The sequence below is a fragment of the Cupriavidus sp. GW821-FHT07C08 genome (genome assembly GCF_059419025.1).
In genome coordinates this window covers 169,507-281,758 of record NZ_JBWKQZ010000005.1, presented here as the reverse complement: position 1 = coordinate 281,758, position 112,252 = coordinate 169,507, and the positions used below count along the sequence as shown (strand labels likewise).

At 67.6% G+C, this 112,252-nt stretch carries 102 protein-coding genes and 3 pseudogenes (2 of these 105 running past the window's edge); 49 read left to right on the top strand and 56 right to left on the bottom strand.

Going from position 1 to position 112,252, the window contains the following annotated elements; all coding sequences use genetic code 11:
• Together AC07UK_RS09595 and AC07UK_RS09590 are read right to left on the bottom strand one after the other, a co-directional pair.
• Nucleotides 1-1,503, bottom strand: the 5' end (the start) of a protein-coding gene (locus AC07UK_RS09595; protein ID WP_494687769.1) for an efflux RND transporter permease subunit. The gene continues 1,551 nt to the left of window position 1, outside the view; the window shows 1,503 of its 3,054 coding nt (coding positions 1-1,503); the start codon lies at nt 1,501-1,503; its stop codon lies beyond the left edge, outside the window.
• Complete coding sequence (locus AC07UK_RS09590; RefSeq protein WP_494687768.1) at nt 1,500-2,606, bottom strand: efflux RND transporter periplasmic adaptor subunit; 1,107 nt, start codon at nt 2,604-2,606, stop codon at nt 1,500-1,502. Before AC07UK_RS09590 ends, AC07UK_RS09595 begins: the two co-directional genes overlap by 4 nt.
• A gap of 373 nt (nt 2,607-2,979) precedes the next feature.
• Between AC07UK_RS09590 and AC07UK_RS09585 the strand changes: the two genes are divergently transcribed.
• Complete coding sequence (locus AC07UK_RS09585; protein WP_436224622.1) at nt 2,980-3,693, top strand: TetR/AcrR family transcriptional regulator; 714 nt, start codon at nt 2,980-2,982, stop codon at nt 3,691-3,693.
• Nucleotides 3,694-3,702: 9 nt separating this feature from the next.
• Here the strand turns inward: AC07UK_RS09585 and AC07UK_RS09580 are convergent, their stop codons facing one another.
• Nucleotides 3,703-4,350 carry a TetR/AcrR family transcriptional regulator gene (locus tag AC07UK_RS09580; RefSeq protein ID WP_436224621.1) on the bottom strand — a complete coding sequence of 216 codons (648 nt, stop codon included), beginning with the start codon at nt 4,348-4,350 and terminating at the stop codon, nt 3,703-3,705.
• Between the two features lie 334 nt (nt 4,351-4,684).
• Here AC07UK_RS09580 and AC07UK_RS09575 point away from each other — a divergent pair, with 334 nt between their 5' ends.
• The 13 genes from AC07UK_RS09575 (at nt 4,685) to AC07UK_RS09515 (ending at nt 17,818) form a co-directional block, all read left to right on the top strand.
• Nucleotides 4,685-5,332 carry a paraquat-inducible protein A gene (locus tag AC07UK_RS09575; protein ID WP_494687767.1) on the top strand — a complete coding sequence of 216 codons (648 nt, stop codon included), beginning with the start codon at nt 4,685-4,687 and terminating at the stop codon, nt 5,330-5,332.
• Complete coding sequence (locus AC07UK_RS09570; protein WP_436224620.1) at nt 5,329-6,003, top strand: paraquat-inducible protein A; 675 nt, start codon at nt 5,329-5,331, stop codon at nt 6,001-6,003. Before AC07UK_RS09575 ends, AC07UK_RS09570 begins: the two co-directional genes overlap by 4 nt.
• Nucleotides 5,987-7,618, top strand: coding sequence for a PqiB family protein (locus tag AC07UK_RS09565; protein ID WP_494687766.1), 1,632 nt, complete (start codon nt 5,987-5,989; stop codon nt 7,616-7,618). Before AC07UK_RS09570 ends, AC07UK_RS09565 begins: the two co-directional genes overlap by 17 nt.
• On the top strand, nt 7,615-8,220 hold the full coding sequence (locus AC07UK_RS09560) for a PqiC family protein (protein ID WP_494687765.1): 606 nt from the start codon (nt 7,615-7,617) through the stop codon (nt 8,218-8,220). The genes AC07UK_RS09565 and AC07UK_RS09560 overlap by 4 nt, the downstream gene beginning before the upstream one ends.
• A gap of 135 nt (nt 8,221-8,355) precedes the next feature.
• Nucleotides 8,356-9,174 carry a GntR family transcriptional regulator gene (locus AC07UK_RS09555; RefSeq protein ID WP_494687764.1) on the top strand — a complete coding sequence of 273 codons (819 nt, stop codon included), beginning with the start codon at nt 8,356-8,358 and terminating at the stop codon, nt 9,172-9,174.
• Between the two features lie 276 nt (nt 9,175-9,450).
• Nucleotides 9,451-9,999, top strand: a complete 549-nt coding sequence (locus AC07UK_RS09550) for a 2,4'-dihydroxyacetophenone dioxygenase family protein (protein WP_013959825.1) — start codon at nt 9,451-9,453, stop codon at nt 9,997-9,999.
• Between the two features lie 146 nt (nt 10,000-10,145).
• Nucleotides 10,146-11,246 carry an SMP-30/gluconolactonase/LRE family protein gene (locus tag AC07UK_RS09545; protein WP_494687763.1) on the top strand — a complete coding sequence of 367 codons (1,101 nt, stop codon included), beginning with the start codon at nt 10,146-10,148 and terminating at the stop codon, nt 11,244-11,246.
• 98 nt (nt 11,247-11,344) lie between these two features.
• A complete protein-coding gene (locus AC07UK_RS09540) occupies nt 11,345-12,598 on the top strand; it encodes a CaiB/BaiF CoA transferase family protein (protein WP_494687788.1) in 1,254 nt (417 codons plus the stop codon).
• On the top strand, nt 12,591-13,358 hold the full coding sequence (locus AC07UK_RS09535) for an enoyl-CoA hydratase-related protein (protein ID WP_494687762.1): 768 nt from the start codon (nt 12,591-12,593) through the stop codon (nt 13,356-13,358). The genes AC07UK_RS09540 and AC07UK_RS09535 overlap by 8 nt, the downstream gene beginning before the upstream one ends.
• A gap of 10 nt (nt 13,359-13,368) precedes the next feature.
• A complete protein-coding gene (locus AC07UK_RS09530; RefSeq protein WP_436224614.1) occupies nt 13,369-15,159 on the top strand; it encodes an acyclic terpene utilization AtuA family protein in 1,791 nt (596 codons plus the stop codon).
• Complete coding sequence (locus tag AC07UK_RS09525) at nt 15,156-15,971, top strand: GntR family transcriptional regulator (protein WP_436224613.1); 816 nt, start codon at nt 15,156-15,158, stop codon at nt 15,969-15,971. Before AC07UK_RS09530 ends, AC07UK_RS09525 begins: the two co-directional genes overlap by 4 nt.
• 39 nt (nt 15,972-16,010) lie before the next feature.
• A complete protein-coding gene (locus tag AC07UK_RS09520) occupies nt 16,011-16,772 on the top strand; it encodes a cupin domain-containing protein (RefSeq protein ID WP_494687761.1) in 762 nt (253 codons plus the stop codon).
• Nucleotides 16,773-16,825: 53 nt separating this feature from the next.
• Nucleotides 16,826-17,818 (top strand): Bug family tripartite tricarboxylate transporter substrate binding protein, encoded by a 993-nt coding sequence (locus tag AC07UK_RS09515; protein WP_494687760.1) that lies wholly within the window; start codon nt 16,826-16,828, stop codon nt 17,816-17,818.
• 51 nt (nt 17,819-17,869) lie between these two features.
• Here AC07UK_RS09515 and AC07UK_RS09510 read toward each other — a convergent pair whose 3' ends face one another.
• The 6 genes from AC07UK_RS09510 to AC07UK_RS09485 all read right to left on the bottom strand — a co-directional run bounded on the left by AC07UK_RS09510 (nt 17,870) and on the right by AC07UK_RS09485 (nt 25,956).
• Nucleotides 17,870-18,970: a transporter gene (locus AC07UK_RS09510; RefSeq protein ID WP_494687759.1), complete on the bottom strand. Its 1,101-nt coding sequence runs from the start codon at nt 18,968-18,970 to the stop codon at nt 17,870-17,872.
• 187 nt (nt 18,971-19,157) lie between these two features.
• Nucleotides 19,158-20,795 carry a bifunctional 3-(3-hydroxy-phenyl)propionate/3-hydroxycinnamic acid hydroxylase gene (locus tag AC07UK_RS09505; RefSeq protein WP_436224609.1) on the bottom strand — a complete coding sequence of 546 codons (1,638 nt, stop codon included), beginning with the start codon at nt 20,793-20,795 and terminating at the stop codon, nt 19,158-19,160.
• A gap of 34 nt (nt 20,796-20,829) precedes the next feature.
• Entirely contained in the window at nt 20,830-22,758 is a 1,929-nt protein-coding gene (locus AC07UK_RS09500; protein ID WP_494687758.1) for an acyl-CoA synthetase, read from the bottom strand.
• A 31-nt stretch (nt 22,759-22,789) separates the two neighbouring features.
• Nucleotides 22,790-23,812 (bottom strand): alcohol dehydrogenase catalytic domain-containing protein, encoded by a 1,023-nt coding sequence (locus AC07UK_RS09495; protein WP_436224607.1) that lies wholly within the window; start codon nt 23,810-23,812, stop codon nt 22,790-22,792.
• On the bottom strand, nt 23,809-24,765 hold the full coding sequence (locus tag AC07UK_RS09490) for a fumarylacetoacetate hydrolase family protein (protein WP_436224606.1): 957 nt from the start codon (nt 24,763-24,765) through the stop codon (nt 23,809-23,811). The genes AC07UK_RS09495 and AC07UK_RS09490 overlap by 4 nt, the downstream gene beginning before the upstream one ends.
• Before the next feature lie 48 nt (nt 24,766-24,813).
• Entirely contained in the window at nt 24,814-25,956 is a 1,143-nt protein-coding gene (locus AC07UK_RS09485) for a VOC family protein (RefSeq protein ID WP_436224605.1), read from the bottom strand.
• Nucleotides 25,957-26,114: 158 nt separating this feature from the next.
• Between AC07UK_RS09485 and AC07UK_RS09480 the strand changes: the two genes are divergently transcribed.
• Nucleotides 26,115-26,804 (top strand): ArsR/SmtB family transcription factor, encoded by a 690-nt coding sequence (locus AC07UK_RS09480; RefSeq protein ID WP_436224604.1) that lies wholly within the window; start codon nt 26,115-26,117, stop codon nt 26,802-26,804.
• A 24-nt stretch (nt 26,805-26,828) separates the two neighbouring features.
• Nucleotides 26,829-27,335, top strand: a complete 507-nt coding sequence (locus tag AC07UK_RS09475; RefSeq protein ID WP_010810742.1) for a DUF6630 family protein — start codon at nt 26,829-26,831, stop codon at nt 27,333-27,335.
• Nucleotides 27,336-27,364: 29 nt separating this feature from the next.
• Here the strand turns inward: AC07UK_RS09475 and AC07UK_RS09470 are convergent, their stop codons facing one another.
• From AC07UK_RS09470 to AC07UK_RS09460, 3 genes are all read right to left on the bottom strand, one after another.
• Nucleotides 27,365-28,297, bottom strand: coding sequence for a LysR family transcriptional regulator (locus AC07UK_RS09470; protein ID WP_436224603.1), 933 nt, complete (start codon nt 28,295-28,297; stop codon nt 27,365-27,367).
• A gap of 71 nt (nt 28,298-28,368) precedes the next feature.
• The gene (locus AC07UK_RS09465; RefSeq protein ID WP_436224602.1) at nt 28,369-29,454 is read right to left on the bottom strand and encodes a Zn-dependent alcohol dehydrogenase; all 1,086 of its coding nucleotides are present in this window, start codon (nt 29,452-29,454) and stop codon (nt 28,369-28,371) included.
• An 88-nt stretch (nt 29,455-29,542) separates the two neighbouring features.
• Nucleotides 29,543-31,219 (bottom strand): phospholipase D family protein, encoded by a 1,677-nt coding sequence (locus AC07UK_RS09460; RefSeq protein WP_436224601.1) that lies wholly within the window; start codon nt 31,217-31,219, stop codon nt 29,543-29,545.
• Nucleotides 31,220-31,625: 406 nt separating this feature from the next.
• Here AC07UK_RS09460 and AC07UK_RS09455 point away from each other — a divergent pair, with 406 nt between their 5' ends.
• The 8 genes from AC07UK_RS09455 (at nt 31,626) to AC07UK_RS09420 (ending at nt 42,471) form a co-directional block, all read left to right on the top strand.
• On the top strand, nt 31,626-33,161 hold the full coding sequence (locus tag AC07UK_RS09455) for an amino acid permease (protein WP_436224600.1): 1,536 nt from the start codon (nt 31,626-31,628) through the stop codon (nt 33,159-33,161).
• Between the two features lie 65 nt (nt 33,162-33,226).
• Complete coding sequence (locus AC07UK_RS09450) at nt 33,227-34,903, top strand: amidohydrolase (RefSeq protein WP_494687757.1); 1,677 nt, start codon at nt 33,227-33,229, stop codon at nt 34,901-34,903.
• Nucleotides 34,904-35,251: 348 nt separating this feature from the next.
• Nucleotides 35,252-37,414, top strand: a complete 2,163-nt coding sequence (locus AC07UK_RS09445) for a TonB-dependent siderophore receptor (RefSeq protein ID WP_494685907.1) — start codon at nt 35,252-35,254, stop codon at nt 37,412-37,414.
• Between the two features lie 270 nt (nt 37,415-37,684).
• Nucleotides 37,685-39,208: an NCS1 family nucleobase:cation symporter-1 gene (locus AC07UK_RS09440; protein WP_494685906.1), complete on the top strand. Its 1,524-nt coding sequence runs from the start codon at nt 37,685-37,687 to the stop codon at nt 39,206-39,208.
• A 57-nt stretch (nt 39,209-39,265) separates the two neighbouring features.
• Nucleotides 39,266-40,000 (top strand): aspartate/glutamate racemase family protein, encoded by a 735-nt coding sequence (locus tag AC07UK_RS09435; protein WP_492357975.1) that lies wholly within the window; start codon nt 39,266-39,268, stop codon nt 39,998-40,000.
• 38 nt (nt 40,001-40,038) lie between these two features.
• A complete protein-coding gene (puuE, locus tag AC07UK_RS09430) occupies nt 40,039-41,028 on the top strand; it encodes an allantoinase PuuE (protein ID WP_494685911.1) in 990 nt (329 codons plus the stop codon).
• Nucleotides 41,029-41,117: 89 nt separating this feature from the next.
• On the top strand, nt 41,118-41,936 hold the full coding sequence (locus AC07UK_RS09425) for a GntR family transcriptional regulator (protein ID WP_494685905.1): 819 nt from the start codon (nt 41,118-41,120) through the stop codon (nt 41,934-41,936).
• A gap of 115 nt (nt 41,937-42,051) precedes the next feature.
• Entirely contained in the window at nt 42,052-42,471 is a 420-nt protein-coding gene (locus AC07UK_RS09420; protein ID WP_436224595.1) for a cupin domain-containing protein, read from the top strand.
• A 37-nt stretch (nt 42,472-42,508) separates the two neighbouring features.
• On the opposite strand, the gene AC07UK_RS09415 is transcribed toward AC07UK_RS09420, so the two are convergent.
• The 4 genes from AC07UK_RS09415 to AC07UK_RS09400 all read right to left on the bottom strand — a co-directional run bounded on the left by AC07UK_RS09415 (nt 42,509) and on the right by AC07UK_RS09400 (nt 46,173).
• Nucleotides 42,509-42,889 (bottom strand): DUF427 domain-containing protein, encoded by a 381-nt coding sequence (locus AC07UK_RS09415; protein ID WP_494685904.1) that lies wholly within the window; start codon nt 42,887-42,889, stop codon nt 42,509-42,511.
• Between the two features lie 101 nt (nt 42,890-42,990).
• Nucleotides 42,991-43,983, bottom strand: a complete 993-nt coding sequence (locus tag AC07UK_RS09410; protein ID WP_494685903.1) for a tripartite tricarboxylate transporter substrate binding protein — start codon at nt 43,981-43,983, stop codon at nt 42,991-42,993.
• Nucleotides 43,984-44,059: 76 nt separating this feature from the next.
• Nucleotides 44,060-45,217 (bottom strand): CaiB/BaiF CoA transferase family protein, encoded by a 1,158-nt coding sequence (locus AC07UK_RS09405; protein WP_436224592.1) that lies wholly within the window; start codon nt 45,215-45,217, stop codon nt 44,060-44,062.
• 8 nt (nt 45,218-45,225) lie between these two features.
• The gene (locus tag AC07UK_RS09400; protein ID WP_436224591.1) at nt 45,226-46,173 is read right to left on the bottom strand and encodes a hydroxymethylglutaryl-CoA lyase; all 948 of its coding nucleotides are present in this window, start codon (nt 46,171-46,173) and stop codon (nt 45,226-45,228) included.
• A gap of 220 nt (nt 46,174-46,393) precedes the next feature.
• On the opposite strand from AC07UK_RS09400, the gene AC07UK_RS09395 reads away from it, so the two are divergent.
• Together AC07UK_RS09395 and AC07UK_RS09390 are read left to right on the top strand one after the other, a co-directional pair.
• Entirely contained in the window at nt 46,394-47,356 is a 963-nt protein-coding gene (locus tag AC07UK_RS09395) for a LysR family transcriptional regulator (RefSeq protein ID WP_436224590.1), read from the top strand.
• A 183-nt stretch (nt 47,357-47,539) separates the two neighbouring features.
• Nucleotides 47,540-48,232: an SDR family NAD(P)-dependent oxidoreductase gene (locus AC07UK_RS09390; RefSeq protein ID WP_494685902.1), complete on the top strand. Its 693-nt coding sequence runs from the start codon at nt 47,540-47,542 to the stop codon at nt 48,230-48,232.
• On the opposite strand, the gene AC07UK_RS09385 is transcribed toward AC07UK_RS09390, so the two are convergent.
• Nucleotides 48,219-49,175, bottom strand: a complete 957-nt coding sequence (locus AC07UK_RS09385) for a LysR family transcriptional regulator (protein WP_494685901.1) — start codon at nt 49,173-49,175, stop codon at nt 48,219-48,221. The two genes, AC07UK_RS09390 and AC07UK_RS09385, sit on opposite strands and share 14 nt — an antisense overlap.
• A gap of 118 nt (nt 49,176-49,293) precedes the next feature.
• Between AC07UK_RS09385 and AC07UK_RS09380 the strand changes: the two genes are divergently transcribed.
• Nucleotides 49,294-49,971, top strand: a complete 678-nt coding sequence (locus AC07UK_RS09380) for a type 1 glutamine amidotransferase domain-containing protein (protein WP_494685900.1) — start codon at nt 49,294-49,296, stop codon at nt 49,969-49,971.
• Between the two features lie 130 nt (nt 49,972-50,101).
• Here the strand turns inward: AC07UK_RS09380 and AC07UK_RS09375 are convergent, their stop codons facing one another.
• The 6 genes from AC07UK_RS09375 to AC07UK_RS09350 all read right to left on the bottom strand — a co-directional run bounded on the left by AC07UK_RS09375 (nt 50,102) and on the right by AC07UK_RS09350 (nt 57,371).
• Nucleotides 50,102-52,534: a penicillin acylase family protein gene (locus AC07UK_RS09375; RefSeq protein ID WP_494685899.1), complete on the bottom strand. Its 2,433-nt coding sequence runs from the start codon at nt 52,532-52,534 to the stop codon at nt 50,102-50,104.
• Nucleotides 52,535-52,659: 125 nt separating this feature from the next.
• Complete coding sequence (locus tag AC07UK_RS09370) at nt 52,660-54,243, bottom strand: sulfite reductase subunit alpha (RefSeq protein WP_494685910.1); 1,584 nt, start codon at nt 54,241-54,243, stop codon at nt 52,660-52,662.
• 11 nt (nt 54,244-54,254) lie between these two features.
• Nucleotides 54,255-55,262: an FAD:protein FMN transferase gene (locus AC07UK_RS09365; RefSeq protein ID WP_494685898.1), complete on the bottom strand. Its 1,008-nt coding sequence runs from the start codon at nt 55,260-55,262 to the stop codon at nt 54,255-54,257.
• Between the two features lie 14 nt (nt 55,263-55,276).
• Entirely contained in the window at nt 55,277-56,116 is an 840-nt protein-coding gene (locus AC07UK_RS09360) for a DUF4198 domain-containing protein (RefSeq protein WP_479939045.1), read from the bottom strand.
• 18 nt (nt 56,117-56,134) lie between these two features.
• Complete coding sequence (locus AC07UK_RS09355) at nt 56,135-56,659, bottom strand: DUF2271 domain-containing protein (RefSeq protein WP_436224583.1); 525 nt, start codon at nt 56,657-56,659, stop codon at nt 56,135-56,137.
• Between the two features lie 55 nt (nt 56,660-56,714).
• Nucleotides 56,715-57,371 (bottom strand): PepSY-associated TM helix domain-containing protein, encoded by a 657-nt coding sequence (locus tag AC07UK_RS09350; protein WP_494685897.1) that lies wholly within the window; start codon nt 57,369-57,371, stop codon nt 56,715-56,717.
• 461 nt (nt 57,372-57,832) lie between these two features.
• Here AC07UK_RS09350 and AC07UK_RS09345 point away from each other — a divergent pair, with 461 nt between their 5' ends.
• Nucleotides 57,833-59,389, top strand: a complete 1,557-nt coding sequence (locus AC07UK_RS09345) for a methyl-accepting chemotaxis protein (RefSeq protein WP_436224581.1) — start codon at nt 57,833-57,835, stop codon at nt 59,387-59,389.
• Between the two features lie 122 nt (nt 59,390-59,511).
• Nucleotides 59,512-59,763: a GlsB/YeaQ/YmgE family stress response membrane protein gene (locus AC07UK_RS09340; RefSeq protein ID WP_013954022.1), complete on the top strand. Its 252-nt coding sequence runs from the start codon at nt 59,512-59,514 to the stop codon at nt 59,761-59,763.
• Here AC07UK_RS09340 and AC07UK_RS09335 read toward each other — a convergent pair.
• Together AC07UK_RS09335 and AC07UK_RS09330 are read right to left on the bottom strand one after the other, a co-directional pair.
• Nucleotides 59,736-62,987 (bottom strand): transglycosylase domain-containing protein, encoded by a 3,252-nt coding sequence (locus AC07UK_RS09335; RefSeq protein ID WP_494685896.1) that lies wholly within the window; start codon nt 62,985-62,987, stop codon nt 59,736-59,738. The two genes, AC07UK_RS09340 and AC07UK_RS09335, sit on opposite strands and share 28 nt — an antisense overlap.
• A 224-nt stretch (nt 62,988-63,211) precedes the next feature.
• Entirely contained in the window at nt 63,212-64,246 is a 1,035-nt protein-coding gene (locus AC07UK_RS09330) for an aldo/keto reductase (protein WP_494685895.1), read from the bottom strand.
• 301 nt (nt 64,247-64,547) lie between these two features.
• On the opposite strand from AC07UK_RS09330, the gene AC07UK_RS09325 reads away from it, so the two are divergent.
• The 3 genes from AC07UK_RS09325 to AC07UK_RS09315 all read left to right on the top strand — a co-directional run bounded on the left by AC07UK_RS09325 (nt 64,548) and on the right by AC07UK_RS09315 (nt 67,822).
• A complete protein-coding gene (locus AC07UK_RS09325; protein ID WP_494685894.1) occupies nt 64,548-65,777 on the top strand; it encodes an NAD(P)/FAD-dependent oxidoreductase in 1,230 nt (409 codons plus the stop codon).
• A gap of 70 nt (nt 65,778-65,847) precedes the next feature.
• Complete coding sequence (fabG, locus tag AC07UK_RS09320; protein WP_011617927.1) at nt 65,848-66,579, top strand: 3-oxoacyl-ACP reductase FabG; 732 nt, start codon at nt 65,848-65,850, stop codon at nt 66,577-66,579.
• 25 nt (nt 66,580-66,604) lie between these two features.
• Nucleotides 66,605-67,822 (top strand): cation:proton antiporter, encoded by a 1,218-nt coding sequence (locus AC07UK_RS09315; RefSeq protein ID WP_494685893.1) that lies wholly within the window; start codon nt 66,605-66,607, stop codon nt 67,820-67,822.
• 15 nt (nt 67,823-67,837) lie between these two features.
• Here the strand turns inward: AC07UK_RS09315 and AC07UK_RS09310 are convergent, their stop codons facing one another.
• A complete protein-coding gene (locus tag AC07UK_RS09310; RefSeq protein WP_494685892.1) occupies nt 67,838-68,743 on the bottom strand; it encodes a LysR family transcriptional regulator in 906 nt (301 codons plus the stop codon).
• 134 nt (nt 68,744-68,877) lie between these two features.
• Between AC07UK_RS09310 and AC07UK_RS09305 the strand changes: the two genes are divergently transcribed.
• Nucleotides 68,878-70,185 carry an SGNH/GDSL hydrolase family protein gene (locus tag AC07UK_RS09305; protein WP_494685891.1) on the top strand — a complete coding sequence of 436 codons (1,308 nt, stop codon included), beginning with the start codon at nt 68,878-68,880 and terminating at the stop codon, nt 70,183-70,185.
• On the opposite strand, the gene AC07UK_RS09300 is transcribed toward AC07UK_RS09305, so the two are convergent.
• From AC07UK_RS09300 to AC07UK_RS09280, 5 genes are all read right to left on the bottom strand, one after another.
• Complete coding sequence (locus tag AC07UK_RS09300; RefSeq protein ID WP_436224573.1) at nt 70,143-70,796, bottom strand: glutathione S-transferase family protein; 654 nt, start codon at nt 70,794-70,796, stop codon at nt 70,143-70,145. The two genes, AC07UK_RS09305 and AC07UK_RS09300, sit on opposite strands and share 43 nt — an antisense overlap.
• A gap of 40 nt (nt 70,797-70,836) precedes the next feature.
• Entirely contained in the window at nt 70,837-71,793 is a 957-nt protein-coding gene (pip, locus tag AC07UK_RS09295) for a prolyl aminopeptidase (protein ID WP_436224572.1), read from the bottom strand.
• A gap of 78 nt (nt 71,794-71,871) precedes the next feature.
• On the bottom strand, nt 71,872-72,420 hold the full coding sequence (locus AC07UK_RS09290) for an MOSC domain-containing protein (protein WP_494685890.1): 549 nt from the start codon (nt 72,418-72,420) through the stop codon (nt 71,872-71,874).
• On the bottom strand, nt 72,417-72,680 hold the full coding sequence (locus tag AC07UK_RS09285; RefSeq protein ID WP_051591400.1) for a type II toxin-antitoxin system HicB family antitoxin: 264 nt from the start codon (nt 72,678-72,680) through the stop codon (nt 72,417-72,419). The genes AC07UK_RS09290 and AC07UK_RS09285 overlap by 4 nt, the downstream gene beginning before the upstream one ends.
• A gap of 64 nt (nt 72,681-72,744) precedes the next feature.
• Complete coding sequence (locus AC07UK_RS09280) at nt 72,745-73,632, bottom strand: LysR substrate-binding domain-containing protein (protein ID WP_494685889.1); 888 nt, start codon at nt 73,630-73,632, stop codon at nt 72,745-72,747.
• A 144-nt stretch (nt 73,633-73,776) separates the two neighbouring features.
• On the opposite strand from AC07UK_RS09280, the gene AC07UK_RS09275 reads away from it, so the two are divergent.
• Nucleotides 73,777-74,175, top strand: coding sequence for a RidA family protein (locus AC07UK_RS09275; protein ID WP_494685888.1), 399 nt, complete (start codon nt 73,777-73,779; stop codon nt 74,173-74,175).
• Complete coding sequence (locus tag AC07UK_RS09270; RefSeq protein ID WP_494685887.1) at nt 74,172-75,308, top strand: oxidoreductase; 1,137 nt, start codon at nt 74,172-74,174, stop codon at nt 75,306-75,308. The genes AC07UK_RS09275 and AC07UK_RS09270 overlap by 4 nt, the downstream gene beginning before the upstream one ends.
• Here AC07UK_RS09270 and AC07UK_RS09265 read toward each other — a convergent pair.
• Entirely contained in the window at nt 75,295-75,717 is a 423-nt protein-coding gene (locus AC07UK_RS09265; protein ID WP_436224566.1) for a RidA family protein, read from the bottom strand. The genes AC07UK_RS09270 and AC07UK_RS09265 overlap by 14 nt on opposite strands.
• The gene (locus AC07UK_RS09260) at nt 75,707-76,852 is read right to left on the bottom strand and encodes a DSD1 family PLP-dependent enzyme (RefSeq protein ID WP_436224565.1); all 1,146 of its coding nucleotides are present in this window, start codon (nt 76,850-76,852) and stop codon (nt 75,707-75,709) included. Before AC07UK_RS09260 ends, AC07UK_RS09265 begins: the two co-directional genes overlap by 11 nt.
• Nucleotides 76,853-76,997: 145 nt before the next feature.
• Between AC07UK_RS09260 and AC07UK_RS09255 the strand changes: the two genes are divergently transcribed.
• A complete protein-coding gene (locus AC07UK_RS09255) occupies nt 76,998-77,945 on the top strand; it encodes a LysR family transcriptional regulator (protein ID WP_494685886.1) in 948 nt (315 codons plus the stop codon).
• Between the two features lie 12 nt (nt 77,946-77,957).
• On the opposite strand, the gene AC07UK_RS09250 is transcribed toward AC07UK_RS09255, so the two are convergent.
• The 7 genes and pseudogenes from AC07UK_RS09250 to argG form a co-directional block, all read right to left on the bottom strand.
• Nucleotides 77,958-78,956: an AraC family transcriptional regulator gene (locus AC07UK_RS09250; RefSeq protein ID WP_041228752.1), complete on the bottom strand. Its 999-nt coding sequence runs from the start codon at nt 78,954-78,956 to the stop codon at nt 77,958-77,960.
• 277 nt (nt 78,957-79,233) lie between these two features.
• Nucleotides 79,234-80,208, bottom strand: coding sequence for a tripartite tricarboxylate transporter substrate binding protein (locus AC07UK_RS09245; RefSeq protein WP_479938989.1), 975 nt, complete (start codon nt 80,206-80,208; stop codon nt 79,234-79,236).
• 145 nt (nt 80,209-80,353) lie between these two features.
• Nucleotides 80,354-80,494, bottom strand: a pseudogene (locus AC07UK_RS09240) (DUF1289 domain-containing protein); the annotation flags it as partial.
• Between the two features lie 16 nt (nt 80,495-80,510).
• Nucleotides 80,511-80,702 (bottom strand): annotated as a pseudogene (locus tag AC07UK_RS09235) (3-keto-5-aminohexanoate cleavage protein); the annotation flags it as partial.
• A 79-nt stretch (nt 80,703-80,781) separates the two neighbouring features.
• Nucleotides 80,782-81,375, bottom strand: coding sequence for an RBBP9/YdeN family alpha/beta hydrolase (locus AC07UK_RS09230; RefSeq protein ID WP_494685885.1), 594 nt, complete (start codon nt 81,373-81,375; stop codon nt 80,782-80,784).
• Between the two features lie 17 nt (nt 81,376-81,392).
• On the bottom strand, nt 81,393-82,733 hold the full coding sequence (locus tag AC07UK_RS09225; RefSeq protein WP_494685884.1) for an MFS transporter: 1,341 nt from the start codon (nt 82,731-82,733) through the stop codon (nt 81,393-81,395).
• A 234-nt stretch (nt 82,734-82,967) separates the two neighbouring features.
• Entirely contained in the window at nt 82,968-84,293 is a 1,326-nt protein-coding gene (argG, locus tag AC07UK_RS09220) for an argininosuccinate synthase (RefSeq protein ID WP_114135103.1), read from the bottom strand.
• A gap of 302 nt (nt 84,294-84,595) precedes the next feature.
• Between argG and AC07UK_RS09215 the strand changes: the two genes are divergently transcribed.
• From AC07UK_RS09215 to AC07UK_RS09205, 3 genes are read left to right on the top strand one after another with little or no spacing between them, the layout of a single operon-like run.
• Entirely contained in the window at nt 84,596-85,759 is a 1,164-nt protein-coding gene (locus AC07UK_RS09215) for a CaiB/BaiF CoA transferase family protein (protein WP_436224560.1), read from the top strand.
• A 49-nt stretch (nt 85,760-85,808) separates the two neighbouring features.
• On the top strand, nt 85,809-86,777 hold the full coding sequence (locus AC07UK_RS09210; RefSeq protein WP_494685883.1) for a tripartite tricarboxylate transporter substrate binding protein: 969 nt from the start codon (nt 85,809-85,811) through the stop codon (nt 86,775-86,777).
• Nucleotides 86,778-86,792: 15 nt separating this feature from the next.
• Complete coding sequence (locus tag AC07UK_RS09205; RefSeq protein WP_494685882.1) at nt 86,793-87,569, top strand: enoyl-CoA hydratase; 777 nt, start codon at nt 86,793-86,795, stop codon at nt 87,567-87,569.
• Nucleotides 87,570-87,584: 15 nt separating this feature from the next.
• Here the strand turns inward: AC07UK_RS09205 and AC07UK_RS09200 are convergent, their stop codons facing one another.
• Nucleotides 87,585-88,532, bottom strand: coding sequence for a LysR family transcriptional regulator (locus AC07UK_RS09200; RefSeq protein ID WP_494685881.1), 948 nt, complete (start codon nt 88,530-88,532; stop codon nt 87,585-87,587).
• A 265-nt stretch (nt 88,533-88,797) separates the two neighbouring features.
• On the opposite strand from AC07UK_RS09200, the gene AC07UK_RS09195 reads away from it, so the two are divergent.
• From AC07UK_RS09195 to AC07UK_RS09185, 3 genes are all read left to right on the top strand, one after another.
• Nucleotides 88,798-89,223, top strand: a complete 426-nt coding sequence (locus AC07UK_RS09195) for a VOC family protein (RefSeq protein WP_436224556.1) — start codon at nt 88,798-88,800, stop codon at nt 89,221-89,223.
• Nucleotides 89,224-89,309: 86 nt separating this feature from the next.
• Entirely contained in the window at nt 89,310-89,513 is a 204-nt protein-coding gene (locus AC07UK_RS09190; RefSeq protein WP_436224555.1) for a SlyX family protein, read from the top strand.
• A 106-nt stretch (nt 89,514-89,619) separates the two neighbouring features.
• Nucleotides 89,620-90,174, top strand: a complete 555-nt coding sequence (locus AC07UK_RS09185; RefSeq protein ID WP_436224554.1) for a DUF1439 domain-containing protein — start codon at nt 89,620-89,622, stop codon at nt 90,172-90,174.
• A 1-nt stretch (nt 90,175) separates the two neighbouring features.
• On the opposite strand, the gene AC07UK_RS09180 is transcribed toward AC07UK_RS09185, so the two are convergent.
• The 7 genes from AC07UK_RS09180 to AC07UK_RS09150 form a co-directional block, all read right to left on the bottom strand.
• Complete coding sequence (locus tag AC07UK_RS09180; protein WP_494685880.1) at nt 90,176-90,796, bottom strand: MFS transporter; 621 nt, start codon at nt 90,794-90,796, stop codon at nt 90,176-90,178.
• Nucleotides 90,796-91,389, bottom strand: coding sequence for an MFS transporter (locus AC07UK_RS09175; RefSeq protein WP_494685879.1), 594 nt, complete (start codon nt 91,387-91,389; stop codon nt 90,796-90,798). The genes AC07UK_RS09180 and AC07UK_RS09175 overlap by 1 nt, the downstream gene beginning before the upstream one ends.
• A gap of 134 nt (nt 91,390-91,523) precedes the next feature.
• Nucleotides 91,524-92,435: a DMT family transporter gene (locus tag AC07UK_RS09170; protein ID WP_494685878.1), complete on the bottom strand. Its 912-nt coding sequence runs from the start codon at nt 92,433-92,435 to the stop codon at nt 91,524-91,526.
• 360 nt (nt 92,436-92,795) lie between these two features.
• A complete protein-coding gene (locus AC07UK_RS09165) occupies nt 92,796-93,659 on the bottom strand; it encodes an NAD-dependent protein deacetylase (RefSeq protein ID WP_436224550.1) in 864 nt (287 codons plus the stop codon).
• Nucleotides 93,656-93,859 (bottom strand): oxidoreductase-like domain-containing protein, encoded by a 204-nt coding sequence (locus AC07UK_RS09160; RefSeq protein WP_226797872.1) that lies wholly within the window; start codon nt 93,857-93,859, stop codon nt 93,656-93,658. The genes AC07UK_RS09165 and AC07UK_RS09160 overlap by 4 nt, the downstream gene beginning before the upstream one ends.
• Before the next feature lie 77 nt (nt 93,860-93,936).
• On the bottom strand, nt 93,937-94,263 hold the full coding sequence (locus AC07UK_RS09155) for a hypothetical protein (protein WP_436224549.1): 327 nt from the start codon (nt 94,261-94,263) through the stop codon (nt 93,937-93,939).
• Nucleotides 94,264-94,309: 46 nt separating this feature from the next.
• Complete coding sequence (locus AC07UK_RS09150) at nt 94,310-94,546, bottom strand: hypothetical protein (protein WP_114135092.1); 237 nt, start codon at nt 94,544-94,546, stop codon at nt 94,310-94,312.
• Nucleotides 94,547-94,781: 235 nt separating this feature from the next.
• On the opposite strand from AC07UK_RS09150, the gene AC07UK_RS09145 reads away from it, so the two are divergent.
• The 3 genes and pseudogenes from AC07UK_RS09145 (at nt 94,782) to AC07UK_RS09135 (ending at nt 98,556) form a co-directional block, all read left to right on the top strand.
• A complete protein-coding gene (locus AC07UK_RS09145) occupies nt 94,782-97,076 on the top strand; it encodes a patatin-like phospholipase family protein (RefSeq protein WP_494685877.1) in 2,295 nt (764 codons plus the stop codon).
• A gap of 324 nt (nt 97,077-97,400) precedes the next feature.
• Nucleotides 97,401-97,579 (top strand): annotated as a pseudogene (locus tag AC07UK_RS09140) (DUF6691 family protein); the annotation flags it as partial.
• A 128-nt stretch (nt 97,580-97,707) separates the two neighbouring features.
• Nucleotides 97,708-98,556 carry an IclR family transcriptional regulator domain-containing protein gene (locus AC07UK_RS09135; RefSeq protein ID WP_013954068.1) on the top strand — a complete coding sequence of 283 codons (849 nt, stop codon included), beginning with the start codon at nt 97,708-97,710 and terminating at the stop codon, nt 98,554-98,556.
• Nucleotides 98,557-98,660: 104 nt separating this feature from the next.
• Here the strand turns inward: AC07UK_RS09135 and AC07UK_RS09130 are convergent, their stop codons facing one another.
• Both AC07UK_RS09130 and AC07UK_RS09125 read right to left on the bottom strand, forming a co-directional pair.
• The gene (locus AC07UK_RS09130; protein ID WP_189374581.1) at nt 98,661-99,419 is read right to left on the bottom strand and encodes a flagellar brake protein; all 759 of its coding nucleotides are present in this window, start codon (nt 99,417-99,419) and stop codon (nt 98,661-98,663) included.
• 174 nt (nt 99,420-99,593) lie between these two features.
• The gene (locus AC07UK_RS09125) at nt 99,594-100,487 is read right to left on the bottom strand and encodes a LysR substrate-binding domain-containing protein (protein WP_436224547.1); all 894 of its coding nucleotides are present in this window, start codon (nt 100,485-100,487) and stop codon (nt 99,594-99,596) included.
• A gap of 132 nt (nt 100,488-100,619) precedes the next feature.
• Between AC07UK_RS09125 and AC07UK_RS09120 the strand changes: the two genes are divergently transcribed.
• Nucleotides 100,620-101,243: a LysE family transporter gene (locus AC07UK_RS09120; protein WP_436224546.1), complete on the top strand. Its 624-nt coding sequence runs from the start codon at nt 100,620-100,622 to the stop codon at nt 101,241-101,243.
• Here the strand turns inward: AC07UK_RS09120 and thpR are convergent.
• Genes thpR through AC07UK_RS09105 form a run of 3 tightly spaced genes read right to left on the bottom strand, consistent with a single transcriptional unit; the run spans nt 101,227 to nt 103,794 of the window.
• Nucleotides 101,227-101,796 carry an RNA 2',3'-cyclic phosphodiesterase gene (gene thpR / locus AC07UK_RS09115; RefSeq protein WP_436224545.1) on the bottom strand — a complete coding sequence of 190 codons (570 nt, stop codon included), beginning with the start codon at nt 101,794-101,796 and terminating at the stop codon, nt 101,227-101,229. The two genes, AC07UK_RS09120 and thpR, sit on opposite strands and share 17 nt — an antisense overlap.
• A gap of 19 nt (nt 101,797-101,815) precedes the next feature.
• Nucleotides 101,816-102,316 (bottom strand): methylated-DNA--[protein]-cysteine S-methyltransferase, encoded by a 501-nt coding sequence (locus tag AC07UK_RS09110; RefSeq protein WP_436224544.1) that lies wholly within the window; start codon nt 102,314-102,316, stop codon nt 101,816-101,818.
• Nucleotides 102,313-103,794: an AlkA N-terminal domain-containing protein gene (locus AC07UK_RS09105; protein ID WP_436224543.1), complete on the bottom strand. Its 1,482-nt coding sequence runs from the start codon at nt 103,792-103,794 to the stop codon at nt 102,313-102,315. The genes AC07UK_RS09110 and AC07UK_RS09105 overlap by 4 nt, the downstream gene beginning before the upstream one ends.
• A gap of 163 nt (nt 103,795-103,957) precedes the next feature.
• Between AC07UK_RS09105 and AC07UK_RS09100 the strand changes: the two genes are divergently transcribed.
• Both AC07UK_RS09100 and AC07UK_RS09095 read left to right on the top strand, forming a co-directional pair.
• Nucleotides 103,958-106,804 (top strand): M16 family metallopeptidase, encoded by a 2,847-nt coding sequence (locus AC07UK_RS09100; RefSeq protein WP_494685876.1) that lies wholly within the window; start codon nt 103,958-103,960, stop codon nt 106,802-106,804.
• A gap of 171 nt (nt 106,805-106,975) precedes the next feature.
• Nucleotides 106,976-107,350 (top strand): hypothetical protein, encoded by a 375-nt coding sequence (locus AC07UK_RS09095; RefSeq protein ID WP_010811174.1) that lies wholly within the window; start codon nt 106,976-106,978, stop codon nt 107,348-107,350.
• 101 nt (nt 107,351-107,451) lie between these two features.
• On the opposite strand, the gene AC07UK_RS09090 is transcribed toward AC07UK_RS09095, so the two are convergent.
• The 3 genes from AC07UK_RS09090 to AC07UK_RS09080 all read right to left on the bottom strand — a co-directional run bounded on the left by AC07UK_RS09090 (nt 107,452) and on the right by AC07UK_RS09080 (nt 111,122).
• Nucleotides 107,452-108,027, bottom strand: coding sequence for a hypothetical protein (locus tag AC07UK_RS09090; RefSeq protein ID WP_436224541.1), 576 nt, complete (start codon nt 108,025-108,027; stop codon nt 107,452-107,454).
• A 32-nt stretch (nt 108,028-108,059) separates the two neighbouring features.
• Nucleotides 108,060-109,217 (bottom strand): acyl-CoA dehydrogenase family protein, encoded by a 1,158-nt coding sequence (locus AC07UK_RS09085; RefSeq protein ID WP_436224540.1) that lies wholly within the window; start codon nt 109,215-109,217, stop codon nt 108,060-108,062.
• A 126-nt stretch (nt 109,218-109,343) separates the two neighbouring features.
• On the bottom strand, nt 109,344-111,122 hold the full coding sequence (locus AC07UK_RS09080) for an OPT/YSL family transporter (RefSeq protein WP_436224539.1): 1,779 nt from the start codon (nt 111,120-111,122) through the stop codon (nt 109,344-109,346).
• A gap of 194 nt (nt 111,123-111,316) precedes the next feature.
• Here AC07UK_RS09080 and AC07UK_RS09075 point away from each other — a divergent pair, with 194 nt between their 5' ends.
• Nucleotides 111,317-112,252, top strand: the 5' portion of a protein-coding gene (locus tag AC07UK_RS09075; protein ID WP_436224538.1) for an FAD-dependent oxidoreductase. 747 nt of this gene lie beyond the right edge of the window; the window shows 936 of its 1,683 coding nt (coding positions 1-936); its start codon is at nt 111,317-111,319; its stop codon lies beyond the right edge, outside the window.

Below are 112,252 nucleotides of genomic sequence, written 5' to 3'. Positions count from 1 at the left end.
GTCATGCGAGGCGTGCGCATGCTCCTTCAGGAGCTTGAAGCCGATGTAAGGCGTAAAGAGGACGGCCACGATCCATGACAGCACCAGCGAAATGCCCACCACCTGGAACAGGGAGTACACATATTCGCCCGTGCCCGACTTCGCAAAGCCGACCGGGAGAAAGCCGGCAGCAGTAATCAGCGTCCCAGTGAGCATCGGGAAAGCCGTGGCGGTGTAGGCGTATGTGGCGGCGCGGAACTTGTCCCAGCCCTGCTCGAGTTTCAGCGCCATCATTTCGACGGCAATGATGGCGTCGTCCACCAACAGTCCGAGCGCAATGATCAGCGCGCCCAGCGAGATGCGTTGCAACTCGATGCCCATCACGTACATCGCCAGGAAGGTCATGGCCAGCACGAGCGGGATGCTGAGCGCGACGACCAGCCCGGTGCGCAAGCCCAGCGACAGGAAGCTGACGACGAGCACAATAATCACGGCCTCGGCCAGACTCTTCTTGAACTCGAATACGGAATGCTCGACGATACGCGGCTGGTCGCTGACCGCGTGGATCTGCACGCCCACCGGCAAATTGGACTCGATGCGCTGGATCGTTTCATCCAGCTTTTCGCCAAGCCGAATCACGTCGCCGCCCTTGCGCATGCTCACCGCCAGTCCGATCGCCTCATTGCCGTTGAAGCGCATCCTCGAGGTGGCGGGCTCCACAAAGCCGCGGCGGACGTCGGCGATATCGCCAAGACGGAAGGTACGCTGGCCGGCACGGATGCCGATGGCGCGAATTTTTTCGACCGAGTCAAACTCGCCACTGACAGCCAACCGTACTTGTTCCGCGCTGGTCTGCACCGTCCCGCCCGATGTCACGGCATTGGTTTGTGCGAGGGTCGACGCGATCAGTGCCGGGTCGATCCCCAGCGAGGCGAGCTTGGCGGTGGAGACTTCGACATAGATTTTCTGTTCCTGCTTGCCTACCAGGTCGACCTTGTTGACATCGCCGATACGAAGGAACTCATTACGCGCGGCGTCCGCAATCCGTCTCAGGTCGTCATAGTCGAAGCCATCGCCCGTGATGGCATAGAGGTTACCGAACGTGTCTCCGAACTCGTCATTGAAGAACGGGCCCTGCGTGCCCTGTGGCAAGCTATGCCGGATGTCGCCCATCTTCTTGCGGACCTGGTACCACACATCCGGCACGGCGCCCGGCGGTACATCCTCGCGCAGGTTGACCTTGACCTGCGTTTCGCCCGGTTTCACATAGGTGGACGTATAGTCGATCTCCGCAACCTCTTGCAGCTTGCGCTCGATCTTGTCGGTGACCTGGTCGGCCATCTGTTGCGCGGAGCTTCCCGGCCAGTACGCCTGCACAACCATGGTCTTGATCGTGAACTCGGGGTCTTCCTTCTGGCCCAGGCTGCGGTATGCCAGCGCGCCGGCCACTGACAACAGCAACAGCAGGAACGCGACCATCTGCTGGTGCTTTAGTGCCCATTCGGACAGGTTGATACCTTTCACTTCGCACCTCCTGCCTTGGCGACAGTTACCGCCTCGGCCACCTTCACCTGCTGGCCAGCCTGCAGCATGTGCACGCCGGCACTGACCACGGTCTCTCCGCCCGCCAGTCCCTCAACCACGATCACGCTCTCGTTCTGCGCTGCGCCCAGCTTGACTTCACGCGCGATCACCCGCGACGTCTTCGGGTCGACCACCCATACCTGGCGGCCACGTTCATGATCGACGATGGCGGTCAGCGGCACGCGGACTACGCCGCTGCCGTCCACGTCGGGTGCGATCACCGACGCTGTCATGCCTAACCGCAACTCCGGATCCGCCTCCTGAATGGAAATGCGTGCCGAGTACGTCCGGGTGACGCCGTCCGCGTCCGGCGCGAGTTCGCGGAGCTTGCCTGTCCAGGACTTGTCCGGCTGCGCCCACACCGTAATCGTCAGTGTCGGCGCCTTGCGCAGTTCGTCGACGCGCGACTCCGGAATGCTGATCGAGACCTCGCGTTCGCCGTCTGCCGCGACGGTGGCGACCGTCTGCCCGGCTGAAACCACCTGGCCAGCTTCCGCGTTGATTGCGCTGACCACGCCATCGCGGTCGGCTATGAGCGTGGTGAATCCGCGCATGTTGGCATTCAGCTGCTGGCGCGCCTGTGCCGAACGCAGTTGTGCTTCCGCCTGGTTAAGCGCCAGCCGCTGCTGGTCCAGCTCGGCTTGCGAGGCAAAGTTCTGGGCGAGCAGTTGCTCGGTACGCTTGACGTCCACCCGCGCCTGGGCTACCCGGCCTCTTGCCGCATCAGCCTCCGCACCCGCTGCGGCTACCTGCAACGTTTCCTGCGTGGTGTCGAGCTGGAACAACGGCTGGCCGCGCTTGACATGGCTGCCGACTTCCACCATGCGCGCGACGATCTTGCCGGCAGTGCGGAATCCCAGCTGACTTTCGTAACGCGCACGAATCTCGCCTGAATAGGTCGCACCGACCGACCCGGCGGTGCGTCCGGCGACCACGGTCCGCACCGGCCTCACGTCCTTGCGTTCGGGTTCCGGGCCCGGGGTACACGCGGCCAGATGTGCCGCGATGATGGTAAGAGCTGCCGCTCGAAGGTTCCTGTTCAATTTCTGCGCTCCACTAAGGTCCGTCGCTCGCCTGCGAGTCATCAGCGATCCACATCACCGAGCCGGTCCGGCCGGACTCGTGCTGGCGTCATTGACGGCAAGCCTGTTCGGGCTTTTCGCCCTTCCTGAGGACTCGAAGTCTACGTCATACTGACTTAGTTGTCATGATGACGTACAATTTATTTTATTGTGTGAGGACGGGTCGACTTTGCGGTCCCGGACCGCATGAGACGAAGAACGCGCGCGCGCCCGAAGACTGTGGTGCGCAACGACAACGGCATACGCAAGGTGATGCGACGGGCATAGGCCGAAGACGCAGGAAGACCTGCGCGCGGCGTTGTCGACGCATTAACCATGAGGAGAGAACAGATCAATGACCCCGATGCAGACGCGATTCGCAGCTGAAACAGGACCGTGGAAGACTGGCGACCACCGTCAGCGCGTTGCGGCAACGCGGCGGCAGCGTATGCGCTCGCTGTTGCTGAACAGTGCGATGCGCCTGATGCTGGAGAACAGCGCCTCGACGCCGTCCATCGACGACATCATTTCAGCAGCACGGGTTTCACGCGGAACGTTCTACAAGTACTTTCCGTCGTCTGACGCGATCGTGCGGGAGCTTGTGGGGAAGATGGCTGAACAGTGGGTGCGGGCGGCCGACCCCATTGTGCGCGACCATGACGACCCGGCCGAGCACATCGCCAGGGGAATACGGCTGGCGTCGATCCTGACGGTACACCAGCCCGCTGTGGCTGGCATCCTTGGCCGGCTCGGATGGGCGGGCTACCACGCGCCGAATATGCTGGAGTTTGTGCGCAGGGACATAGAGGAAGGCGTTCGTCGCAATCGCTTCAAGCGCATGCCGATCGCCCTGGGCTTCAATATCGTTGCCGGAGCCGCAATGAGCGCAATGCAGAGCATGCTTGACACCGAATGCCGCGAAGACTTTTCGGAGCTCGCCGCTGCGGTGGCATTGCGCGCCCTGGGCGTGGAGGAATCAGCGGCCGATGCGATATCCAGGTCGCCCCTGCAGGCGAGCGAAGCGCTGTTCGATAGCTTGCTCGCGGGAACGATCAGCGATGTAGCGTAGCGCTAGCTGCTAGTTGGAGGGCTCGGCCTTGGCGGCGAGCTTCTCCTGGGCCTTTTCGAGCAATGACTCCGGCGGAGCCGCCAGCTTTGGCAAAGGCGCGGAGGTCAACCGTACCGCACTCGCTGCAGGCACGCCCAGCGACCGCAACACCGCCCGCACAATCCGTTCGGGATAATCCCTGGCGGTTCTTCCCTTGGCCATGCGGTGAACGGCGATCAGCCCGGCGCCGGCCACCATGTCCAATGCCACGTCGGCCGAAGCCTCGTCAAACGTGCCCGTCTTCAGGCCTTCCTTGATATCCGAGGGCAGGTATTCGTAGACGGCAGCACCCTTGCCGCCGACCAGAAGCAGGCCCGTACCGGAAAGAAATTGCGCCACGACAGGATAGGAGCGCGCAAGGTGCAGGTATAAGCGCATACCCGTTGCAACACGCAGCGCCGGGTCTTCGATTTCGCCAACCACGCTCTCGATCATTTGCACCATGTCGTGACTGAGCGCGTCGCCGACAGCCGCCAGCAGATCCTCGTTAGTACGGAAGTAGTTGTAGAAGGAACCTTGCGAGACGCCAGCTGATGCGATGACTTCCGGGATCACGCTGGCTCCGACACCCCTTTGCGCAAAAACAATCATCGCGCTTTCAATGAGGCGCTGGCGCATCCGTGCACGCCGTTCTGCGGCAACGCGAGGGCGATGGTCTTTGGGATCAGGAGCGGCAGGCATCTTCAGTTAGAGGACCTTAAGTGACGAGGCGATTATATCAATACGCCGCTTCTACGCCGCCAACATGGGGTACGCCATGCTGGCGGCAGCGGCGCCCGTGCTCTTCTTATAACATACACAATGTCATGATGACACGTAAGTCATTATGTGGAAGAATACGGAACTCATGAAAGATTCCGGTGCGCGCACGCGCTGCTTGCCTCACGCAACGAGGCCGATCATTTTCCCCAGGACACCTGTGCATCAGAACCACGCCTCGCCGCGGGTTGCCATGCTGGATCCGCGCAGGCTGTCGGCGTGCGAGCATTGCGACGCGCTCCATACGCGCGCGGCGCTGAAGCACGACGAACGTGCCACGTGCCTGCGCTGCGGCGGTGCGCTCTATCGCGACAGTTCGCGAGCCTATCGCCGCTTGCTGCCGCTCGTGGTGACTGCCTTGATCCTGCTTCTGATTTCCAACGCGTACCCCATTGTCGCCATGGACCTCAAGGGTTCGCGCATGGAGACCACGCTATGGAGCGCGGTACAGGCACTCTACGCGGACGACATGGCGCCGGTGGCGATGCTCGTGTTCGCCACGACCATCCTGTTTCCGCTGGCCGAGTTGCTGATGATGTGCTACCTGCTCGTGCCGATGGCGCAGCGGCGCACGCCACCCGGGTTCGAGCGCATCTTGCGCGGCATTTGCCGCACGCGGCCGTGGGGCATGATCGAAGTGTTCATGATCGGCGTGCTGGTTACGGTGGTGAAGCTGTCGACCATAGCGCAGGTTCTGCCTGGCGTCGCGCTCTGGTCGTTCGCTGCCCTGGTGGTCGTACTGGCCGTCATCCTGTCGTTCGACCCGCGTGAACTCTGGCACCACCTCGATGCGCACGATGCAGATGACGTACCGGCCCGCTCGCGGGATGCCGCGTCATGACCGCGCTTCACTCGCCCCACCCCACCGCGACCTCGCGCGGACTGCTGTCGTGCCACACCTGCGACCGGCTCAGTCCGATGACGCTCGACGCCGAACCGTGTCCGCGCTGCGGCACCGTACTGCATCATCGCAAGCCGGCCAGCCTGGCGCGCGCCTGGGCCTTCCTGCTGGCCGCCTACCTGCTGTATATCCCGGCCAATCTGCTGCCGATCATGGTGACGCAGTCAATCTTCGGCACGCAGCGCGACACCATCATGTCCGGCGTGATCTATCTGTGGTTGTCCGGCTCATTCATGCTGGCAATCGTGGTGCTGATCGCCAGCATCGTCGTCCCATTGCTGAAGATGATGATCCTGACCTTGCTGCTGCTATCGGTGCGCCGCGGATCGACCTGGCGCATCCGCGAGCAGACCCGGCTGTACACCCTGGTCGAAGTCATCGGCCGGTGGTCCATGCTCGATATCTTCGTGGTGGCACTGCTGGCATCGCTGGTGCGTGCAGGGGCGCTGGCCACGATTACGCCCGGTGCCGGAGCCCTGGCCTTTGCCTCGGTTGTCGTACTGACCATGCTCGCGTCACTGAGCTTTGATCCCCGTCTGCTGTGGGATGCGCTCGGGACGTCGCCATCCCCCATCGAATTTCAGCACGCCGATAATGCCCGAACACGTTAACCATCCTCCTCCCAACGACATACCGCAGCCAGGACGCAAGCGCCGCGCGCGCTGGCTACCCTCCCTCGTCTGGGTCATCCCGATCGTTGCCGCGGTGGTCGGGCTCTCGCTGCTGGTCAGCACGCTTGCGTCGCGCGGGCCCGAGATCACCGTCACCTTCCGCACTGCCGAAGGCCTGACGCCAGGCAAGACCGCCGTGCGCTACAAGGATGTCGATATCGGACTGGTCAAGACGACACGGCTGGCAGCGGACCGTTCGCATGTGATCGCGACGATTGCGCTGACCAAGGACGCCAAGAACTTCGCCGTGGCCGACACACGGTTCTGGGTGGTACGGCCCCGCTTTGCCATCAGTGGCGTGTCGGGACTGGAAACACTGCTATCGGGCGCATATATCGGCGTGGATGCCGGCAAGTCGGGCGAGACCACGCACAGCTTCACCGGGCTCGAGAATCCGCCGGTCATCACCACCGACGCCTCCGGCAGGCAGTTCGTGCTGCGTGCGCAGGACCTGGGCTCGCTCGACATCGGCTCACCGGTCTACTATCGTCGCGTGCGGGTCGGCCATGTGGTGGCGTACCAGCTCGAACCGAACGGCCGCGACATCACGCTGCGGGTCTTCGTCGACAAGCCCTATGACAAGCTCGTTTCCGCCGATACGCGCTTCTGGCACGCCAGCGGTGTCGACCTCAAGCTGGACGCGAACGGGCTGAAGTTGTCCACGCAATCGCTGGCCAGCGTGATGCTTGGCGGTGTAGCCTTCCAGGCCCCGGAGCACTCGACCGCGCATGCCGCGGCCGCCGAGAACTCCGAGTACCTGCTGGCAGCGGACCAGTCCGAAGCCATGAAGGAACCGGACGAGCTCGCCCCCGCGCTGGCAGTGCTGAACTTCGATCAGTCGGTGCGCGGGCTGTCGCCCGGTGCGCCGGTCGATTTCCGCGGCGTGACCGTCGGGCAGGTGCGCTCGATCGGTATCGAGTACCAGCGTGACAAGAAGGCCTTCCGCATGCCCGTGGTGGTGGAGCTCTATCCGTCTCGCATGGGTCTGCGCGAGAACGACGTGGCTGACGACACGCGCAAGCGCGCTATCGTGCATAGCTTGGTACAGCGCGGCATGCGTGCGCAGTTGCGCACCGGCAACCTGCTCACCGGCCAGATGTATGTGGCACTCGATTTCTTTCCGAAAGTGTCCGCGCCGGTTGATCTGGACCTGAACGCGTCGGTGCCTGAGCTTCCCACCACACCGGGCACCTTCGACGAGCTGCAGGCCAAGCTTGGCGACATCGTCACCAAGATCGGCAAGGTGCCGTTCGACCAGATCGGGCAGGACGCGCGCACGGCGATGGTGTCGATGAACAAGATGCTCGTCAAGGCGGACAAGCTCGTGGCACAGGTCAATGGCGAGGTGGCGCCACAGGTGGTCGCCGCGCTGCAGGATATGCGCCGCACGCTCGCCACCGCCAATGGCGCGCTGGCGCCCGACGCCTCGCTGCAACAGGATACGCGCCGGATGATGCAGGAACTCACGCAAACAGCCGTCTCGCTGCGCATGCTCACCGATTATCTCGAGCGGCATCCCGAAGCGCTCCTGCAAGGCAAGAGGGAAGAGAAATGATGAAACGTCTGACGATGCTTGTTGCGCTGGCCGCCGCCACGAGCCTGATGAACGGCTGCGCGTCGCCCGAGGCGCGCTACTACACGCTGGCGGCCAGTCGCTCCGACGCCGCGCCGGCGGTGACCGCGCGAGCCAGCCGTAGCGGCGACCCGTTATGGATTGAAGTCACGCCGGTGCGCGTGCCCGAGCGCCTGAACCGCATTCAGCTGGTGGTGCGTGACGGCAACAGCGGTGGCCTCAAGCTGTCCGACACCTCGCGCTGGACCTCACCATTCCCCAACGAACTGCGCGATGCGCTGTCGCAGCAACTGCAGGCGAGCCTCGATGCGGTGGATGTCTACCAGCGCGGCCTGTCGGCGACGCAGCCGGCATTCCGCGTGACGACCGATGTGGTAGCCCTCGACGCCGATGTGGGCAAGCGGGCAGCGGCGACTATCGCCTGGACCGTGCGGCGGCTGCCGGACGGCAAGGTCCTGAGCGGCCGCACCGAAGCAGTGGTACCCGCGCCCGGGCAGGTGGAGGGCGTCGTGAAGGCGTACCGGGAGATCCTCGCGGCAACCGCGGCCGATATAGCAGTCGGCGTGCAATCGCTTAACCGCTAGATGTGAAACGCTCGGCACCGGGTGCCACCGCGCCACATCTCGACGCCCAGCCGGCCGACGGTAGACGCCTGCCAGCCAAGAGGCCGCCCGTTCTTCTGGTGCATACTCCAACGTTCTGAGTATCAGGCAACTGGAATGACGGACGAACGAACTACGGGGATTGAGCGGGCGGAGCTGTCGGCTGAACGGGGCGTTGCGCAATATCAGCGGCTGGCTTCGTTGCTGAGGTATCGGATCGCAAAGGGCGAATATCCGCTCGGCATGCTGCTGCCGCCGATCACGCAGCTCGCGGCTGACCTCGGCGTGGCCGTCGTCAGCGTCCGGCAGGCGTATGAGCTGCTTTCCAAAGAAGGGTTGATTCGTAGCCAGCGGGGTGTCGGCACCCACGTGGCTGCCCTGCCCGCCACCACGGGCGACATCGAACTGGCGATCAACGATCCGTTCGCCGCACCTGCGGCGCTCGCCTTTGAGGTACTCGAAGTCCGGCGCCGCACCGGGGTGCCGCAGGAACTGCTCGGACCGGGCGACCACTCGGACGGCGAATACGTCTGTGTCCGCAAGCTGCACACCTATTCCGGCGAGCCGTTCTGCTACGCGGAGATCTATGTGTTGGCCCGGGTCTTCGACGCCTTGCCCAAGGACACCGCCAGGAAGAAAAAACTTCTCGCCGCGGTGCTCGATGAACTGGGCTCGCGCAGCAAACGTGTGCGACAACGCATGACCGTGATGCCGGCGGATTTTCCTCTGTGCGACATGCTGAAGATCCCGTTCGCCTCACCCGTCGCCAAGATGTCGCGGCGTCTTCTGGATGGCAAAGGCAGCGTGCTGTATGCAGGCGTCACTTGGTATCGGGGTGACCGCTACGTCTCGGAGATCGACATCCCCGCCTCCGCACTGAAGACGGTGCCTGCCATCACCGAACCCCAGCGGCGAGCGGCTAGCGAGCACAAATAAAGCTATAGGGCCTTGATCCGGTCCCTAGGGTAAACAAGGGGCAGAAAAAACCTTCTGCAGCCTCTAAACTTCTAACATTAGAACTTTAGAAGTATCCAGTGACATGCGGCCGGGCAGAGGTTAGCCAGGCTTCGCTGTCGCGCTGGACGCTTCTATTCCTCCGGCGCATTGCCGCCACAGCTCTGAGTTTCCCGCCGGACCGGCGTGACTCTTCTGTCTCATAGAAGGAAGGCTTCCTTCCACTGTTTCACATCCTCTGACAAACGGAGACAACTCATGAATGCAAGAATTCTCGAGCAGCCCACCACGTCCACCGGCGCCAAGCTGCCGCTGCCCGCCCTGCCGCAGGACAAGCTCCTGACCGTCAACATCGAGCAGATCCCGCTGATCAAGGACGTCTTTCCGGGCATCCACATCAAGCCGCTGCGCCTGGACCCGGAACGCGGCGAGTGGGTCTTCATGGCCATCGTGGAACCCGGTTGTTCCCTGCCGATTCACTACCACACCGGGACGGCGCAGGTGTGGACGATCCAGGGCTGCTGGAAGTATCGCGAGTACCCCGACCAGCCGCAGACGGCCGGCTCCTACCTGTACGAACCCGGCGGCTCGGTGCACACCTTCTATACCCCCGAGGACAACACCGAGGACACGATCACCATCGCCTGGATCGAAGGCGCGCAAGTGAGCTTCAACGAGGACGGCACCTTCCACTCGCTCAATGACGCGCTCTCGATCCAGTACGCGCTCCACACGCTCGCGGCGGCGCGCGGCATCGGACCGATGCCCTACGTCCGCGGCAACGGCTCCGACGTTACTGAGGAATAAAAAGGCGACTTACCACCATGGCAGGCCGCTCGTCGGCCTGCGCGGTGCCGTTCCTCTGCTCCTTTAGAGCCCAGCGTGTACGACACCGATCAGATCAATTTGTGACGATCCATCAATCCGCGCGATTGAGCGAGTGCAACATGAGAATGATCAAAGCCCACAGGATGCCGATACTGCCAATGCTGATTTTGCTTGTGCTGCTGGCGACACCGCTGGCCGCAAGAGCCTGGGAGCGCGGCAAAGTTGAGACATTCGCCACCTTGCCCGCGGGTGAGGCGCATCCCGAGGGGATCACCGTGGACCGCGAGGGCAACGTCTACGTCGTCACGGTGGCGGTGGAAAAACCCAGGACGAGCGAGGGCGCGCTGCTTGTGTTTGACCCGCAGGGCAAGCACCTGCGCACTGTCACCATCAAGGGCTCGAGCCGATTGTTGCTTGATCTCGGCTTCCATCCCCGGACGGGCCAGTTGCTCGTCGTCGACTACCTGGGCGCGAAGGTCCTGAGCGTCGATCCCAGGACGGGTGCCTCATCCGTATTCATGACGGTCAGCGGCAAGAACCCCGGCCTCGACGGGATGACGTTCGACCCCGCCGGAAACGTCTACGTGACCGACGCCCACCAGGGCATCATCTGGAAAGTCGGACCCGCCGGCGGCGAAGCGTCGGCATGGGTCACCAGCGCGCTGCTGAAGCCCACGCGGATACCACCGACCATCGGCGCCAATGGCTTGTCTTTCAACAACAAGAAGACAGCCTTGTTCGTCGCCAATACGGCGAACGACACCATCATCAAGATACCGGTGACCGGGTCGACGCTCGAGCCCGGCACGCCTGAAGTCTTCGTCAACCGGATCGGCGGCGGACCCGACGGCCTGATCATCGACGAGCACGACAACCTCTGGATCGCGTGCAACCAGTCCAACGAGGTTCTTGTGCTCGAGCCGACGCAGGGGCAGGTAATTGCCAAGCTCGGCGACTTCGGCGGCATCGATCGCAAGGGGGCGCCCATCGGCTTCCTCTGGTCGAACAGCCTCGTCTTCCATGGCGGCGACGTTCTTGTCACCAACCTCTCGCTCGATGTCGAGACGTCCCTTGCGCAGCTCAGTGACGAGCTCGGCCTGGCGCATCTCAAGGACAAGAATCTGCGCACCATCGATGGGCCGTGGGCGCAGCGGGTGAAGCTCCACACCGTCTCGAAAATCAAGAAGCGGATACCAGGGCTGGCCAGGCCGGAGCTCGACCGATGACCGACGTGTTGTTGCAAGCGCGATGTGGCGGCAAACCGGCAGGCAACGGTGGCCTCCGGGCCAGCCGTCATACATTGCCCCACCGAGATGAGAGGGATATGAAGAAAGACCAGACAACGGGGCCGCTGGCCGGCGTGAAAGTCGTTGACATCACGTCAGTATTCATGGGGCCCTCTGCCACGCAGATGCTGGCTGACCTTGGCGCCGATGTAATCAAGGTCGAGGCGCCGGGCGGAGACAGTACGCGCGGCATAGGCCCCTGCGGCGATGAAAAGCTGGGGCCGCTCTTCCTTGGCCTGAACCGCAACAAGCGCAGCATCGTGCTTGACCTGAAAGCGCCCGAGGGGCGGGAGGCCCTGCTTTGCCTGGTACGGGATGCCGACGTCCTGGCCTACAACGTGCGCCCGCAGGCCATGCAGCGGCTGGGGCTGGACTATGAATCGCTGGCGGCCATCAATCCGCGCCTGGTCTATGTCGGCATGTTCGGTTTTTCGCAGCGCGGACGCTACGCGCCCCAGGCTGCCTTCGATGATCTGATCCAGGCCGCAACCGGACTGCCGCTGGCCGTTTCGCTGGGCAGCGGCGACAGTCCCCGGTATCTGCCCATCACCATCGCCGATCGCTCGGTGGGGCTCTATGCTTTCGGCGTGATCTGTGCCGCCCTGTATGCGCGCATGAGCACCGGCAAGGGCCAGCGCGTTGATGTCCCGATGTTCGAGACCATGGTTCCCTATGTGATGGGAGACCACCTGTATGGCGAGACCTTCGTCCCGCCCAAGGGCGGTTTCGGCTATCCGCGCCTGCTCTCGCCCGAGCGGCGACCGTACCAGACCAAGGACGGACATGTGTGCTGCCTGATCTACCACGATCATCATTGGCGGGCCTTCCTCGAGGTCATTGGCAAGCCGGAGGTGTACGACACTGATCTGCGCTACGCCGACATCAACACCCGCACCGCCAACATCACCGAGCTGTATGCCATGGTCAGCGACGAAATGGCCAAGCGCACCACCGAGGAATGGCGCACCCTGCTCAAGGACGCCGATGTTCCGGTCTTTCCGATGCACACGTTCGAGTCGCTGCTGGACGATCCCCATTTGCAGGACATCGGTTTCTTCAGCGAATCGGACCACCCGGCCGTCGGGCGAATCCGGGAGATGGCGGTGCCCAGCGAATGGCATGGCACCCCACCGAACAGCCGCCGCCATGCACCGAGCCTGGGTGAGCACAGCCGCGAGGTACTGCGTGAGGCCGGCTACGACGACGACGCCATCGATACGCTGTTCGCGTCAGGCATCTCCAGGGATGGGTCAAAAGCGCAACGCACCGGAGGAGAAACTCCGCATGAATGATGAACTGCTGAGCGAGGTCCGGGACGCAGCACTCTACCTGACCATCAACCGGCCGGAGCGCCGCAATGCCATCACGCCGGGGGTGCTGCAGGGACTTCGCGACGGCATCCTGCGCGCCAATCGCGATGCCGACATCCGCGCCGTGGTCATTACCGGAACGGGCGAGCAGGCGTTCTGCGCCGGCGCTGATCTGCAGACCGGCAAATCGTTTGCCTTCGATTACGCCGAGCCTTGCCTGGGGATGGCGGACCTGTTCCGCTGCGCCAGGCAGTCGACGGTGCCACTGATCGCCCGTGTCAACGGCGCCTGCATGGCGGGCGGCATGGGGCTGATGGCGATGTGCGATCTGGCAATAGCCAGCGAAGGCGCCCGCTTCGGCCTGCCGGAGGTCAAGCTGGGCTTGTTCCCGGCGCAGGTCCTGAGCGTGCTGCAGCACCTGGTGCCACGTCGCACGCTCACCGAATTGTGCCTGTGCGGCGAGCCGCTGACCGCGCGGGAAGCGCTGGCCGCGGGACTCGTCAACGATGTCAGCGACGATCTCGACGCCAGGCTGGACTTGCTGCTGACCAGCTTGCTGAACAATTCGCCCGCCGCCATCCGTCGCGGGCTGTACACGCTCAAGCATATGGAAACCATGTCGTTCGAGCAGTCCATGGCGTTCACGGAAAGCCAGATCGGGCTGTTTGCACTGACCGAGGACGCGCGCGAAGGCCAGTTGGCATTCCGCGAGAAGCGCCAGCCCATGTGGACTGGCAGATAGGGAGATGGGAATGGACGCGAAAACGGTACGCATTGGCGGGGCTTCCGGGTTCTGGGGCGACAGCAGCGTTGGCGCGCCACAGCTTGTGCGCCACGGCGATATCGATTACCTGGTGTTCGACTACCTGGCCGAACTGACCATGTCGATTCTCGCCGCCGCCCGCTTGCGCAAGCCGGAACTGGGCTACGCCACCGATTTCGTGACGGTGACAATGAAGGCCCTGCTCGGAGAGATCGCCGCGCGCGGGATTCGCGTGGTCAGCAATGCCGGCGGCATGAACCCGCACGGGTGTGCGCAGGCCATTGCCGCGCTGGCCACGGAACAGGGCCTGACGTTGCGCATCGCCGTGGTGGAAGGCGATGACGTGATGCCCCTGCTTCCCCAGCTGCGCGAAGCCGGTGTGCAGGAAATGCAGAAAGGCCGACCCCTGCCGGAGAAGGTGGTCAGCGCCAACGCGTACCTGGGGGCCTTGCCGATCAAACAGGCGCTGGACCAGGGCGCCCAGATCGTCATCACCGGACGCTGCGTGGACAGTGCCGTGACGCTCGGGGTGCTGATGCACGAGTTCGGCTGGCAGGCGCACGACTATGACCGCCTGTCCCAAGGAAGTCTGGCTGGCCACATCATCGAGTGCGGGTGCCAGGCCACGGGCGGCTTGCATACCGACTGGGAAAGCGTCCCGGACTGGCACGACATCGGCTATCCGGTGGTCGAGTGCCGTGCCGACGGCACCTTCCTGGTCGGCAAGCCGCCCGCCACCGGGGGACTGGTCAATACCGCCACGGTCGGCGAGCAGGTGCTGTACGAGATCGGCGACCCGGCCACCTACCTGCTGCCAGACGTCACCTGCGATTTCACGCAGGTAACCCTTCGGCAGGCCGCACCGGACCTGGTGGAAGTCAGCGGCGCGCGCGGGCGGGCCCCCGGCCATGCCTACAAGGTCTGTGCCACCTATGTCGACGGCTTCCGCTGCAATGCGCAGCTTTCCATTGTCGGCGTCGACGCGGTCGCCAAGGCGGAACGCACGGCGCAGGCGATCCTCGCCCGCACGCGCAAGCTGTTCGGAGACAACGGGTGGGGAGACTACAGTCGCACCCACGTAGAGGTGCTGGGAGCGGAGTCCTGCTTTGGGCCGCATGCTGCCGTCCGGCACACGCGCGAGGCGGTGATGCGCCTGGCGGTCATGCATCCCGAGAAGGCGGCCCTGGAACTGTTCGCGCGGGAAATTGCCGCGGCGGGGACCAGTTGGGCGCCGGGCACGACGGGCTCGGCTGGCGGGCGTTCCAGTCCCTCGCCATCGATCCGCCAGTATGCATTCCTGCTCGACAAGAGCGCCCTGACCCCGGCGGTGGTGCTGGACGGCGTACGCAGCGGCGTCACCGTTCCTTCGGGCAGCCCGGCGGCACCGGTCGCGCCCGCGGCACCTGCAGTCGCTGAACCAACGGGCGCCGGCCCTGCGGAACACGATACCGTCGAAGTTCCGCTGATCCGGCTTGCCTATGGCCGTAGCGGCGACAAGGGGGATACCTCCAACATCGGCCTGATCGCCCGCCGGCCGGCGTACCTGCCCGTGCTGCGGGCCGAAGTGACGGTGGCGCGCGTGGCGGACTGGCTTGGGTACCTGGTGAAGGGACCGGTGACATGCTACGACCTGCCCGGCTTCGACGCCATGAACTTTGTCTGCGAGTCGGCCCTGGATGGCGGTGGCATGGCGTCGCTGCGCAATGATCCGCTCGGCAAGGGCATGGCGCAGATCCTGCTGACCATGCCGGTGCGCGTGCCGCGGGAGTTGTTGTCATGACGAGCAATGCGTCCAACGCCGCTGCCAACGAGGGCGTCATCCTCGCCGACGACGGCATCGGCGGCGTGACGCGATATCGACAACTGGCCAGCGTCATCCGGCACAAGATCGTTTCGGGCGAGTACCCGGTGGGCATGCAGCTGCCAACCGTGGACAGCCTCGCGCAAACCTACGGGATCGCCAAGGTCACCGTGCGCCAGGCCTTTGCCGCGCTGACGGAAGAGGGGCTGGTCAGCAGCCAGCGCGGTCGTGGCACCCACGTCATGAAGCAACCGCCAGCACCCGGAGAAGGCCTGCGCTCCGCCATCAATGACGAATCGGCCCATGGCAGCGAGCTGGAAATCCGCATCCTGGAAATGCGCCAGGGCGTGGCGCTGCGGCCGGGGCTGGCCCGCCGCGGCACGCCGCTGGACAGCTATGTGATGGTGCGCAAGCTGCATTTGCATGGCGGCACGCCATTCTGCCTGATCGAGGTGTATGTGGCCTCGTCAGTCTTTGCCCGCTTTCCCCGCGGTGGCGAAAAGCACCACAAGCTCGGTCACCTGCTGCGCCAGGTGGAAGGCGAGCGCCTTGGCATGATGCAGCAGACCATGACGGTCGAGCCGGCCGACTACATCCTGGCACGCGATCTCGCCTATGGCTTCGGGGCGCCAATCGCCAGGATCGTCCGGTCGACGCTGGACGTCGACGGCAATGTGCTGCTGGCAGGGGAGTTCTGGTATCGCGGCGACCGGTTCATCCTGGATGTGGAGATGCCCGCCAAGCTGACCGAGCACTATCCCGCGCTCGCCATCCCCGACAGCCGTCGCTGAGCGCGACAGACTTCACCATTCAAGCGAGGAGACATCCGAATGACATCATCCTTTGTACGGAGGGCCACCGACGTGCCCGCGTACGCACCGGCCAACCATACGGGAACGGCGAACCAGCGCATCATCGGCAAGGAGACTGTCGGCGCGCGCCGGCTCGAGGTCCTGCTCGGCACGATTTCGCGGGGCCACGGCGCATTGCCGCATGCGCACCCGAACCTCGAGCAGGCGTCGTTCCTGCTCGCCGGCGAGGGTGTCGGCGAACTGCCCGGAAAGCAGCGCGTCTTGCGCGCAGGGGACTGGAGCTTCAATGCGGCCGGCGTCTTCCATCGCTTCGAGGTCATCAGCGACGAACCGGTGCAGGTGATGGTGGTCTACGCTCCGCCGTACAGCGAAAACACGAACGCAGCAGTGACCGCGACCGGTCCGGACGACCCGCGCCTTCAGGCCGGTGCCGCCGAGGTCCGCGACGTTCCCGCCAGCACCGAACCGATCGCGCTGCCGCACTATCGTGGTGCGCTCGCCAGGCCGGTCATCACACGCCAGACCGTCGATTCCCGCTTTCTCGACATCTACATGGTCGACCTTGATCCCGATGGCGGCGCCGAGCCGCACAGGCTTGGCGAGACCGAGCAGGTGCTCTTCGTGCGTGGCGGCACGATTCACGGTCGCATCGAAGGCGAGCGCTTTGCCGCCGGGACTGGGGAGTGGGTTTACGTTCCCGACGGTGCGGAGCTCAGCCTCGAATCGGCGGACGGGACGTGCGAGCTGATTGTCATTCGCGCACACGATCCGCTGTCCTGACGCAAGTTCGGCCAAGTCAATCCATCAGATCCCGAGATACGGGAGGAGACAAGATGATCCAGCGATTTCCCCGGCGACGCATGCTCGCCCTGCTGTCCGGACTCGCCACTGCTTGCGCGGCCCCGCAATTGGTGTGGGCAACTGGCCTGAACGAGTATCCGGACAAACCGGTCCGTGTCGTGGTGCCGTTCCCCGCAGGCAGTGGCACGGACAACATCGCGCGCTACATCGCGCGGACCATCACGGCCCAGACCGGACAGTCCGTCGTCGTGGAAAACCGCCCCGGTGCCAACGGTTTCATCGCGGCCACGGCGGTCGCGACGGCGCCCGGAGACGGGTACACGATGCTCATCACGACAAATACCACCCACGCGGCCAATGCGTCCCTGTTCAGGAAGCTGCCCTATGATCCCATCAAAGACTATGCGCCGGTTTCGCTGATCGCCAAGAGCGGATTGGTCCTGGTGGTGCCATCCGACAGCCCGGTGCAGAAGGTGTCAGAGCTGACCACGCTGGCGAAAAGCCGGCAAGGCAAGATGACCTTCGCCAGCGGCAGTTCCTCCACCCGGGTCGCCAGTGAGCTCTACAAGATGATGAGCGGCGCATCGGCACTGCATGTGCCCTACAAGGGCGTGCCGCAGGGCCTGACCGACTTGATGGGCCACCAGGTCGACTTCATGATTTCCGACATCAATCCGGCCCTGCCCCTGATCCAGAACGGCAAGCTGCGCGCGGTCGCCGTGACCACGTCCAGGCGCCATCCCCTGCTCGGCAATGTCCCGACCATGGCGGAAAGCGGCCTGCCAGGGTACGAGATGACGGCCTGGGTTGCTGCCTTCTTCCCTGCCAATACGCCAAAGCCGGTGGTCGCGCGGATGAGCCAGCTGATTCGACAGGGGTTGACGAACCCGGCGGCTACCGAATACTTCAGCCGGACAGGAGGCCAACCCTCCCCATCGACGCCGGAAGAGCTGGCCGCGTTCGTGCGCGGCGAGACCGTGAAATGGGCTGAGGTGATCAAGGCCGCCGGCATTCAGCCGGAATGACCAGCGCCGTCGGGGAGCGCCGGGAATACTCGGCCGGCCCCCTGGCGGCAGTCAGAACATCCGGATCAGCCGGACCTGGGTGAAGTTTCCGTGCTTGGCATTGCGCGACGATGTCGTCGCCATGTACTGCACGGTCAATGCCACATCGACCACCGGGATCATCGTCGTGAAGAACGCCCCCAGGTTGTTGGAACGGAAACGGCTTGCGCCCAGCGGATTGTTCTCGTCATCCTGGTACTGCTGGATCCGGATCCCATGCACGCCCACCACCCCGATCGGCGTTTTGTACCCGGCAGCGAGCTCCACGCCGAACCAGTTGCCGCTGCGTACATCGTTGTCCCGGTTGCGGCTGTTCAGGCCCGCGGATACCTTGGCCGCGAAGGCCAGGTTCGATGTGGGCAGGTAGGCCACCTGGATGGCAGGGCGCACCGTGTAGAAGTTGCCGTTGCCGATATCCGGGCCGGCGTCGGCGCTGTACTTCCCCGTCGGCACCACGAGCGAAGCGCTGCCCAGCACCCGCAACTTGTCGCCCACGTAGTGCCAGCCGGCGATGAGCTCGACGTCCCCGAGACCGCTGACGTCGCCGCTTTCGCTCGCGCCCTGCGCCTTGAGCGCGCCCTGGTACTGGCTGCTGAATTGCCCTTGCACCGCGCTCTGCACGTCGGCCGGAACCGCGGGATTCCAGTTGAGCACAGGCGTGGCGCCGCTCGTGCTGATTGATTGAGATTTCCTGGCGAATGGAACGTCGACGGCAAAGGCCAGCCGCCCGCCCCCAAACTGCTCGTTCGTGATATAGCCGAGCACCAGGTCCCAGCGCGTCATGGTGCCTGAGGCCGGAATCTCTACCGTGCCGCGCGAAAAGGTGGGATAAAGGGCCGAAGGCGTCGGCTTGGGCAAGGCAACCGTGCCTCCGGGAATGCCTTGGGTCAGCTGCCCACCGTCATCCCCGGTCACCTTGCTGACACTGACGTAGGTGGCGGCGAGCGCGCTGATAAAGCCGGTCTGGTTGGGCGGCGCAAACATCTCGCCGCCCAGGCTTCCGGCAAGGTTGTAGCGCGGCTCGAAGCCCTCCGCCCCCCATCCCGCGCAAGACCACGCAAGCATGGTCCATGAAACGACGGAGCGAAGCGCGTCCGCTGTTCTCGTTGCCATCTTTGTCTCCTCCGGCATCAAAGCCGTTTTCCTTTTTTTTTGACGACGCGGGATCGACCCTTGCCTCGACCGGGCCGGTGTGTTCGCCCGCGGTTATCGCGGGATGCCTCTGGTCGGGTGGGGCGTCATCGCCAGCACATCGCTGGCGCGCGGAAGCGCACGCCAAAGCGATCAGGGCAAGCCAATGTCAGCCGGCGGCCTGCAGAGTGCGAGGCAAGCCTTCGGGCAGGGGGCAGTCCGCGCCGAGCATCGCCAGCGATTCGCGCACGATGTCGTCGAGGGCCTCGAGCGGGCCATCGTGCAGCACGGTGCGGTCGGGGCGCACGACCGCGATCCAGCCGACAGGTGCGGCCCCTGGCACGAGCTGGTCCGACATGTCCTCCCAGGAATGTCCGTCCTGCGGCCCATGCTCGCCTTGCCCGCAATGGCGCAGCTGCACGATGGCGCCGCCTGCCTGTCGCCATGCCGCCTGAAGGCTACGATCCAGCCGCGACGCGGGATCGCAGCCGAATCCCGCCAGCACGAGCCGCGCCCCGAGCGCATCGTCGCTCGGCACGATGGGCGCGCCCGGCCCGCGGCGCACCAGCCCTTGCGGCAGCAGACCGCCGCGCACCAGCCTCGCGCGCGTCTTGCCGCGCTGGAACAGGCCCCGCCTGAAACGCGCGGGCGGCTTGATCTTCAGGTCCTCGAAGAAGGCTCGCGCCCAGGGCATGCGCTGCATCAGCGCCATCGCGCCATGGACGGCGAATGCCGCCATCCGGTTGCGCGGCATCACCAGCCGGCCCATCAGGAGCGCCAGGTTGATGATGGAGCGGGCGTGTGGGCGCCGCTCGGTGTCATAGGTGTCGAGAATGGCGGGCGTCGCCCTTCCCTGCACGACCCATGCGAGCTTCCAGCACAGGTTGGCCACGTCGCGCAGCCCGGCAACGAGCCCCTGGCCGACGAAGGGCGGCGTGATATGCGCGGCGTCGCCCACCAGGAAGGCGCGGCCCCTGGAGAAGCGATCGACGATGCGCGCATGGAAGCGGTAGACCGCCGTGCGCTCGATCGTGATGTCCTCCGGCTTGCACCAGGGGGCTAGCAGTTCGCGAATCTTGTCCGGCGATTCCATCTGTTCACGCGTCTCGCCGGGCTGCAGCATGAACTCCCAGCGTTGCCTGCCGCCCGGCGCAACCATGTGCGGCGTAGGCCGGCGCGGATCGCACAGGAATTCGACATGGTCGATCGGGTTGGGCACGTTCAAGGCGTCGACGACCAGCCAGTCCTGTGTGAAGGTCTTGCCTTCGAAGGCAAGGCCGGCGTGGCGTCGCACGAAAGAATTGGCGCCGTCCGCGCCCACGATATAGCGCGCGCGCACGGTGGCCGTGTCACCACCGGGAAGGCTCACCGTGGCGCGCACCGCTTCGCCGTCGTCGTCGAAACCGGTGAGATCGGCGCCAAGCGCGATGCTCACGCAGGGATAGCGGCTCAAGCGGGCGCGCAAGGCGCGTTCGAGATCCGGCTGATAGAACGTGACCAGTCGCGGGTGGCAGTCCATGGTGCCGGCTGTGTTGGCACGCGCGTATCTGCCGAACAGCGGCGAATGCATCTGCACCTTGGCAATGGCCAGCGTATCGAACGCGCCTTCCTCGAGCCCTGCCATCTGCAGGATGCGCAGCGCTTCGTTATCGAGCACGATGGCCCGGGGCGCGGTGAAGATATCCGCGGCCTTGTCGATGGCCAGGGTACGGACGCCGTAGCGTCCCAGCAGGTTGGCCGCGGTGGCGCCGACCGGGCCCAGGCCCACCAGCAGGACGTCGACCTGCTCGGGCAATGTGGTATTCATGAGCGGTTTCTCTACGGGAGGGGACTCGGCGCGTTCACACCGGGCAGTTGAAGTCGAGCGGGAACGGAAACGGTCCGAGCAGATCCTGCACGCGCGCCATGTCCGCGGCGGGGCATTGGACGAAGGCGACGGTGCCGCGCCGGATATCCGGCGCCACGCGCACGCTGGCGGCCGTGCCGGCCTGCGCCAGGATCTCTCGGAACACTTGCCCGGCAGCGCGCATGCGCAGTTCCGCCCGGGCCACCTTGCCGATGGAAGTCAGCGGCATCTCCTGCAGGATGTCGATGCGCACCGGCATTGCAGCGCGTTCCGGCACGAGGTTGCGCGCGGCCGCCAGCAGTTCGTCGGCAAGCGCGCTGAAGCCTGGCTTGAGCGTGACATAGGCGACTGGCAATTCCCCGGTGTGCGCATCCGGCTGGCCGACCGCGGCCGCCATCGCCACGGCCGGATGCTGCAGCAGCGCGTCCTCGATCATCGCCGGATCGATGTTGTGGCCGCCGCGGATGATCAGCTCCTTGGCGCGGCCGGTCAGATGCAGATAGCCGTCGGCATCGAGATGGCCGAGGTCGCCGGTATTGAGCCATCCCGGATCGAGCCAGATGCCGCGATTATCTTGCTCGCGCAGATGGCCGGGAAACACGTTTGGACCGTTGATGCCGATCACGCCGGTTTCGCCCGGCGCGCACGGCTCGGTGGCGTGGCCGGAACCGTCGACCTTCCAGACGCCGATTGCCTGGTGCGGCAGGCGCAGGCCGACCGTGCCGAGTCGACGCTCGCCCTGCGGCGGATTGAGGGCCGAGACGCACGCGCCTTCGGTCAGGCCGTAGCCCTCGTACAGCGGAATGCCGGCGGCGGCTTCGAAGCGCCGCGCGACCTCGGCCGGCAGCGGCGCGGCGCCGCAAAAGGCAAAGCGCAACGACGCAATGTCGGCGCCTTCCCGCGGCAGATCGGCCAGCGCGGCGTAGATCGTCGGCACGCCGCTGAAGCTGGTGGCGCGGAACCGTTCGACCAGCTTCCAGAAGTTCGGCATCACGCCCTGACCCCGATAGCCGGCGGGCGTCAGCATCACCACCTCCCAGCCGCCATGGAACGCGGCAAGGCCGGTGATCATCGCGCCGTTCACGTGGAACAGCGGCAGGCCGCACAGGATCGTGTTTGGCGACGGGATCAGCGCCTTGAGCATCGACGCGACGAAGGCTTCATTGAGATGCGTGTGCGTCGCGACTTTGGGCAGGCCGGTCGTGCCGCCGGTATGGAAATGCGAGCAGATGTCGGTCGCCAGGATGCGGCGCTTCGAAACCAGCGTGTCCGACGGCTCAGCCGCCAGCGCCTGGTCGAAGCCGACCATCTTCACGTCCGCGCGGCATGGCCTTGATGCTGTGTCGAAGGCCGCTTCAACCCGCGCACGCGCCGCGGCAGGAAGGTACGGCGCAGCGCTGACGACGAACAGGGTCCGCACCGATGGGCAACGGTCGGCCACGGCGACGGCTTTGTCCCACAGCGCGCTGTCAGAGACCGGGGCGCAGGCGACCAGCGCTTGCGCTCCTGTCTCATTGACGATGGCGGCGATATGGTCGACCTCCAGCATCGGGTTGATGGGACCGGCGATGCCGGCAGCCTGCGCGCCCAGCAAGGCGTAATGGGTCTGGGGCAGATTGGGCAGCAGCAACGCCACCGCCGTGCCGGTGGTAACGCCGGCGCGGTGGAAGGCGTTGGCCGCTTGCGTCACGCGCGCCTTGAGGGTTGCGTAATCGACGACGAATTCTGGCGCGTCAGCCTCCCCGGTCATGACGAAGCGCAATGCGGTCTGGTCCGGATGGCTGTCGCAGGCACGGCACAGCAGTTCGTAAGTGTTCTGCGCGGGCAATCTTTCCTGCCAGGGCGTGCGTTCGAAGTCGTCGATATCCGCCTGGGTCCGGATGCCGCCGGTACGCGTCCCGCGGTCGTTTGTGTTATCGGGCATGCTTGTCTCCTTGTGGTGGCCCTGTCTTTTTCTAGAGTTCCCCTGGCAGCAGGACGGCCCGCCCGGGTTGGCCTTGCCCGACGTGCAGGAACGCCTGCCCGGCCTCGCTGAGCGTAAAGGTCTTCACCTCGGGAGGCGCCAGCGCCGCCGCGCAATCGGCCAGTGCCTGCAAGGCCGAAGGGTTCGGACGGAAGGTTGTCCACCCATAGCGCGCGCCCTTCGGTATCAGGCCGCGTTTGCCACGCTTGCCGACCAGCGTGGCCACCCCGCCTCTGAACAGTCCCAGCCGGTCGAAGTTGCCGAGCAGCGGATGGACCGTGGTCGCATGACCGGCCGCGTCGGGCGCCAGCCGGCGCAGCAGGTCCGCTTCGTCATCCCAGTTGGCGAAATTCAGGGTGGCGGCGAAATGCCGCGGCAGGCTCGCCAGCGACTGGCGGTGGCGATCGACGAGTACGTCAGCGCCAGCGGCCAGGCAGGCAACGAGTCCCTTACCTCCGCCAACAGCGGTAACACTCGCTCCCAGCCTGCGCAGCAACCAGACCGCGATCTGGCCCAGGCCACCGGTTGCGCCGTGCACGAGCGCGGGACGCCCGTTCACGGTCTCGCGGCAAATCCCGGCGTCGGCGAACGCGCGCGTCACGGTCAGGAAGTTGTACGGTAGCGTTGCCAGGGCTGCGGCCGGGATGGACGACGGCCTCAGGCGAGCGTGTTCGGCGCGCATGGCGACATGGGTGGCATGCGTGCCTGCACTCGACGGCGGCTTGGCGCCGAACACGGCATCGCCTTCGCGCAGCCCGGTCACACCCTGGCCCACCGCGCAAACCGTCCCGACAAAATCGTTACCGAGCACGAGCGGCATGCGCGCCGCGCCCATGAGAGAGAAAAGTCTGCTGCCGTAGCCGCCGCGGCGGCGCACATCGATGGGATTGACCGCCGCGGCCTCCACTTGCACCACGATCTCGCCCTGGCGAGGCTGCGGGCGGGGCGCCGGGCGCAGCCGCAACGGGAAGGCATCGCCAAAGCCGTCGATGGTGGCGATATAGCTGTCGCTCATGCCGCCACCACCCGATTGCGCTGCTCGCCCAGGTCGATGGCGCCGTCGTCGGTGCGGATCGAAGCGGTCATGACGTCGCCGGGCCGCAGGTAAGCCGGGTTGGACAGGCCCTTCTTGATGAAGAGGCGCCACTTCGCACTCTCGGACAGCACATGCCGGAACACCCACATCGCCAGCTTGCCAGGCGCACGGGCGGCGCAGCCGGCCGGCGTGCCGGTGGCGATCAGGTCGCCGGCTTGCAGGTCATGCAGCGCGGACATCTCGGTAAGCGTCTGGTGCGGCTTGAAGATCATGTCGCCGCAATAGGCATCCTGGCGGGGCTGTCCGTTGACATGCAGCTGCATGCGGAACTCGGGCCAGCGCCGCCATTCCTCGGCGTTCAACAGCACCAGGAAGGGCCCGACCGGGCCGAAGCTGCGGTAGCTCTTGCCCTTGTAGAACTGTGCCTGCGGCAGCTGGACGTCGCGCGCCGAAATGTCGTTGACAATGGTCACGCCAGCAAGGAACTCGTGCAGCTGGTCCGGCCCGACCTGGACCGCGCCGCTCAGCGGCTTGCGCACCACCAGACCGAGCTCGATTTCGTAGTCGAGCAGATGCACATGCGCCGGCCGCACCACGTCGGCGTCGGCGGGCGCAAGGCAGGACGGGGCCTTGGTGAACAGGGTGTTGAAGCCGATCTTGTCAGGATCCATGCCGGACTCACGCACATGGCTGGCGTAGTTGATGCCCTGGCACAGGAACTGGCGGTCAGACGTGACCGGCGGCAGCAGCGTGACGGCGTCGAGCGGCAGCGTGGCCTGGCCCGGGGTGCTGCGCCACGCGGCTTCGAGGCCATTCGTGACGAAGTCGGCGGTGCTGGCAGAGCCGCAAGACAGGGGCGCGATGCGGCGGTCGTGGACCACACCCCAGCAGGGCTCGCCGCCATGGAGATATCGGACGACTTTGACGGACATTTGCTTTCCTTGACGTGAGGGGGTTCGTACGGGGGCGGGAACGCAGGCTCAGAGCCAGGGCCGCGCCCGGGTCATCGCGCGGCCAAGCAGCTTCAGCCGCGCGGCCGAGAGCCGGCCGGCGCGCAGCAGCCGCGCAACCCGGAACACCGTGGCGAGATTGCGCTTGACACCCATGCTGGCGGGGACGTCGTCGCCCCATGCCCAGATGCCGGACATTTCCAGCGGCACGTAGTGGGTTTCCCGATCGGCGGTGAAGACATCGCCGTCGGCGTAGTGCTCGAATTCCATGCCATCCGGATCGAACCAGTAATCGAACAGCTGGCTGCCGAGCACATGGCGCCCGATACCCCACATATGGCGGTGGCCATTCGCGCGCAGCACGTTGTGGCCCTGGCCGAGCGCATCGAGGTCAAGCACTTCGTATGCGCTGTGCTCGTATTTCTCCTCGATGCCGCCGGCGAGCACGAAGGCGTGATGGTCCGCGGGCGTGCTGCCGAGGTCCAGGCGGAAGAAGCAGAGATTGGGAGACCCGTCCTCCAGATACTGGACATCAGTCGGGATCAGGCCTAGATGACGCATATACCAGCGCGCCATGCCGGGAAAGTCGACAGTCTGGAGCACGACGTGGCCGAGCTTGACCACGGCCGCGGGCTCCAGCGGCGGCCGGACCGTAGCATTCACCCGCCGAAGCTGTCCCGGGTCGTTGGTGAGCGAATGCAGCGGGTCCCGCAATGGCAGCGGGTCGACCGGCTGCTGGCCGGTCACCAGCCACAGCAGGTTCCCGGCGGGGTCGGTCAGTTCGACGCCGGCGCCACCGCCCGGAATCTCGTCGGACCGGAGGCGGCGCGCATTCGCGTTGGCCTCGAGGTAGTCCAGGTCTGCCTCGCTGCGCACCGAAAAGGCCGCGCCGACATAACGCGAGCGCTGGCCTTGCGTCGCCACCATCAGGTACGGCTGGGGTCCGGCGCCGCGCATCAACAGCTGGCTGCCGGTGCGCGACACGCAGCGCATGCCGAAATCCGTCAGGAAGGTCTGCGTCGCGCGCAGGTCGCGCTTCTCGAACATCAGGAAAGCAAGCGCCTGGGCCTTGACCAGGGCTTCGGGCCGGTCGAGCCTCTGGACGAAGGCAGGCAGCGCGCTTTCGGGGAAAGCCGGCGGCGTGCGCAGCACGCTGCGGGGCGGGCGGGTCATGGCGTCTCCTGGATGGCCGGGCGCCGCCACAGGTGGCACCCGATGTTATGACGACATTATCGTCATCATGACTATTTAGTCAATATCAAAAAGAGAGACGGCGTTTTACCGACCCATCGCCTATACTCCGCATGACACATTTCATCCGGAGCTAAACCATGGATTACACCCCCGGCATCAGCCAGCTCGCCGGCCTGCTCGCCGATCCCGGCCGCGCGGCCATGCTGTGGGCGCTGATGGACGGCAGCGCCCGGCCCGCCGGCGAGCTGGCGCTGATCGCGGGGCTGTCGGCCTCTTCCACCAGCGGCCACCTGGCCCGGCTGGCCGAAGGCGGCCTGCTGGTGGCCGAGACGCGCGGACGCAACCGCTACTACCGCCTGGCCGCGCCGGAGATCGGCGTGGCGATCGAGGCGCTGGCGTCGGCGTCGCTGGCAAGCCAGCCGCCGCGGCTGCGCGACGTGCCGGTATCACGCACCGCGCCACCGGCGCTGCGCCAGGCGCGCACGTGCTATGACCACCTTGCGGGAGAACTGGCGGTGGGCCTGTTCGAGCGGATGACGCAGTCAGGCTGGCTGATGCTGGATGGACAGCGCGTAGACCTGAGCGGCGACGGCGCGCAGGCGCTGGCAGGACTGGGCGTGGATGTGGAGGCCGCCCGGCGCAAGCGGCGCCAGTTTGCCTGCACCTGCCCGGACTGGAGCGAGCGCAAGCCGCACCTGGGCGGCGCGCTGGGCGCGGCGCTGTTGGGCAGCCTGCTGGCGCGCGGCTGGGTCGAACCCACGCGCACCTCGCGCGCGTTGCGCGTGACACCGGCGGGCCAACGCGAGATCATCCGCATCGCGGCCTAGACCGCAGCAACAGGAGAAATCAAGATGGCCACACCACTGGACGACGACACGCAGGACGCGATTGCGCGTTTCTTCGCCCTGATCAACCTTGGCGACAGCGCGCAGACCTCGGCGCAGCTGTCGATGTTTGAAGATGCCCTGCTCGATGCCGAGGACGATGACACCGATGGCCAGGAACTGCTGTGGGTGATCCGCGAGGTCATCGACTGGCAGTCCGGGTTCTTTGTCGACTGGAAGGATGCCCAGTCCTTTATCGGCTGCCTGAACCAGCTGTGCGAACGGATCGACCTGGAGATCGACTGGGGCAGCGACGACCCCGAGGAAGAAGCCTTCCTGGAGACCACCAGCGTGCCCGAACTGATGGAGCTGGCGCACAACCAGTTGCGCGTGGCCGGCTATACGCTGTGGAACTGGGATACGGGCGGCGACGCCTACGGCGGCTGGATCACGCGCAGCGAGGATGATGAGGAGATGCTGGATCTTGCCGAAGTGCTGCACTTTGATGTGCGCCCGGCCGAGCAGCCTTATTGACCGATGCCTGCGAGCGGAGGCCGAGGCAGCTAAGGGTTCTCCCGCCGCTTGCCGGCCGGGCGCCGCGCCTCCGGCACCCCCAGCGTCTGCTCCAGCACGTCCAGCAGCAGCCGCACGCTGGCCGGCATCAGCTTGCGCGCCGGCATCAGCACGTAGACCTTCAGCGGCGATGAGGCATAGCCCGGCAGCACGCGCACCAGTTGCCCCTGCCCGACCGCATCCTGCACGAAGCGCGGCGACAGCCGCGTCACGCCCAGCCCGTCGAGCGCCGCCTTGAGCCGCAGCTCGGCGTTATGGGTGCAGATGCGCGGCTCGACATCCAGGCGTGCAATCTCCACGCCGTCGCGCAGGAACTCCCAGTGCCGGTCGTCGGCGTTGCCCAGCGTGGGCCACCCTTGCAGGTCCTGCGGCGTGCGCGGCAGCCCACGCGTCTTGATCAGTGCCGGCGCGGCATAGAAAGCGCGTTCAATCAGCACCACGCGCTTGCTGGCGAACGAGGTGTCGTGCAGCGCGGTGTCAGTCATCACGAACGCGAGGTCGTAGCCGTGCCGGATCAGGTCGGGCTGGTCCCAGCTGACATCGACCTGCACGCGCAGGCCCGGGTGGGCGCGCAGCACGCGCGTCAGGCTTTCGGACAGATGCTGGGAGCCGACTTCATAGGGGGTGGAGATGCGCAGCAGGCCGCTGACTTCGGCGCTGTCCGAGGTGGCCTCGGCACTGATGTCATGGAGTTCGGCGAACAGCGGCGCCACGCGCTCATACAGGCGCTGGCCGCGTTCGGTCACGCGCACGCGGCGCGTAGTGCGCTCGAACAGGCGGATGCCAAGCTGGCTTTCCAGCCGCGCCACCGCGGCGCTGGCGGAAGATTTGGGTACCTCGGCCAGCTCGGCCCCCTGGGTGAAGCCGCCGCCTTCCACCACGCGGCAAAAAATCTCCCAGTCCTTCCATTCGATTGTCTTCATGCGGCGCCTCGTCATTGCGGTGCGCCGCGATTGTCCCACAGCGCGAACCATGGCGCTGTGGGCCGCGGCCCTTAATCGAACAGGATCACCGAGCGCGCCAGTTCGCCGCGGCGCAGTTCGTCGAAGGCATCGTTGATGCGCGCCAGCGGCAGGCGCTGCGCGATCAGTTCGTCCAGGTGCAGGCGGCCGGACATGTAGAAGTCCACCATGCGCGGCATGTCCACCGGGAAGCGGTTGGAGCCCATCAGCGAGCCCTGGATGCGCTTCTCGCCAAGGAAATCGCTGCCCTTCAGTTCGATCTTGACGCCCGGCGCGATCATGCCGATGACCGTGGCGGTGCCGCCCCGGCGCAGCATGGCAAAGGCCTGCTCGGTGGTCTGCTTCAGGCCGATGGCCTCGAAGGCATGGTGCACGCCGCCACCGGTGAGGGTGCGCACGGCGTCCAGCACGTCGGCATTGCCGGCGTCGATCACGTCGGTCGCGCCAAACCTGCGCGCCAATTCCAGCTTGGCCGGCACGCGGTCGATGGCGATGATGCGCCCGGCGCCGGCGATGGCGGCGCTGTTGACCGTGGCCAGCCCGATGCCGCCGCATCCGATCACGGCAACGGTCTCGCCCGGCTGCACCTTCGCGGTATGGATCACCGCGCCCATGCCGGTGGTGACCGCACAGCCGATCAGCGCGGCGCGGTCCAGCGGCATGTCGCGCCGTATTGCCACCAGCGCGTGCTCATGGATCAGCATCTGCTCGGCAAAGGCCGACAGGTTCAGGAACTGGTTCATCGGCCCGCCCTGGCGGCCCATCAGGCGCGGCTCCTCGCCTTCGCGGCGGCGGGTATCGGGCTCGGTGCACAGCGACAGGTGGCCGGTCAGGCAATGCTCGCAGTGGCCGCAGTAGGCCGACAGGCAGGTGATCACATGGTCGCCGGGCTTGACCGTGCGCACTTCGGCGCCGACCTGCTCGACCACGCCCGCGGCCTCGTGGCCCAGGATCGCCGGCATCGGGTACGGATAGGCGCCGTCCAGGAAATGCAGGTCCGAGTGGCACACGCCCACGGCGGCGGTGCGCACCAGCACCTCGCGCGGGCCGGGCTTGCCGATGGCAACGTCTTCGATCACCAGCGGGGTCTTGGGTTGATGCAGGACAGCGGCTTTCATGAAGCTCCTTTGCGGCAGGCAACGAAGCGGAAAACCATACGCCCAAACCCGGGTTCAGGAAAGGCCCGGTGCAGCACCACAGCCAGGTTTACAGCTCTTCCTTGATCGGGAGCACGCGCAGCACGCCAATGCCCAGATGCTGCAGCGGGCCCATGCCGGGTTCGCTGTCATAGACCATGAGCTGCCCCTTCTCGCGCGTGGTCCAGGTCAGGCGCCGGTTGCCGCCGTCGCCATCGGTCTGCATCCCGACGCGGTAGGTCATGTCGAGCAGCGCGTTCTCGGTGGACTTGATCATGCGCTCGGCCAGCGCCGGGCTGTCCAGCACGATGCCCATCTCGGTATTGAGCTTGGCCGAGCGCGGGTCCATGTTGAGCGAGCCAATGAATACCAGGCGCCGGTCGACGATGTAGTTCTTGGCGTGCAGGCTGGCGCGGCTGGACGACAGCCAAGAGCGCGAGCGTGAACCGCGCGCGGCCTTGCCGCTGCTTGCCAGTTCGGCGTAGGCGCTGGGCTTGAGCTCATACAGCTCTACGCCCGCGGCCACCAGGGCCAGCCGGTGCGGGGCGTAGCCGGCATGCACCGGGCTGACATCGGTGGCGGCAAACGAGTTGGTCAGGATGCGCACGCGGATGCCGCGCTTTGCCAGCGCGATAAGCCAGGCCTCGCCGTCGTCGTCCGGCACGAAGTACGGCGAGATCAGCAGCACCTCCTTCTGCGCGCCGTTGATCATTTTCTCGAGCCGGGCGGTGGCGTACCCGGGATCGTCATCGGTCTGGTGCGTGATCTTGGCAGCCGAATCGGAGACCACGACTGCGTTGCCGCTGTAAGCAGGCATATGGCCGCTCTCGATGCTCTTGGCCAGGCCCGACTCCAGCAATTCCTTCACGTAGGGACTGGCGATAGCCTGGTCGCCGCGTGCCTCCAAACCTTTGCGCAGGCTGCGCATCTCAACCGGCGCTTCCTTGCCTGCCGGGATCAGCGCCACCACCGGATATGAGGACTGGTCGTTCCAGTATTCGTCGAACACGGCCGACACCTGCGGCACCGCCGGTCCGGCAATCAGCACATCGAGGTCGCTGAAGTCCATGTCGGTGCGCGCGGAGAAGTAGGCATCGCCGATATTGCGCCCTCCCACCAGCGACATCTGGTTGTCCACCGTCATCGACTTGTTGTGCATGCGCCGGTCCAGCCGCTTGAAGCCGGCCAGCATTTCCAGCCAGCGCACGCTGCGGTTGGCAAAGGGATTGAACAGGCGCACTTCGATATTGGGATGCGAATCGATGGCCGACAGGATCTGGTCCATGCCGCCGGTATGCAGGTCGTCGAGCAGCATGCGCACGCGTACGCCGCGGTCGGCCGCGTCGAGGATGTCGCCCAGCACGGCGGCGCCGGTGCCGGTGGTCTCGAAGATATAGGTCTGCAGGTCCAGGCTGCGCACCGCCGCACGCGCCATCGCCAGCCGCGCAGCGAGCGCGTCGGGCCCGGACGACAGCGGATAGAACAGCGACTCGCCGGGGCGCTGCGCCAGGCGCGGCGCCAGCACCTTGCCCAGCGGGGTATCGGCGGTACTGGCTGGAGCGCTCGAGGGGGTGCGCTGCGCCGAGGCCGGCAGGCTGGCGCACCCTGCCAGCACCCCGGCCGCCAGCGCGGACACCAGCATCAGCGCCGTCATCCGGCGCAGGCCCCGGCAGCGGCTGGCGCCCGCATGCCCCGCGGCACCGCGTGGCCGGGTATCGAACGGGACATGGCAGAGCATCTGGAACATCCGTGAGGTCCCCCTGCGGCGGGATGGGATGGGGCTGGCTCCGCGCGCCGGCCGGCGTGCAGGGCCTGCTACTTCGCACGATATACCGTGCGCCGTGGCCGCAACAGCGGTGCCATTCCTGTTCCACGCCGGGTGTTTGTCCTACACCTCATGGACAAACAAGGTACCGCGCGGCGAATGCGGCACATTTGGCGGCGCGCGGCCCGCGCAGCGGCTTTCCCTGCACAGCGATTTCTCTTATGATGCCGCCCAATATACCGGCCGGTTCAACCGGGAGGAGGCACTGGCGGCGCCGCCGGAACCCACACGGCTGGTGCTTCGGCGCAGCTTGCCGCCTCTCGGCGATGCCGGCATAGTTGCGCCCCTTCGCGCCTTTAGTCCTCGCGCGCGCCCAGACCGGATCCTGATGTCAAGCCAACCTTCCCAGCCCACCTCTTCCGGCGCCCCCGCGCCGACGCTGCGCCGCACCCTGCGGGCACGCCATCTCACCATGATCGCCATCGGCGGCTCGATCGGCACGGGGCTGTTCGTGGCCTCGGGTGCCACCATCGCGCAGGCCGGCCCCGGCGGCGCGCTGGCCGCCTATATCCTGATCGGAGCGATGGTCTATTTCCTGATGACCAGCCTTGGCGAGCTGGCGGCCTACATGCCGGTGTCGGGCTCGTTCGCCACCTATGGCGCGCGCTATGTCGATGAAGGCTTCGGCTTCGCGCTCGGCTGGAACTACTGGTACAACTGGGCGGTGACCATCGCGGTGGAGCTGGCCGCGGCCCAGCTGGTGATGCAGTACTGGTTCCCCGACACGCCCGGCGTGCTGTGGAGCGCGCTGTTCCTGGGCCTGATGTTCCTGCTCAACGCGATCTCGGTACGCGGCTTCGGCGAGGCCGAGTACTGGTGCGCGCTGGTCAAGGTGGTGACAGTGATCGCCTTTATCGGCATCGGCACGCTAATGATCTTCGGCATCCTGCGCGGCGATGTATCGGCCACGCACGGGCTGGCCAACCTGACCATCGGGGACGCACCCTTCGTCGGCGGCCTGCCGGCGCTGATCGGCGTGGCCATGATCGCCGGCTTCTCGTTCCAGGGCACCGAGCTGATCGGCGTCGCCGCCGGCGAATCGGCCGATCCCGCCAAAAACATCCCGCGCGCGGTGCGCCAGGTGTTCTGGCGCATCCTGCTGTTCTATGTGCTGGCGATCCTGATCATCGGCATCCTGATCCCCTACACCGACCCGAACCTGCTCAAGAACGACGTGCAGACCGTGGGCGTCAGCCCGTTCACGCTGGTGTTCCGCCATGCGGGCCTGGCCTTTGCGGCAGGCGTGATGAACGCGGTGATCCTGACCGCGGTGCTGTCGGCCGGTAATTCGGGCATGTATGCCTCTACCCGCATGCTGTACAACCTCGCCACCGAAGGCCGCGCGCCGCGCATCTTTGCGCAGCTGACGCGCAACGGCGTGCCGCTGATGGCGCTGCTGGCCACCACCGCGGTGGGCGCGCTGTGCTTCCTCACCTCGCTGTTCGAAAGCCGGTCAGTCTACCTGTGGCTGCTGAACCTGTCCGGCATGACCGGATTTATCGCCTGGCTGGGCATTGCGGTCAGCCATTACCGCTTCCGCAAGGGCTTTGTCGCGCAGGGGCTGGACCTGGACCGGCTGCCTTACCGCTCGCCGTTCTTCCCCTACGGGCCGATCTTCGCCTTTGCGCTGTGCCTGATCGTCACGCTGGGCCAGAACTACCAGGCCTTCACCAGCGGCAAGATCGACTGGGTCAGCGTGGCCGCCACCTATATCGGCATCCCGATCTTCCTCCTGATCTGGCTGGGCTACCGCATTGCGCGCAAGACGCGCTTCGTGTCCTATGCCGAGATGCAATTCCCCGCCCTGCCGGCCAGACGCGATGCCGCCCCGGCGCGCGACGCCGTACCGGCAACCGGTGAATAGGCGCCATTCCCGGGCGCTCACAACCAGCAGTACATAAAAAAAGCACAACAACAAGGAGCATCGCTTTGAAGAGAGCAATCCGCATGAGCATGCTGGCGCTTGGCGCCGGCATGGCACTGAGCCTATCCGCGCACGCCGCGCCGACGCTGGTGGAATCGGTGCAGGGCTACACCCTGAAGCAGGACAAGATCACCAGCTTCACCGGACTGGTGTTCGACCAGGGCAAGGTGCTGGCCACCGGCGACGCCGCCGCGCTGCGCGCGCAGTACCCCGATGCCAGACGCATCGACGGCCAGGGCAAGACCCTGCTGCCGGGCCTGATCGACGCCCACGGCCATGTGTTCCGCCTGGGCTTCAAGACCACCGAGATCTCGCTGTCCGGCACAAAGACCCTGGCCGAGGCGCAAGGCATGATCCGCGCCTATGGCGACAAGAACCCGCAGCGCAAGTGGCTGCTGGGCTATGGCTGGAACCAGGTGAACTGGAAGCTGGGCCGCTTCCCGACCGCGGCCGAGCTGGACGCGGCGGTGTCGGACCGCCCGGTGCGGCTGGTGCGCGTGGACGGCCACGCCGCGTGGCTCAACACCAAGGCGCTGCAGGCCGCCGGCATCACGCGCGACACCAGGGACCCGGCCGGCGGGCGCATCGAGCGCGACGCCGACGGCAACCCCACCGGCGTGCTGGTCGACAAGGCCATGGCGCTGGTCAACAGCGTGATCCCGCCGTACAGCGACGACGACCGCCGCGCCGCACTGGCCGCCTCGCTGGCGCACATGAACGCGCTCGGCCTGACCGCCGCGGGCGACGCCGGCGTGACCGTTGCCGAAGACAAGATCTACCGCGAGTTCGCCGACCAGGGCAAGCTGACCACGCGCATCTACGGCATGATCCGCGACACCGGCGACGACTTCAAGGCGCTCTCGGCCAAGGGGCCGCTGGTGGGCTATGGCAACGACCGCTACTACCTGCGCGCGGTCAAGCTGTACGGCGACGGCGCCCTGGGCAGCCGCGGCGCCGCGCTGATGGCGCCGTATTCGGACGACCACGTGCACAGCGGCCTGCTCTTCATGAGAGACGCCGCCATGCAGGCCGCCGTCAAGACCGCGATCAAGGCCGGCTACCAGGTCAATATCCACGCCATCGGCGATGCTACCAACCACCAGGTGCTGGATGCCATGGAAGCGGCCTACAAGGATGTGGGCGGACGCCAGTTGCGCAACCGCGTCGAGCACGCGCAGGTGATCGCGCTGCCGGACATCGCGCGCTTCAAGACGCTGGACCTGATCGCCTCGATGCAGCCCACGCACGCCACCAGCGACATGAACATGGCCGAGGACCGCGTCGGCAAGGACCGCATCAAGGGCGCTTATGCCTGGCAGACGCTGCTCAGGCAAGGCACCGTGATCGCGGGCGGCTCGGACTTCCCGGTGGAATCGGCCAACCCGTTCTACGGCCTGCACGCGGCGGTGACCCGCACCGACCATGAAGGCCGCCCGATCCGCGGCTGGCATCCGGAAGAGGCCATGACCCTGCCGCAGGCATTCCGCGCCTTCACGCTGGACGCGGCCTATGCCGAGCACCAGGAGAAGACGCTGGGCTCGCTCGAAGCCGGCAAGTGGGCCGACTTCATCCTGGTCGACCAGGACCTGTTCAAGGCCAGGCCTGCCGACATCTGGAAGACCCAGGTGCTGGAGACCTGGGTGGCGGGTGAGCGGGTGTACGCGAAGGACGGCAAGCGTTAAGCCGTCATCCACGGCACGCCGCCATTCGCGGCGGCTTGCTGTCCTTGCAAAAAAGCGCGCGGCACTGCATGTGCCGCGCGCTTTTCTTTTGCTGGCGGTCTGGTCTGCTCGCTACGAGGCCAGCTCGCTGTGCGATCCAAGCCCGGCAAGTTGCAGTGTCCAAGGCTCTGGCTTCCGATAGATCAGCAAAAGGTCTGGCGGCACCTCGTTGTTTTCAACCACAAAGCTCATGTGGTGTCTTGACGCCCTATCCCGACACAAGCATCATTCGGACTTTTCGTAAATGCGAATAATTCGCATTTGTATCTACATTTACATACAGGCCCGTCTGCCTCCTGCTGGTCCCTCATGAACCGCCAAGTCATCCGCGCCGCGCGCCTGCGCGCACCCAAACCCCGCCATCTCGCCGTGCTGGCGCAACTGGCCGTCCTGGCCGGCTTTCCGGCAACCGCCGCGCTGGCGCAGCAAGCCGCGGCGCAAGCGGATGCGCAGTCGCTGCCCGCGGTGACCGTCAGCGCCTCGGCAGTCGACGATTCCGGCCTGCAGCTTGAGAAAAAGGCCAGTACCGGCGCGCTGGGCTCGCGCACGCAGCTCGACACCCCGTACTCCACCACCATCGTCACCGGCGAAGACCTGGCCGACCGCCAGGTGGCCAAGCTGGGCGATGTGTTTGCCATGGATGCGTCGGTCAGCGACAACGGCAACGGCTACAACAGCTGGTCCAGCTACCTGAGCGTGCGCGGCCTGCAGATCGACTGGCAGAACGGCTTCAAGATCAACGGGCTGCCGTTCATCGCCTACGGCATCACGCTGCCGTACGAGCATATGGAGCAGGTGGAACTGCTCAAGGGCCTGCCGGGCTTCATGTACGGCTTCGCCACCCCGGGTGGCATCGTCAACTACGTCACCAAGAAGCCGACCGACACCTTCACCGCCTCATTCGAGCTGGGCTACCGCGCCGCCAATGTCTGGAGCGAGCACGTCGACCTGGGCGGGCGCGCCGGCCCGGGCAATATGTTCGGCTACCGCCTGAACGTGACGCACGAGGAAGGCACGCCCTACAACGCGCGCAATATCAAGCGCGACAGCCTCTCGCTGGGCCTGGATGCGCGCCTGACCAGGGACCTGACCTGGACCTTCGACTCGATCTACCAGGACCGCCGCGCCACTGGCCAGATGCCGTCGTTCAGCCTGTGGAGCTACGGCGACACGGCCCTGCCGGCCGCGGTGTCCGGCCGCATCCGCAACTTTGCCGGTGCCGACCAGCACCTGAACACCAACCTGCAGCTGTACAGCACCGGCCTGCACTACCAGATCAATCCGGACTGGGCGGTCAGCACCAACTACAGCTTCACCAAGGTCAACCGCAGCCGCAACGAAAGCACCTACAACCTGCTGAACCAGGCCGGCGACTACAACGACCAGCGCTATGACACCGCGCAGAACCAGCAGGTGGGCCAATGGCAGGCGATGCTGGAAGGCAAGTTCCGCACCGGGCCGTTCGGGCACCAGCTGGTGGCGGGCCTGTCGTGGCAGAAGCAGATCGACCGCTATGACAACAACGGCTTCGGCGCCGTCATCGGCACCGGCAACATCTTCGAGCCCAATACCAACACGTACTACAGCTCGACCGCCTTCAACAAGGTGCGCAACAGCGACATTACGCAGAAGTCGGTGTTCGCCAGCGACACCGTGCAGCTGAGCGAGCGCTGGTCGGTGCTGGCCGGCCTGCGCGTGACCAACTTCGAGCAGAACGGCTACGTGCCGGTGACCTCCAGCTACAGCAAGAACGGCGTGGTCACGCCCACGCTGGCGCTGATGTTCAAGCCGGTGCCCACGGCCACGGTCTACGCCAGCTACGTGGAAGCACTGGAGCCCGGCTCGATCGTGCCGGATGGCTACACCAATGCACGCCAGCTGCTCAGCCCGATCCGCAGCAAGCAGTATGAGATCGGCGTCAAGGCCGACCAGTCCGCCTGGAGCGCCACCGCCGCCGCCTTCCGCATCGAGCGCGGCGCCGAGTACGACAGCATCAATGGCGTCCTGCCGACGCGCCAGCAGGACGGCACCTCGATCTACCAGGGTCTGGAGCTGGCCGGCGTGTACCGGCTGGGCTCGCAGTGGGAATTCGGCGCGAGCGCGATGTACCTGGACTCGTACTACGACAAGGGCATGGCCAACAACGGCAAGCGCGTTGCCGGTGCGCCTGACCTGGTGCTGGCGGGACGCATCAGCTACCGCGTGCCCTTTGTGCCGGGCCTGCGCCTTGGTATCGATGGCAAGTACACCGGCAACACCAAGCTGAACGCGGGCAATACGCTGGAAGCCGGCGGCTACACGGTGTTCAATCTCGGCGCGAGCTACAACACCCGCGTCGCCGGCAAGGACCTGACCCTGCGCGCCGCGCTGAACAACGTGACCAACAAGCGTTACTGGGGCTTCCAGTATGAGAACTACATCCAGCCGGCCGATCCGCGCGGCGTGAGCCTGACGGCCAGGATTGCGTATTGAGGTTCACCCGAACGCAACAAGGCCTCGCAGAACCCCGCTCTCCGGAGCGGGTTTTTTTTCGTGGCGAAAACTGGCTTCCCGCCCCGGGCGACTTCAGGGAAAGCGAATGTTGACAATCACGAATCCGTGATCTACAACATCGTCTACACACTCAATCATTTTTGTAGACAATTTAGTAGACAGTAAAACCAGCTTCCCATCGGCGCACACCAAGAGCCCAACGGCCGCATGTCGCCTATCGTCAAGACACACATCTGCCAGGAGACTCAGATGATGCAAACGACCGCAACGCCCGCAGACGCACCGCAGGTGCAGGCGGGGCATGCCGCACACGGCAATGCCCTGATCAAGCCGGGTTATGACGAACGCCTGACCAATGAGGACCTGGCGCCGCTGCGCAAGCAGACCTGGGGCACCTACAACATCTTTGCCTTCTGGATGTCGGACGTGCACAGCGTGGGCGGCTACATCACCGCCGGCAGCCTGTTCGCGCTGGGGCTGACCAGTTGGCAGGTGCTGGTGTCGCTGCTGGTCGGCATCCTGATCGTGCAGTTCTTCTGCAACCTGGTGGCCAAGCCCAGCCAGGTGACCGGCACGCCCTATCCAGTGATCTGCCGGGCCTCGTTCGGCGTGCTCGGCGCCAATATCCCGGCAGTGATCCGCGGGCTGATCGCAGTGGCCTGGTACGGCATCCAGACCTACCTGGCTTCCAGCGCCTTCCTGGTGCTAGCGCTGCACTTCTTCCCCGCGCTGGCGCCGTATGCCGACGTGAAGCTGCACGGCTTTGCCGGGCTCTCCACGCTGGGCTGGGCCGCATTCATGGTGCTCTGGGTGTTGCAGGCGCTGGTGTTCTGGACCGGCATGGAGACCATCCGCAAGTTCATCGACTGGGCCGGCCCGGCGGTGTACGTGGTGATGATCGCGCTGGCGATCTGGCTGGTGAACAAGGCCGGCTGGGAGAACGTCAATTTCACGCTGAGCTTCGTCAAGTACACCGGCTGGGAAGCGGTGCCGGTAATGCTGAGCGCGATCGCGCTGGTGGTGTCGTATTTCTCCGGCCCGATGCTGAACTTCGGCGACTTTTCGCGCTATGCCAAGGACTTCAAGTCGGTCAAGCGCGGCAACTTCTGGGGCCTGCCGGTCAACTTCCTGGGCTTCTCGCTGCTGACCGTGATCACGACCTCGGCCACGCTGCCGGTGTTCGGCAAGCTGATCACCGACCCGGTGGAAACCGTCAGCCATATCGACAGCACCTTCGCCATGCTGCTGGGCGCGTTCACCTTCATGACCGCCACCATCGGCATCAATATCGTCGCCAACTTTGTCTCGCCGGCATTCGACTTCTCCAACGTCTCACCCAAGCACATCAGCTGGCGCACCGGCGGCATGATCGCGGCCGTGGCTTCGATCTTCATCACGCCCTGGAACCTGTACAACAACCCGGCGGTAATCCACTACACGCTGGACGTGCTGGGCGCCTTCATCGGCCCGCTGTTCGGCATCCTGATTGCCGACTTCTACCTGGTGCGCCGCCAGCATGTCGACGTCGACGACCTCTACACGCTGAACCCGCGCGGCCGCTACTGGTACCGCAACGGCTTCAACCCGGCGGCGGTGACCACCATGATCCCGGCGGCCATCATCCCGATCCTGTGCGTGGTGGTGCCGGCCTGGCAGCAGGCGGCCAACTACAGCTGGTTTATCGGCATGGGCATTGCGCTGGTGCTGTACCGGCAACTGGCGCCGCGCATGATGCCCGGCCACTTCGGCAGCCGCGCCGCCGGTCAGGCCTGATCCCGGGACCATTCTTTCGACTGCACGTTTCCGACCGCACTTAGCAGAGCCGCCTCCATGAAGCTGAAGATCATCAACCCCAATACCACCCAGAGCATGACCGACAAGATCGGGCAGTGCGCCGTCGCCGTGGCGGCACCGGGCACGCGCATCAGCGCGGTCAGCCCGCGCATGGGACCGGCTTCCATCGAAAGCCACTATGACGAAGCCCTGTCCGTGCCCGGCATCCTGGATGAAATCCTGGCCGGCGAGCAGGAAGGCATGGACGGCTACGTCATTGCCTGCTTCGGCGACCCCGGCCTGTACGCGGCGCGCGAGGTGGCGCGCGGGCCGGTGATCGGCATTGCCGAGGCCGCCATGCATATGGCCAGCGTGGTCGGCAGCAGCTTCAGCGTGGTGACCACGCTGGCGCGCACCTGCAATATCGCCTGGCACCTGGCCGAGCGCTACGGCATGAAGCGCTTCTGCAACAACGTGCGCGCCTGCGACCTGCCGGTGCTGGAACTGGAGCGCCCGGGCTCGGACGCGCGCCGCATCATCACCGAAGCTTGCCGCCAGGCGCTGGTTGAAGACCGCAGCGAATGCATCGTGCTGGGCTGCGCCGGCATGACCGACTTGTGCGACGAGATCGCCGACGCCATCGGCGCGCCGGTGATCGACGGCGTGGTGTGCGCGGTCAAGATGGCCGAGGCGCTGGTCTCGGTGCGCCTGGGCACCAGCAAGCGCGGCGACTGGGCGCGGCCGCTGCCCAAGGCGTATGCGGGCATGCTGGCCCCTTATGCATTGAACTGAACCGTATGACTTCCCGATCCATTTCCGACTCCACCACCATGCTCCAGTCCCGCTATCCACGCGATCTCATCGGATACGGCGCCCGGCCGCCGCACGCCCGCTGGCCGGGCGGCGCGCGCGTTGCGCTGCAGTTCGTCCTCAACTACGAAGAAGGCGGCGAAAACTGCGTGCTGCACGGCGACGCCGCCTCCGAGCAGTTCCTCTCCGAGATCGTCGGCGCCGCGGCCTACCCCGACCGCCACATGAGCATGGAGGGCATCTATGAATACGGCTCTCGCGCTGGCGTCTGGCGCCTGCTGCGCGAGTTCGAGAAGCGCGGCCTGCCGCTGACCATCTTCGGCGTATCGATGGCGCTGCAGCGCCATCCGGAACTGACGCGTGCCTTTGTCGAACTGGGCCATGAGATCGCCTGCCACGGCTGGCGCTGGATCCACTACCAGGGCATCGACGAAGCCACCGAGCGCGAACACATGTGCGTCGGCATGCAGATCATCAAGGACCTGACCGGCGAGCTGCCGCTGGGCTGGTACACCGGCCGCGACAGCCCCAACACGCGCCGCCTGGTGGTGGAGCACGGCGGCCTCCTGTATGACTCGGACTACTACGGCGACGACCTGCCCTTCTGGACCGAAGTCGAAGTCACCGGCGGCGAGAAGAAGCCGCACCTGGTGGTGCCGTACACGCTCGACTCCAACGACATGCGCTTCGCCACGCCGCAGGGCTTCAATACCGGCGAACAGTTCTTCCAGTACCTGAAGGACGCGTTCGACGTCTTGTATGATGAAGGCGACCCCGACGGACAGGACAGCCCCAAGATGCTGTCGATCGGCATGCACTGCCGCCTGCTCGGCCGCCCGGGCCGCTTCCGCGCGCTGCAGCGCTTCCTCGACTATGTGCAGGGACACGACAAGGTGTGGATCTGCCGCCGTGTCGACATCGCCCGGCATTGGGCGCAGGTGCACCCGTTCGAAGCTGCCGGTGGTGCCGCAGCCGCGGGCACGATGCGCGAGGAAGTTGCCCCGGCCTGACAAATGCCGTCTGTGTCGCCATATTTGTGTACGATATAGCCGTCTTTCGTCGCCAGTTCCGGCGACAGGCCGAATGTCCGTCCCCTGATATGGCAACCACATCGAAGAAGGCGGCGCCCGGCGCGGCAGCAAAAACGCCGCGCCGGCCCGCGTCCAAGGCAACACTGAAAGCGGCACCAAAGTCTGCCGCCAATGCCGCACCGGAGCAAAGTGCCGGCCCGGAGGCCGCCGCCAGCGAGGCCTCCGCCACCGAGGCGATCTACCTCAGCCTGCTGACCGCGATCATGGAGCACCGCCTGCTGGCCGGCACCAAGCTGGTCGAGGAACGGCTGTGCGAAGTGACCGGCGCCAGCCGGGCCCGTATCCGCCAGGTCTTCGCGCGCCTGGCGCATGAGAAGCTGGTCACGCTGGTACCAAACCGCGGCGCCTTTGTCTCCAGCCCCACGGTGGACGAGGCGCGCGAGGTGTTCCAGGCGCGCCGCGTGGTCGAGCCCGCGCTGGCGGCCGAACTGGCCCAGCGTGCCACACCGGCCAAGGTCCGCAGCCTGCGCCGCCATGCGATGGAAGAAGACAACGCACGCGCACGCGGCGACCGCGCCGCGATGATCCGTCTGTCAGGGGAATTCCATATCCTGCTGGCTGAGATGGCCGGCAATGCCATCCTCGAAAAGCTGATCCGCGAGATGGTGTCGCTGACCTGCCTGATCATCACGCTGTACGACCGCCCCGGCGCACCGGCCTGCGCCGAGCATGAGCACCGCCAGCTGATCGACGCGATCGAGCAGCGCGACGCCGCGCGCGCCAGCGCGCTGATGGCGGAACACCTGGAACACATCGAGGGTTCGCTCGACCTGAGCGTGCCCGACAGTGGCGCGCCGGACTTCTACAGCATCTTCAGCAAGGGTTGAAGCATAGTGCGGGGCACCAGCGCGCGTCCCCGTGACCGGCATTGCACTCCGCGCCCGGCAGCCTAGACTGGCTGCATAACAATGCCGCGCGCAATGCGCCGCAGGGAGGTGCGCCATGGCTGTCACTGCCGAACCCGTCACAACCGCCCGTGCACCGCTGGCCTTCGAACGGCTTTACGCGGATGCCGACGGCGAATCCCACTTCGGCCCCCTTTCCGTTGCCATCACCGAGCGCCTGTTTGCACCGCCCGCGCGCGCCTTCTGGGTGTCGCCGCTGGACGAGGCCGCGCGCCAGGGCTTCCTGCTGGTGCCGGCCGGCTGGGTGGGCGCACTGCACCCGTCGCCGCTGCGCATGTGGATCTTCGTGCTGGCTGGAGCGATGGAGTTTGAAGCCAGCGATGGCGAGCAGCGGCCGCTGTCGGCGGGCAGTGCGCTGCTGCTGGAAGACACCACGGGCAAAGGGCATGTCAGCAGGGTCATCGGTACTGCCGATGCCACGCTGGCCGTGGTGCAGTTGCCGGAGAACCGAAGCTGAGCCCGCGGCGTACCGGCAGGGCTTTGGCGGCGCGCGCTCAGGCGCCGAGGATCTCGATGCTGTCGACGCGGTCCGGGTAGAAGGCCAGGTGCGAGGCAATCGCCGCCACCGCGGGGTAAGGCGTCTCGTAGCTCCACACCGCATTGCTCGCGCGCTCGCCGCCGGCGGGGATGGAGAAATAGCTGCAATCGCCCTTGTAGGGGCAGTACGTCGTGTGCGCGGTACGCTCCAGCTGCGTCATGTCGACATGCTCGCGCGGGATGTACTGCACCGGCGGGTAGGTCGCCTCTTGCAGGGTCAGCGCCGCGTCGCTGTCTGCAATGGCAATGCCCGCCACCCTGACCACCACCCTGCCGGCCGTCGGCGTAATGGTGATCGGGTGGTCGGGGCCGGGGATCCTGACTGGCTTGTCGGTCATGGCGCGTCCTCCTGCAGGGCATCGTCACGGGGGCGATGCTGCATTCTAGGCGTTCGCCGCGCGGCCTGCAGGCCGTGCCCGATGGTTCAGCCCAGCCGCCGCTATTCGACCTTGACGTTGGCCTTCTTCACCAGGGCGGCGTAGCGCGTGGCCTCGCTGCGGAAGAAACTGGCGGCCGCCTCGGGTGTGCCGGGCTCGATCACGGTGGCCTGCTTCTTCATGGCTTCCAGCACTTCGGGCGAGGTGAAGGCCCTGGCAAATGCGTCATGCACGCGCTTCACCTCTGCCGGCGGCATGCCGGGGGGGCCGACCACGGCAAACCAGCCGGCGACGTTGTAGCGGGGCAAGCCTTGTTCGGCGATGGTGGGGATGTCCGGCGCGGCGGCCGAGCGCTTGTCGCCGCACACGCCGATCGCGCGCAGCGTGCCGGCCTTCAGGTGCGGCGCCACCGCGTTGAGCGCGACCACGCCCAGCTCCACCTGTCCGGCGATCAGGTCGTTCATCATCGGGCCCGTGCCCTTGTACGGAACGTGGCGCGCACTCACGCCGGCCTCGTCCAGGAACATCTCCCCGGCCAGGTGGATGATGGTGCCATTGCCGGACGACCCGTAGTTGTAGCCGTCGGGCTTGGCCTTGAGCAGCGCCACCAGTTCCTTCACGTTCCTTGCCGGCACCCTGGGATTCACGACAAGCACCAGCGGCGTGGTGCCGATCACGCTGATCGGGGTGATGTCCTTGATGGCATCGAACGGCATCGTGCGGAACACGCTCGGGTTGATGACATGGTTGTTCGAGACCAGCCCGAGCGTGCTGCCGTCCGGCTGCGCCTTGACCACGGCCGCGGCCCCGGTGATGCCGCCGGCGCCGGGCAGGTTCTCGATCACCACCGGCTGGCCAAAGGCCTTGCCCAGGGCCGGACCGGCCGCGCGCGCGATGGTGTCCACGCCGGAGCCGGCGCTGATCGGCAGGATCAGGCGCACCGGCTTGCCGGTGCTGCCCTGCGCGAGCGCGCCGATGCCGGGCGCGGCCAGCGCGGCGGCCATGGTGGCGGCCAGCGCCAGCCCTGACTTGAGAAGGATGCGACGGGGGTGCATGGGGTTGTCTCCGTATCGTTATCGTAGGATCTTTGCGGGCTGCCGCTGTGCCGCGGCATGCCCGTCGTGGTACCGGTCAGCCGTTGCGGCCCTGGCCGAGCTGCGACAGGATCTCTTCGTTGTGCTCGCCGGCCCTGGGCAGCGGCCGGCGCACGCCCGGGCGGCGCCCGCCCATCAGCAGCGGCAGCAGCACCGTGGGCGTGGTCGAGCCGTCGTCGGCCTGCATCGGCACCAGCCCGCCGCTGGCAAGCAGGTGCGGATCGTCGAGCAGCTGGTCCGGGCGCACGATCGGCGCATAGGGGATGCCGGCGGCTTCGAGCTTGGGCGCCAGTTCTGCGCTGCGGTGGTGGCGCAGGATCGCGCCCAGCTCATCGAGCAGTTGCGGACGCACCGCCACGCGCGAGGCATTGCTGGCGTACTCGGGCCTGTCGAGAAGCTCCGGGTGCTCCAGCACCTGGCACAGCGTCACGAACTGCTTGTCGCTGACGGCGCCGATAAACAGCTGCTCGTCGCCAGCCAGCGTGAAGACGTCATACACGCTCCACGCCGACACGCGCGACGGCATCGGCGGCGGCGCCTCGCCGGTCATTGCAAACTGCTGCATATGCTGCGAGGCGAGGAACACGCAGTTCTCGAACAACGCGCTCTGGATCTCCTGGCCGCCCCCGGTGCGGTCGCGCTCGCGCAGCGCGGCCAACACGCCGATGGCGCCGAACATGCCGCCCATGATGTCGTTGACCGAAGTGCCCGCGCGCAGCGGCCGCCCGCTTGGGCCGGTCATGTAGGACAGGCCGCCCATCATCTGCACCACCTCGTCCAGCGCCAGCCGGTTCTCGTACGGGCCGGGCAGGAAGCCCTTGTGCGAAACGTAGATCAGGTGCGGGTAGTCGCGCGACAGCGTGGCGTAGTCCAGCCCCAGCTTCTGCATCAGGCCGGGCCGGAAGTTCTCCAGCAGCACGTCGCTCTGGCCCGCCAGCTCGGCTGCGGCGGCACGCCCTTCCTCGGTGGTGATGTCCAGCACCACGCTCTTCTTGTTGCGGTTGAAGGCGCGGAAGAAGCCGATGCCCAGGCCCGGCAGGTTGCGCGTCTTGTCGCCGCCGGGCGGCTCCACCTTGATCACTTCGGCGCCCAGGTCGGCCAAGATCATGCCGCAGGTGGGGCCCATCACCATATGCGTGAATTCGACCACGCGGATGCCGGCCAGCGGCAGGGAGTTGCTGTTGTCTTGGGTCATCTTGCGTCTCAGGCAGCGGCGCCAGCGTGCTGGGCCGGGAAGGTCTTGGGCAGGCCGGCGCGCCACAGCGTGCCGTGCAGGGTTTCGTCCTTGAGCCAGGCAGCCACGTCTTCACGCAGCGCCAGCAGGCGGCCGATATCGATGCCGGTATCGATGCCCATGCTGCCGAGCATGTAGGCCAGGTCTTCGGTCGTGACATTGCCGCTGGCGCCGGGCGCGTGCGGGCAGCCGCCGATGCCGGCCAGGCAGGCGTCAAAGCGGCTCACGCCGGTTTCCAGGGCCGCGTGGACATTGGCCAGGCCAAGCCCGCGGGTATCGTGGAAATGGCCGCACCAGAAGCGCTCGCCGGCAATATCGAGCGCACGCGCAAACAGCTCGCGCACCATGCGCGGGTCGGCATAGCCGACGGTATCGGCCAGGCTGACGCGGTCGGCGCCGGCATCTAGCAGCGCCTGCATCAGGCGCAGCACTTCATCGGGATCGACATGGCCCTGCAGCGTGCAGCCGAATGCGGTGCCGACACCGCCTTCGATCAGCGTCTTCGCGCCGCTGGCATCGCGCGCGGCACGAATGCGTGCCACTTCAGCCACCACGTCATCCGGCGTCTTGCGCAGGTTGGCCAGGCTGTGCGCATGGCTGGCCGACAGCGGCACGAGCACCAGGTCCGCACCGCTGGCCAGCGCATCCTGCGCGCCGCGCAGGTTGGGCACCAGCACCGAGACGAACAGCCCCGGCAGCGTGCGCGCGAACGCGACCAGCTGCGCGGTATCGGCCAGTTGCGGCAGCAGGTGCGCCGGCACGAACGAGCCGACTTCCAGCTCACGCAGGCCGGCCGCGTACGCGCCGCGAATCCACGCTTCCTTGCTGGCCGTGGGCAGGATGGTGCGGATGCTCTGCAGGCCATCGCGCAATCCGACTTCGCGGATAACGGCGTGGCGGGGAAAGGGAGCAGACATGATTCAGGGTCTTCCGGTTTGCGCCCCGCGGCGGGGGCGACGGAAGAACTCTATGAGTTTCTGCCCAAGAGCTGAAGCGGTGATTTACGCACGATAACCTTCCGAACCGGAATGTCTGCCTGGCGCCGCACAGCGACATCCAGGAATTCCCGGATGAATGATTACCGGCAACAAAAGAGGCTTACCATTCCATTCCGGAAACCCGCAGTCCCTCACAGCCATGCGAGACCTCGACCTCACCACCCTGCGCCTGTTCGTCGCCGTCTGCGAAACCCGCAACATGGCGCGCGCGGGCGAGCAGGAGCACATCGTGGCATCCGCCATCAGCAAGCGGCTGGCGCAACTGGAGGAGACCGTGGGCGCAACCCTGCTGGAACGCCGCCGCCGCGGCGTGATCCCGACGCCCGCGGGCGAGATGGTGCTGGCGCATGCGCGCGCCATGCTGGCGGCGGCGGACCGCGTCGCGCGCGACATGGCCGACTACGGCGCCGGCATCCGCGGGCAGGTGCGGCTGCTGGCCACGGTCTCGTCGATGGCGGAATCGCTGCCGGACGATATTGCCGCCTTCCTGCAGCAGCCGGCCAACCGCGACGTGCGCGTGACCATCGAGGAAAGCCTGAGCAGCGACGTGGTGCGCGCGCTGCGCGAGGGCTCGGCGCCGTTGGGCATCTGCTGGGACGCGGCCGACCTGGAGGGCTTCCAGATCCGGCCCTACCGCACCGACCACCTGGCGGCAGTGGTACATGCCTTGCATCCGCTGGCGCAGGCCGAGGACTGCCGCTTCGAGGACACGCTGGACTACGACCATATCGGCATGCCCGCCCAGACCGCGGTGCAGACCATGCTGACGCGCTATGCGGCCATCCTCGGGCGCGGCATTGCCTACCGCGCGGTGGTCTCGACCTTCGACGCTGCGCTGCGCTGTGTGCGCGCCAACCTGGGCATCACCATCATCCCGGCCGAGATCGCCGCGCCGATCGCGCCCACCTTCGGCCTGCGCGTGATCCCGCTGCGCAACGACTGGGCGCGGCGGCGCTTTGCGATCTGCTTTCGCGACCTGGAACTGCTGTCACCGGCGGCGAGGCTGCTGGTGGCCTTCCTTGAACAGACCGCGGCAGCGGAAGCGGCGGCTGCCCCCGCGGACACCGCGCCAGTGCGCAAGCCACGGCGCAATCGGCAATGACGCCGGCCCGGCGCGCAACTTCCTGTGCCGTTCAAGGGTTAGCCCGAGGCAATTTCGCAAGCAAATGTTGGGGGGCGGTGCGTAGACTGGCTTGCGTTTTCGCCCCGGCCCACGATGGTAAGAGCCGGCCCCGGGCGATGCTGACCCTGACCATGCGCGCCACGACGGCGCGGGAGCACACAAATGAACTTCAACGGCAAGAACGTATTGATCACCGGCGCACGCGGCAACCTGGGCCGCGCCGTGGCACAGGCCTTTGCGCAGGCGGACGCGCGCGTGGTGCTGCTGGACCGGCATGTGGCGCCGCTGCCCGAAGCGGGCACCGGCCACCTGGCGCTGCAGGCGGACCTGCTGGATGCCGCCCAACTGAGCGAGGCCGTCGCGCAAGCGGTTCAGGCCTGCGGGCGCATCGACGTGGTGTGTAACCTGGCCGGTGGCTTCGCCATGGGCCCAAGCGTGCATGAAACCAGCGCCGACGCCTGGAACCACCTGTTCGACATGAACGTGGGCACGGTGCTGAACATGGCGCGCGCGGTGGTGCCGCACATGCTGGCCGCCGCCGGCGGCGCCATCGTCAACGTGGGCGCCAACTCGGCAGCGCGCGGGCTGGCGCAGATGAGCGCCTATTGCGCCTCGAAGGACGCGCTGGCGCGCGTGACCGAATCGATGTCGGCAGAGCTGCGCGACCAGGGCATACGCGTCAACGCGGTGCTGCCCAGCGTGCTGGATACCCCCGAGAACCGCCAGGCCATGCCGGATGCCGATGCCACGCGCTGGGTCAGCCTGGACGCGTTGGCCGATGTGATCCTGTTCCTGGCCTCGGATGCGGCGCGCGCCGTGCAAGGCGCGCTGCTGCCGGTGGTCAACCGCGCCTGACGCGGGACTTGCGCGCGGCCGGCTCGGCCGCGCTGATGGCACTGGCCACCTCCTGGATCTGCTGGCGCAGCCAGCGCCGCAGCCGGTCGGCATCGGTGCGCGCGTGCCAGATCTGCATCATGTCGACCTGGGGCAGCGCGAACGGGACCGGCAGCAGCACTAGTTCAGGGTCGCGCGCCACGGCCTCTTCCGCGACCGAGCGCAGGCAGGTCAGCAGCAGTTCCGTGCCGCGCACCAGCCGGCTCGGGGCAAGGAAGCTCGACAACCCCGCCACTACTGTGCGCTTGTGCCCCTGCCGCGCCAACGCGCGGTCGACCACGCCGTTGAGGTCGCCGGTCAGCGTGGTCAGCAGGTGCTCGCACGCCAGGAAGGCGTCGAGATCGAGGCCGTCGGCGATGCGCGGATTGGCGCGCGAGGCCAGCACCACGAAGTCCTCGCTGCATAGCCGCTGCTGATGGAAGGTATCAGGCAGGTTCTCATAGAAGCCCGCAATCGCCAGGTCGCAGGTGCCCTTCTCCAGTTCCTCGCGCGGCAGCTCGCCGCGCGTGTTGTGCGTGACCAGCACCACGCCCGGCGCCTGGCTGCGCAGCCGCGGCAGCAGGGCGGGCAGCAGCAGCTGCTCCATGTAGTCGGTGGTGTAGATATGCAGGTGCTCGCTACGCGCCAGGTAGTCATGCCCGGCACAGGCGTCATAGAACGCGTCCAGGTCCCCGACCAGCCGCTGCACCTGCGGCGCCAGCGCATGCGCACGCGGCGTCGGCGTCAGTCCGCGCGGCGCGCGCACGAACAGCGGATCGCCCAGCTCATCGCGCAGGCGGTTGAGCTTGTGGCTCAACGCCGGCTGGCTCAGCGCCATGCGCGCGGCCGCGCGCGAGGCATTGCCCTCCTGGTACAGCACGTGGAACACGTACAGCAGGTTAAGGTCCTTGCTGCCGATATTCATTTTTTGGATAGCAGAGATCGAATAATAGAAGTTTTCGAATCATAGTCCGCTGCCTAGGATGTTGCCAGTGCCGCGGCATTTCAGCCCGGCTGCCTGTGAACCGACATGGAGCGGAACAATGAACATCCTGATGGTGCTGACCTCCCACGACCAGCTGGGCAATACCGGCCACAAGACCGGCTTCTGGCTGGAGGAATTCGCCGCGCCCTACTACGTCTTCAAGGACGCCGGCGCCGACATCACGCTGGCCTCGCCCAAGGGCGGCCAACCGCCGATCGACCCGAAAAGCGACGATCCCGGCGCCCAGACCGACGCCACCCGGCGCTTCCAGGGTGACCCGGCCGCCAAGGCCGCACTGGCCAGCACGCTGACGCTGGACCAGGTGAAGGCCGAAGACTTCGATGCCATCTTCTATCCGGGCGGCCACGGCCCATTGTGGGACCTGGCCGAAGACAAGCGCTCGGTCGCGCTGATCGAGCAGTTCGACCGCGCCGGCAAGCCGGTGGGAGCGGTATGCCACGCACCGGCGGTGTTCCGCCATACCAAGGGCGCGGACGGGGAACCGCTGGTCAAGGGCAAGGAGGTGACCGGCTTCACCAACAGTGAGGAGGAAGCCGTGCAGCTGACCAAGGTGGTGCCCTTCCTGGTGGAGGACATGCTCAAGGCCAACGGCGGACGGTTCACGCGTGGCGAGGACTGGGCCAGCTATGTCGTGGTCGCAGGGCGACTGGTGACCGGGCAGAATCCGGCATCGTCTGATGCGGCGGCGGAGGCGTTGTTGAAGATGTTGAAGTAAGAGAAAGCGGCAAGCGCCTCGTCCGCTGCCGCCTCTCGGCTCCCGCCGGCTTGCACCACTCGCCCGCTTGCGGGAGAGGGGTGCGTGTGCCAGGCTTCATGGCTACTTCAGACGCACGAGTTCCCCACCCTCATTGCGGCACCAACTCCAACCGTTCCCGGCTAGCCTTCTCCACCGCCTTGCGCGTATACACCAGCGGGAAATACTCCCCCTTCGCCCACAACGGCGCCAGGTCCCGGTAATGCGGGCTGGCCGGATTCCCTGACTGCCCCGGCGTGTTGACCACGCGCGAGGCATCCCAGTTGCCCACGTCCAGCACCATGCGGAACGACGCGCCGGCGGTCAGGCGGAAGTCCGTGTTGCGGTAGCTGGTGTTCATCGGCGTGAAGGCCGAGCCGCCGATCGGGCCGGCGTTGACGTTGAACTGCTGGCGTTCCGCGTCGCTCAGGATCGGGTCCATCGGATGCGTGAACACGGCGGTGTGGAGCTTGCCCCATTGCCATGCGCGCGGATCGGGACCGAGCTTGGCTTCGAGTTCCACCATGGCGGCTTTCAGCGATTCCAGCATCACCGCATTGCGCCGCTCCGCCGGCATCCGCGGCCCGGGCTGCTCCCGCACCGCCAGCACGCGCGCGGCATCGCCCGCGCCCACCAGCCGCGCGGCTTCGGGTGGCAGCACGGCGCGCACCACGGCCTGGCGCAGGTGCTTGCTGAACCAGACCTCGAACAGGGCCGCGGCGGCGCTGTCCGCGCGCTCGTTGCCGTCCCAGTTGCGCAGCAGGTCCAGGCCGCGGGCCAGTTGCGGGTCATCGCTGCGCACATCCTTCAGCATCGCGACCGCGCGCTGCGCCGGCAGCGACACGGTGTCGTTCTGCCACGCCATCGAGTCCTGCACCGAACTGCGCGCATTGGCTCCCACCAGAGCCTTGAGCCGGCGCGCGCGCGAGCTGTCGCTCCATTCGTAGCCCACGCCAAGTTTCGCGGCGGGATGCTCGGGCGGGATGTTGTTCTCGTTGGCGGTGACTATATAGCCTGGCGCGGGGTTGAAGGCCCACGGCAGTTCGTCCATGTTGCGGTAGCCGGCCCACTCATAGCGGCCATCGCCCGCCACCGGCGTGAGGCCGTCCCAGTTGGGCCGCTTGACGGTCAGCCCGCCCGGGATCCAGCCGATATTGCCACTGGTGTCGGCATAGACCTGGTTTTCGCCGGGCGCGCCCCAGCGGTTCATGGCGGCGCGGAACTGGTCCCAGTTGCGCGCGCGCATATAGTCCATCGAGCCGAAGTACGGCGCCATGCCGTAGTCGAGCCACGCGGCGCGCAGCGCCCAGGCCTGTGCACGGCCGGCATCGGCGACCAGCACCGGGCCGTGGCGCGTGAAGTCGATGGTGACTTTACGCGGTGTGGACTCGCCCTTGACCACGATCTCTTCGGTGATGGTCTCCATCGGTTCCCAGCGGCCCTTGTACTTGTACTCATGCGGGTTGGCCGGATTGAGCTCGTAGCCGTACAGGTCCTCCTGGTCCATGTAGAAGCGCGTCAGGCCGAAGGCGATGGTGCCGTTGTGCCCAATCGAGATGCCGGGCAGGAACGGCTCGCCCGCGCCGATCACCGACATCCCCGGCGCGTTCAGGTGGCTGATATAGCGCAGGCTGGGCGCGCCGTGCGAGCGGTGCGGGTCGTTGGCCAGGATCGGGCGGCCGGTGGTGGTGCGCTTGCCGCCGATGACCCAGTTGTTCGACCCGAGGCTGCGGCCGGTGTCGCTGTTGGGGTCCACCAGTGCGTAGAGCTGGTCGAGCGGGATGCTGGCGGCTTGCGCATTGCCCCACGCCTCTTTCGGGAAGCGCGCTGCGGCAGTGGCCAGTTCGTAGGCGCGGCGCAGTTCGGCGGCGGGAACCGTGCAGGGGTCGATGCCGGGACTGAGCCTGGGCTCGATCTGCGGGTCGAGTTCGCGGCGCAGCCAGTCGGCACGCGAGGCGTCCTGTTTGGCCTGGCAATAGAGCTGGGCGCGTTCGACTTCGCCGGTGAAGTTGAGCGTCAGGCCGTGGTGGCGGATGCGCACGATGTCTTCGGCCTGCCAGCGCGCAGGCTTGTAGTTGAGCTTGCGGAATTCGGGCGGCAGCAGCTCGGGCTTCTGCTCGGTCAGCGCCACATAGGCGTTCACCCCGGCCACGAAGGCCTCGGCCACGCGCTTGGCGTCGGAGCCATAGGCCAGCCATTCGCGGTACATGTCGCCGCGAAACAGCACCGCGCGCGCCATGCGGTCGCCGTCGGCATAGGCCGGGCCGAAATCCCTGGCCATCTCGCCAAGTCCGCGCTTGCGCCACAGGTCGATCTGCCACAGGCGGTCGCGCGCGGCCATGAAGCCCTGCACGAAGAAGGCGTCGTAGAGCGTGCCGGCATAGATATGCGGCACGCCCCAGCGGTCGACCAGCACGCTGGCGGGCTTTTCCAGGCCGGGCACGGCAAGCAGGTTGTTGCGGGCGGGGGCTTCGGCCATGGCGGCCGGGATGGTGGTGGCGAGCAGGGCCAGCGCAGCGATCAGGCGGCGGGGGGTACGTAACATCAGGTCTCCTCGGTGTTGTGATTGGCTGCAGATGTCTTGCAGTTCACACCGAAGATAGTGCATCCCCGCCCAGCGCGCGAGCCATACGGCCGATCTCCGCACGGCGCGTGTCGCTGCGGATCCGCTCAGTAGACGTCGCGCCGGTAGCGGCCGTCGTCGGCAAGCCGGCGTAGCGCGTCTTCGCCGAGGATCCCGGCCAGTGCGTCATGGACGCCGCCGGCCATGCCCTGCAGGCTGCCGCAGACGTAGACGGCCGCGCCGTCCGCCACCCATTGGCGCACCATATCGCCCTGCGCGCGCAGGGCGTCCTGCACGTAGCGCGGCGCGCCGCCGTCGCGCGACCAGGCATGGTCCACGCGCTGCAGCGTGCCGTCGGCCTGCCATGCGGCGAGTTCCCCGGCAAAGAACGCGTCGTGCTGCGCCGAGCGCTCGCCGAACAGCAGCCAGTTGCGGCGCTGCCCGGCCGCGGCGCGGGCCTTGAGCTGGGCGCGCAGCCCAGCCAGCCCGGTGCCGTTGCCGACCAGGATCAGTGGCCGGTCATCGGCCGGCGGGTGGAAGCTGCGGTTGGTACGGATGCGCAGCGCGATGCGGGTGCCCACGGCCGCGTGCTCGGTCAGCCAGCCTGAGGCCAGGCCGAGGCGGCCGTCGCCGTAGCGGGTCTGTCGCACCAGCAGTTCGAGTTGCCCGTCCTGCGGCAGCGAGGCGATCGAATACTCGCGGTGCGGCAGCGGCGGCAGCGTGTCCACCAGTTGCTGCGGCGGCAGGCCTTGCATCGCCGTGAAGTGCGGTTGAGGCAATGGCATGCGCGTGGCCATGGCCTCGACCAGGGTGGTGTCGCGGCCATCGCAGCGCACGGGCGTGGCGCCGTCCAGGCCAAGCCGCGCCAGCAGCCGTTCAACCTCGGCCGGCGCGTGGCACGGGCCGATCTCGGCGATGTCGCCCGCTTGCCAGTCCATTGCCGCATCGCCCTGCGGCGCCAGCGACAGGTGGAACGCCGGCGCGCCCTGGCTGCCGGGGTTCAGATGGTGGCGTTGCACGAGCCGCCAGCTGGCATAGCGCGGGCGTTCCCAGTCGGCAATCTCCGCGCCGCCGCTCAGGGCCGACAGGTGGTTCTGCCAGTGGCGCAGCGCGCCGGCGTCGCCGTTGTCGACTTCGACCAGGTCAAAGAGCGGCTGCGCACGGTGGCGCTGCAGCCAGCCGTCGAGCGCGTGGCCGAAGGCGCAGAAGCGCGCGTAGCTACTGTCGCCGAGCGCGAGGATGCCGTAGCGCAAGGACTGCAGGCCATCCGCGCCAGCCAGCAAGCGGCGCGCAAAACCGGACGCGCTGTCGGGGGCGTCGCCCTCGCCGGTGGTGCTGACCAGGAACAGCGCCTGGCGGCATGCCTGCAGGCGCCGCGCATCGACATCGGCCAGCGACAGCAGTTGCACCGTCACGCCCGCGCCCTGCAGCGCGGTGGCGGTCTGCAGCGCCAGCTGTTCGGCAAACCCGGTCTGCGAGGCATAGGCAATTAGCGTCGCGCTTTCTTCCGTGCCAGCCAGCGCCGTCACGCGCGCGCGCCGCTGGCGATGGTGGGCAAGCACCGCGCTGCAGAAGCCTGCATAGGCGGACACCACGCCGGCCGCCATGGCCACCCGCGACGGCCCTAGCACGGACAGCGCCAGGCCGCCGGCAACGGCGAGCCAGCTTGCTCCGGCGATCGCGGACGGCATGGCCTTCGCGCTCATGCCAGCATCGCGGCAAAGGCCGGCGAAAGATGTTCGTCGAAGCCGTCCGGCGTGCGCACCAGGAAGCGCGCGGCAATGCCGTGGCGGAGTGCATGCGCCATGCCGGCCTCCGGGCCCAGCACGGTCAGCGCGGTGGACAGCGCATCGGCCAGCATGCACTGCCCATGGATGACCGTGACCGAGGCCAGCGCTTGGCTGGCCGGATAGCCGGTGCGCGGATCGATGGTATGGGCGTAGCGGCGACCGTCGCTGTCGAAATAGCGGCGATAGTCGCCGGAGGTGGCGACGGACAGGCCGTGCAGCGCCACCAGCGTCTGCCCCGCGGCATCGCTGTCCAGGCCGGGTGGTGATTCCAGCGCAACCCACCACGGCATGCCGTCGGGCTTGACGCCATGGCCGCGCAGTTCGCCGCCGATCTCGGTCAGGTGGTGGTCCAGGCCCTGTTCACACAGGTAGCCTGCCACCGCGTCGACGGCAAAGCCCTTGGCGATGGCGCAGAAGTCCAGCGACACGCCGCCTGGCTGCCGGGCGCGCCGGCCCGCCGCATCGACTTCGATGCGGGCCCAGCCGCAGCGGCTGCGCGTGGCCTGCACCGCGTCTGGCGACGGTGGCGCGGTGCGCGCCGGGGCGGGGCCGAAGCCCCACAGGTCCACCAGCGGGCCGGCGCTCGGATCATAGGCGCCGCCGCTGTCGCGCGCCACCTGCAGCGCGCATTGCAGCACCGCGAAGCAATCATCCGGCAGCGCGTGCCAGTTGCCCGGCGCCGCGCGGTTGAAGCGACTCAGGTCAGAATCCGCTTCCCAGTTGCTCATCCGCGCGATCACGCCATCGAGCACGGCCTGGATGCCGGCTGCGATGCCGTGGGCATCCGCCGCGGGCGGCAGCAGCGCCGCCACCGACCAGGTCGTGCCCATGGTCGCGCCGCCCCAGCGCTGCAGCCGCATGTCGGCGGCGGGCAGCTGCGGCGGCGCGGACAGCGCAACGGGGACCAGGACGCGGTTCAAACCCGGCAACCGGCTTATTGCGGCAGCACTTCCACCGTCACCGCATAGACGGCGCGGCGCGACCTGGCCTGCTTGAAGGTGGTCTTGTCGTCCTTCACCTCCGCTTCCATCCAGTACATGCCGGCGGCCGGCCACTTGACGCTGAACTTGCCGTCGGCGTCGGTGGTGGCGCTGAACTCCTGCAGCTGGTCGCGGTAGCGGATACCGCCCGGCACCACCGAGACCTTCAGGTTGCTGGCGGGCTTGCCGTCGAGCAGCAGGCGGAAGCTGGCGGTGTCGCCCGCGACCAGGTCGTTCGGGTGCGTGATCGGCGCCAGTTCCAGGCCGCGGCCGACGGTGCGCAGGCCCTTGTCGCTGGGCTTGCCGGCGGTGACGAAGGATTCGATGCGGCCTTCGGCCTGGGTGACCTGCAGATCCTGCGCATTGGCCGGGACTTCCTTGGCGAAGTTCTCGGCGGTGCCACGCCAGCGCTTGGCCTGGCCGTCGACCTTGTAGCTGGCGAACAGGCCGTTGTTGACCACCGCCACGCGGTATGTGCCGGGCTGGGTCAGGTGCAGGTCGAAGGTGCTGCGGTACTTGCCGGTGGCCGCGTTCTCGGCCTTGACGGCGCTGCCGTCGGGCGCGGTCACCTGCAGGTTGTCGAGCCGCATCGGCACGTGCTCGAAATAGAACAGGTCGTTGGAGACCGCGGCGTCCACGGTCACCCACGGATCGCTGCCGGACAGCACGGTGGCCGACGGCAGCAGCCACTGGCGGTGCGCGTGCGCGGCCAGCGGCGCCAGGGCGGCCAGGGCGAGCACGGCCACGCGGGTGGCCATGCGGGAAGATGCGGCGGACATCAGGGAAGGTTTCATCGTCGGGCTCCGGAAGGATTACGGCTTCAGTTCGACGGTCACGCCGCCGAGTTCGTGTTCGCCCTTGGCGCGGGCGGTCTGTGCGGCTTGCGGCGGCCACGTGAACGGCACGCGCAGCAGCTCGCGCCCGCCCACTTCACGCGCGGCTTCCACCACCAGCTGGTAGTTGCCCGCGGGCAGCTTGCCCAGCGGCGCCTTGCCGTCGCTGAAGCTCACGCTGTGCTCGCCCGGCGCGCGCGTGGCGCCGGAGACGCCGTCGGCCGGAATGTGCAGGTCGCGGCCGGCCTTGCGCCACCACTGGCGCATGTCCTTGAGCCACTTGGTGCCTTCGCCGTCCTTGAGCTTGCCGTCGTACCAGACCGCCAGGGTCTGCACCGGGCTCTGGTCGGCGCGCTCGACCCACATCGCCACGTAGGGGCGGTGGTACTCGGCCACGGTCAGGCGCGGGATGTCGACCTTGACGCTGAGATCCGCGGCCAGCGCGGGGCCGGCCAGGGGAACCGCGGCCATGCCGGTCAGGGTGACGGAGAGCAGTCGGCGCATATCGGAGAAACCTCGTCAGTGAGATGCAGGAAGGAAAACGGTTGGAACGGTTGATTCAATGGATAAGCAGGATCGCCAGCAGCACCGGCACCACCAGCCCCAGCCCCACCAGCGGCCAGGTCCCCACGCGCCCGGCCGCATGCAGCTTGAGCAGGAACAGGCCGGTCACGCTGAAGACCAGGCACGCCAGCGCGAACACATCCAGGAACAGGCTCCACGCAGCGCCGGTGTTGCGGCCCTTGTGCAGGTCGTTCAGGTAAGAGATGACGCCGCGCGTGGTTTTCTCGTACTGGGCTTCGCCGCTGTCGAGTTCCAGGCTGACCCAGGCGTCGCCGCCCGGGCGCGGCAGCGCCACGTAGATCTCGTCGGCGGACCATTCGGCCTCGCGCCCGCTGGCGTCGATGTCCAGCGCCTGCGCCAGCCAGTCGGCCAGCACCGCCGGCACCGGCGCCTTCTTTTCACGCGCCTGGGCATCGCCCGCCGGCGCTTCGGCCCGCACCTGGTCGAGCACGCGCGTGGGCATGGCGGCGTGGCGGGTCTCGACCGCGGGCCTGGCCTCGATCTGTGCGGCGTGGTTGAGCGTGAAGCCGGTGACGGCAAACAGCAGCATCCCGATCAGGCAGATCGCGGAACTGATCCAGTGCCACTGGTGGAGATGCTTGAGCCAGAAGGCACGGCGCTGCTGGCCGGAGGCCGGCTGGGTTTCGGTCATTGCGGTTGGTCGGCGGGCGCAGCCCAGTGGCGGCCCGGTCTTGCCCTGTGTACGGATAGCTGGAGCGCCCCTTGTGCGCATCACACGGCGCTCAGGTGTGCCATTGTCTGCACAATGGCTGGCGGAAGAGAGAAGGATAATCGTTCGCATTTGAAATCGCAAACGATCCGGGGATGCCGCTGAGTTACAGCGCATTACAACTTGAAGCAGCGGGACGGATCACTTGTCGTCGGGCCATCCGATTCGCTGGAAGAGATGTGCAATGCACAAGTGCGAAGGCACGATGTAAGCCAATCACCACATCACCCGAAGGGGTGAAGTTACCCCAATCAAGTTAGCTGCCTCCTCCGCCGTTAAGCCGATGACCCGCACGCATGCGACAGGCGCCAGCGATGCATGGCGCCGCCGGCGTGCCGCCGATGAGAAACGCGCAGAGCGCGGAAAATGGAGGAGTGGAAGCAATGCTGCACAACCTGAGCCTGAAGAAGAAGCTGTTATTGCCGCTGGTGCTGAGTTGGGTCTGCCTGCTCGGCATCACGCTGTGGAACGCCTGGCAGATCCGCACTCTACGCATGGAAGAGCGGCGCCTGGACCTGGCCCACGTCACCGACACCGCGTTCTCGGTGGTGGCCGAGTACGAGGCGCTGGCCAAGGCCGGCAAGCTGACGCAGGACGAGGCCAGGAATCAGGCCATCGAGCGCGTGCGCGCGATGCGCTTCGGCAGCGATGGCTATTTCACGCTGATGCGCTCGGACACCGTGGTGCTGATGCACCCGTTCAAGCCGGAGATGAACGGCAAGGCCATGGAAGGCACCAAGGACCCCAACGGCGTCTACCTCTTCCGCGAAATCGCCGAAATCGGCAAAGGGCCTGGCAAGGGCTTTATCGAATACCTGTGGCCCAAGCCCGGCGCCGAGGCCCCGCAGCCCAAGCTGAGCTACGTGGCCAACTTCCGCCCGTGGGACTGGAACTTCATCGCGGGCCTGTACCTGGACGACATCGAGGCGGCGTTCCGCGCCGAGCTGATGAAGGCGTTCGGCATCCTGCTGGCGGTTGGCTTGCTGATGTCGCTGGTGATGGTGCGCGTGGCGGCCAGCCTGCAGCGCCAGCTGGGCGGCGAGCCCGCCATCACGGCGCACATCGCCGGGCGCATTGCCGAAGGCGACCTCGGCAGCCAGGTCGAGGTGCGCCCCGGCGACGAGCACAGCGTCCTCTATGCGATGCAGCGCATGCAGGCGCGCCTGACCGGCGCGATCGGCAGCATCCGCAGCTCGGCCGATTCGATCGCGGGCGCGGCCAAGCAGATCGCCGCGGGCAACGCCGACCTGTCGCGCCGCAGCGAAGAACAGGCCGCGTCGCTGCAGGAAACCGCCGCCAGCATGGAGCAGCTCACCAGCACCGTGCGCCAGAGCGCCGAGAACGCGCGCCAGGCCAGCCACCTGGCCGAAGGCGCGTCGGACATTGCGGTGCGCGGCGGCACCATCGTCAGCCAGGTGGTGGACACCATGGGCGAGATCAAGAACGCCTCGGGCAAGGTGGTTGACATCATCGGCGTGATCGAAGGCATTGCCTTCCAGACCAACATCCTCGCGCTCAATGCGGCCGTGGAAGCGGCGCGTGCCGGCGACCAGGGCCGCGGCTTCGCGGTGGTGGCCGGCGAGGTGCGCACGCTGGCGCAGCGCAGCGCCACCGCCGCCAAGGAGATCAAGGCGCTGATCGGCAACTCGGCGCAGCGCGTCGACGACGGCGCAGTGCTGGTGGAAAGCGCGGGCAAGGCGATGGACGAGATCGTCGGCGCGGTCAAGCGGGTGACCGACCTGATGGCCGAGATGCGCGCGGCCACCGAGGAGCAGACCGGCGGCATCGAGCAGGTCAACCAGGCGGTGTCGCAGATGGACCAGATGGCGCAGCAGAACGCCGCACTGGTGGAAGAAGCCGCGGCCGCCGCGGCCTCGCTGGAAGACCAGGCGGATGCGCTGCATCACGCAGTCGGCCAGTTCCGGCTGGCGCAGGCCTGACAGCAGCGCCGCCGCTTGTCACTTGAGCGTCATACGCACCCGAGTGCTGCGTGTATCATGAAGCGCAGCCGGCCGCCCCATGCGGCCGGCATGGACTCAGACCACTACCGGGAGAGCGCATCATGATGGCATTCATTGGCACCGTGTTCGTTGGCCTTATCGTCGGCCTGATCGCCAGGGCGGTCAAACCCGGCGACGACAAGATGGGCTGGATCATGACCATCGTCCTGGGCGTGCTGGGCTCACTGGCTGCCGGCTACGTCGGCCGCGCCCTGGGCTGGTACCAGCCGGGCCAGCCGGCCGGCTGGATCGCCTCGGTGATTGGCGCGATCGTGCTGCTGGTGATCTACGGCATGGTCCGGCGCAAGGGCTGACTGGCGCGGCGCACGCCGGCGGCGTCCTGCGCGTCGGCCAGCGCCGGCGTGTCCGGCGCGCGCACGGGGCCGGCAGGGTTGGCCGGCGCGGGCGACACCCTGGGCACGACCTGTGCCTGGGCCAGCGGCGCGCCTGGCACGGCCTCGGTCAGTGTCGGCGTGCGCGGGGCGCGCAGCCCCGGCGACGTATCGCGGCAACGCAGCAGTGCGCGGTCGCCGCCAGGCGCCATCGCCGAGATCTGCGGCGCGATCGCGCGCAGCACCCTGACCGCCAGCGCGCTGGTATAGCTGTAGCGCGCCGCGTAGGGTTCCCTGGCATTGACCACCACGGTGCCGAAGAAGCGGTCGCCGAGCGTAAACACAAAGGTCGCCGAGCGGTTGACCGAGCGCGATGAAATCAGCCGCCCGCCCGGCCCGTAGACCTGGAAGCGCTGATCGCCGGTGCCGGTCTTGCCCGCCACCGTCAGCGTAGCGCCATTGCGGCCCGGCATGGTGAAGGCACCCCGGATCGACCTGGCGGTGCCGCCTTCCACCACATCGATCATCGAGCGCCGCACCACCGCGGTCACTTCTTCCGGCAGCAGGCGCTTGCCCGGCGCCGGCTGCAGCACGTAGCGCGTGGCATAGGGCGTGCCATCGGCAAAGGCGAGGCTGTACACCGCGGCGTTCTGCGTGGCCATCCCGCCTGACATCAGGATGCCCGCCAGTTCCGCCAGCGCGGCGGGGCGGTCGCCCGAGGCGCCGATGGCGCTGGCATAGGACGGCGTCAGCGAATCGAACGGATAGCCCAGCCGCTGCCAGCGCCGGGCAATGTGCGCGAAGGCGTCCTGCTCCAGCAGCGTGCGGATGCGGTTGTCCTGGCCCGCCTTGCTGTGCGTCTTGAACAGCCACTTGTACACTTCCTGGCGCTCGGCGGTGCTGGCGCGCAGGATCTCCGACAGCGTGGCGTTGGGGTGCTGGTCCAGGTACTCCACCATCCACAGCTCCAGCGGGTGCACCCGCGACAGGTAGCCACGGTCGTTCAGGTTGAACTTGTCCTTGCCGTACTTGCGGTACAGCGCCGGCAGGTCTTCCTTGGCCAGCTGCTTGTCGCCCAGGCGCGCGCGCATGATGCGCACATAGCTTTCCTCATCCAGGGTCGGCCGCGCACTCAGCAACGTCACCGACATGCGCACCGCATTCAGGTGCGGTATGGTCATGCGCACGCGGCCCAGCAGCGTGTCCAGGCGCTGCGCCGAATCCTTGCCGCGGTAGCGCTGGTAGAAACCGGTCATGTAGGCGCTGCCTTCCTGGTCGGCGAAGCGTTCCAGGTACTCGCGCCGGCCGGGCGCGTTGCGGTCCTCGAACAGGTCGCCCATGTCAGGCTTGGCATGGAACATCTCGTAGCGCACGATGTCGCGCATCATGCGGATGAACACCAGGTTGACCGAGTGCTGGAAGCCCATGCGCACGGTCATGATGCGCTCACCCTCCCAGCGCTCGAAATTGGTGAAGCTCTGCAGGCCGCCGCCGGTGTAGAAGCCTTCGCCGGCACTGCCGGAGTACTTGCGCTCCATCGCCGCCTCCAGCATCGGCATCAGCTCGCGCTCGTCCGGCTTGCGCGCCTTCATCAGGTAGTCCACCGCCCAGCGGCTAAGCGCATCCTGGCGCGCCAGGCGCACGGCGGCCAGCTGGTCGCGGCTCATGCCGGCGTAGCGCGCGTTCAGTTCGCTGATGATCTCCAGGTAGGTCACCAGCGTGCGCAGCTTGGCCGTGGAGCCCAGGTTCAGGCGCGCGCCGCTGTTGATATCGAAGGGCTGGTCGATATTGTCGGCCTGCACGCGCACCACGCTGGCGTTGCCCACGCGCTCGTACAACGTGAAGCTGGTCATCAGCTTCGACGGGTCGTCGTTGTCGCGCAGCAGGTTGTGGCCGTACAGGCCCATGGCACGCGCATCAGCCTTGTTGTTCACGCGCTGCAGCGTCTCGGTGATGATGCGCTGCGCTTCGCGGTTGATGGTGCTGTCCACGGTCAGGTCGAGCCGGTCCATGTCGTAGCGGCCCTCCACCCCGGTCAGCCGGGTGATATCGGAGCGCACGCGGTTGACGGCCTTGCGCGTGACAAACGGCTCCTGCGGCGGGCGCTGCGGCGGCGTGGCCTTGTCCAGCGGCTGCGCCAGCGCCGCGTCGCGCAGCTCGGGCGTGATGATGTTGTTGGCCGCCAGCAGGCGCAGGTAGCTGCCGGTCAGCGCATCCAGGTTGGTATCGTCGCGGCGCAGGTGGTAGGACGGGCGGCGCTGCGAGATGATCAGCGACAGCGCGCGCTTGAAGGCCTGCGCCTGGCGCGGTTCAGGGGCGCGCACGTCCATGTCCTTGAGCAGCCGGTTGACCTCGCCGAAATCCTCGCCGTACCAGACCCACAGCGCATCGCCGATGCCGTTGATCTCGCCAAAGCCCTCGCGCGCCGACAGCGGCACGGTGTTCAGGTAGTCCACCACGATGCGCTCGCGTGCACGCTGGGTGTCGGGCCCGTCCAGGTAGGCGCGCAGCGACGCCGACGCCATCTGGCGGAATTTCTCCTGGATCGACGCGGTGCGGCCTTCGGGCGAGTGCCGGTATTTCTCGATCTGCGTGGCCAGCGTGCTGCCGCCGGGCGCGTCATGCGACTTGTCGGCCAGCCGGATCACCTGGTCGAGCACCGCGCGCGACAGCCGGCGCCAGTCCAGCGCCGGGTTCATATTGGGGTATTCCGGATTCAGCAGGCCCTGATTCTCGACATATAGCAAGGCGCTTATCAGCAGCGGCGGCACCGCGCCGAAGTCCGGGTACTGGCGCTGCGGATAACGCTCGAACGCCAGCGTCAGCCCGTTGCAGTCGCGCAGCAGCAGGCCCGCCTGGTTCTTCTCACGGTAGGGCGTGAACAGGCCTTCGTCGATCAGCCGCACCATGTCGGGCGACATGCGCGCCTGCTCGGCGGGCACGTAGCCGCGCTGCTCCAGCCGTTGCGCGAACAGCGGCATGCGGCCGTAGCCCATGCGGGCGTCGTAGGGGCCGGAATGCGGGAAACGGATGCTGTCGCTGGCACCCGGCTGGATCTCGAATGTCAGCCGCTGCCCCAGGCTGCCAATCAGCCGCGCCTGCAAGTGCGAGTTGCGCACTTCGCTTGCGACAAAGCTGTACACGACATAGGCGCCCCCACCAAGGGCGACCGCCAAGCCAGCGAAGATCCAGCCACGACGTGACACGTTTGGGCTTCCCTGTTGGGCCGATGCAGCGCGCAGGGGCTGTCATGCACCGGCTCGAAGCGCAATTTTCTCGCGACGCGCGCACGCCGCGCGCCGCCTGTCTTGATATTAGTAGGAGTAAAGGCAGCCTGCAGCAAGCGCGCGCACGCGTATCGTGCCGTTGCATACAGGCATCACTCCAGGCAGCGCCTGCGCCACATTGCGCCCCTTGTCCGAAACGGTCATCAGGCTGCCTGCGCGCGTGCCACGGGTCGTCCCCCGAACGGGTAACCCGGGTCGTTGTAGCCGTGCGTCGAGGCATGGCCCGGCGACACCAGCGCATCGACCATCGATTCTTCCTCGGGCGTGATGACGGCACGGGGCGCGCCCAGATAGTCCTCGAATTGCGCCAGCGTGCGCGGACCGGCAATGACCGACGAGATGATCGGGTTGGCCAGCACCCACGCCGTGGCGAACTGGCCCGGCGTCAGCCCGCGCCCTTCGGCATGGGCCTTGAGCTGCTGTGCAATCACCAGCGATTCTTCGCGGAACTCAGTTTCCATCATGCGGCGGTCGGCACGGCCGGCGCGCGTCCCCTCGCCCGGTGCCTGCCCGGGCGCGTACTTGCCGGTCAGCACGCCGCGCGCCACCGGGCTGTAGGGCACCACGCCCAGCCCGTAGTGCTCGCATGCCGGCAGGATCTCCACCTCCGGCATCCGGTTCAGCAGGTTGTAGTAGGGCTGGCACGCCACCGGACGCGGCACGCCCAGCTCGCCGCACAGGCGTGCGATTTCCGCAATGCGCCAGCCGCGGAAGTTCGACACCGCCCAGTAGCGGATCTTGCCGCTGCGCACCAGGTCGCCCATTGCCCGCACCGCCTCTTCCAGGTTCGTGCCGGGATAGTCGCGGTGCAGGTAGAGAATGTCGATGTAGTCCGTCGCCAGCCGGTGCAGGCTGTCCTCCACCGCGCGCAGGATCCAGGTCCGCGAATAGTGCCCGTGGTTGGGCGCCGCCTGCATCGCGTTGCCCAGCTTGGTGGCAAGCACCCAGTCGTGGCGGTTGGCGGTCAGCAGGCGCCCGACCATCTGCTCCGACGCGCCCTTGGTGTATACGTCGGCGGTGTCGATGAAGTTCACGCCGTGGTCGCGCGCGCTGGCGACGATGCGGGCGGCTTCGACCTCATCGGTCTGGTCGCCGAACATCATGGTGCCCAGGCAAAGTGCCGAAACGCGCAGGTTGCTGGCGCCGAGGCGGCGGTAGGGCATGGTTGTGGCAGGCATGGTGGCTCCTTCGGATGGGGTGGGATGGCGTCGGGGTGGTAGAAGCAAAGGGCACAGGCGGAAATGGAAGGCTGTGACCACGGTTCCACATTTTGCCGCGAGTTGGCGTAGCTTGCTGGCCCCCTGCCGCTTTCTGTGCGGCCCATCGATAATCCAGCCCGGGAGAATTGGTTTCAATATGTTGCAGGCCGGCCAACGGGAGCCAATTTGCAGTCATATTCTTGCGTTTGCCGCGTGGGGATGACGCTTTGCCCGACCCTCGCCGCCTTCCCCATGCACTTGAAGAGAAGAATCGAACCTTATGAAAACGGAAACCACGGATGTCGTCATCATCGGCGCAGGGCCCGCGGGCTCGGTCGCGGCCGGCTTGCTGCGCAAGCATGGGATTCCGGTGCTGGTGATCGAGAAGGAGACGTTCCCGCGCTTTTCCATCGGCGAAAGCCTGCTGCCGCAGAGCATGGCCTACATCGAAGAGGCAGGCATGCTGCGCGCGGTGGTGGAAGCGGGCTTCCAGTACAAGAACGGCGCCGCCTTCTCGCGCGGCGACCAGCAGACCGCCTTCGACTTCCGCGAGAAATTCTCGCCCGGCTGGGGCACCACCTACCAGGTACAGCGCGCACGCTTTGACAACGTGCTGATCCGCGAGGCGGCGCGCCAGGGCGCCGAGGTGCGCTTCTCGCACCTGGTCGAGGACGTCGACGTCAGCGGCACGCAGCCGGAGGTGACCGTGCGTGCGCCGGACGGCAGCCGGTACATGGTGCGTGCGAAGTTCCTGCTCGATGCCTCCGGCTTTGGCCGCATCTTGCCGCGCCTGCTGCAGCTGGAATCGCCGTCGGGCTTTCCGGTGCGCAGCGCGCTCTTCACACACGTCGAAGACCGCATCGCGCCGGGCGCCTTCGACCGCAACAAGATCCTGATCAGCGTGCATCCGCAACACCCGGACGTCTGGTACTGGACCATCCCGTTCTCGGACGGCCGCTGCTCGCAGGGCGTGGTTGCCGAGAAAGCATTCCTGGACCGCTATACCGGCACCGAGACCGAACGGCTGCGTGCGCTGGTGGCCGAGGAACCCGGCCTGGCAAAGCTGCTTGGCAATGCACAGTGGGACACCCCGGCGCGCCAGATCGCCGGCTATTCGGCCAATGTGAAGTCACTGTGGGGCAACGGCTATGCGCTGCTTGGCAATGCCGGGGAATTCCTGGACCCGGTGTTCTCGTCCGGCGTGACCATCGCCTTCAAGTCGGCCAGCCTGGCGGCGCAATGCCTGGTGCGCCAGCTTGCCGGCGACACCGTGGACTGGGACAAGGACTTCGCGCAGCCGCTCAAGGCCGGCGTGGACTGCTTCCGCGTCTTTGTCGAAGCCTGGTACGAAGGCCGCTTCCAGCAGTTGATTTTCCATCCCAATGCCAACTCCGAGATCCGCGACATGATCTCGTCGATCCTGGCCGGCTACGCGTGGGACCGCAGCAACCCCTTCGTGGCCGAGCCGCGCCGCCGGCTGGCGGTGCTGGAAGAATTCTGCCGCGTATGATGCGCCGCATCCGCGCGCGTTCCGCTTTCGCGCCTGCGCCCGCAGAGGACTTTTTTCAAGGACACCAGGTATGACTAATCCGACCGTGCTGGTAACGGGATCGTCGCGCGGCATCGGTCGCGCCATCGCCCTGCGGCTGGCCCGCGACGGCTACGACGTGGTGGTGCATTGCCGCTCGCGCCGCGACGAAGCCGACTCCGTCGCCGACGCGGTGCGCGCCTGCGGCCGCAAAGCCCGCGTGTTGTGCTTCGACGTGGCCCGGCGCGAGGAAGCCGCCGCCGCGCTGCTGGCCGATATCGCCGCGCATGACTGCTACTACGGCGTGGTGTGCAACGCCGGCCTGGCGCGCGACGCGGCCTTCCCGGCCATGAGCGGCGCCGAATGGGACGAGGTGGTGCATACCAACCTCGACGCCTTCTACAACGTGCTCAACCCCGTGGTGATGCCGATGGTGCAGCGGCGCCAGCCAGGGCGCATCGTCACGCTGTCGTCGGTCTCGGGCCTGGTGGGCAACCGCGGCCAGACCAACTACAGCGCGGCCAAGGCCGGCATCATCGGCGCCACCAAGGCGCTGGCGATCGAACTTGCCAAACGCGCCATCACGGTCAACTGCGTGGCGCCCGGACTGATCGACACCGACATGGTCGAGCAGCACGTGCGCGACGAGGCGCTGCGCATGATCCCGGCGCGGCGGCTCGGCACGCCCGACGAAGTGGCCGCGACCGTGGCCTTCCTGATGTCGCCCGACGCCGGCTATATCACGCGCCAGGTGATCTCGGTCAACGGCGGGATGTTCGGATGAAGCGCGTCGTCCCCAGCGTGGCCCGATGAACGGCGTCAGCATCTTCTTCCTGCAGGCGATGCTGGTGGTCGCGCTGCCCTACCTGCTGTGGCGCGGTGCCGGCCTGCGCTCGGTGTTTCCGCTGGTCGGCGTGCAGGTGCTGGCCGGCATCGTGCTGGGGCCGTCGGTGTTCGGGCAGCTGGCGCCACAGGGCTGGACCGCGCTGTTCGGGCCCGAGCGCCTGCCGATGCTGTCCGGCCTGCAGTGGCTGGCGGTGACGCTGTTCTGCTTCCTGACCGGCCTGCACCTGCGCGAAGACAGCGTGCCCGCGCACTGGCGCGCGACCTTGCAGATCTCGCTGGGCAGCATTGCGGCGCCGTTCGCGCTGGGCGCCGCTGCCGGCTGGTGGATGACCACGGCCGGCTGGCCGGTCGCCGGGGAACTGGCCAGCCCCTACTGGTTTGCCTGCGCCATGGGCATCTGCACCGCTGTCACGGCGCTGCCGGTGCTGGGTGCGCTGCTGCGCGAAATGCGCCTGACCGGCACCCGCCTGGGCCAGCTGGCCTTGCGCTGCGCGGCCGTCAACGATGCCTGGGTGTGGCTGTTCCTGACCCTGGTGCTGCTGCAGCATGGCGGCCACGACGGCGCCAGCGCCCTCACCGTGGCGGCCCGCGCCGGTGCCTACCTGGCGTTCATGTTCCTGGCGGTGCGCCCCGCCCTGGCATGGCTGCTGCGCCGCCGCGAGCCTGAGACCGAGCTGCTGCTGGCGATGGCGCTGTTCCTGGTGCTGGCGTCGGCATTCCTGGGCGAACTGGCCGGGCTGCACCATGTGATGGGCGGCTTCGTCGCCGGACTGGTATGGCCCGCACGTGAAGCACAGCGTGTGCGCCAGCAGCTCGAACCGGTCACGGTGGTGGTGCTGCTGCCCTTCTTCTTCCTCGCCGCCGGGCTGCGCACCGAGATCTCGCTGGAAAACCCGAGGACGCTGTGGATCGCGGCACTGTCGCTGGCCATCGCGATCGCCGGCAAGATGGCCGGCGTCGCGCTGCCCGCGCGCCGCGCCGGCATGTGCTGGCGCGAATCGCTGGCGCTGGGCACGCTGCTGCAGACCAAGGGCCTGGTCGAGGTGGTGGTGCTGACCGTGCTGCTGGACGCGCGCATCATCAGCACCGCGGCGTTTTCGGGGCTGTTGCTGATGGCACTGGCCAGCACGCTGCTGGCGCGGCCGTTGACGATGCTGGTGGCGCGGGGCCGGTTGCATTAAGCGCCATCCGGCCGCTCACACCGGGGTCAACCCCGGCAACGCCGCAATCGCCTGCGCCAGGTAGTCCAGCAACACCCGCACCCGCGCCGGCTGGTAGCGCCGCGACGGATAGACCAGGAAGGCTTCCTGCGCCAGACCGCTCCAACGTGGCAACACGCGCTGCAAGGCACCGCTGTCGAGCAGGTCCTGCACCAGCCATGCCGGCGTCATGCCAAAGCCGGCGCCGGCCAGGAAGCTCTCGCGCATCGCCAGCGAGTTGTTGACGCGGTAGCGGCAGGGCGCGCTGACCGGCGCCTGCCCGCCGGGCCCGTCGAGCACGATCTCGTCGCCGGCGGCCAGCCAGGCGAAGCGCAGGATCTGGTGCCACGCCAGGTCGGCCGGCTGCCGGATGCGAGGATGGCGTGCGAGGTAATCGGGCGAGGCCACCAGCAGCCGCGGCGACACCGCGATGCGGCGCGCAACCACGTTGGGCGGCAGCGAGGCGCCGAGGCGCACCGCGATGTCGACGCCCTCCTCCACCAGGTCGACAAAGCGGTCATCGAACAGCAGCTCCACCTCCACCTCCGGATAGCGCTGCTGGAACGCCAGCACCAGCGCATTGAGCCGCAGCACGCCGAAGCTGGCCGGCGCGCTGACGCGCACCCGCCCGGCCGGGTGCGCGGACATGCCACGCGCATCGCTGACCGCCTCGCCGTATTCATCCAGCACGCGGCGCGCACGGTCATAGAAGCGCCGCCCCGCCTCGGTCGGCGACAGGCTGGTGGTGCTGCGCTCCAGCAGCCGCACGCCCATGTCTTTCTCCAGCGCGGCCACGACCTTGCTGATGGTCGGCTGGGTCGACTGCTGCTCGCGCGCCACCGCCGACAGGCTGCCCAGCTCCACGGCGCGCACGAAGACCTGCATTGCTCTGATGGTGTCCATGCCGTTCCTTGTGCCCACCCATTCCATCATGGCATGAGCGATATGCCATTCTGCCCGCTACCTGTCATTTCAGGAATACCCTACCTTGGGCGTCATCCCGGCACCAACGCCGGTCCACGAGCCGAGGCAAACCCATGTTTCGCATTCCCCGCATCCTGCGCCGCCTGACTGCGCTGACGTTCTCCGCCACCCTCGCCAGCACCGCGGCGCTGGCCAGCCCCTTGCAGGACCCGGCCTGGCTGACCAGCTGGATGGCAAGCCAGCAGCCGGTGTGGCAGCCCGGCGCCCAGCCGCTGCCGACCGGCGTGCCCACGGTGCTGTCCGGCCAGACGCTGCGCCAGGTAGTGCGGCTCAGCGTGGGCGGCAAGCGCGTGCGCGTGGTGCTGTCCAACCCCTACGGTCGCCATCCGGTCGCGGTCGGCGCGGCGCAACTCGCGCGCCATGCCGGCGGCGGCAGTATCGATGCGGCGGGCAGTCGCGCGGTGACGTTCGGCGACAGTGCGTCAGTGATCATTCCGGCTGGCCAGTCCGTGGCAAGCGATCCGGTCGCCATCGACGCCCCGGCGCTGGGCGAACTGGCACTCAGCCTCTACCTGCCGCAAGCCACCGCGATCGAGTCGTTCCATTGGGATGGGCGCCAGACCGCGTGGCTCGCGGCCGGCAACGCGACCACGCAGGCCACGCTGCCTGCGCCGCAGTCGTTCAGCGCACGCATCCTGCTCAGCGAGGTGCAGGTCGATGCGCCCGGGCATGCCGCCGCCGTGGTGGCCATCGGCGATTCGATCACCGAAGGCAACGGCTCCACCCCCGACACCAACCGCCGCTGGCCGGACGTGCTGGCACAGCGTGCGGCCGGCAACGGCGTGGCTGTGCTCAATGCCGGCATCTCCGGCGGCCGGCTGCTGCGCGATGGCATGGGGGAGTCCGCGCTGGCGCGACTGGATCGCGACGTACTGAGCCAGCCGCATGTGCGCACCGTGATCGCGGCGATCGGCATCAACGATATCGCCTGGCCGGGCTCCACCTTTGCACCGGGCGATGCGGTGCCGCAGGCCGCCGAGCTGATCGAGGGTTACCGCCGCCTGATCGCGCGCGCCCAAGCGCGCGGCGTGCGCGTGATCGGCGCCACCATCACGCCGTTTGCGGGGGCGCTGCGCGATACGCCGATCCGCGGCTATGACAGCCCGGGCAAGGAAGCGGTGCGGCTGGCGGTCAACGACTGGATCCGCAACGGCGGCGCGTTCGATGCGGTGGCGGATTTCGACGCCGCGGTGCGCGATCCCGCGCGCCCGCAGGCGCTGCTGCCGGCGTTCGACAGCGGCGACCACCTGCATCCTGGTGACGCGGGCTATCGCGCCATGGCGGCGCAGATCGGGCTGACGCTGTCTGAGCTTGCCCGTCAGTCCCGCTCCGGCGCACCCGGTGGAAAGAGCGGGCGGTAAGGCCGCGCCTCGTCCACCGCGCGCGCGAACGATGGCCGCGCCAGCAGCCGGTTGCGGTAGGCGCGCACGTTGCCGCACGCATCGGGGATCGGATGCACCCAGTCCGCATAGAACAGCGACGGCGCGGCCGAGCAATCGGCCAGCGTAAAGGCGTCACCCGCGGCCCATTCCCGGCCGGCCAGCGTTGACTCAAGCCACGCGTAGGCCGAATCGAGCAACTTGCGTGCCTCGGCCACGCCATAGGCATCGCGGTGCTCCGCCGGGCGCAGGTAGTCGGCCACGATGCGCTGCATCGGCGTCATCACGTACTGGTCGAAGAAGCGGTCGAGCATGCGCACTTCCAGCGCCGCGTCGGGCGACTCTGGCAGCCAGCGCACGGGGCCGCGGTGATGCTGGTCCAGGTAGTCGATGATGATGCTCGATTCGAGCACCGTGCGGCTGCCGTCCACCAGCACCGGCATGCGCTTGAGCGGCCACAGTCTGGCGAGTTCGTCCATGTTCTGCGCGTGTTCTGGCGACAGCATCCGGAACTCGAAGGGAATGGCGTTCTCGTACAGCGCAACCAGGACCTTCTGGCAATAGGATGAAAACGGGTGGGCGTACAGCTCCATCGTGGTCTCCAGTGGTGATCTTCGGTGGTGGTCGGCGCGACTACCGCTGCGCCGCAAAGCGATCGGTCGCGGCAATCAGCTGGTCCATGATGCCCGGCTCGGTCCACGCATGGCCGGCGCCTTCGATCAGGTGAAAATCGGCATTGGGCCACGCCTGGTGCAGCGCATAGGCATAGCGCACCGGGCACGGCATGTCATAGCGGCCGTGCACGATCACGCCGGGGATGTCGGCCAGCTTGTGCGCGTCGCGCAGCAGCTGCCCGTCTTCCAGCCAGCAGCGGTGCGTGAAGTAGTGGTTCTCCAGCCGCGCGAACGCCAGCGCGAAGTGCCCGTCGTCATGCTTGGCGCTGTTGCCGGCGTCCGGCAGCAGCGTGATGGTCTCGCCTTCCCACACGCTCCATGCGCGCGCCGCTTCCACCTGCTTGTCCTGGTCGTCACCGGTCAGCAGCTTGCGGTACGCGGCCATCATGTTGCCGCGCTCGGCCTCGGGCACCGGCGCCTGGAAACGCGCCCACTTGTCGGGGAACATCTCGGACACGCCGTATTGGTAATACCAATCCAGCTCCGCCTGCGACACCGTGTAGATGCCACGCAGCACCAGCTCGCTGACGCGCTGCGGGTGCTTCTGCGCGTAGGCCAGCGCCAGCGTCGAGCCCCAAGAGCCGCCGAACACCAGCCAGCGCTCCACGCCGGCCAGCACGCGCAGGCGCTCGATATCGTCGACCAGGTGCCAGGTGGTGTTGGCCTCCAGCCCGGCATGCGGCGTCGAACGCCCGCAGCCGCGCTGGTCGAACAGCAGCACGTCATAGCGCGCCGGGTCGAACAGCCGCCGGTGGTCCGCGGAGATCCCGCCACCCGGCCCGCCATGCAGGAACACCGCCGGCTTGGTGCCGGGCGTGCCCACGCGCTCGTAGTAGATGACATGCCCGTCGCCGACATCCAGCGTGCCGGTTTGATAGGGCTCGATTTCGGGATAGAGGGTGCGCAAGGCGGGCATGGATATGGGGCTACGGAGATCGGGAGCCACAGTGTACGCCGGAGGGAATCGCCTTGCCGCAGGGGGCAGGCTGGAGCGCTATACGCGCTCTAGCACGCGATGCGGCGGAGGCGGCAGGCTGACCGAGATGGCATCGCCGGGACGCACCACGCCGCCAGTGACCACGACGCCCATGACACCAGCCTTGCGGACCAGCGTGCCGTCCTCGGCCCGCCCCAGCACCTGCGCCAGCAAACCCGGCCGGAACGCTTCGATCTGCCCGCAGGGGTTGCGCAGGCCGGTCAGCTCGACCATGGCGCTGGCGCCAAGCTGCAGCCGCGTGCCGACGGGCAGCGCGTGCAGGTCCAGGCCTTGCGTGGTGATGTTCTCGCCCAGGTCGGCAGGCCCGATGTCGAAACCGGCGCGGTGCAGTTCGGCGTGGAGCTCCGTGCCGATCAGGTGGACCTGACGCAGGTTGGGCTGGGTAGGATCCACGCGCACCCGCGAGCGGTGCTTGACGGTCTGGCCGGCATGGGCGTCGCCTTCTATGCCCAGCCCTGCAAGCAGCCGGATCTCGTTGCGCAATTGCTTAGAGAAATCATGCGTTGCAGCGCAAGCAACGGCAAGGACAGTGGGCGGTGTGGTCAATCGATTCTCGCGCGCGACAGGTCGATATCAACCAGTAGCCAGACACCACCCTCGTACTGCCGGCTATCAACCCAGCGTTGCAGGTCGGACGGCGCGGGGATCGGTTCGCCATCGGCGAAGTGCGCTTCTACTGCCTCCTGGACTTTGGCAGGAATGTCCGACCAATCGTCGGCAGCGGAGAAGCAGCCCGGGAAATCGGGCAAGGTGATGCCGTGCGCGCGGGTCGCGTCACCGGGCTCGATATGGACGGGATATAGCATGGGCAATCACCTGGCGACACGCAAGCCTTGCTCAGAATTGTGTAACTCTACAATAGCCCGGCCCTTAACCGGCGAACACCGCCTTCACCCAGTCCCTCAGCAACCGCGTAGCGGGACGCTCGGCGGCGCGCTCGCTGTAGACAAGGTCATAGCGGAAGCTCTCCAGCGACAGCCCGAACGGCTGCACCAGCACGCCCGAGGCCAGCTCTTCCGCGACCAGCGTCAGGCTGAGCAAGCCGACCCCCTGCCCCGCGATGGTGGCCTGCACGGCGTGGATCTCGTCGGTGAAGCTGAGGCCGGCCTGCGGATCGGTGACCTCGACGCCGGCCTGCGCCAGCCACTGGCGCCATACCGGTGCACGCTCGTCATCGCGCGCGCCGGCGCCCCACTCGAAGTGCACCAGCGTGGCGTGCTTCAGGTCCTGCATGCTGGCCAGTTTCAGGCCCGGGCTGCAGACCGGCGCAAACCGGTCGCAGAACAACGGCTCGACCACGAGGCCGGGATAGCTGCCGCTTCCGTAGCGGATGGCAGCGTCCGCATCGTGGTCCAGGTCGACGATCTGGTCCGACGCATCCAGGCGCAGCGTCCAGTCAGGATAGGCCGCGCGGAACTGGCCGGCGCGCGGTGCCAGCCGCTTGGCCATGAAGGCAACCGTCGACGTCAGCGTGGCAACGTTGGTCTGTCCGCTGCGCTGCACCGCCAGCACGGCGCGCTCCATCCCGTCCAGGCCGTCCCGCACCGCGGGGAACAACTGATGCCCGGCAGGCGTCAGGCGCACCTTGCGGGTCTGGCGCTCGAACAGCTTCACGCCAAGGCTCTCTTCCAGCAAGCGGATCTGGTGGCTGACCGCCGTCGGCGTGACGTGCAGTTCGTCCGCCGCGTGCTTGAAGCTGGCGCGCCGGGCGGCGGCTTCGAAGGTGCGCAGGGCACCCAGGGGCGGCAGTTTGCGCAAGCCTCCTCCTTAGATGAGATGTATTCATGTATCGACTGAAGAGCAACCATTTGTCGCGACCTCATTCCGCTCCGATACTCGATCCATCGGATGGCCACCCAGGCGACCAGGTGAATTCTACTAAATCATCTACCGGAGTCAGCAATGCTGCTGGAACAAGTCCACACCCAACCCGACCCCTATGCTCCCTATCTGCTTTCGCAAGCCATCCGGGCCGGCGGCTTCCTCTTTGTCTCCGGCCAGGCCGGGGTTGGCGACGATGGCGCCATCGTGGGCCGTGACGACTTCGATGCCCAGGCCGAGCAGGCGTTCAGCAACCTCAGGCGCGCGCTGCAGGCGGGCGGCTCGGGGCTGGACCGCGTGGTGAAGGTGACGATCTTCCTGACGTCGATGGCACACTTCCCGAAGATCGTCGAACTGCGCCGCAAATGGTTCTCTGCCCCCTATCCGGCCGACACCATCGTCGAGGTCTCGGCGCTCTACTCGCCGGACGCGAAGATCGAGATCGAAGCCATCGCCCTGGCCGCAGGGGTCGCGCAATGACCACGCCCGCCACCCCCTCGCTGTTCGATACGCTGGCGCTAAACGGCGTGCCGCTGCGCAACCGGCTCGTGGTGGCGCCGATGACGCGCATCAGCGCCACCGCCGCAGGCGTTCCCACCGAGGCCATGACCCGCTACCACGCAGGCTTCGCCCGCGGCGGCTTTGGCCTCATCGTCACGGAGGGCATCTATACCGACCGTGCCTACGCCCAGGGCTATGCGGGCCAGCCCGGTTTGACGGACGCGCAGCAAGTGGCCGCGTGGCGCCGGGTCGTTGCCGCGGTCCACCAGCAGGGCGGGCGCATCGTGGCGCAGCTGATGCATGCCGGCGCGCTGTCGCAAGCCAACCGCTTCCGCGACGACACGGTCGGGCCCTCGGCCGTGCAGCCCAAGGGGCAGCAGATGACCGTGTATGCCGGCAAGGGTCCATACCGGATGCCGCGCGCCATGGAAGAGGCAGACATCCTGCAGGCCATCGAAGGCTTTGCGCAGGCCGCCCGGCTGGCCCGTGACGCGGGTTTCGACGGCGTTGAAATCCACGGTGCCAATGGCTATCTGCTGGATCAGTTCCTGACGGACTATACGAATCAACGCCAGGACGCCTGGGGCGGCAGCATCGCGCAGCGCATGCGCCTGCTGCTGGAAACCGCCCGTGCGGTGCGCGTTGCCGTAGGAGCTGGCTTCCCCGTCGGCGTGCGCATCTCGCAAGGCAAGGTGAACGATTTCGCCCACAAGTGGCCGGAAGGCGCGGAGGGCGCGGCCGCCGTTTTCTCCGCGCTTGGGGCGAGCGCCGTGGACTACCTCCACGTGACGGAGTACGAGGCATGGATGCCCGCCTTCGCGGACGACGGCGCGACGCTGGTGCAGCTTGCACGCCGTGCCGCGCCCGGGCTCGCGATCGTGGCCAACGGCAGCCTGCATGAGCCATCGCGCGCGACCGGCCTGCTGGACGATGGCGCCACGCTGGTCGCGCTCGGTCGCGGCGCCCTTGCGAATCCGGACTGGCCGGTGCTGGTGCGCGAGGGTCAGCCGGTACGGCCATTCGATGTTGCCGTTCTCGCGCCGCTGGGCAACATCAAGGATGCCGAGCTGGCGCTGCGCGAAGCAGGCCGCCAGGCGGTCACGCCGGGCTGACGGTCGCAACCGCCACGGCCTCCACCTCGACCTTCAGCCCGAAATGCAGCGGGCCGGTGGGCACCACGGCCCTGGCCGGAAGCGCGTCGCCGGCCCATGCGGCGTAGATCGCGTTGAAGGCGGGCCAGTTGTCCATCGTGTCCACGTAGACGCGCACCTGTACCAGCGCCGCGATGCTGCTGCCGGCGGCAAGCAGTGCGGCCTCGACGTTGGCCAGCGCCTGTTGCGCCTGTGCGGCGAACGACGCGTCGACCAGCTTGTGCCCGTCCGGTGCAATCGGCAACTGGCCGGAGATAAAGACCAGGCCGCCGGCGACCGTGGCATGGCTGTAGTGGCCGCCTGGTGCGGCGAGCGAAGCGGGACTGACTGTGCGTACCGCGCGGTGTTCATCGTTGTGCTTACCAGCCATGCAGACGGCTCCATTCGGTGGCAGCGCCATCCTCGGCAATGGCGTGGTAGGTGGGAAACTGCGCCCCGGTGGCGCAGGCGTGGTTGGGCAGGATGCGCAGCACCGTGCCGACGGGCAAGCGTGCAGCGATATCCGGATCAGGCGTGCCTTCGCGCGAGAGGATGCCATGCTCCTGGTTGGCGCCGCTGAGAATGTAGCCGGGCATGACGGTGCCGTCGATGGCGCAGGCCTGGCCGTAGCCGAAGTCGTGCTTCTGCTTCTGCGTGCCACGGTCGCGGCTCATGGCCATCCAGCCGGCATCGACGATGGCCCAGCCCTTTTCCGGCTGGTGTCCGATCACGGTGGTCAGCACGCTCAGCGCCATCTCGTCTTCGGTGCAGACGCCGACATTGCGCATGACCAGGTCAAAGAACACATAGACCCCCGCGCGCACCTCGGTCACGCCCTCCAGGCTGGCTGCCGACAGCGCGGTCGGGGTCGAGCCCACGCTGACCTCCGCGCACGGCAGGCCCGCCTCGCGCAGCCGCGTGGCGGCGCGCACGCAGCCGGCACGCTCTTGCTCGGCCATGGCCGCAAGCGCCGCGAGCGTGTCCAGGTCATAGCTGGAGCCGGCGTGCGTCATCACCCCGCCCAGACGCACATCGCCATCATGCAGCACGCGCGCCACGTCGATCAGCGCGGGGTCGTCGGGGCGGATGCCGGAGCGGTGGCCATCGGTATCGATTTCGATCCAGACCTCGAACGCCTCGCGGTGTGCGTTGCAGAAGGCGACGATGACGCGGGCGGACTCCACGCTGTCGGTAACGATCTTGAGGTCGCAGCCGCGGCGGCGCAGCGCCAGCGCCTGGGGCAGCTTGCTCGCTACCATGCACACGCCATAGAGGATGTCGGTGATGCCGGCGTCGAAGAAGTGCGCGGCTTCCTTCAGCGTGGAGACGGTGATGCCGCTTGCGCCCGCATCGATCTGCGCGCGCACGACCGGCGTGCATTTGCTGGTTTTGGCATGCGGGCGGAAGCGCACGCCGAGAGCATCCATGCGCGCCTGCATGCGGTGGATATTGCGCAGCATGCGCGGGGTGTCGATCACTGCCGCAGGCGTTTCCAGGCTGCGCAGCGTGGCGGAGGAATCAGGCATGTTGTCGTTGGCGATGGTCGGTTCAGGAGGGCCGTGGCCCGGTTCAGTCGGCAAACTGCCCCTTGGCCTTCTGAGGTTGCCAGTGTAGGTAGCAGATGGTCGCTCGTGGTTAAATCCAGGAACATCAATCGTTAAGCTGAAGTGAATGATCCAGATCGAGGACCTGCGCCTGGTCGAGGCGCTGGCGCAGTCGCCTTCGCTGAGCGCGGCGGCGCGCTCGCTGAACGTGACGCCGCCCGCGTTGTCGGCCCGCCTGCGCAAGCTGGAGGCGACACTGGGCCTGGCGCTGGCGACCCGCACCGCCAGGCGGCTGAGCCTGACACCGGAGGGTGAGCGCTTCGCGCGCGAGGGTGCGTCCCTGCTTGCACAGCTCGACGCCTTGCCCGAGTCGTTCCGGCGCGAGGACAGCCGGCTGACGGGCACGCTGCGAATTGCCGCGCCGTTCGGCTACGGACGCCACCATGTGGCCCCGCTGCTGGCGCGCTTCGCCCAGCTGCATCCCGACCTGCGCCTGCAGCTTGACCTGCGCGAAACGCCCTGGCCCGACCGGCATGACTCGGACGCTGTCATCCATATCGGCGCCGTGCGCGATTCGTCCTGGATTGCGCGCACGCTTGCGTCCAATACGCGCTGGCTGTGCGCCAGCCCCGCCTACCTGCGCCAGCGCGGCACGCCCGCCGTGCCGCGCGACTTGCTCGAGCATGCCTGTATCTGCATCCGCGAGAATGACGAGGACGTGACGCTTTGGCGCTTGCGCCGGGCCGGCACCGGGCGGCGTGCGTCGGCGCGCGAGAGCGTGCGCGTGGTGCCGGCCTATACCAGCAATGACGGCAGCGTGGCGCGGGCCTGGGCCGAACAGGGGCTCGGACTGGTGCTGCGCTCGGAATGGGACGCCGCCGACGCGGTGGCGCGCGGCGCGCTGGTGCGCGTGCTGGCAGACTGGGAATTCGACAGCGCGCCGGTGACGCTGCTGGTTCCTACGCGACGGGGACGCACGGCCCGCGTGCAGGCGCTGATGCAGTTCCTGGAAGAGGCACTGGGAAGTGGCAAGCGGGACCAGGTGCCGGCACGCCGGGCCCGTCCGCCAGGCTGACGCCTTATCCCGCTACCCCGCTGCGTGATCCCTGCGCCAGTTGGCCGGCGCCATCCCGAACTGCGCCGAAAACCACCGTGTAAACGAACTGGCCGACCCATACCCCAGCAACTGCGACACCCGCAGCAGCGAATAGCGCGGATTCTCCACGTACCGTCGCGCCAGTTCGCGCCGCACGTCGTTCAGGATCTCAGTAAAGGTCTCGCCCGCGTCGTCGAGCTGGCGCTGCATGGTGCGCAGGCTCAGGCCCAGGCCTTCCGCCACGGCTTCACAGGTGGCGCGGCCCATCGGCAGCATCAGGTAGATCGCGGCGCGCACTTCATGGCCGATGGATTGCGGGTTGGCGCGGGGCAGCGTGTCGATGAACTGCTGCGCGTAGCGTGCCATGACCGGGTCCGCCGTCGGGTTCGGCGCGTCGAGATCGGCCGCGCGGCAGATGATGCCATTGCTGTCCGCGTTGAATTCCAGCGGGCAACCGAACAGGCGGCGATGGATGCGCAGGTCGGCCGGCGCCGCATGCGTGAAGCTCACGCCGATCGGCTGCCAGCGCGGGCCCAGCAGCAGCGCGCACATGCGGAAGACGACACCGATGGCCAGCTCGGTGGCCTGCCGCGAAGGCGCGTCGCTGAGCACTTCCTGCCGGATGACCACCGCGCTGCCGGCATCCTCGAGCAACAGCGCCACCGAGTCGTTGACCAGGTGCCGGTAGCGGATGGTGGTGGCCAGCGCGGCACGCAGCGTGGGCTGCTGGCTGATCAGCAGGCTCATCACGCCAAAGTCCGACAGCTGGCGCGACTCCGCCATGCGCAGCCCGAAGGTCGGGCAGGCCGACGCCTGCGCGGCGGCTTCCAGCAGTGCCACGCAGGCGCTGACCGGGACGCGCTGGTCGGGATCGTCCAGCCAGGCCCGCCGCAGCCGCGCCTGGCGCAGCAACGGCTGCGGGTCCAGGCCGAGGTCGCGAGAAACCTCGAGGAAGTTGGTCAGTGCGGCAGCACGTATCAGGGTTTCCAAGCCAGCGTTGCCTTGCGATGAGATGTCAGTCGGGGGCGCGGTCTGCCCGCCGCAGCAGCGATCATAGGGCCGCATGGCATGAAATGCAAAGTCATCGGGAGCCAATGCAACGCCGACCGGGGCAGCAACAGTTCTCTACTTCCCCGAGTTCGACGAGAACACCCGCGCGGCCACCTTGTACACGACGGGCACCACCGGCGATCACAAGGGTGTGTGCTACAGCCATCGCGACATCAACCTCGGATGAGGCTGCCCTTTTGCGTTGCCGGGAACGGACTCAGGGTTGGATATTGAACGCCTTGACGATACCGGCATTGCGCTCGAACTCCGCGCGCACTGATTCGCTCAGTTGCGGCAGGGGCTGCGCCGACAGCGGCTCATAGCCGAGCGCCTCCATCCGGTCACGCACCTTGGCGGAAGCCGCGGCCTTGTAGGCAGCCGCGTGGATCTTCTCGGCCAGTTCGGGCGACAGCTTCGACGACGCAATCACGCCCACCCAGTTGCTGAACTCCATGTCGGGGTAGCCCAATTCCGCAAAGGTCGGCACCTGCGGCAGCAGCGCCGAGCGGGTCTTCGACGCCACGGCATAGACCTGCACCTTGCCGGCACGGATCATCGGCAGCGAGGTCACCATGCCGTCGTACATCACCGCGATCTGATTGCCCATCACCTGCGTCAGCGCCGGCGCGGAACCGGCAAAGGGCACATGCTGCAAGTCGATCCCGGCCTTCTGGTTCATGATCATGCCGGCGTAGTGCGAAGCGGTGCCGGCGCTGTACGAGGCAAAGCTGAGCTTGCCCGGATTGGCCCGGGCGTAGCTGACCAGGCTCTTCAGGTCCTTGGCCGGCAGGCCAGGCGCGCCAATCATCACCATGCGCGAACGCGCCACGGCGGCGATGGGCCTGACGTCTTTCAGCGGGTCGAACCCCTGCTTGAGCACATGCGGGATCTCGGTCAGCACATTGCTGGCGGTGACCATGATGGTCTGGCCATCAGCGGGCGCGGCCAGCATGGTGGTAATGGCAATGCCGCCGCCGGCGCCCGGCTTGTTGTCGACCACGACGGGGTGGCCAAGGTCCGCCGACAGCTGGTCTGCCAGCAGGCGGGCAAGCACGTCCATGGTGCCGCCCGCGGGGGCGGGCACCAGCATCCGGACCGGCTTGCTGGTCCAGGCCATGGCAGCGGGGGCCGCCAGCGCCAGGCCGGCAGCCACGGCAGCGATGCGCAGCAGGAATGAAGGGTGGGTGGGCATGTTGTCTCCGTTATGTAGTATGGATCTTCTGTCCAGCGTTGCCCGGCGCGGCGTCACCGTGTGGTGAGCGCGATGCCTGGCAGGGGTGGGGAAGCGGGAGACGCGCGGGCCAGCGCCCGGAGCATTGCCTCCAGCAAGGCACGCGGCCCGTAGCGACACACTGCCCGCGGCGGGCCGGCGCCGCCGCCAGAACTTGCGCGCGTTCGGCTTCGCTCATCTGCGCCCAGCGCCCGATTTCCAGCCGTGTCCTGGCGCAGCCCTGGCAATAGCGGTTGGCGAGGTCCATGCGGCAGATGTTGATCGTTCTTCAGCAGCGACTCGGCGGTCAGCGTGCAGCCGTCCGGCGCGCGATGCACGAAGTTGAAGAAGTTGAACGGGTTGGGGCCATCAAAGCCGCCGCCGATGCCGATCCAGGTCAGGTTCAGCGGACCCTTGTAGTGGCCTGCGCGGACCATGCGCACCAGCGTTTCCAGCGCTTGCATGCCGGTCAGCTGGGGCGCAGCGTGTCATCTCCTCCTTGGTTGCCCGGCCTTTCCGGCCGGATTCTTTTGTTGTGCCGCGGACGCGGCGAGGTCACGAATCGTGCGTGACCAGGGTGCCCAGCTCCGCCAGCAAGTCATGGGCACGCGGCCACGGGCCGTAGCCCGCTGCAGGGTTGAGGTGGCCGACGTTGCCCAGGTCCACCAGCCGGCTGCCCCATGCGGCGGCCATCTCGGTGACGCGCGCATGGCTGGCCAGCGGGTCGTTTCCGCTGGCAGCAACCAGGCTGGGAAACGACAAGCGCGCGAGCGGCGTCGGCAGCCAGCCCCCCTGCACCAGCGCGTCCTGCGCCGGATAGCCGGGCGGCAGCGGCTGCGCGAAATCCGGCGGCGTCACCAGCAGCGCGCCCAGGACCGGGCGCTGGTGCCGTGCCGCCCAGTGCACGGTGATCATCACGCCGGCGCTGTGCGCGACCAGCACGACCGGCTTGTCAATCTCCGCCAGCGCGGCATCGAGCGCGGCGACGCGGGCCGCGCAACTGAGCTTGTCGTGCTCCAGCGGCGGCACGCAGCGGACGTCGCGCCCCTGCGCCTGCAGTTCGGCTTGCAGCAGCGTTTGCCAGTGCTCGGCGACGTGGTCGCGCAGGCCCGGCACCATCAGGACAGTGTGGGTGGGTGTAGCAGTCATGGTCGGATTGAGAAGAGTCAGGCAGGAACAACGTCAGGCACAGCGTGGCCATCCAGGCGGCGCAGGTCCGCCGCGTAGTGCCGGCGGCCGAGGCAGAACAGCAGGGCCGCGGCCGCACCGGCCAGCGGAATCCATTGCAGCGCGCCGGTCAGGCCGATGTGGTCGGCCAGCACGCCGGTGAGGAACGGACCCGGTGCCAGCCCCAGCAGGTTGTTGATCAGGGTCAGCGTGGCAAACGCGGTCGCATGGATGGCAGGCCGCGTCAGGTTGGCCACCATCGCGCTGGCTGGGCCGGCGGTGCCGCCCACCACCAGCATGCCCGCGCCGATCAGCACCAGCTGCGCATGGCCCGCGGGCAGCCGGAACGCCGTCATCAGCAAGACGCAGCAAATCACGCTGTAGGCGATGGCCATCTGCCATTTGCGCGCGGGCACGCGCCGCGCCACGCGGTCGGTCAGCGCTCCGCAGGCCACCATGCCCACGCCGGCCATCAGCACCAGCATTGCCGCAGCCACGCCGGCGCGTCCGGTCGCCATGCCATAGTCGCGCGACAGGAAGCTCGGCAGCCAGCCCAGCAGCGCCGCCATCACCAGCAGCTGCAGCGCACTGCCCGCGCAGGCGCAGAGCATGGAAGGCACCGTCAGCAGCTCGCGCACGATCCGGCGCGGCTCCAGTTGCCGGGCCGGGACCGCGGCGTCGCCGTTGGCCGCGCTCACGCGCTGCTGGAGCCCGCGCAGCCGATGCTCGCTGATGGTCAGGTAGTAGAGCGCCACCATCACCAGGCCGAAGCCGGCTATTCCGGCAAAGGCGATGCGCCAGCCAAAGTGGGCCGACAGGACACCGCCCAGCCCCATGCCAAGCACCGAGCCGAAGGCACCGCCGGCAATAAACGCAGCGCTGAGGCTGGCGCGCAGGTGGCGCGGGAACACCGACACCACCACCGCGATACCCACGCTGCCATACGCCGCCTCGCCGATGCCAACGCAAAGCCGCGCCAGGAACATCTGGCCGAAGCTGTCCGCCACCGCGCAGCCAAGCGTGGCCAGGCTCCACAGCGCCGCCATCAGGATCAGGCTGCGCACGCGTCCCCAGCGGTCGGCCAGCAGCGACAGCGGAATCGCGAGCACGCCCACCATCAGCGCCACCACGCCGCCGAGCGCGCCCAGCTCCGTATCACCGAGCTGCCATTCGGCCTTCAGCAGCGGAAATACCGCGTTGAGCACCTGGCGCGACATATAGTCCGACAGCAGCAGCGCAAAGGTCAGCGCAAAGACGAACCACGCATAGCGCGGTCCGGCAGCAGCCGGCAGGGCCGGCGTGGCCGACTCTGCGGCAAGGGCAAGGCGGGGTCTGGACATGGGGGCGTCTCCGGAAGCAGACCGACGGTCTTCGCGCCGCCGTGCGTTCACAGCCCGCCGCCGAAGGGTGACGAGCGCAGGCAGTATCTGGCGATCGGGACCGCGCGGTTTGATATTTCGGGACGTACGTTTGACATTCCGGGACAGCTGGGGAAAACGCCGAGACGAAAAAAAACCGGCACCCGAAGGTGCCGGTTTCTCGCTGGCCCGCTGTCAGGCGAGGCGCGGCGAAGCTCAGTCTTCCAGCTTCGGCAGCGAGGCGCTGACCTTGGTCGACAGCAGGCCGCTCTTGGCATACGTCTGCAGCTTCTCGCGCGTGTCGACGATATCCAGCGTGCGCATGGTCAGCTGGCCGATCCGGTCCAGCGGCGTGAACATCGACTCGCCCTTTTCCATGGTCAGCCGTTCCGGCTTGTAGGTCAGGTTGGGCGAGGTGGTGTTCAGGATCGAGTAGTCGTTGCCGCGGCGCAGTTCAATGGTGACTTCGCCGGTGATGGCGCCGGCCACCCAGCGCTGGGCGGTTTCGCGCAGCATGATGGCTTGCGGGTCGAACCAGCGGCCCTGGTACAGCAGGCGGCCCAGGCGGCGGCCGTTGTCGCGGTACTGCTCGATGGTGTCTTCGTTGTGGATGCCGGTGATCAGGCGCTCGTAGGCGATGAACAGCAGCGCCAGGCCCGGGGCTTCGTAGATGCCGCGGCTCTTGGCTTCGATGATGCGGTTCTCGATCTGGTCGCTCATGCCCAGGCCATGGCGCCCGCCGATGCGGTTGGCTTCCATGAACAGGTCGACGCTGTTGGCGAAGGTCTGGCCGTTCAGCGCGACCGGCTGGCCTTCCTCGAAGCGCACGGTCACTTCTTCGCGCTTCACTTCCACGTCATCGCGCCAGAACTGCACGCCCATGATCGGCTGCACGATGCGGATGCCCGAATCCAGGTGCTCCAGGTCCTTGGCCTCGTGGGTGGCGCCCAGCATGTTGGAGTCGGTCGAGTACGCTTTTTCGGCCGACATCTTGTAATCGAAGCCGTTCTGGCGCATGAACTCCGACATCTCGGCGCGGCCGCCCAGTTCGTCGATGAACTGCTGGTCCAGCCACGGCTTGTAGATCTGCAGGCCGGGGTTGGTCAGGAGACCGTAGCGGTAGAAGCGCTCAATATCATTGCCCTTGAACGTGCTGCCATCGCCCCAGATATTGACGCCATCTTCCTTCATCGCAGCGACCAGCATGGTACCGGTGACGGCGCGGCCGATCGGGGTGGTGTTGAAGTAGGTGATGCCGGCGGTGGAGATGTGGAACGCGCCGCACTGCATGGCGGCGATGCCTTCGGCCACCAGTTGCGTGCGGCAGTCGACCAGGCGGGCTTCCTCGGCGCCGTAGGCCTTGGCGCGGCGGGGAATGTCGTCGTAGTCGGGCTCGTCGGGCTGGCCCAGGTTGGCGGTGTAGGCGTAGGGGATCGCGCCCTTCTGGCGCATCCAGAGGAGTGCCGCGCTGGTGTCAAGGCCGCCGGAGAAGGCGATTCCGACGCGCTGGCCGGAAGGAATGTGCTGCAGGATGGTAGTCATCGCCAGAAAATCAAAGTGAATTTGTCGGCTCTTGGGCGGGCTTCCACTGCACGCGTCAGGGCGGCGGGAAGCACGGCGACGCGGCCGGCCGAGTCACGTGCCGAGTCAGTGCCAAACGCGAATTGTGACACGGCAGCGCCCACGCGCCAAACGGCGGGACTGGCGGGGGCGCCGGCGCCACCTGCATCCGGGCCTGCCGGACCATTCAAATCCCGCGAACGCGCCTTTCAAAACTCTCGACTGGTTCGCGCCAGGACCCCTCCCTATACTCCGCCGCACTGTTGTCTGAAAGCGGAGTCGTCATGCTGCATCGCGCCCTGGAAGGAGTCCGGGTCCTGGACCTGTCGCGCATCCTGGCCGGTCCCTGGTGTACCCAGAACCTGGCCGACCTGGGCGCCGAGGTGACCAAGGTCGAGCACCCGGAGCGCGGCGACGATACCCGCGGCTGGGGCCCGCCCTACCTGGAAGCGCCCGAGGGCAGCGGCGACAACCAACGCCTGTCCGGCTACTTCATCTGCTGCAACCGCGGCAAGCGCTCGGTCGCGATCGACTACGGCACGCCCGAGGGCGCCGCGCAGGTACGTGAGCTGGCGCGCGAGGCCGACGTGCTGGTCGAGAACTACAAGGTCGGCACGCTGCGCCGCTACGGGCTGGACTACGACACGCTCAAGGCGATCAATCCGCGCCTGGTCTACCTGTCGATCACCGGCTTCGGCCAGAGCGGGCCGATGGCGGACAAACCCGGCTACGACTATGTGTTCCAGGGCATGGGCGGGCTGATGAGCTACACCGGCCAGCCCGACGGCTCGCCCGGCGCCGGGCCGCTGCGCACCGGCGTCGCCGTGGTCGATCTGAGCACCGGCATGTATGCCACCTCCGCCGTCCTGGCCGCGTTGTACCAGCGCCAGGCGACCGGGCTGGGTGCGCACCTCGATATCGCGCTGCTCGACGTCGCGGTGGCGATGAACGCCAACCAGGCCGCCAACTACCTGGTGTCGGGCCAGAACCCGCAGCGCAGCGGCAATGCCCATCCCAACTGCGCGCCCTATGAAGTGTTCCGCTGCGCCAACGGCCACCTGATCCTGGCGATCGGCAATGACGGCCAGTTCGCGCGCTTCTGCGCCGTGGCCGGCATGCCGGATCTTGCGCAGGACCCGCGCTACGCCACCAATTCCGCGCGCATCGAGCACCTGCCCGCGCTGCGCGCCCTGCTGACCGATCTATTCCCCACACGCACGCGCGCTGCGTGGACCGATGCCTTCGATGCGGCCGGCGTGCCCTGGGGGCCGATCCACACCATGGACGAAGTCTTCGCCCACCCGCAGGTGCAGCACCGCGGCCTGATGCAGGTGGCCGAACACCCCGTCATGGGCCGCGTACCCATGGTGCGCAACCCGATGCTGGCCGGGCACGACCTGCCGCTGCCACCGCCGCCGCTGCTGGGCGAGCACAGCCCGGCAGCCTGAACGGCGCGCAGCGACCCACAAGACCGAAAACACTGACACGGAGACACCGATGAAACCAACCTTCACCGCCATCGCGCTGCTGGCTGCATGCGCAAGCGGCGCCGCGCATGCCACCGCGTATCCCGACCGGCCGATCAAGCTGATCGTCCCGTACGCCGCCGGCGGCACCACCGACATCATCGCGCGCATCGTCGGCACGCGCCTGGGCCCGGTGCTGGGGCAACCGGTGGTGGTCGAGAACCGCCCGGGCGCCGGCGGCGCGGTCGGCAGCGCCTACGCGGCCAGGCAGCTGGCCGACGGCTACACGCTGGTGATGGAGGTGGAGAGCTCGCACGCGGTCAACCCCAACGTCTACCTGAAGACCGCCTACGACCCGGTCAAGGACTTCGCGCCGGTCAGCAACCTGGCCGACGTGCCCAACGTGCTGGTGGTCAACCCGGCGTTTCCGGCCACGGACCTGCAGTCGTTCATCAAGCTGCTGAAGGCCAACCCCGGCAAGTACTCGTTCGGCTCGTCCGGCAACGGCGGACTGAGCCATATGAACGGCGAGCTGTTCATGAACGCCACCGGCACGCGCATGCTGCACGTGCCGTACAAGGGCCTGGGCCCGGCGCTCAACGATGCGGTGGCGGGCCAGATCCAGGTGGTGTTCGACAATATCCCGTCGTCGTCGGGCCTGATCCAGGGCGATCGCCTGAAGCCGCTGGCGGTCGCCGCGAAACAGCGCCTGAAGGTGCTGCCCAATGTGCCGACCTATGCCGAGGCTGGCCTGCCGGTGATGAACAACCCGTCGTGGTTCGGCCTGGGCGCACCGGCGGGCACGCCCGCTGCCATCCTCGACAAGCTCAACGACGCCGTGCGCCAGGTATTGGCCGAGCCGGAGGTGATCGCCGCCATCGAGAAACAAGGCGCGATCCCGGCACCGACATCGCGCAAGGCCTTCGGCGACCTGATCCGCACGCAGAATGCGCACTGGAAGCAAGTCGTCGAGGACATCCACTTCACCAGGCTCCAGTAAGCCACAAGGAACGACATGAGCGCACTTCAGCAAGAACCGCACGCCGGCGTCGAGATCGACGCGCGCGGCATCGCCACCGTCACCATCCGCGAGGCGGGCTCGCTCAATATCCTGAGCACGCCGGTGATCGCATCGCTCACGCGCGCCATCGAAGCGCTGGCCGGCAATGACGCGGTACGCGTGCTGGTGTTGCGCGGCGCCGGCGAGAAGGGCTTTGTCGGCGGTGCCGACATCAAGGAAATGGCCGCGCTGGACCGCGCCAGCGCCGAGGCCTTCATCAGCGGCCTGCGCCGACTGTGCGACGCCGTGCTCCACCTGCCGGTGCCGGTGATCGCGCGCATGCCGGGCTGGTGCCTAGGCGGCGGGCTGGAACTGGCGCTGGCATGCGATATCCGCATCGCCGCCGACAACGCGCAGCTGGGCATGCCGGAAGTGAAGGTCGGCATCCCGTCGGTGATCCACGCCGCGCTGATGCCGCGCCTGATCGGCAATGCGCGCACGGCATGGATGCTGCTGACGGGCGAGATCTCCGACGCCGCCGAGGCGCTGCAGTGGGGGCTGGTGAGCCGCGTGGTGCCGCTGGCGGAGCTGGACCTGGAAATCGAACGCGTGGCGGCGCTGCTTGCCGGCTTCGGCCCGGCCGCGGTGCGCCAGCAGAAGCGCCTGCTACGCGAGTGGGAAGATGCGCCGCTGGAAGTGTCGATCAACAACAGCGTGACCGAGTTCGGCAGCGCCTTCGACACCGGCGAGCCGCAACAGCACATGGCCACCTTCCTGAACCGCAAGCGCTGAAGCGCGGGACACGGCTTACGGCGCCGTGGCCGCGACGGCGCCGCCTTCGCGCGTGGCCACCACGCGCGGATCGTTCAGCAGGAACTGCGCAAAGGCCTCGGCAAACGCCGGCAGCTTGCCGTCGGCGGGCACGATCAGGTTCAGTTCGCGCAGGGCCCACGGCTCGGCCAGCCGCACCCCCACCACGCGCGCCTCACGCAAAGCCTGCGCCGCCACGCTGCGCGGCACCAGCGCCACCCCCACGCCGGCCTCGGCCAGCGACAGCACCGCATCAAAGCTGTGCGCATGCAGCCGCACGTTGGGTCCCTTGCCCGCGCGCTGCGCCATGTCGCGCAGGAACAGGAAGTTGCTGCTGGTGCGGCTCATGCAGACAAAGTCGAAGGCCAGCGCCGCGCCAAAGCGCACTTCCGGCTCGCGCGCCAGCGGGTGATCCGCGGCCACCGCAAGGATCAGTTCGTCGCGCGCATAGCGCACCGAGCGCACGCCGGTGGCTTCGCCGCCCGTGTGGAAATCCCCCGCCAGGATGCCGACATCGGCTTCATGCGCCGCCACCGCCGCCAGGATCGACTGGCTGGCGCGCTCCTCCAGGTCGATGTTCACATCCGGGTTGGCCAGCAGGAAGCGGCTCACGCTCGGGATGATGAAACCGTTGAGCGAACTGCTGTTGGCCAGCAGCCGGATATTGCCCTTCAGCCCGGCAGAAAAGCGTCCCACCTCGCCATGCATGCGCTCCACGCCAAGCAGCAGTTCGCGCACATGGACCAGCAGGGTTTCACCGGCCGGCGTCAGCTCCATGCCGCGCGCGGTGCGCACGAACAGCGGCGTGCCCATCGCGTGCTCCAGGTTCTTCAGCCGGTAGCTCGCCGCCGACGCGGTGATATGCGTGGCCGAAGCGCCACCTGACAGGCTTTGCGCATCGGCAATGGCCTGGAACAGGCGCAGGTCGGTCAGTTCGTAACGCAAGGCAACTCCGTTTGGGGCAGGACGGTCGAAGGGATTGGCGCTTGGTGGTGTCGCGGCCATTCTAGTGCAGCACCGTGGGCTTCCCGCCCGTCACCCGGTCCGCACACACTGCGCTCATTTGATGTGGACGACGTCCATTTTCTTTGCTAAGGTATTGTGGACGGCGTACACAAGAGTATGCGCCAGTTGCCAGCGCGCCGCCTGGTTCGCGCGCCATGCCGATATCCACGGCCGCCCGAGCGGCGGCCTACCTACAGGAGTTGTCATGCAAGTCCAGCCCTATCTGTTTTTCGAAGGCCGTTGCGATGAAGCCGTTGACTTCTACAAGAAGATTCTCGGCGCCAAGGTCAACATGCGGATGACGTTCAAGGAAAACCCGGAGGCCGACAAGGCCAGCCCGGGTTGCCAGCCCGGCGCCGGCACCGAAGACAAGGTCATGCACATGGAGTTCCAGATCGGCGACAGCGTGATCATGGCCTCCGACGGCCGCTGCTCGAACCAGCCCAACTTCCAGGGCTTCGGCCTGTCGATCAACTACCCTGACAAGGCCGCGGTCGAAAAGGCCTTCAACGGCCTGAAGGAAGGCGGCCAGGTGGTGATGCCGCTGGACAAGACCTTCTTTGCCGACCAGTTCGGCATGGTCACCGACCGCTTCGGCATCATGTGGATGCTGCTGACGGCACCGAAGTAAGCAAGATGTAACGCAGTTTCCCGGCCAGCGGCGCGCCATGTGGGCCGATAGGCTTACAATGCGCCGCCTGCCGGAGAAACCACGCCATGGACGATCGCATCAACGAACTCGAAATCAAGCTCGCCTTCCAGGAAGACCTGCTTGATACCCTGAACAGCACCGTGGCGCGCCAGCAGCAGCAGATCGACCTGCTGCAGGAACAGTTCCGCGCGCTGTACCAGCAGGTGCGCAGCGCCGCCACCACCGCGGCCGACGCCGATCCCCAGCAGGAAATCCCGCCGCACTACTGACGGACGCAGCCCGCGCGCCGATGTGACGGAACGCCACCCCGCCCGCGCGGTCTGACAGGCTGACTCCATCCACCGCCGCCCTCGACAGGCGCGCCCCATCCGCCACATGCGTCTGAAACCTTCCCTGCTGATTGCCGCCGCCTGCGTCGCTGGTGCCTCCTCGGCGCTGGCCGGCTACAACATCTGGACCGGCGAGTACTCCCTCTCCCGGCAGGAACTGCAGACCGCGCTGGACCAGCGCTTCCCCGCCACGCTGCGCTACGCCGAAGTCGTCAGCGTGCAGCTCAGCCATCCCCGGCTGGTGCTGGACGAAGCCAACAACCGCGTCACCACCCACGTCGACGCACGCCTGACGAACGCCTTGCTGCCCTCCCCCCCGGTAGACGGCAAGCTGGCGCTGAACAGCGGTGTGCGCTATGACCCGGCCAAGCGCGCGGTGCTGCTCGACAACCCGACCGTGCAGCAAGTGGAAGTCGCCGGCATGGGGCAATACCGCGAACAACTCAACGCCATCGGCGCCGTGGTCGCGCAGCAGCTGCTGAAGGACTATCCGGTCTACACCTTCAAACCCGAAGAACTGCGCGTCGGCGGCAAGGACGTGGAGCCGGGAGCGATTACGGTGGGCAAGGATGAGGTGCGGGTGGAGGTGAAGCAGCGGTAGGCTACGGGCCGGCCTGCTCTGGGTTCGCTGACTGTTCAGCCTGCCGCGCGGCGTCGCCGTGTTGCGCACGCCGGGCCCAGAACCAGCCACCGGCAATGGCAAGGCCGCCGCTCAGCGCAAACACCAGCGGAATCCCGATCTTGCGCGCCAGCACGCCGCCCAGCAGCGGCGCGAGCACCAGCGCCGCCAGTTGCACGCTCCTGGCGGTGGCGCTGACGCTGCCGAGACAATGGCGCGGGCATTGCTGCTGGATGGCCACGGCCTGGCTCAGGCACGCCAGGCAATAGGCACAGCCATTCACCATCCAGAGCCCGAGCCACAGCATCTCGGGCATGCCGCTGCCGGCCAGCACGCCGGGGATCAGCACGGTCAGCCCAACCACGGCAAGACCGGGCGGCGCCAGGCGGATGCCACACCACCGGTACAGGCGCGGGAACGCCAGCGCCCCACACTCGGCGCCCGCGGCAGTACCGCTCACCAGCATGCCAAACGCCGATGCCGGCAACCCCTGCGACTTGATGAACAGCGCCAGCAGCGGATCATAGAGTCCGAATGTCGCAGTCAGCATGAACACGCAGCCGAACGACACCCGCACGGCATGACTGCCGCGCAGCAGCGCCATCAGTGGCCCCAGCCGCAATGCGCCTCGTGCTGGCGTGCCTTGCGCAGCGGCACCAGGCACCCGATTGCGACCAACGACAGGCCGGCCGAAAGCCAGAGTCCCGACATTGGCCCGTACAGCGCGGTCATGCCGGCCGCGGTCAGCGGCGCGCACACCTTGGTGATCTGGTCTGCCGCCGTCATCAAGCCGGCATTGGCGGCAAGCTGTGCATGGCTGAGCATCGATCGGACCATGACCTGTTCCGGCGGCAAGGCGCTGGCATTGGCCAGCGCCTTGAGCATGACCAGCAGCACGAACACGCTCAGGTCTGGCGCCATGAGCAGCAGCAATGATGTGATGCCGCGCGCGCTGTAACTGGCAAACAGCATGGCAGCAGGGTTGCCCCGGTCGGCCAGCCAGCCGAAGAAGGGCCCGCCGACCAGGACCGGAATGACGAACAGCGAGGCAGCAACGCCCGCCGCGGTCGTATCCGCGCCCCAGTGAAACGCGAGCAGCGAAAAGACCACGGTGGCGTCGAGCCACACCATCAGGGCGCTGACAATCCTGGCGGCGAGCAGCGGCTTGTATCCGGGGACGGCGGCCAGCCTTTGCATGGGAATGGAGGAACGCGTTGTCGAAACGGGTCAGCATAGGATGCGATCGCTGCCCTGGCCGCCGCATGCGCGAGATTCCGACCTTTCCGCAGTGCATTTCGGAACTTGCGGGACGATGCCGGCGAAATTTCAGATCACCCGCGCATCGGATTTCGCCCTCCCCTGAACACCATCCCCAACCCCGCCAGCACCGCCCCCATTCCCGCCATCGCCAGCGGCGCCATCCGGTTGCCCAGCAGCAGGTAGTCGAGCACCGCCGTACCCGCCGGCACCAGGTAGAACAGGCTGGTGACGTTGACCAGGTTGCCCGCGCGGATCAGGCGGTAGAACAGCAGCGTCGCGCCGATCGAAATGACCAGCGCCAGCCACAGCAGCGGCACAGCGAAAGCCAGCGAAGCATCGAAGGCGAAGGGCTGGAACGGCAGGCACAGCAGGCAGGCCACGAGGCTCGCGCCGTATTGCAGCGGCAGCACTTCAGCGGGAGCACGCGTGATGCGCTTCTGCAGGATGGCGCCGACGGTCATGCTGGCGAGCGAGGCCAGCGCGCACAGCGCGCCCGCCAGCGACAGCCTGGCCAGCAGCAGGCTGTCCGCCACCACCATGGCCAGCCCGGCGAGCGCGAGGGCCAGGCCCGCCATGCGTGCGGCGCTGAAGCGCCGCTCGGTCAGCAGCAGCGTCAGCATCGGCTGGGCGCCAAGCACGGTGGCGAGCACGCCGGGTGTCATGCCGTGGTCGAGCGCAAGGAAGTAGAAGACGGAGTAGCCGCCGATCAGCAGCAAGCCGGTCACGGCGGTGTACAACCGCTCGCCGCGCGGCGGCAGCAGGCGGTGCCTGGCCAGGCCGATCGCGCCCAGCACGGCGCAGACCAGCGCGAAGCGCAGCGTCAGCAAGGCGAAGGGCGTGGCGTGGTCGAGGGCCAGCCGGGCGGCGATGGCGCCGCTGCTCCACAGCAGCACGAAGAGGGGCGTGGCCAAGGCGGAGGTGTTGGTGGTGCGTGTGCCGGTGGCGGCGTCGAATTGCGCCGCGCAGTCTTTGTCGGTTGTCATGGATGTCATCTGTCGTCAGCTTGGCAGGCTCCGGCGACGCGCATCGGCATGCGGCCATGGCGCGGCGGCAGGCGCGCACAGGCGTGCGGCTGCCGTGCGCGCGGGCACACGGATGCGGGACTACCGGAGACGAATGAGGCTGGGGGGCGTGCCCGTCAGCCGCGCGGCGGCGGCGGCGGGTGCGCACCGCCGATGAACGGGGGCGGCGCGACAGACGTGAACGCAGGCTGGCGACGCACGCATGGCAACGCGCGGCCCGGGGGCGCGGCGTTGACGGGGCGTTGGCGGTCTGCGGTCATGGTGGGAATTGAAGACTTCGAAGAAGTAGTCCGGCGATGCTATGCCTGTGCGGCCATCGCGTCAACGAGGTTCTGTTGTGCCCTGCTCCAGCCGGGACACCAGCGCCTGCAGTGTCGGCGCGCATCCGGCTTCCACCTTCAGCGCGAGCATCGCGTCCGCGCGCGTGGTGCCCAGGTTGAGCGCGGCCACGGGCTTGCCCATCTGTCCGGCCCAGACGCAGAAGCGGTAGCCGGAATAGACCATCAGCGACGAACCGACCACCAGCATGGCATCCGCAGCTTCCAGTGCCGCACGCGCGGCATCGACCCGCGGGCGCGGCACGGATTCGCCGAAGAACACCACGTCGGGCTTGAGGATGCCGCCGCAGCGCCCGCACTCGGGCACGCGGAACTGCGCGAACAGCGGCGATTCGAAATGCACGTCGCCATCGGCCGCGGGCTCGGCGATCACGTCGCGCAGCGCGGCGTTCTGTGCCAGCAGCCAGTCCTGCAGGCCGGCGCGGTCATGGCGCGTGCCACAGTCCAGGCAGATGGCGCTGGCCAGGCTGCCATGCAGTTCGATCACACCCTCGCTGCCGGCGCGCTGGTGCAGGCCGTCGACATTCTGCGTGACCAGCGCCGTGAGCCGGCCGTGCGCGCCAAGGCGCGACAGCGCATGGTGCGCGGCATTGGGTTGCGCCTGCCACGCCACCGGCCAGCCCAGCATGCTGCGCGCCCAGTAGCGCTGGCGCCCTGCGTGCGAGCCCAGGAAGGCCTGCAGCGTGATGGGCTGCGAGCGCTGCCACTGGCCGCGCGCGTCACGGTAGCCGGGAATGCCGGAATCGGTGCTGATGCCCGCGCCGGTCAGCACGAACAGGCGCGGGTGGCGCTGCACGAAATCGAACAGCGCGGAGGTCGGGTGCGGGGGTTGCAGCGGCTCGCTCAACTTGCCGGATCCTCGGCATGGCGCGCCGCCTGGCGCGCCTCCCAGGCGCGCAGCTCCTCGCGGTAGCGGTCCATCTCCTGGTAGTAGTAATCGAAGATGCAGGGATCGCAGCCGGAGCCGCAGCACTCGTCATCGCCGGGCCGCTCTGGCGGCACCGGGCGGGGGTCGTCGGGGGGCACGGCGGGGGACGCTTGGGACACTGACAGTTCGCGAACAGGCGCAATGGCGGATCAACCGCCAGTATATTCCCGCCAGCCCCGGCCTGCCGCCGGACCCCTCAGTGGCTGAGCAGCCCCTCGCCGACCGCGATCACCAGCGCAGTGCCCGCCAGGCAGGCGATGTCGTCCTCGGCAAGCCGGCGCGACACCACGCTGGCCAGCCTGGCGCCGATGCGGGCAAGTTCGGCGGCGTCGGCCAGGTAGACGGCGTCGATCACGTTCTGGTCGAACTGCAGGGCAGCGCTCAGGCGACAGCGCCCGGGCGAGCCGGCCGGCTCGGCCTGCCAGCTGACCTGCACCTGGTTGCCGTCGCTGCGGTGGTATTCGGCCGACATCGGAAACAGCCGGCAGGTATGCTCGCGGGTCCACTCGACCAGGGCAGTCATGGCGATTCCCCCTTTGGCGGGACAGCGCGTCCGCCGGTGCGCCGCGTCAGCGGCTCAGTACATGGTAGAGCCAGTCGTGCGCGCGTGCCGGCACGCCCAGCGCGCTGGCATCGAAGCGCTGCCCCTGCACCCGCAGTGTGCCTTCGTGCAGGGCATCCACCGCTGCCTGGGCATCCGGGAACCTCCCCATCACGCCATTGCCCAGCATCAGCATCCAGTCCTTCTCGCGGGGAATGAGCGTGAGCTGTCCCGCGGCGGTCTGGCAAAAGAAATAACCGTACATGCAACCCCCAAGCACCTCGCCTGTATCCATCCTAGTGCAGGGCACCGCGGGGCCGCGTGCCGATCTGCACGCTTCCGAACGGCGTGATGAATTGTTTTTGCACGGCCGCGAGCGGGCGGCCTGCATGCGGCATTTTGCCCGAAGATAGCCGGATGTCCCCGCCCGGCTGCCGCCGGGCCGGGCCACTGCCGCGCGCTGCGGCCGACAGCGAACCGATTGCGAACCCCACGGTGCCATGAAGGCAGCCCCATTCCACTGCTTGAGCGAACTGCTCGTACCGGCGGCCCTGGCGCTGGCTGCGGGCGCGGTCCTGGCCGCTGAGCCGGCATCCATTCCGGCGGCACCGGTGATTGAGCCGCCCGCAAACCAGGCCGCGGCGGCCACGCCGCAGCGGGCCGCGGGCGCGCGCCCCCGCATCTGCCTGGTGCTCTCGGGCGGCGGCGCGCGCGGCGCGGCGCATATCGGCGTGCTCAAGGTGCTGGAGGCGATGCGCGTCCCGGTCGACTGCATCGCCGGCACCAGCATGGGTTCACTGGTGGGGGGCGCCTATGCCACCGGCATGGCGCCCGCCGAAATGGAGCGGCTGGTCGGCGGCCTGAGCACCGACAAGATCTTCAAGGAACGCCCGCCGCGCCAGGACCTGACCATCCGGCGCAAGCAGGACGATTTCACCAACCTGTTCACGCCGGAGATCGGGGTGCAGGCCAGCGGCCTCTTGCTGCCCAAGGGCGCGGTCTCGGGCGTGCAACTTGAGACCGTGTTGCGCCAGCTGGCCAAGGCGCCCGGCTACCGGGACTTCGACCAGTTTCCGATCCCCTACCGCGCCGTGGCCACGGACCTGGTGGCGGGCACGCCGGTGGTGTTCAGCCAGGGCGAGCTGGCCAACGTGATGCGCGCCAGCATGTCGGTGCCGGGCGCGGTGGCGCCGGCCGAGTATGAGGGCCGGCTGCTGGTCGACGGCGGCCTGACCGACAACCTGCCGGTGGACGTGGCGCGCAAGATGGGCGCCGATGTCGTGATCGCGGTGAACCTGGGCACGCCGCTGATGAAGCGTGAGGAGCTGACCTCGCTCATCGGCGTGACCGGCCAGATGCTCAATATCCTCACCGAGCAGAACGTGCGTGCGTCGCTGGCCTCGCTGCGGCCCACCGACGTGCTGATCGAGCCGGCGCTGGGCGATTTTTCCGCGACCGACTTCGACCACCTGCCGGCAACCATCCCCATCGGCGAGGCCGCCGCGCGCAAGGTCGCCGACCGCCTTGCGCCACTGGCGCTGCCGCCGGCGCAATATGCGGAACTGCGCGCCAGGCAACAGGCGGTGCAGCCGCCCGACACCCGCCCGGTCGATGAGATCCGGCTGGCGCCGCTGCAGCGCGTCAACCCGGACTACGCCACCGCGGTGATGGAAACCAAGCCCGGGCAGCCGGTCGACCAGGCCACGCTGGATCAGGACATGCGCCGCCTGTTCGGCACCGGCGACTTCGAGCACGTCAACTACGGCATCCTGGAGGAGCCCGGCAAGCGCGTGCTGGCGGTCAATGCGGTGGAGAAATCCTACGGTCCCGACTACCTGCGCTTCGGGCTCGGGCTGAGCTCGGATTTCCGCGGCGATGCCTACTTCAACCTGGTGGGCAGCTACCGGCGCACCTGGCTCAATGCGCTTGGCGCCGAATGGCGCACCGATGCGCAGGTGGGCCAGACCTCGTCGCTGATCAGTGAGTTCTACCAGCCGCTGGATACGCGCCAGTACTTCTTTATCGCGCCACGCATCGAACTGGAGCGGCGCCCGGTCAATGTCTTCCAGGGCAGCACGCGCATCGCCACGTACGACCTGCGCCGCTTTGACATCGCGCTGGACGCGGGCAGCCAGTTCACCAAGTACGGCGAGCTGCGCGTGGGCGTGCAGACCGGCTCGGAACACGCCACCCTGAGCACCGGCCCCGAGTCGCTGTCGCCAGGCCCGGGCAATATCCGGCGCGGCGCCATCACCGGGCGGCTCTTCTTCGATCAGCTCGACAGCGTCGACTTCCCGCGCTTCGGCTATGCGGCCCGGCTGTACGTCTACGCCTCGCAGCCGGGGCTGGGCGCCGACCAGGCTTATGTCAAGGCGCTGGTGGACGGCATCTATGCCCACTCGTTCGGCGACAACACGGTCTCGCTGGCCTTCAAGGTCGGCAGCAATCTCGGCGGCAAGCCGCTGCCGCGCTATGACCTGTTTCAGTGGGGCGGCTTCCTGCAGCAATCCGGTTATGCCACCGGGCAGCTGCTGGGCGGCAACCTGCAGTTTGCGCGGCTGGTGTACTACAACAAGCTGGCGCGCCAGACCCTGCTGCAAGGCGTCTACGCAGGCTTTTCGCTGGAGGCGGGCCGCATGGGCGACCCGCTGGTGCCGGGGAGCCCGACCGGGCTGCTCAAATCCGGCTCGGTCTTCCTGGCGCTGGACAGTCCGCTGGGCCCGCTTTACCTGGCCTATGGACGCGCCGCCGCAGGCACATACAGCTTTTACCTGTTCCTGGGCAAACCCTTCTGAGCCGGCCAGCATAAGCGCTCACCAAATGTGAACCCGCCGTACCCTACCAAAGTTGTATGTAATGTCTTAATTCAAATATCTATACTTTTTACGTCACCAAGACCCCCTCTTGAATGACGACCTTCCCCGGTCGCCGCTCCCCAGCGGCGACATTTTTTTAGGCGCCCGCCTGGCATGCGGCGCCTATAATCCGCCCCTCGGTCTGCACTTGCGGCCGCTCCGCGCCCCTTCGCGCGCCTCCCTCCCATGCAGATGGATTTCACCCATTTCACGCCGTGACTGTCGCTGGCCGGCGGGCTGGTCATCGGCCTCGCGGCGGCGCTGATGATCCTGGGTCTCGGCCGCAGCGCGGCGTTCGGCGTGGGCTGGGGCCTGGCGGGCTTCTGCCCGGGCCCGGCACTGGTAGCCGCTCGGTGCCGGCTATGCCAAGGCCCTGGGGCTTTGTCGGCGCCATGCTGGCAGGCATGGCGCTCTACGAGATCGCGGAGCGGCGCGGGCGCTGATGCAGCGCAGCATCCGGCCCTCGTACCGTGCGGGCGATGCGCGAATGCAGCAAAGGCTGGCCCCTGGCCGCCAGCCGGTTTAAGATTGCGCGATTATCGGACAACAAGCCCAGACAACACACCTCCCTATGGATGTCCTCCGCCCCCTCGGTCTTGGCCATGCACAGGCCGACACCGTCCGCGTTGCCCGGCCCCAGGCCGACCTGCTCGCCAGTTTTGCCGGCGATCCCAACTTCATGCTGTCGCTGGCGCGCGGGCTGACCGTGCTGGAGGCCTTCTCGGAACGCAAGCGCCCGCTGACGATCTCGCAGGTGGCGCAGCGCACGCAGCTGTCGCGCGCCTCGGTGCGCCGCTGCCTCTATACGCTGGAACAGCTCGGCTACGTCAGCCAGCAGGACGGGCAGTTTGCGCTGCGGCCGCGCGTGCTGCACCTGGGCCACGCGTATTTCTCGTCGACCTCGCTGGTGTCCCTGGCGCAGCCGATCCTGGACAACCTGAGCGCGCGCATCCACGAGACCTGCACGCTGGCGATCCTGGACGGCACCGACATCCTGTACCTGGTGCGCTCCGAAGTGCAGCGGGTGCTGAACTACTCGCTGGGCATGGGCAGCCGCCTGCCGGCCTACTGCACCTCCAACGGCCGGCTGCTGCTGGCGCACCAGCCCGCCACGGTGCTGGATGGCTTCTTCGAGCATGCCGAGCTGCGCCCCCGCACGCTGCAGACCAAGGTCTCGCGCCAGGAGCTGGAAGCATGCTTCGAGCGCGCCCGCGAAGTGGACTACGTGATCGTCGATGAAGAACTGGAACCGGGCCTGCGCGCGATGGCCGTGCCGGTGCGCTCGGCCTCTGGCATCGTGCTGGCGGGGCTGAGCGTGAGCGTGCGCGCCGCGCGTGTCTCCGAAGCGGAGATGATCTCGCGGCTGCTGCCGCCGATCCGCGAAGCCGCGGCGGCAATCGGCCGGCTGATCGGCTCCTGATTGCCGCTGACTAGTCCGCTAACTACCCGCGCAGCCGCGCGGGACTGAGCATGGCCGCGCTCACGCCGTGGCCGGCAATATGCTGCGGCAGCAGCTACGATGCATCAGCCCCGATGCGCCAGTTCCAGCGCAAATACCAGCCGCTGCAGGAAGTTCTCCATGCGCCCGTCCGGATGGATGAAGGCGCAGCCGAAATGGTGGATGGCGCTGTCGTCATGGCCCACCAGCCAGTGGCCAACCACCTGCAGGTCCAGCTCAAGCTTGCCCAGCTCGCGGAAGTCCAGCCGGCACTTGCCGACCGTGGTGCCGACCGGCAGCTGCTCTGCCGAGACCGTCTTCGAGCGCAGACCCACGCCCGATAGCGACAGGTCGGCGATATCGAGCCCCAGCACAGTCTTGTCCGACATGTGGATCTCGCAGCGATAGCCCCTGGTCACCAGCGTGCGCGCGCGGAAATGGCGGCGGCGCTGGAAGTGGTAGAGCTTCTCAGGGAATTCGACGACGAAGGCCGGGCCTTCCTCATAGCGCGTGGCGGCCGGCTGGCCCACCACGAAGTTGACCGGCACGCCGCGCAACAGCCCCGAGAAGGCATTCTCCTCCGAGGTCAGCAGCGACATCCGTTCGGGCTCTGTATTGCACCAGTCGAACACGAAGGTGCGGTCGACCGGGTCGACGTGCAGGACCGACGTGACGAACTGGTGCCCGGTGCGGGTGCGCACGCTCAGCATGCACTTCTGCCAGGACAGGTCGCGCAGCACGGTGCCGATCTGCGAGTTGTGCGTCAGGCGATAACGGTCATCCGCCGGCTCAATGTCGGATTCGGCGCCGTTATCGGCTGGCCCGGAGGCATCGTGCTGATTCATGGATTCACGCAACGTCTGAAGTGGCTGGGATCGCCGGGTACGGGGGCTTCGGCCTGCCGGCCGCGCGCATGTTAAGCGCCTGCCCCATTGCCCGGCAAGACTCATGGTCTCACTTCGGCAGATCTGTGGCAGAACTTGAGCACAGACTTCCGGGGGGTAGCGCGCACGCCGCTTTCAGGCGTCCGGGGGCGATGGCGGCGGCGCCGCAAGCGTTGCCTGCGCCTCTTCTCGCAACCACGCCAGCAGCACCAGCCGGCGCGTGTCGTGTTCAAACGGCGCGGGCGACAGCAGATGATAGGCCGATCCGTCGGCGACAAAGCCGAATGGCGCGGCCAGCCGGCCATCGGCGATCTCGTCGGCGGCCATCAGCTGCGAGGCCATGGCCCAGCCCAGCCCCGCGGCGGCGGCCTGCAGGCTGAGGTAGAAATGTTCGTACCAGGCGTCGCCGTCGCACTGCACGACGGCGGCGGCATCGCCGCGCACCGCCTGCCAGCGCTGCCATGCCTCGGGCCGCGTGCGCGTATGCAGGCGCGCCGGGACCGTGGCCGCCCCCTGCGCAAGCTGCGGCCGGCACACCGGCCCTACCCGTTCCTGCGCCATCTCGCGCGCGTGCCAGCGCGCATCGAAGGCAAAGTCATTGCGCCGCAGTGCCAGGTCGGCGCCGCTGCGGGTGAAGTCGATCGGCCCGCCCGCGGCCATCAGGTGCAGCGGGATATCGGGATGGCGCGCGGCAAAGCGCGGCAGCCGCGGGATCAGCCAGCGCATGGCGATGGTCGGCTCGCATGACAGCACCAGCGCCCGCCCCGGCGGCTGTGTGCGGATGCGCGCGGCGGCGCCGGCCAGCACCTCCATCGATTGCGTGGACGCCGCAAACAGCGTGCGCCCCGCCTCGGTCAGGAAAACCCCGCGGTTGCGCCGCTCGAACAGCGACACGCCCAGCGTGTCCTCCAGCTGGCGGATCTGCCGGCTGACCGCGCCATGGGTCAGGTGCAGTTCCTCCGCCGCCCGGACAAAGCTTTCGTGGCGCGCCGCGGCCTCGAAGAATCGGATCCAGCCCAGCCAGTGCATCAGTCAGTTTTTTTCACGTAATTGCGCGAGTATATATCGGTTGTGGCGGCGCTTTCCCGTACGCAGAATTGGGTACGCCCGGATCTCCCGATGTGGCGATCTCCGGATAACTGCAACGTAACCTGACAGAAAATGCCCCCAATCGCCGAATCCCTGGCGGTCGCCGCCGTGACCGTGCTGGCCGTTGTCAGTCCGGGCCCGGACTTCGCCATGGTCACCCGCAACAGCTACCTGTACGGCCGCCGTGCCGGCCTGCTCAGCGCGCTCGGGATCGCGCTGGGGGTGCAGGTGCATGTGCTCTATACGATGTTCGGGGTGGCGCTGCTGATGGCCCACGCGCACAGCGTGCTGACGGTGGTAAAGATGCTGGGCGCGGCCTACCTGGTGTGGATCGGCATCCAGACGCTGCGCAACCGCGAGGCGCTGGCAGTAGACCTGCAAGGTGCGCGCACGCTGCGGCCGTGGGCGGCGCTGCGCACGGGCTTCCTGACCAATGCGCTGAACCCGAAGACCACGCTGTTCGTGGTCAGCACTTACACCCAGGTGGTCGATGCGCACACGCCGGTGCCGGTGCAATGGGCTTATGGAGGTTTCATGTCGGTGGCGCACCTGGCGTGGTTCAGCCTGGTGGCGTGCGTGTTCACCGCGCCGGCGCTGCGCGCGGCGATGCTGCGGCGCCAGCGGCTGCTGGACCGCACCATCGGCTCGGCCTTGTGCGGGCTGGGCGTGGCGCTGGGGCTCAGCAACCTGGCGTAGGGCCAGCCTGCGTCAATGGCCAGGCCTGGCGCACGAGATGCTGGGGGCCTTGCGGGCCGAGCCGGCTTTCGAACAGCACCAGCCGCTGCACGTGCCAGGGCTCGCTGGCCAGCGTGCGGTGCGTATCGAGCCAGGCGCGCAGCACGCTTTCCGGCACGGACGGCTTGCAGCGCGCCAGCGTCAAGTGCGGATGGAAGCGCCGCCGCTCCGGAGTAATGCCCGCGGCCTCGGCCAGCGCCTGCCCGACATCAGCGTGCAGGGCGCGCAGCGCGTCCAGGCCTGGACCTGGCGCGAGGCCTGCCCACAGCACCGAACCCTGGCCGCTGCGAAAGCGCCCGGTGCCGGCCGCCTGAAGCAGAAAGGCGGGCGCGCGGATGCTGTCGAGCGCGGCCTCCAGCGCTGCGCCAGGCACGTTGCACTCACCCAGGAAGTGCAGGGTCAGGTGGACCTGCTCTGGCGTTGCCGGCCGCACGCCGTGCGCGGGCGGCAGGGTCGACAACAGCCATGCCGCCTGCGCGGGCGGAACTTCCACGGCGATGAACAGGCGCGGCATGGCAGCGCAGCCAGCGCGATCAGCCTGGCGTGGTGTCGATACCTTCGCGCTGCAGCAAGGCGCGCTTGCGCTCGATGCCGCCGGCGTAGCCGGTCAGCGCGCCGGCACTGCCCAGCACGCGATGGCAGGGCACGATCACCGACAGCGGGTTGCGTCCCACCGCGCCGCCGACTGCGCGCGCATGCGTGGGCGGCAGGCCCAGGGCGCGGGCCAGTTCGCCGTACGACGCGGTCTCGCCGCAGGGGATGGCCAGCAGCGCCTCCCACACGCGTTGCTGGAACGGGCTGCCGGCAAAGCGCACCGGCACGGTAAAGGTATCGCGGCGGCCGGCGAAATATTCGGCCAGTTCCGAGGCGGCGCGGTCGAGCACGGCGGCATCGGCCGGCGGCACGTCGCGGCTGTCGGCAATGCCCGCGGGGTGGTATTTCTGCTCGGCGAAGAAGAGGCCGGTCAGGTGTGCGCCTTGCACGCGCAGCAGGATGGTCCCGAGCGGGCTGTCGATATGGCGATAGCTGGTCATGTGATCGTCTCCGGTTCGGCCGCGGCGCTGGCCGCGTCCTTCATCGCTTCATAGCGATGCCACAGGTGGATGGCGGCGTAGGCACGCCACGGCGCCCATTGCGCGGTGCGCTCGTGCATCGCGCGCACGGTACTGACGCCCAGCACCTTGCGCAGCGCATAGTCAGTGCCGGGGAACGCATCGGGCCAGCCTAGCGCGCGCATGGCGACATACTGCGCGGTCCAGTCGCCGATGCCGCCGACTTCGCGCAGCGCCGCCACGGTCTGCTCCGGCGGCGCATGCGCATCGAGCGCCAGTGTGCCGTCGGCCACGCGCTGCGCCAGCGCCAGCAGCGTGCGCGCCTTGCCTGCCGAGACCCCGGCATCGCGCAAGGTTTGCTCTGGCAGTTTGGAAATGGCGGCGGCAGTCGGGAACGTGTGGCGCAGGCCGTCCGGGGGCGTGCCGTCCAGCGCCTGCCCCGCATGCTGCGCCAGCGCACCCAGGATGCGCCGCGCCTGCACCACCGAGATCACCTGCCCCACCACCGCGCGCACCGCGATCTCAAAGCCATCGACGCTGCCCGGCAGGCGCACGCCCGGCATTGCCTCGGCAAGCTCGCCCAGGTGCCGGTCCACCACGTCCGGGCGGCAGCCCAGGTCGCACAGGCGGCGCACCTTGCCCAGCGCCTGCGGAATCACGCGCGCCAGCGAGGCCGATAACGTGACGCGCAGCACCAGCCGGCGCGGCACGTGTTCGATCCGTACCCAGCCGGTGTGCGTGCTGCCGCCGGCATCCACTCGCAGCGTGCGCATATAGGTGCCGTCGCGGATGGCCTCGATGCCGTCCACCGCGCGCGTAGCCAGGAAGCGCAGCCATGCGTCCCAGGCAAACGGCGGGCGGTAGCCCAGATCGAACACCAGCCGGTCGGCCACGCCGTCGGCGGCGCGGCGGCGCAGCGCCAGCGGCGTCAGGCCGTAACGCGTCTTCAGCACATCGTTGAAGCGGCGCACACTGCCGAAACCCGCCGCCAGCGCCACTTCGGTCACCGGCAGCGCGGTGTCGGCCAGCAAGCGCTTGGCCAGCAGCAACCGCTGCGTCTGCGCGTACTCCAGCACCGACACGCCGAACTGCGCATCGAACAGGCGCCGCAGGTGGCGCTCGGTCACGCCGATGCGCGCCGCCAGTGCGGCCACGCTGCCTTCCGCCATGAAGCCCTCATCGATCAGCGTGGCCGCGGCCTGCGCCAGCCGGCCTGAAATATCGGCCAGCCCATGCCCGGGCGCCAGCTCCGGACGGCAGCGCAGGCAGGGGCGGAAGCCATGCTTCTCCGCCGCCGCGGCGCTCTCGTAGAACGTGCAGTTTTCGCGCTTGGGCGTGCGTACTGCGCACACCGGCCGGCAGTACACGCCCGTCGACGACACGCCCACGAAGAAGCGTCCGTCGAAGCGGCGGTCGTGCGAGGCCACGGCCTTGTAGCAGGTATCGGGATCGAGGTGCATGACGGCATGCTACCGCTACCGGCAACCACTTACCCGCTGGATTCGGACATTTCCCTCTGGCGCGCAGGCGTGGGCTGCGGCACAGTTCCTTATAGGGGCGGCGGCTAGAATGCGCTTCGTGCCTCACCCACCAACCCACTGCCACCGCCCGCCCGGAGACGCCATGCGCCGCACTGCCCTGCACCTGTCCTTGCTTGCTTCGCTTGCCTGCGCGCCGGCGTTGGCGCAGCCGGTGCAGACCGCCCCCGCGGCGACGCCTGCCACGGCCACGCAGGTGGCGTCGGTCGAAGGCATCACCGAATACCGCCTGCCCAACGGCCTGCGCATCGTACTGGCGCCGGACGCGGCCAAGGCCACCACCACCGTCAACATCACCTACCTGGTCGGCAGCCGCCATGAGAACTACGGCGAGACCGGCATGGCCCACCTGCTCGAGCACCTGCTGTTCAAGGGCACGCCAGCGCTGCCGGGCAAGACCATCCCGACCGAGTTCGCGCGGCGCGGCATGAGCGTGAATGGCACCACCGCGCAGGACCGTACCAACTTCTTCGGCACCTTCAGCGCCAACGACGACAACCTCGACTGGGCGCTGCGCATGGAAGCCGACCGCATGGTCAACAGCGTGATCTCGCGCGCCGACCTGGACAGCGAGATGACGGTGGTGCGCAACGAGATGGAAATGGGCGAGAACAGCCCCGGGCGCATGCTGATGCAGCAGACCATGGCCGCCGCTTACCGCTGGCACAACTACGGCAAGGCCCCGATCGGCGCGCGCAGCGACGTGGAGCAGGTCAGCATCGACAACCTGCGTACCTTCTATCGCCGCTACTACCAGCCCGACAACGCGGTGCTGGTGGTGGCCGGCAAGTTCGATCCCGCCGCCACGCTGGCACGTATCGAGCGCTACTTCGGGCCGATCCCGCGCCCGACGCGCGTGCTGCCGCCCGAGCATACCGTCGAGCCCACGCAGGAAGGCGCGCGCGAGCTGGTAGTGATGCGCCCCGGCGACAACAGCCTGGTCGCCGCGCAATACCACGTCAGCCCGGGTGCGCATCCGGACAGCACGGCACTCTCGCTGCTGACCATCATCCTCGGCGACACGCCGGGCGGGCGGCTGTACAAGGCGCTGGTCGAGCGTGGCCAGGCCGTGTCGGTCGGCACCGCGCTCTATGCGATGAAGGACCCGGGCGCGCTGCTGCTCATGGTCGAGACGTCCAAAGAGCAGCCGCTCGCGGCCGCGCGCGCCGGGCTGATCACGCAGGTCGAGGGCTTTGCCGAGGCGCCCGTGACCGAGGCCGAGCTGGAACGTGCGCGCGTGCGCATGCGCAACGCGTACGAGCACTACATGAACGATCCCGGCGCGCTCGGCATTGCCCTGTCCGAGGCCATCGCCAAGGGCGACTGGCGCCTGTTCTTCCTGGCGCGCGACCGCATCGAGACCACCACGCTTGCCGACGTGCAGCGCGTGGCGCTGAACTACCTGCAGGCATCGAACCGCACCGTGGGCGTGTTCCTTCCCGTCGAGCAGCCGTCGCGCACGCAGGTGCCGCCGGCGCCCGATGTCACCGCCATGGTCAGCGGCTACCAGGGCAGGCAGGCAATGGCCGCGGTGGCGGCGTTCGATCCCAGCCCCGCCAATATCGAGGCCCACACCACGCGCCAAACGCTGGCCAACGGCATGCAGCTGGCGCTGCTGCCCAAGCCCGCGCGCGGTGAAGTGGTGCACGGCACGCTGGTGCTGCGCATGGGCGACGTGCAGAGCCTGCAGGGGCTGACCACGGTGGGCGCGCTGACCGCCTCCATGCTCCGGCGCGGCGCGGCTGGCATGGACCGCCAGCAGATCGCCGACCGCATCGAGGCGCTGCGCGCGCGCGTCGGCATCTCTGGCGGCTCTGAGCGCGTAACCGTCAGCTTCGAGACGCGCCGCGCGCACCTGCCGGAACTGCTGGCCCTGCTGCGCGACCTGCTGCGCGCACCGACCTTCCCCGAGGCGGAGTTAGAAACGCTGCGCAAGACCAGCATCGCGGAAATCGAAAGCATCCAGCGCGAGCCCGGCGTGATGGCGTCCAATGCGCTGGGCCGCCATGGCGACCCCTACCCCGCTGGCGACCCGCGCCATGCGCGCACCTTTGCCGAGAACATCGCCGACCTGCAGGCCGTCACGCTGGCGCAGGTGCGTGATTTCCACGCGCGCTTCTACGGCGCGGGCCACGCGCAGCTGAGCCTGGTGGGCGACTTCGATGCACCGGCCGCGGCCGCGCAGGCAGCGCAGTTGTTCGGCGACTGGAGCGCGCCACAGCCCTACGCGCGCGTCGAGCGCCCCTATGTGCCGATCCCGCCGGCGGAGTTCACGCTGCCCGCGCCGGGCAAGGCCAATGCCATCTACCTGGCCGCCGCGCCGATCGACCTGACCAACGACGCGCCGGACTATGCGCTGATGATGATTGCCAACCGCGTGCTCGGCGGCGCCAGCCTGCGCGGCCGCCTGGCTGACCGGCTGCGCCAGCGGGAAGGCCTGAGCTATGGCGCGAGCAGCTGGGTGCAAGTGGGCGCGCTCGACCGCGCGGGACGCTTCGGCCTGCAGGCGCAATACGCACCGCAGAACCTGCCGCGCCTGCAACGCGCCATGGCCGAGGAGCTGGAGCGCTTCGTGCGCGACGGCATCACCGCGCAGGAACTGGCCGAGGCCGTCAGCGGCCTGCTGCAGCAGGGCATGGTCAGCCGCAGCAACGATGCCGCGCTGGCCGGCGCGCTGGCCAACCAGCTCTACCTGGGCCGCACCATGGCCTTCACCGCCGAACTCGAAGAGCGCCTGCGCAACGCCACGCCGGAAGCCGTCAACGCGGCCATTCGGCGCTACATGCAGCCAGGCACGCTGTCGCGCGTCTATGCCGGCGACTTCAGCGGCGCACCGGCGCAGGCGGGCGCAACCGGCAGAGGAAGTGGCTCCGGCGCGGCCGGGAGCACAGGCAACGAAGCTGCCGGCGCGGCACCGCAGGCGCAGCCCTGACATACGCGGGAAACAATATTCGGCTGCACTGGCGAAAGCCCGCAGGCGCGGCCTGCGCAACATCGCAGCGGCAAGGCCGGGAGCGGTCGACAGGCGTCCGGTGCAAGCCCCTTGCCGCGACCCCGGGTTGACTGTATATTCGTACAGTATAAGTCGATATAAGAGGTGTGGATGTCAATCGTGCGAGCTGGCAGCAAGGCAGAAGCGCTCAGGCTTCTGGCCTCGGAAGGCGTGCTGGCGCTTGAGCTGGACTACGAGACAGGATGGCAGGATGCCGTCGAACTCGGCAGGCTCGGAGAAAAGCGCGGTATCAAGGTGCAGTATCGCGGACAAGAAAGCATCGCCGTCCGTTCCCGCGAAGCCCTGATCGAAGGGCTGGCCAAACCCAAGGCCACGTTCCGTCAACGCAATCTCTATTGCCAGTTCGATCTCGGCACGCTGGCGGACCATGAACTGCTCGACCTCGAGGCCAAGGCCACGCGGCTCGGGGACTATATCCTCGCCGGCCACCTGCTGCGCGATGTCGATGGCGTGTGGCCGCAATAGGCGGCTTGCGCGCACGTCAGACCACTAGAAGAGAAAAAGCCGCCATGCAGGCGGCTTCCGTCATATTGCGCTGAGCCCGTTCTTCGTGCCCGGTGCCCCGGTCAATGCCACACCCGCGTGGCGTTGGCCCAGCGCGCCGCGCACGACGACTGCGCCACGGCCGCGTCGATCACTTCGTTGGCGGCCTCCGCCGCCGGCACCGCCGCGGCAGTATCCAGCGCCGCGCGCCACAGCACCGCCGACACCAGCGTCTTGCATTGCCGCCGTTCGCCATGCGCAAGCGCCAGCAGCCGCTCATAGCCGTCCAGCACGATCAGCCGGTCACCACGGCGCGGATGCAGCGACAGCGTGTAGAGGTGGTCAAACTCGCATTGCAGGCTGCCGCCGTTGACCGCGACCACGATTGCACCCGGCAACGCAATGCCGCTGGCCTGGACCTCGCCCCGCAGGCGCGCCAGGTGCGCGTGCGCGCGTGGATCGCAGGTGCCGCCCACGCCGCCCGCCATCTCTGCCGGCAGCGCGCTGAGTGCCATCAACTCGGCCGGCGACACCGCCAGCGTATAGGCCTGCAGCGTGGGACGATAAGTTGCCACCACGGCGCGCAGCCGGTGCGGCGCGTCGCCATCATGCCCTGCCTGCAGCGGGCTGTCCGGCCCGCGTAACTGCATCGTGTTCATGTCGACTCCTGCCGCGCGGGGCGTTTACTGGGTCAGTCGCGCAGCAGTTGCTTGGCGATGATCAACTGCTGGATCTGCGTGGTGCCTTCATACAGGCGCAGCAGGCGCACGTCGCGATAGAAGCGCTCGGCCTTGTACTCGGCGATATAGCCGGCGCCGCCATGGATCTGCACCGCGCGGTCGGCTACTCGGCCCACCATCTCGGTACAGAACATCTTGGTGCACGAGGCCAGCATGCTGACTTCCGGATCGCTCTTGCCGGCGGGCTTGGCATCGTAGCGCTGGGCGCAGTCGCGCACCATCGACAGGCCGGCGTAGAGCTCGGCCTGGCTGTCGGCCAGCATGCCCTGGATCAGCTGGAAGTCGCCAATGGGCTTGCCGAACTGCTTGCGCTCCTTGGCATACGCCACCGCGTCGGTGATCAGGCGATGCGCCATGCCGCAGGCCAGCGCCGAGAGATGCAGGCGGCCGCGGTCGAGCACCTTCATCGCAGTCTTGAAGCCCACGCCCGGCACGCCGCCGATGATGTTCGCGGCCGGCACGCGCGCGTTCTCAAGCACCACGTCGCAGGTCTTGGTGCCGCGCTGGCCCATCTTCTTGTCCGGCTTGCCCAGCGAGATGCCCGGGGTGTCGGCCGGCACGATGAAGGACGAGATGCCCGACGCGCCCGCACCACCGGTGCGCGCCATCAGCGTGAAGGCGCCGGCGCGCGGCGCGTTGGTGATGAAGCGCTTGGTGCCGTTGATGATGTAGTGGTCGCCGTCGAGTTCGGCCTTGGTCTGCAGCGAAGCCGCATCGGAGCCGGCGTTCGGCTCGGTCAGCGCGAACGAGATGATCAGCTCGCCGCTGGCGATGCGCGGCAGGTACTGCTGCTTCTGTTCCTCGGTGCCATCCATCAGGATGCCCTGCGAGCCGATGCCGACGTTGGTGCCGAACACCGAGCGGAAGGCAAAGGCGGTATGGCCCAGGTCGTAGACCACATCGCATTCCTGCGACATCGACAGGCCGATGCCGCCGTAGTTCTCGGGGATGGAGATGCCGAACAGGCCCATCTCCTTCATGTCCGCGACGATCTCGGCGGGCACGTCGTCGGTTTCCTCCAGCGTGTCTTCGGCGGGCTTCAGGCGTTCGTCGATGAAGCGCTGCACCGAGGCGCGCAGCAGGGCAAAGGATTCTTGGTCAAGGGCCATGGTGATTCTCCGGGGGGTCAAGCCAGTGCGTCAGTCTGGCCGCCTATGGTACGCCGGTCGCGCAATTTGACAATCCACTGAAATTTGGACAGAAGCGTCAATATAATTTGACAATCGCAGCCGGGCTCAACCCCATGTGGCGGATAACAGGCCCGCCACGCCGATGGCCAGCGCCGCCAGCGCATCGCCCGCGATCAGGCCGCCACCGACCAGCGATGCGGTGCTCATGTCCTGCGGCAAACCCTGGGCCGGCCTTGCGGGCCTGGCCACGGCAGCGGCCACGCTCGCCACCACACCGCCGGCCGCCATCCACGCGGCCGCCGCCAGGTTGACGAAGCCACCGAATGACGACGCATAGGGCGAGGGCAGGATCACCGCATCGAGCAGGAAATCCGCCACCCGTCCGCGCCGGCTGGCTTGCGCAAAGCGCTGCCATGCCGGCCGGCCGAGGATGGCCTTGCGCAATAGCGCGGTGGCCAGGCCGAGCGCCAGACCCGTTGCCACCGCCACATGCTGGCCGGCACGGCTTTGCGCCAGCCCGTGAAGCACGCCCACAATCTTGTATGTCATGGCCGAGGTCCAGCGCGCCGGCTGCTGGTCCGCCGGCAGGCTGGTCTGGTCCAGCGCCAGCACCGGGTAGGCATGCATGAACAGCCGTGCCATTGCCACCGCAACCAGCGCACCCACGACGATGCCCGCCACCTGGTAGCCGAACTGCACCATGCGGTCGCTGCCCAGGCGCCAGCCGGTGGAGCGGTCCTGCTGCATGTCGCTCGCCTCGGCCGTGGCCACCAGCAAGACCGTGGCGGCGATCAGCCCGACATGGGGCGCGCGCAGCCCGGCGGCGGCCATCAGGATCACGGACAGCACGAAGGCGGACGAGATCGGGTTCTGGTCGACCATGCCGACCGAGATACCGTTGACCAGCGCAAACACCAGCACCAGCAGCACCGCCATCAGCTGGAAGCCCAACGGCTGGCCGAACCATGCCACGCCCGCCGCCACCGTGGCCGCGCCCCACAACAGCGCCCAGGCCGCCACCCAGCCCATGCCCGGCCCGCGCCGCGGCGCGGGGTGGCGGCGCGCGCGCCACTGGCGGCATGCCTGCGCCAGCAGCAAGGCCACATCGACTGCAGCTGCCCCCATGATCATGCCCAGCGCCACCAGGAAGGTGGCCTTGCGATAGGGCTCGCCAGGCGCCATCCAGCCCGCGGCGACAAACCACGGGGTCATGGCCCAGCCGGCCAGCCCGCCCACCAGCGCGGCAATGCCCACGCGCGCGCCGACAATCATGCCGGCGCCGAAGGTCGCGGCCGACAGGTCCAGCGCCGCCAGCCACGGCACGCGCGCCGCGCCCAGGCCGCAGCCCAGGCCCAGCGCCATGCCGCCCCCAAGCCGGGCCACCGAACGCCGCAGCAGCGCCGGATCGGTCAGCGCGCGCAGGATATTGGCCACCGCCAGCCCCGACGGAAAGGTCAGCTGCATCCGGTCCACCAGCAATGGCGTGTACAGCATGCCCACACCCACCCCGAACATGCCGATGCACAACATGTACAGCACCAGCTGCCACAGCGGCGGCTGCGCCATGCCCAGCCACGCCATCGCCTGCAGCACCACGGCCATGCCGCCCATGCCCGCCACGGACGCCGCCGCGGTCTGGATGTAGTTGGCGCCGTGGCGCCCGGGCGCGCCATAGCCTGCCGTCACCACCGAGCCGAGGATGCCCGCCAGCACCTGCCCGCCAACAAAGAAGCCCAGCGAGAAATTCATATACGCGGCAGCGATGCCGCCCAGCGGCCCCAGCACCAGCATGCCCGCCGCGCCCAGCAGCACGTGGTACTGCCAGCTGCCCGGCGCGGGCAGCCAGGTGGCACGGGGTGCGGCATCGGTCGGGAGCGTTGGCATGGCGCAGCGAGCGGGCTGAGGCAGTGTGCCTCTTGCGAAGCATAGGCCAAGGCTGTCCTGCGGCGATGTACGACTTATCTCCAACTTTCGCCGGACGGCCGATGCCTGGCCGGGTTAACACTAGTTTCGCACGCAACCATCTGGTCGATATAGTTGCGCACACAACTACATCGCAGAGACCCCACAACCCCGCCATGCCAGACTCCACCGCACCCCACGCGGCAGTGCCACCGGCGCCGCCGCCCTCGTCATCGCGCCCATGGCCGCAGCGCGTGCCGGTACTGATTGCCGGCGGCGGCCCGGTCGGCCTGACGCTGGCCGCGCTGCTGGCGCGCCAGGGCATTGCCGCGCTGGTGGTGGAAGCCGACGACGGCTACTGCGCCGGCAGCCGGGCCATCTGCATGGCGCGGCGTTCGCTGGAGATCCTCGGCTGGGTGGGCGCAGACCGCGCCACCGTCGAAACCGGCCTGCCGTGGGTGGGCGGGCGCAGCTACTACCGCGATGCCGAGGTGCTGCATTTCCGCATGCCCAGCGAGCCCGGCGAGCGCTTCGCGCCGATGGTCAATATCCAGCAGTACTACCTGGAGGCCTTCGCCCACGACGCCGCGCTGCACGGCGCCGCGCCGGCCGATGTGCGCTTCGGCGCGCGCGTGCAGGCAGTGCGCCAGCACGGCAGCGGCGTCGTGGCCGAGATCCAGACAAGCGCAGGCGTGGTGCAGGTCGACGCGCAATGGCTGGTGGCCTGCGACGGCGGGCGCAGCACCGTGCGCGAGCAACTGGGCCTGCGCATGGAAGGCACCCAGTACGAAGGCCGCTACGTGATCGTCGATATCGTGCAGAAGACGCGGCGCGAGGTGGAGCGGCTGGCCTGGTTCGACCCGCCCTCCAACCCCGGATCGACCATCCTGATGCACCGCCAGCCTGACGACGTCTGGCGCATCGACTACCAGATCCGCGACGACGAAGACCCCGACGAAGCCGTCAAGCCGGAAAACGTGCTGCCACGCGTGCAGAGCCACCTCGACATGATCGGCGAGACCGAGCCGTGGCGCCCGCTGTGGATCTCGATCTACAACGCCAAGTGCCTGACGCTGCAGGACTACCGCCACGGCCGCGTGCTGTTCGCCGGC

Excerpts from the sequence above, each read along its gene's own strand:
- AC07UK_RS09310 (WP_494685892.1), bottom strand. The coding sequence starts at position 68,743 with ATGGACACCATCAGAGCAATGCAGGTCTTCGTGCGCGCCGTGGAGCTG.
- AC07UK_RS09520 (WP_494687761.1), top strand. The coding sequence starts at position 16,011 with ATGACATCATCCTTTGTACGGAGGGCCACCGACGTGCCCGCGTACGCA.
- AC07UK_RS09480 (WP_436224604.1), top strand. The coding sequence starts at position 26,115 with ATGGATTACACCCCCGGCATCAGCCAGCTCGCCGGCCTGCTCGCCGAT.
- AC07UK_RS09150 (WP_114135092.1), bottom strand. The coding sequence starts at position 94,546 with ATGTACGGTTATTTCTTTTGCCAGACCGCCGCGGGACAGCTCACGCTC.
- AC07UK_RS09580 (WP_436224621.1), bottom strand. The coding sequence starts at position 4,350 with ATGCGCCAGCGCCTCATTGAAAGCGCGATGATTGTTTTTGCGCAAAGG.
- AC07UK_RS09485 (WP_436224605.1), bottom strand. The coding sequence starts at position 25,956 with ATGACCCGCCCGCCCCGCAGCGTGCTGCGCACGCCGCCGGCTTTCCCC.
- AC07UK_RS09095 (WP_010811174.1), top strand. The coding sequence starts at position 106,976 with ATGTCAATCGTGCGAGCTGGCAGCAAGGCAGAAGCGCTCAGGCTTCTG.
- AC07UK_RS09455 (WP_436224600.1), top strand. The coding sequence starts at position 31,626 with ATGTCAAGCCAACCTTCCCAGCCCACCTCTTCCGGCGCCCCCGCGCCG.
- AC07UK_RS09170 (WP_494685878.1), bottom strand. The coding sequence starts at position 92,435 with ATGACAACCGACAAAGACTGCGCGGCGCAATTCGACGCCGCCACCGGC.
- AC07UK_RS09175 (WP_494685879.1), bottom strand. The coding sequence starts at position 91,389 with ATGCAAAGGCTGGCCGCCGTCCCCGGATACAAGCCGCTGCTCGCCGCC.
- AC07UK_RS09470 (WP_436224603.1), bottom strand. The coding sequence starts at position 28,297 with ATGAAGACAATCGAATGGAAGGACTGGGAGATTTTTTGCCGCGTGGTG.
- AC07UK_RS09420 (WP_436224595.1), top strand. The coding sequence starts at position 42,052 with ATGGCTGTCACTGCCGAACCCGTCACAACCGCCCGTGCACCGCTGGCC.
- AC07UK_RS09120 (WP_436224546.1), top strand. The coding sequence starts at position 100,620 with ATGCCCCCAATCGCCGAATCCCTGGCGGTCGCCGCCGTGACCGTGCTG.
- AC07UK_RS09435 (WP_492357975.1), top strand. The coding sequence starts at position 39,266 with ATGAAGCTGAAGATCATCAACCCCAATACCACCCAGAGCATGACCGAC.
- thpR (WP_436224545.1), bottom strand. The coding sequence starts at position 101,796 with ATGCCGCGCCTGTTCATCGCCGTGGAAGTTCCGCCCGCGCAGGCGGCA.
- AC07UK_RS09135 (WP_013954068.1), top strand. The coding sequence starts at position 97,708 with ATGGATGTCCTCCGCCCCCTCGGTCTTGGCCATGCACAGGCCGACACC.
- AC07UK_RS09490 (WP_436224606.1), bottom strand. The coding sequence starts at position 24,765 with ATGTCCGTCAAAGTCGTCCGATATCTCCATGGCGGCGAGCCCTGCTGG.
- AC07UK_RS09205 (WP_494685882.1), top strand. The coding sequence starts at position 86,793 with ATGAGCGCACTTCAGCAAGAACCGCACGCCGGCGTCGAGATCGACGCG.
- AC07UK_RS09400 (WP_436224591.1), bottom strand. The coding sequence starts at position 46,173 with ATGTCTGCTCCCTTTCCCCGCCACGCCGTTATCCGCGAAGTCGGATTG.
- AC07UK_RS09260 (WP_436224565.1), bottom strand. The coding sequence starts at position 76,852 with ATGCCTGATTCCTCCGCCACGCTGCGCAGCCTGGAAACGCCTGCGGCA.
- AC07UK_RS09125 (WP_436224547.1), bottom strand. The coding sequence starts at position 100,487 with ATGCACTGGCTGGGCTGGATCCGATTCTTCGAGGCCGCGGCGCGCCAC.
- argG (WP_114135103.1), bottom strand. The coding sequence starts at position 84,293 with ATGACTACCATCCTGCAGCACATTCCTTCCGGCCAGCGCGTCGGAATC.
- AC07UK_RS09330 (WP_494685895.1), bottom strand. The coding sequence starts at position 64,246 with ATGCCTGCCACAACCATGCCCTACCGCCGCCTCGGCGCCAGCAACCTG.
- AC07UK_RS09410 (WP_494685903.1), bottom strand. The coding sequence starts at position 43,983 with ATGCACCCCCGTCGCATCCTTCTCAAGTCAGGGCTGGCGCTGGCCGCC.
- AC07UK_RS09210 (WP_494685883.1), top strand. The coding sequence starts at position 85,809 with ATGAAACCAACCTTCACCGCCATCGCGCTGCTGGCTGCATGCGCAAGC.
- AC07UK_RS09275 (WP_494685888.1), top strand. The coding sequence starts at position 73,777 with ATGCTGCTGGAACAAGTCCACACCCAACCCGACCCCTATGCTCCCTAT.
- AC07UK_RS09465 (WP_436224602.1), bottom strand. The coding sequence starts at position 29,454 with ATGAAAGCCGCTGTCCTGCATCAACCCAAGACCCCGCTGGTGATCGAA.
- AC07UK_RS09180 (WP_494685880.1), bottom strand. The coding sequence starts at position 90,796 with ATGGCGCTGCTGCGCGGCAGTCATGCCGTGCGGGTGTCGTTCGGCTGC.
- AC07UK_RS09525 (WP_436224613.1), top strand. The coding sequence starts at position 15,156 with ATGACGAGCAATGCGTCCAACGCCGCTGCCAACGAGGGCGTCATCCTC.
- AC07UK_RS09300 (WP_436224573.1), bottom strand. The coding sequence starts at position 70,796 with ATGGAGCTGTACGCCCACCCGTTTTCATCCTATTGCCAGAAGGTCCTG.
- puuE (WP_494685911.1), top strand. The coding sequence starts at position 40,039 with ATGCTCCAGTCCCGCTATCCACGCGATCTCATCGGATACGGCGCCCGG.
- pip (WP_436224572.1), bottom strand. The coding sequence starts at position 71,793 with ATGCCCGCCTTGCGCACCCTCTATCCCGAAATCGAGCCCTATCAAACC.
- AC07UK_RS09305 (WP_494685891.1), top strand. The coding sequence starts at position 68,878 with ATGTTTCGCATTCCCCGCATCCTGCGCCGCCTGACTGCGCTGACGTTC.
- AC07UK_RS09505 (WP_436224609.1), bottom strand. The coding sequence starts at position 20,795 with ATGAATACCACATTGCCCGAGCAGGTCGACGTCCTGCTGGTGGGCCTG.
- AC07UK_RS09245 (WP_479938989.1), bottom strand. The coding sequence starts at position 80,208 with ATGCCCACCCACCCTTCATTCCTGCTGCGCATCGCTGCCGTGGCTGCC.
- AC07UK_RS09370 (WP_494685910.1), bottom strand. The coding sequence starts at position 54,243 with ATGCCGTCCGCGATCGCCGGAGCAAGCTGGCTCGCCGTTGCCGGCGGC.
- AC07UK_RS09285 (WP_051591400.1), bottom strand. The coding sequence starts at position 72,680 with ATGCTATATCCCGTCCATATCGAGCCCGGTGACGCGACCCGCGCGCAC.
- AC07UK_RS09255 (WP_494685886.1), top strand. The coding sequence starts at position 76,998 with ATGATCCAGATCGAGGACCTGCGCCTGGTCGAGGCGCTGGCGCAGTCG.
- AC07UK_RS09110 (WP_436224544.1), bottom strand. The coding sequence starts at position 102,316 with ATGACCAGCTATCGCCATATCGACAGCCCGCTCGGGACCATCCTGCTG.
- AC07UK_RS09550 (WP_013959825.1), top strand. The coding sequence starts at position 9,451 with ATGAATGCAAGAATTCTCGAGCAGCCCACCACGTCCACCGGCGCCAAG.
- AC07UK_RS09355 (WP_436224583.1), bottom strand. The coding sequence starts at position 56,659 with ATGCGCCGACTGCTCTCCGTCACCCTGACCGGCATGGCCGCGGTTCCC.
- AC07UK_RS09475 (WP_010810742.1), top strand. The coding sequence starts at position 26,829 with ATGGCCACACCACTGGACGACGACACGCAGGACGCGATTGCGCGTTTC.
- AC07UK_RS09545 (WP_494687763.1), top strand. The coding sequence starts at position 10,146 with ATGATCAAAGCCCACAGGATGCCGATACTGCCAATGCTGATTTTGCTT.
- AC07UK_RS09555 (WP_494687764.1), top strand. The coding sequence starts at position 8,356 with ATGACGGACGAACGAACTACGGGGATTGAGCGGGCGGAGCTGTCGGCT.
- AC07UK_RS09230 (WP_494685885.1), bottom strand. The coding sequence starts at position 81,375 with ATGACTGCTACACCCACCCACACTGTCCTGATGGTGCCGGGCCTGCGC.
- AC07UK_RS09265 (WP_436224566.1), bottom strand. The coding sequence starts at position 75,717 with ATGGCTGGTAAGCACAACGATGAACACCGCGCGGTACGCACAGTCAGT.
- AC07UK_RS09090 (WP_436224541.1), bottom strand. The coding sequence starts at position 108,027 with ATGAACACGATGCAGTTACGCGGGCCGGACAGCCCGCTGCAGGCAGGG.
- AC07UK_RS09510 (WP_494687759.1), bottom strand. The coding sequence starts at position 18,970 with ATGGCAACGAGAACAGCGGACGCGCTTCGCTCCGTCGTTTCATGGACC.
- AC07UK_RS09425 (WP_494685905.1), top strand. The coding sequence starts at position 41,118 with ATGGCAACCACATCGAAGAAGGCGGCGCCCGGCGCGGCAGCAAAAACG.
- AC07UK_RS09155 (WP_436224549.1), bottom strand. The coding sequence starts at position 94,263 with ATGACTGCCCTGGTCGAGTGGACCCGCGAGCATACCTGCCGGCTGTTT.
- AC07UK_RS09500 (WP_494687758.1), bottom strand. The coding sequence starts at position 22,758 with ATGCCCGATAACACAAACGACCGCGGGACGCGTACCGGCGGCATCCGG.
- AC07UK_RS09360 (WP_479939045.1), bottom strand. The coding sequence starts at position 56,116 with ATGAAACCTTCCCTGATGTCCGCCGCATCTTCCCGCATGGCCACCCGC.
- AC07UK_RS09105 (WP_436224543.1), bottom strand. The coding sequence starts at position 103,794 with ATGCACCTCGATCCCGATACCTGCTACAAGGCCGTGGCCTCGCACGAC.
- AC07UK_RS09415 (WP_494685904.1), bottom strand. The coding sequence starts at position 42,889 with ATGACCGACAAGCCAGTCAGGATCCCCGGCCCCGACCACCCGATCACC.
- AC07UK_RS09560 (WP_494687765.1), top strand. The coding sequence starts at position 7,615 with ATGATGAAACGTCTGACGATGCTTGTTGCGCTGGCCGCCGCCACGAGC.
- AC07UK_RS09440 (WP_494685906.1), top strand. The coding sequence starts at position 37,685 with ATGATGCAAACGACCGCAACGCCCGCAGACGCACCGCAGGTGCAGGCG.
- AC07UK_RS09380 (WP_494685900.1), top strand. The coding sequence starts at position 49,294 with ATGAACATCCTGATGGTGCTGACCTCCCACGACCAGCTGGGCAATACC.
- AC07UK_RS09145 (WP_494685877.1), top strand. The coding sequence starts at position 94,782 with ATGAAGGCAGCCCCATTCCACTGCTTGAGCGAACTGCTCGTACCGGCG.
- AC07UK_RS09185 (WP_436224554.1), top strand. The coding sequence starts at position 89,620 with ATGCGTCTGAAACCTTCCCTGCTGATTGCCGCCGCCTGCGTCGCTGGT.
- AC07UK_RS09585 (WP_436224622.1), top strand. The coding sequence starts at position 2,980 with ATGACCCCGATGCAGACGCGATTCGCAGCTGAAACAGGACCGTGGAAG.
- AC07UK_RS09270 (WP_494685887.1), top strand. The coding sequence starts at position 74,172 with ATGACCACGCCCGCCACCCCCTCGCTGTTCGATACGCTGGCGCTAAAC.
- AC07UK_RS09390 (WP_494685902.1), top strand. The coding sequence starts at position 47,540 with ATGAACTTCAACGGCAAGAACGTATTGATCACCGGCGCACGCGGCAAC.
- AC07UK_RS09345 (WP_436224581.1), top strand. The coding sequence starts at position 57,833 with ATGCTGCACAACCTGAGCCTGAAGAAGAAGCTGTTATTGCCGCTGGTG.
- AC07UK_RS09405 (WP_436224592.1), bottom strand. The coding sequence starts at position 45,217 with ATGACCCAAGACAACAGCAACTCCCTGCCGCTGGCCGGCATCCGCGTG.
- AC07UK_RS09325 (WP_494685894.1), top strand. The coding sequence starts at position 64,548 with ATGAAAACGGAAACCACGGATGTCGTCATCATCGGCGCAGGGCCCGCG.
- AC07UK_RS09385 (WP_494685901.1), bottom strand. The coding sequence starts at position 49,175 with ATGAATATCGGCAGCAAGGACCTTAACCTGCTGTACGTGTTCCACGTG.
- AC07UK_RS09535 (WP_494687762.1), top strand. The coding sequence starts at position 12,591 with ATGAATGATGAACTGCTGAGCGAGGTCCGGGACGCAGCACTCTACCTG.
- AC07UK_RS09215 (WP_436224560.1), top strand. The coding sequence starts at position 84,596 with ATGCTGCATCGCGCCCTGGAAGGAGTCCGGGTCCTGGACCTGTCGCGC.
- AC07UK_RS09130 (WP_189374581.1), bottom strand. The coding sequence starts at position 99,419 with ATGAATCAGCACGATGCCTCCGGGCCAGCCGATAACGGCGCCGAATCC.
- AC07UK_RS09575 (WP_494687767.1), top strand. The coding sequence starts at position 4,685 with ATGCTGGATCCGCGCAGGCTGTCGGCGTGCGAGCATTGCGACGCGCTC.
- AC07UK_RS09445 (WP_494685907.1), top strand. The coding sequence starts at position 35,252 with ATGAACCGCCAAGTCATCCGCGCCGCGCGCCTGCGCGCACCCAAACCC.
- AC07UK_RS09080 (WP_436224539.1), bottom strand. The coding sequence starts at position 111,122 with ATGCCAACGCTCCCGACCGATGCCGCACCCCGTGCCACCTGGCTGCCC.
- AC07UK_RS09495 (WP_436224607.1), bottom strand. The coding sequence starts at position 23,812 with ATGAGCGACAGCTATATCGCCACCATCGACGGCTTTGGCGATGCCTTC.
- AC07UK_RS09395 (WP_436224590.1), top strand. The coding sequence starts at position 46,394 with ATGCGAGACCTCGACCTCACCACCCTGCGCCTGTTCGTCGCCGTCTGC.
- AC07UK_RS09565 (WP_494687766.1), top strand. The coding sequence starts at position 5,987 with ATGCCCGAACACGTTAACCATCCTCCTCCCAACGACATACCGCAGCCA.
- AC07UK_RS09570 (WP_436224620.1), top strand. The coding sequence starts at position 5,329 with ATGACCGCGCTTCACTCGCCCCACCCCACCGCGACCTCGCGCGGACTG.
- AC07UK_RS09085 (WP_436224540.1), bottom strand. The coding sequence starts at position 109,217 with ATGGCCCTTGACCAAGAATCCTTTGCCCTGCTGCGCGCCTCGGTGCAG.
- AC07UK_RS09375 (WP_494685899.1), bottom strand. The coding sequence starts at position 52,534 with ATGTTACGTACCCCCCGCCGCCTGATCGCTGCGCTGGCCCTGCTCGCC.
- AC07UK_RS09515 (WP_494687760.1), top strand. The coding sequence starts at position 16,826 with ATGATCCAGCGATTTCCCCGGCGACGCATGCTCGCCCTGCTGTCCGGA.
- AC07UK_RS09340 (WP_013954022.1), top strand. The coding sequence starts at position 59,512 with ATGATGGCATTCATTGGCACCGTGTTCGTTGGCCTTATCGTCGGCCTG.
- AC07UK_RS09460 (WP_436224601.1), bottom strand. The coding sequence starts at position 31,219 with ATGTTCCAGATGCTCTGCCATGTCCCGTTCGATACCCGGCCACGCGGT.
- fabG (WP_011617927.1), top strand. The coding sequence starts at position 65,848 with ATGACTAATCCGACCGTGCTGGTAACGGGATCGTCGCGCGGCATCGGT.
- AC07UK_RS09225 (WP_494685884.1), bottom strand. The coding sequence starts at position 82,733 with ATGTCCAGACCCCGCCTTGCCCTTGCCGCAGAGTCGGCCACGCCGGCC.
- AC07UK_RS09315 (WP_494685893.1), top strand. The coding sequence starts at position 66,605 with ATGAACGGCGTCAGCATCTTCTTCCTGCAGGCGATGCTGGTGGTCGCG.
- AC07UK_RS09100 (WP_494685876.1), top strand. The coding sequence starts at position 103,958 with ATGCGCCGCACTGCCCTGCACCTGTCCTTGCTTGCTTCGCTTGCCTGC.
- AC07UK_RS09350 (WP_494685897.1), bottom strand. The coding sequence starts at position 57,371 with ATGACCGAAACCCAGCCGGCCTCCGGCCAGCAGCGCCGTGCCTTCTGG.
- AC07UK_RS09195 (WP_436224556.1), top strand. The coding sequence starts at position 88,798 with ATGCAAGTCCAGCCCTATCTGTTTTTCGAAGGCCGTTGCGATGAAGCC.
- AC07UK_RS09540 (WP_494687788.1), top strand. The coding sequence starts at position 11,345 with ATGAAGAAAGACCAGACAACGGGGCCGCTGGCCGGCGTGAAAGTCGTT.
- AC07UK_RS09530 (WP_436224614.1), top strand. The coding sequence starts at position 13,369 with ATGGACGCGAAAACGGTACGCATTGGCGGGGCTTCCGGGTTCTGGGGC.
- AC07UK_RS09190 (WP_436224555.1), top strand. The coding sequence starts at position 89,310 with ATGGACGATCGCATCAACGAACTCGAAATCAAGCTCGCCTTCCAGGAA.